This window comes from Mesorhizobium sp. CA15 (genome assembly GCF_020165215.1).
In the GTDB taxonomy this organism is placed as follows: domain Bacteria; phylum Pseudomonadota; class Alphaproteobacteria; order Rhizobiales; family Rhizobiaceae; genus Mesorhizobium.
This window is the reverse complement of record NZ_JAIUHQ010000001.1, coordinates 336,232-448,338: the sequence shown is the minus strand read 5'-3', so window position 1 is coordinate 448,338 and position 112,107 is coordinate 336,232. Positions and strand designations below refer to the sequence as shown.

The window sequence follows — 112,107 nt, the reverse complement described above, 5'->3', positions numbered from 1 at the left end:
CGCGCTTCACCGATTTCTTCACGCAATTCGGCCTCGGCGGCTGGTATCTCATTCCAGCGGCGCTCTGCCTTGTTGCCGCCAATCTGACGGATTGGCGCGGCCTGTCCCGGCATGGCCGGATGATCGTCTACAACTGGACGTGTTTCGCGTTCCTGGTGCTATGTGCCGTCGGCCTGTCCGGTCTTGCGGTCAACGTGCTGAAATACGGAATCGGCCGCGCCCGGCCGCTTTATTTCGACAGCTTCGGCGTCCTGTCGCTGCATCCTTTCGCCATAGACGCGCGCTTTGCCGGTTTCCCGTCCGGCCATGCCACGACGATGGGCGCCGTCTTCGGCATCCTGCTGCTGTTGTTCCCGCGGCGCTGGTATATCGCGCTGGCGGTCACGGCCTGCATCGCTTCGACACGCATCTTCGTCGGCGCGCACTATCCCAGCGACACGGTCGCGGGCTTCGGGCTCGGACTGGCGTTCGCGGTGCTATCGGGGCTGGTGTTTGCCCGGCTCGGCTTCATCTTCGGCCAGACCGGTTCGAAGCTGCCGGTGCGCAAGCGGACGTTCCGGTTGGTACCGTCCCGCGCGCCAAGAGGCAGGGCTTCGACAGCCGATACGGTCGAGGCCGGAGTCGATCAAATCCAGATTCCTTAAGACGCCCTGACTGGCGGCCTTCCGCGCTTAGCGCAGCCGCTTCGGCCTCGGATCGGCCAACTCGCCCGCCAGGCGACGGTCGAGATAGTCGGCGCACTCCTGGATCAGCAGCTCGGAATCGTTGGCGAAGAAATGGTTGGCGCCCGGGATCGTCTTCTGCGTGATGGTGATGCCCTTTTGCGTGTGCAGCTTGTCGACCAGGCCCTGCACATCCTTCGGCGGCGCCACCTTATCGGCATCGCCATGGATGATGAGGCCGGACGACGGACAGGGCGCCAGGAACGAGAAGTCGTAGGTGTTGGGCTGCGGCGCGACCGAAATAAAACCCTCGATCTCGGGGCGGCGCATCAGGAGCTGCATGCCGATCCATGCGCCGAAGGAATAGCCGGCGACCCAGCAGCTCTTCGAATCCGGATGCAGCGACTGCACCCAGTCGAGCGCGGCGGCCGCGTCCGACAATTCGCCGGTGCCATGGTCGAACTCGCCCTGGCTGCGGCCGATGCCGCGGAAATTGAAACGCAGCGTGGTGAAATCGCGCTTCTGGAACATGTAGAAGAGGTCGTAGACGATCTTGTTGTTCATCGTGCCGCCGAATTGCGGGTGCGGATGCAGCACGATGGCGATCGGGGCGCTCTTTTCCTTCGAGGGCTGATAACGTCCCTCCAGGCGACCAGCCGGACCGGCGAAAATGACCTCAGGCATAAAATACTCCACATGGCATATGAATGCGCTCGCCCGGAACTTTCCTGATCCCGACTCACCCGCGGCCCCACATCTTCTGTGGCCTTGACGCCGGGCGAGCGTGTTCCTAGAAGCTAGTTTAGAATTGTTCAAAACTGGGAGGCCGAAACCCGATGGTCCGGCCGCCCGCGCCGCAAGCCGGGTAAATAGGACGGCTTGCCCTGCAATTTCAAGGAAATAACGCGCTATCCTGGCGGGATAGTCGGCGGAAGGACGAACTGAGCGAAAATGGCCGCAATCCGCGCCTATCTCGACTACAACGCCAGCGCGCCGCTCATTGCGGAAGCGCGGGCAGCGATGGTCTCCGCGCTCGATGCCGCCAACCCGTCATCGGTCCACACGGAGGGGCGCGCCTCGCGCCGGCTAGTCGAGGACGCGCGCCGCGACATGGCGCGGCTGGTCAACGCCAGGCCTGAACATATTGTCTTCACCTCCGGCGCCACCGAAGCCGCCTCGACGCTGCTAGGGCCCAACTGGCAGATGGGGCGCGGGGCTATCCGCATGAGCCATCTCTATGTCTCGGAAGCCGACCATCCCTGCATCCTGAATGGTGGACGCTTCGCGCCGGCGCAGGTGACGAAGATCGGCGTCGACCCGAACGGCATTGCCGATCTCGAGGCGTTGGCCGCCGCGCTCGGCGCGCATGACAAGGCCGCTGGCCTGCCGCTGGTGGCGATCCACGCCGCCAACAACGAGACCGGCGTTATCCAGCCGATCGGGCGCATCGGCGAGATCGTCAAGGCCGCCGGCGGGGTGCTGGTCGTCGACGCGGTGCAGGCTGCCGGGCGGATTCCGCTCGATATGTCAATTCCTTATGCCGATTATCTGATCCTGTCCTCGCACAAGATCGGCGGCCCGAAGGGCGTCGGCGCGATCGTGGCCGCATCCGACCTGATGATGCCGCGCCCGCTGATCAATGGCGGCGGCCAGGAGAAGAGCCACCGCGCCGGCACGGAAAACGTCGCCGGGATCGCCGGTTTCGGCGCCGCGGCGCGTGCCGCGCTGGCCAGTCTCGCCGACATGGACGCCATCGCGAGCCGGCGCGACGAGGTCGAGGCGATCGTGCGCGACCTCGCGCCGGACGCGGAAATCTTCGGAAATGGCGCTCCCAGGCTTGCCAACACGACATTCTTCGCTATTCCCGGCGTCAAGGCCGAAACGGCACAGATCGCTTTCGATCTCGCCGGCGTCGCGCTGTCTGCGGGTTCGGCCTGCTCGTCGGGAAAGGTCGGGCCAAGCCATGTGCTGAAGGCGATGGGGCATGGCGACAGCCTGGGCGCCTTGCGCGTCTCGATCGGCCGTGCGACCGGCGCCGACGATATCGCGGCGTTCCGGGCGGCACTGGCCGGCATCGTCGCCCGCCGCGCGGGCAAGGAAGAAGCCGCCTGACGGCGGAGCATCGGAGCGAGAAACGCCTTGCGGTTCTCGGATTTCCGCTGCCTGAACAAGAATTCAGGCTTTAGGGCCTGGTAGAGCCGTGCGTTTTGTCCTGGCCGGGTGAATTTCCGGCGGACACGCACTATATGGAGCTTACTCCGCCGCGAGTCCCTCCCTGGGACGCGATTTCGGCGGTGCCATAGTTTGAAAACTGCCGGGCCTTGACCCCGGCGTGGATGGAGAACGCTTATGCCTGCTGTGCAGGAGACGATCGATCGGGTTCGAAAGATCGACGTCGACCAGTATAAATATGGATTCCAGACAGAGATCGAGATGGACAAGGCCCCCAAGGGCCTTAGCGAAGACATCATTCGCTTCATCTCGGCCAAGAAGGACGAGCCGGACTGGATGCTGGAATGGCGTCTGGGAGCCTATCGCCGCTGGCTGACGCTGGAAGAGCCGACCTGGGCGCGCGTCCACTATCCGAAGATCGATTTCCAGGACATCCACTACTACGCCGCGCCGAAGAGCACGCCGGGGCCAAAGTCGCTGAGCGAGGTCGACCCTGAACTGCTCAAGGTCTATGAAAAACTCGGCATTCCGCTCAAGGAGCAGGAAATCCTGGCCGGCGTGCAGAAGACCGCGGTCACGGACGAGGACGAGATCGGCGACAACGTTTACAAGTCCGGCCGCGTCGCGGTCGATGCCGTGTTCGATTCCGTTTCGGTGGTCACCACCTTCAAGAAGGAACTGGCGCAGGCGGGCGTCATCTTCTGCTCGATCTCGGAAGCGATCCGCGAGCATCCGGAGCTGGTGAAAAAATATCTCGGCTCGGTCGTGCCGACCTCCGATAATTTCTACGCGACGCTGAATTCGGCAGTGTTCACCGACGGCTCGTTCGTCTTCGTGCCGAAGGGCGTTCGCTGCCCGATGGAGCTGTCGACCTATTTCCGCATCAACGAGAAGAACACCGGCCAGTTCGAGCGCACGCTGATCATCGCCGAGGAGGGGGCCTATGTCTCCTATCTCGAAGGCTGCACGGCACCGCAGCGCGACGAGAACCAGCTGCATGCCGCGGTGGTCGAGCTGATCGCGCTCGACGACGCCGAGATCAAATATTCGACGGTGCAGAACTGGTACCCCGGCGACGCCGAGGGCAAGGGCGGCATCTACAATTTTGTCACCAAGCGCGGCGACTGCCGCGGCGATCGCTCGAAGATCTCGTGGACGCAGGTCGAGACCGGTTCGGCGATCACCTGGAAATATCCGAGTTGCATCCTGCGCGGCGACGATTCCAGCGGCGAATTCTATTCGATCGCGGTGTCGAACGGTTATCAGCAGGTCGATAGCGGCACCAAGATGATCCATCTCGGCAAGAACACGTCGAGCCGCATCATCTCCAAGGGCATTGCCGCCGGCTTCTCGCAGAATACCTATCGTGGCCAGGTCTCGGCGCATCGCAAGGCGACCAACGCGCGCAACTTCACCAATTGCGACTCGCTGCTGATCGGCGACCAGTGCGGCGCGCACACCGTGCCTTACATGGAAGCCAAGAATTCGACGGCGCAGTTCGAGCACGAGGCGACGACTTCGAAGATCTCCGAGGACCAGAAGTTCTACGTCATGCAGCGCGGCATCCCCGAGGAAGAGGCGATCGCGCTGATCGTCAACGGCTTCGTCAAGGACGTCATCCAGCAGCTGCCGATGGAGTTCGCCGTCGAGGCGCAGAAGCTGATCGGCATCAGCCTCGAGGGGAGCGTGGGGTGAAACTCTTCGGCCGTAAAACGGCGGCACTGCAAAGCTCGGAAGGGGTTCAGCAAGACGTTGAATCTCCTATGGCTGCGTGGTTTTCGTCCCTGGCTGGAAGACCTGCCTCGGATTTCGGAGGCCGGGAACGGATTTTCATGGAAATTTGGCGTCAATTCTGCGCTTTCCGGTCAGGCGTAGACGCATCTGAGCTAAGCTATTTTCACAGCACCTCGTGGTGGGGGGAATGGCGGGAATGGCCCGACTACGTGAGCGGTACACTGGGTGGTTTATCCAGCGTGGCTACCAAATCCGCTACCAAGCGGGAAGATAGATTTGACGTGGATACGTTGCACCTTGTCAGCAACTATCTGCCTGCAAAGGGAACCTGTCTTACTTGGTACGATAGGTTGAAATCGCTAGGTTTCGACTATGATCACGGACAAGCCGCAGAGCGGTTTGGTGGTGACTACACCGGCAACTTCAGGATGACGTTCTTCTACTTTGTCGATGAATCAATTTTTCTAAATGGCCGTAGGCTTCGTACCCAAGTCGATCCCGTTGAGGCGAGCAAATCCGCCGATCTTAAGGTCCGGCACAGTTATGTGCACAACGTGATCGATTTGGCTATGGAGTTCGGTGAATGGATCCACTTGGACGATCAGGGGAAGTTTGCCCTCACCCCCTGGCGAGTTAACTAGAGAAAAGAACAATGCTTGAGATCAGAAACCTGCACGCCCGCATCGTCGACGACGGCACCGAGATCATCCGCGGCCTGAATCTGACGGTGAAAGCCGGCGAGGTCGCCGCCATCATGGGGCCGAACGGCTCGGGCAAGTCGACGCTTTCCTATATCCTCGCCGGCCGCGAGGACTATGAGGTCACTGAAGGCGACATCCTCTATAACGGCCAGTCGATCCTGGAAATGGATCCGGCCGAGCGCGCCACCGCCGGCATCTTCCTCGCCTTCCAGTATCCGATGGAGATACCGGGCGTCGCGACCATGGAATTCCTGAAGGTGGCGATGAACGAGCAGCGCAAGGCGCGCGGCGAGGAACCGCTGAAGATCCCGGAATTTTTGAAGCGCGTGAAGGACGCCGCAGCCTCGCTCAACATGGACATGAACATGCTGAAGCGGCCGCTCAATGTCGGCTTTTCCGGCGGCGAGAAGAAGCGCGCCGAGATCCTGCAGATGAAGCTGCTTGAGCCGAAGCTCTGCGTTCTCGACGAAACCGATTCCGGCCTCGACATCGACGCGCTGAAGATCGTCTCGGACGGCGTCAACGCACTGCGCTCGCCGGACCGGGCCATCGTCGTCATCACCCACTACCAGCGCCTGCTCGAGCACATCGTGCCTGATACGGTGCACGTGCTCTACAGGGGCCAGGTGATCAAGTCGGGCGACAAGTCGCTGGCGCTCGATCTCGAGGCCAATGGCTATGCCGGCGTGATCGGGCAAGCCGCGTGACATGGGAGCGGTCGAGGCAAAAGTCATGAACATGCATGCACAGCCCCAGCGGACCTTGGCCGAGACGGCGCTGATCGACGCCTTCGGCGAACGGCTGTCGCTGCTGCCCGGCGACGGCGCGGTGATGGTCAAGCGCGACGATGCGATCGAGGCGATCAAGCACGGCCTGCCGACGCGCCGCGTCGAATCCTGGCATTATACGGACCTGCGCCGGCTGCTGACGTCGGTGCCGGCTTTCGAGGCCGGCGCCGTCGTCAAGGCGCTTGCGCCCGTTCTTGAAGGCTCGGCCGTGCTGCCGGTGCTGAACGGCGTCTCGCAGATGAAGCTAACGGAGATCGACGGCGTGACGGTGCAGCGCCTGTCGGAGAAGCTGACCGACGGCAGCGTCGCGCCCGGCCTGGATCCCTATGGCAGCGACGACGCGATCGGCGCGCTGAACACGGCTTTCGTCGCCGACGGCTATTTCGTCGATATTGCCGACGGCGCCGAGCTGGAAAAGCCGGTCGAATTGCAGAACCTGCAGGCCGGCGGCCAGTCGCATGTGCGGCTGCTGGCGCGTGTCGGCGCCGGTGCGAAGGCGATTGTCGTCGAGCGTCAGGCAGGCGAGGGCGACGAGGCGCTCGTCTCTTCGGTCAGCCAGCTCGTGATCGGCGACGGCGCCGAGGTGACCTGGCTCATCGTGCAGGAGCAGCCGGACACGGCCACGCATCTCGCCCAGTTCAAGGCGCATATCGGCAAGGACGCCAAGCTGACGCTGTTCGTGATGAACGCCGGCGGCAGGCTTGTTCGCCAGGAGGTCGTCGTCAGGACGACCGGCGAGGGCGCCGACTTCAAATTGCGCGGCATCAATCTTCTCGCCGGCGACACCCACACCGATGTGACCATGGTGCTCGACCATGCCGTGCCGCACACCACGTCGACCGAAGTGATCCGCAACGTGGTAACCGGCAAGGCGCGCGGCGTCTTCCAGGGCCGCATCAACGTGCATCAATACGCGCAGAAAACCAACGCCAAGATGGCCTGCAACACGCTGCTTCTGTCGGACGATGGCGAGTTCTCGACCAAACCGGAGCTAGAGATCTTCGCCGACGACGTCGTCTGCGGCCATGGCGCCACCGTCACCGAGATTGACCACAACCATCTGTTCTACCTGATGGCGCGCGGCATCGACGAGAAGTCGGCGCGGGGTCTCCTGGTGAAGGCGTTCGTCGCCGAAGTGATCGAGGAATTGGACGACGAGGCGCTGGTCGAAGCGCTGGAAGCGCGGCTCGACGGCTGGTTTTCGACGCACGGCTAGCGCCTAACCTTCTCCCCTTGTGGGAGAAGTGGCGCGAAGCGCCAAGACGGATGAGGGGTGTTGGAAGGATCGCGGCTTCGGCCGACAAGGACTTCGAAATGGACCAGAAGATCGAAACCGCTCCCTATGACGTCGAGGCGATCCGCCGCGACTTCCCGATCCTGTCGCGCCAGATCTATGGCAAGCCGCTGGTCTATCTCGACAACGGCGCCTCGGCGCAGAAGCCGCAGGTGGTGCTCGACACCATCCAGCACGCCTATTCCCAGGAATACGCCAACGTGCATCGCGGCCTGCATTTCCTGTCGAACGCCGCGACCGACGCCTATGAGAATGCGCGCAAGTCGGTGCGGCGGTTTCTCAATGCGCCGAGCACCGATAACATCGTCTTCACCTCCAACACCACATCGGCGATCAACACCGTCGCCTATGGCTGGGGCATGCCGCGGATCGGCGAGGGCGACGAGATCGTGCTGTCGATCATGGAGCATCACTCCAACATCGTGCCCTGGCATTTCATCCGCGAGCGGCAGGGCGCGAAGCTCGTCTGGGTGCCGGTCGACGATCTCGGCGTCTTCCACATCGAGGAATTCGAGAAGCGCCTGAGCAACCGCACCAAGCTGGTCGCCATCACCCATATGTCCAATGCGCTGGGCACGGTGACGCCGATCAAGGAGATCGTGCGCATCGCGCATGCGCGCGGAATTCCTGTCCTCGTCGACGGCAGCCAGAGCGCGGTGCACATGCCGATCGATGTGCAGGACCTCGACTGCGATTTCTTCGTCTTCACCGGCCACAAGGTCTATGGCCCGTCGGGCATCGGCGTGCTCTACGGCAAGAAGGACAGGCTGGAAGAGATGCGGCCTTTCATGGGCGGCGGCGAAATGATCGAGGAAGTGACGGAAGACATCGTCACCTACAACGAGCCGCCGCACCGCTTCGAGGCCGGCACGCCGCCGATCGTCCAGGCGATCGGCCTGGGCGCCGCGCTCGACTATATGGAGAAGGTCGGCCGTGAGCGGATCGCCGCGCACGAGGCGGACCTCAAGGCTTACGCGCATGAGCGGCTGCGGGCGATCAACTCGCTGCGCATCTTCGGCGACGCGCCCGGCAAGGGCGCCATCATCTCGTTCGAATTGCAGGGTATCCATGCGCATGATGTGTCGATGGTGATCGATCGGCAAGGTGTCGCGGTCCGGGCCGGAACGCATTGCGCCCAGCCGCTGTTGAAACGCTTCGGCGTCACCTCCACATGCAGGGCATCGTTCGGCATGTATAATACCAGAGCCGAAGTCGATGCTTTGGCCGAGGCCCTGGAAAACGCGCGAAAGTTCTTCGGGTGATGATGATGGACGACGTGAGCACCACCGCGGAAAAAGCGCCGGAAACGGCCGCGAACGGCATCGTTTCGGCCTCGGCGATCCCCGCCGACGAGCTAGCGCGGCTGACCGACGACATCGTTTCGGCGCTGAAGACCGTCTACGACCCGGAAATTCCGGCCGACATCTATGAGCTCGGCCTCGTCTACAAGATCGACATCGAGGACGACCGGTCAGTCAAGATCGACATGACGCTGACCGCGCCGGGCTGCCCGGTGGCCGGCGAGATGCCGGGCTGGGTCGAGAACGCCGTCGGCGCCGTCGAGGGCGTGTCCGGCGTCGAGGTCGCCATGGTATTCGATCCGCCATGGACTCCCGACCGCATGTCGGAAGAGGCGCAGGTCGCGGTCGGGTGGTATTGAGGCCTATACCCTTGCGCCAGCTGTAAAACTTCACCATTTTAGGTGAGAATCATTCGGGCAGGCCTTGAACCTGCATGGAATGGAGTAGGAAGAATATGGGACGCTTCGCCGTCATCACGATGACCGAAAAGGCCGCCGACCGCGTGCGCGAGATCGTGGCTGCGCGTGATAGCGCGCATGGTATCCGGCTCGGCATCAAGAAGGGCGGTTGCGCCGGCATGGAGTATACGGTCGATCTTGTGACCGAGCCGAATCCCAAGGACGACCATATCGAACGCGACGGCGCGCATGTCTATGTCGCGCCGGAGGCGGCACTTTTCCTGTTCGGAACCGAGATGGATTTCGAGCAGACGACGCTGCGCACCGGCTTCACCTTCAAGAATCCGAACCAGAGCTCGGCCTGCGGCTGCGGCGAATCCGTCGAGCTGAAGCCTGCCGACCTCAAGGCGCTTGCCGAGGCACGCGCCTCGGCCTGACCAGGCCCGCCAGCGCTTCCACTCAGTCCGGCAGCGCGGCGATTACCACAAGCTCGACGACGAGGTCAGGCTGCGCCAGGGCGGCCACGCCGATCACCTCCGATGGCGGCGGGTTGTTGTAGCTGCAGTGCTTCGGGCAATGTTCGGCAAAGAATTCGTCCAGCACGTCCAGACGAAAGTTGGGTGAGCTGAGGACGCCGCCGGACGGAAAAGGCCCTTTGACGTAGAATGTCACCTTGACCAGATGGTCGAGCGAGCTGCCGAGTTCCTCCAGATCCGACTTGATGTTCGCCAGGATTTCGCGCCACTGCGTTGCCGCGTCGCCGACAGCGCCGCCCTGGTGCTTCGATGGATCGTAGTCGTCGACGGTGGCGGTGTTGCCGGACAGAAAAACATATCCCTTGGCGTCCGAGACGACCGTGCCCTTGCCCCAAGGCATCAAACGAGCGCCTTTGAATTTCTTGTGCGTCGTGAGGTTCATTTCTGCCTCCTGTCGCCAGATAATTGTCTCAATGCAATTCCGGGCGGAAAACCGCTGCGCAGTTCTTCTGGAACTGCCCTAATCAACCCACATGCCGGTTCGCTTGTGCCAGTCGGCGATCGATTCCTCCGGATAGACGTCGAATACCTTGTCCTTCTTTCCGACGACCGGCTCGACCCAGTTCGCCTTGTATTTCAGCATCAGATGCACCTTCTCCGGCGGTTTCGGCAGGTCGGTGTCGATCGCCGAAGCGAAGGGGTGAACGAGGTCCGGCCACGTCGGGTCGTAGAGCCAGAGTGCTGCGCCGCATTTCCTGCAGAAATTGCGCTCGCCGGTCGAGACCTCGCAATGCGGATGCTCGTCATCCTCGATTTCGGCGCGATAGACGCCGAGGCTGCGCTTGCCCCTGATATCAAGCGTCTCGTAGTCGGCGCCGAGATTGATGGCGAACCCGCCGCCGCCCTGCTGCTTGCGGCAGATCGAGCAGTAGCAGAGCATGAAGGGCACCGGGGTGTGGCTCTCCACCTCGAAGCGGACGGCGCCGCAGCGGCAGGAGCCTTTGAGCAGGACAGGCATGGCGGGAACTCCGTTTTCAGATTTCAACCTGTCAGCATGCTTTTGGTTGCGGCGATGACAAGGCCGGTGACGGATGAGATGATCGCGGCATGGATAATGCGCGTCTTGAAGAACTGTTCGAAAGCCTTGGACCGATCGCCATCCGAAAACTGTTCGGCGGCAAGGGCATCTATTGCGACGGCGTCATTGTCGCGGTTGTCGTGCGTGGCGAGCTGATGCTCAAGGCGGACGAGGAAACAATTCCCGACTTCGAAGCCGCCGGCTGCAAGCAATGGACCTATACCGGCTCGCGCCACGGCAAGGAGGTGGCGATGCCCTATTGGAGCATTCCCGACGAGGCCTTCGATGATCCTGACGAGATGGCAGTGTGGGCGCGGCGGGCTTATGAAGCGGGACGAAGGGCGGGGAAGTAATAACCCGGCGTCAGCCAGCAGTTGGCACGCCAATTTCGGTGGAAGCGGTCATTGGCGACCTTCTGAGAGAACGGTAGTTTGCAAGGCTGTATCGTCGCGGTGAGATTTTCCGCAGCGCTCAAGAACCTAATTTAACCTACTTGAAGCCCTATTTTCATGGCAGTAATCATTAGACCAGAGCAACCTGGCGACGTGCAGGTCATTCACGACCTGACTATTGCCGCTTTCGAACCCATGTCGTTTAGCGATGGTTCGGAGGCTCCGATCATTGCCGCATTGCGGAATGATGGCGACTTGACGGTTTCGCTTGTTGCCGTCAGCGGCGGAGACATTCTGGGACACGTGGCCTTCTCACCAGTGACAATTGGAGCTGAAAGCCATGGATGGTATGGGCTTGGTCCGGTATCTGTATGGCCGGATAAGCAGCGGCAAGGCATCGGAAGTGCATTGATTAACGAAGGGCTTGCAATCCTCAGGGCGAACGGAGCAAAAGGCTGCGTATTGATCGGTGATCCGGCCTATTACGGGCGCTTCGGCTTCAGAAGCGACGGCAATTTGAGCTATCAAGATCTGCCCGCGCAATATGTGCAATCACTGCCTTTCCAGAGCGAACCCGCCAACGGACAGCTGAAATTCAGCCCTGCATTCAACCGGTAGAACGGATTCAAAGCTGAGGCGATTGGATTCTGCCCTACACCGCCTTGGCGATCTCTGCCGCCAGCCGCGCATTGTTCTCGACCAGCGCGATGTTGGTCTTCAGGCTGCGGCCGCCGGTCAGCTCAAGGATCTTCGACAAAAGGAACGGCGTCACCGCCTTGCCGGTGACGTTCTGTGCTTGGGCCGCTTTCTGCGCCGCCTGGATGTAACCGTCCATCTCGGCGGCCGGTATCTCGTCGTTCCGCGGCACCGGATTGGCGACCAGAATGCCGCCGCCCAGGCCCAGCGCTTGGCGCGTGCGGTAGAAATGCGCGATGTCTTCCGGCGCATTGAGCGTTAACGGCGCGCGGAAGGGCGACTGCCTCGACCAGAAGGCGGGCATCGTCTCGCAGCCATGGCCGATGACCGGCACGCCGCGCGTTTCCAGCACTTCCAGCGTCTTTTCGATGTCGAGGATCGCCTTGGCGCCGGCCGAGACGACGATGACCGGCGTGCGCGCCAACTCGTCGAGATCGGCAGAGATATCAAAACTCTTTTCGGCGCCCTTGTGGACGCCGCCAATGCCGCCGGTGGCGAACACTTTTATGCCGGCCATATGCGCGGCGATCATGGTCGCCGCAACCGTGGTGCCGCCGGTTCGCGTTTGAGCGACCGCGAAGCCGAGATCGGCGCGCGACAGCTTCATGGCATCGCCCGTCATGGCAAGCGATTCGCGCTCGCCGTCGGAGAGGCCGATCTTGATGCGGCCCTCGACCACGGCGATCGTCGCCGGTACCGCGCCGCAGTCGATGATGATCTGCTCGACCTTGGCAGCCATGGCGCCATTGTCGGGGTAGGGCATGCCGTGGGTGATGATGGTGCTTTCCAGCGCCACCACGGGCCGGCCGGCGGCAAGCGCCTCGGCCACCGGCGGATGGATATCGACGAAGGGGCGGGCGGTGTCAGGTGTCATGGCTGTCTCCGATCCGAAGGGATTGCTTCGGCAGTGGTGGCCCTATGCCATTTCCCGCGGCTCCGGCACAAGGGCAAGCGCCTGCGTGAAGGTGGCGATCGTGAAGGACGGTACGGCCTGCGGGCTCTCTATGGCGAGCATCGCTGCGGCAAGGCCTTCGCGCAGCGCGGCGCGTAGCGGCAGGCCGCGCAGCAAGGCGGCGACGGTTGCGCCGGTCAAGGCGTCGCCGGCGCCGGTCACATCGGCCACCTTGCGCGGCGCGGGCGGGTCGATCTCGAAGATTCCGGTGTCGTCGAAGCCCAGCACCGGAGCGCTGCCGGACGTGACCACGCCGGTGTCCAGGCCTGCCCGCCTGAGCGCGTCGACGAGGGCCTTGCCGGATGGCTCGGCGCCGACCAGCGCGGCGGCTTCGCGACGGTTCATAAAGAGCAGCGACAGATCGTCGAGCAGCGGCGCCAGGCGAACGACCTTGGCCGGCGAGACGGCGATGGCGAAGACCGGCCGGTCGCCGGCCAACGCCACCAGGCGCTCCAGCGCCGCCGTCGGCAGGTTGGCGTCGCACAGGATGGCGTCGGCGGCGGCGATCGCCTCGCGCACCTTGGCGCGCCTGATTTGTTTGGGGAAGGCTAGGTCGTAGAGCGCCATGTCGGCCAGCCCGACGATCAACTCGCCTTCGGCATCGATCAGCGCCGTGTAGCTCGGCGTCGTGCGGTCGAGGAACACCACCGAAAGGTCGGTTATCCCGGCGTTGTCGATCGCCGAGGCGACTGTGTCCGCCGCAGCGTCACCGCCACGCACCGAGATCAGCGAGGCCGACACGCCGCGCTTCACCACGCTGCGCAGCGCGTTGAAAACCACGCCGCCGACGTCCTCGCGCATGATGCCGGGATTCGAAGCCGCGGGCACATAGACGCCCGAGACCTGGCCGCGCCGGTCGATATGGGCGCCGCCAAGCGCCAGGATTGTTGGGGATGTCGACATTTCGGGTCGATGACTTTCGTTGATCGTGCGGCCGCGCACACTAGGTTTCTGCGCGTCGCCCTGCAATCGGGGTCGCGATTCGGACGGCCGGGTATCGAAATCTCTTCTGGACCCGTGGTTGCACTCCGCACCAGCCCTGGTGGGACAAAAATAGAACAAATCCAGATATTGATTATTTTTCAGATATTTGTTGCCCCTTGCCAAATGAGAACAGAAAAGGTACAAAACAAGCAGGGATCACGGATTGTCCGGCCTTCATTGACGACCAAGGGGTGATGTATCATGGCTCAGAATTCTTTGCGGCTTGTAGAGGATAAGGCAGTGGACAAATCAAAGGCTCTGGACGCGGCGCTGTCGCAAATCGAGCGCGCGTTCGGCAAGGGCTCGATCATGCGGCTCGGCGCCAACGAGCAGGTGGTCGAGATCGAAACCGTGCCGACCGGCTCGCTCGGCCTCGACATCGCGCTCGGCGTCGGCGGCCTGCCGCGCGGCCGCATCATCGAGATCTACGGGCCGGAAAGCTCGGGCAAGACAACGCTGGCGCTGCACACGGTGGCGGAAGCCCAGAAGAAGGGCGGTATCTGCGCCTTCGTCGATGCCGAGCACGCGCTCGATCCGGTCTATGCCCGCAAGCTTGGCGTCGACCTCGAAAACCTTTTGATTTCGCAGCCCGATACCGGCGAGCAGGCGCTGGAGATCTGCGACACGCTGGTGCGTTCGGGCGCCATCGACGTGCTGGTCGTCGACTCGGTGGCGGCACTGACGCCGCGCGCTGAAATCGAAGGCGAGATGGGCGATTCGCTGCCCGGTCTTCAGGCTCGCCTGATGAGCCAGGCGCTGCGCAAGCTGACCGCCTCGATCTCGCGTTCCAACACCATGGTCATCTTCATCAACCAGATCCGCATGAAGATCGGCGTCATGTTCGGCTCGCCCGAGACGACCACCGGCGGCAACGCGCTGAAATTCTACGCCTCGGTGCGCCTCGACATCCGCCGCATCGGCTCGGTCAAGGACCGCGACGAGGTCGTCGGCAACCAGACCCGCGTCAAGGTGGTGAAGAACAAGCTTGCCCCGCCCTTCAAGGTGGTTGAGTTCGACATCATGTATGGCGAGGGCGTGTCGAAGACCGGCGAGCTGATCGATCTCGGCGTCAAGGCCGGCGTCATCGAAAAGTCGGGCGCCTGGTTCTCCTACAATTCCCAGCGCCTCGGCCAGGGTCGCGAGAACGCAAAGCTGTTCCTGCGCGACAATCCCGATACGGCGCGTGAGGTCGAGCTTGCGTTGCGCCAGAATGCCGGGCTGATCGCCGAGAAATTCCTCGAGAATGGCGGCTCCGAAGGCGGCGACGACGGTTTCGAGGATGAAGCCGGCGCCCTGTAAAGTGCGTTTACCCTGGGATTTTGCGCTCCGGGGCGATCCAAAGGCGCCCGAGGATAGTTGGTTGGCTCAGCCGGAGTTCGGCCACAATCCTGGTTTATCGCCTTATGCTTATGTAATCGAGTTCTTGTATTGCGTAACCCGAACCGCCGGCCTTCGTGCCGGCGGTTTTGCGTTGTGCGGGGTGGGGCTGAGCCGCCGCTCGTCCGCCGATCGGCCCAAAGCGCGTAGCGCTGCAATGAATTCAGGCAATGCGCTTTGGTCCATGCTTGTGCCTGTCGTTTTCCCAAAACCGCTTGCGCAGTTTTGAGCGACACGCCTGTTTTGCGTGTTTCTGGACAGGCACAAGAGCTATCGCTAAAAGGCCAATCTATCTTCTGAAACACCAAAGCCCATTTGCCGCCGGCCGGGCCGGCGGTTCTTGCGAAAAAGGCAGTATGCAATGAGTGGCGTGAACGACATCCGGTCGACATTCCTCGACTACTTCCGCAAGGAGGGCCACGAGATCGTCGCCTCCAGCCCGCTGGTGCCGCGCAACGATCCGACGCTGATGTTCACCAACGCCGGCATGGTGCAGTTCAAGAACGTCTTCACCGGGCTGGAGAAGCGCCCTTATTCGCGCGCCGCGACCGCGCAGAAGAGCGTCCGCGCCGGCGGCAAGCACAACGACCTCGACAATGTCGGCTACACGGCGCGCCATCTCACCTTCTTCGAGATGCTCGGCAATTTCTCGTTCGGCGACTATTTCAAGGAGCGCGCGATCGAGCTTGCCTGGAACCTGATCACCAAGGAATTCGGTCTGCCGAAAGACAAGCTCTTGGTCACCGTCTATCACACCGACGACGAGGCGGCGGGTTATTGGAAGAAGATCGCCGGCTTCTCCGACGACCGCATCATCCGCATCCCGACCTCCGACAATTTCTGGGCGATGGGCGACACCGGCCCATGCGGGCCGTGTTCGGAAATCTTCATTGACCGCGGCGAGCATATTTGGGGCGGCCCGCCCGGCAGCCCGGAAGAGGACGGCGACCGTTTCCTGGAATTCTGGAACCTGGTGTTCATGCAGTATGAGCAGGTGACGAAGGAAGAGCGCATCGACCTGCCGCGTCCCTCGATCGACACCGGCATGGGCCTGGAGCGCATGGCCTCCATCCTGCAGAGCGCCGAAAGCGTCTTCGAGACCGACCTTTTCAAGCATTTGATCGACGCGACGTGCTCGGCGCTCGGGCACGGCCACAACCAGGAGAATGCAGCATCCTTCCGCGTCATCGCGGACCACCTGCGCTCGTCCTCTTTCCTGGTGGCCGACGGCGTGCTGCCTTCCAACGAGGGGCGCGGCTATGTGCTGCGCCGCATCATGCGCCGCGCCATGCGCCACGCGCAGCTGCTCGGCGCCAAGGATCCGCTGATGTGGCAGCTGGTGCCGGCGCTGGTGCGCGAGATGGGCCAGGCCTATCCCGAGCTGGTGCGCGGCGAGGCGCTGATGACCGAGACGCTGAAGCTCGAGGAAACACGCTTCCGCAAGACGCTGGTGCGCGGCCTCGGCCTGCTTTCGGACGCGACCGAGACGCTCAAAGCCGGCGATATGCTGGACGGCGAGACCGCTTTCAAGCTCTACGACACCTACGGCTTCCCGCTCGATCTAACGCAGGATGCGCTGCGCCAGCGCAGCATCTCGGTCGATATCGCCGGCTTCACCGACGCGATGGAGCGGCAGAAGGCCGAGGCGCGCGCGCATTGGGCTGGCTCGGGTGAAGCCGCGACCGAGACGGTCTGGTTTTCCGTGCGGGAAAAGACCGGCGCGACCGAGTTCCTCGGCTATGAGACCGAGCAAGCCGAAGGCATCGTCCAGGCGCTGGTCAAGGACGGCAAAGCGATCGATAGCGCGTCCCAGGGCGAGGCGGTCGCCGTGATCGTCAACCAGACGCCGTTCTATGGCGAATCGGGCGGCCAGATGGGCGACACCGGCGTGATCTCCGGCGAGGGCTTCTCGATCGAAATCTCCGATACGCAGAAGAAGGCCGACGGCCTGTTCGTGCATCTGGGCAAGGTGGCCAAAGGCACGGTCAAGACGGGTGTGGCTGTCGAGCTCAAGGTCGACCACGCTCGCCGCTCGAAGCTGCGCGCCAACCATTCCGCGACGCATCTCATCCACGAGGCGTTGCGCGAGGTGCTGGGCACCCATGTCGCGCAGAAGGGCTCGCTGGTGGCGCCGGACCGGCTGCGCTTCGACATCTCGCACAACAAGCCGATCTCGGCCGACGAGCTCGAAGAGGTCGAGCGCATGGCCAACGAGATCGTCGTCCAGAACAGCCCGGTGACGACGCGGCTGATGTCGGTCGACGACGCCATCGCCGAGGGCGCCATGGCGCTGTTCGGCGAGAAATATGGCGACGAGGTGCGTGTCGTGTCGATGGGCACCGGCCTGCATGGCGCTAAGGCCAATCGTCCCTATTCGGTCGAACTCTGCGGCGGCACGCATGTGAAATCGACTGGCGATATCGGCCTTGTGCGCATCCTGTCGGACAGCGCGGTGGCGGCCGGCGTGCGCCGCATCGAGGCCCTGACCGGCGAGGCGGCACGCAGGCATCTGGACGAGCAGGACAGGCGGCTGAAAGCCGCGGCGGCGACCTTGAAGATCGCGCCGGCCGATGTGCCGTCGCGCGTCGAAACATTGCTTGAGGAACGCAAGAAGCTTGAGAAGGAATTGAGCGAAGCGCGCAAGAAACTGGCGCTTGGCGCCGGCCCAGCCGTATCCGATGCTCCGCCCGCCAACGAGACCGTCGCCGGCGTCGGCTTTCTCGGCAAAGCAGTCAGCGGCGTCGCGCCGAAGGACCTGAAGCCGCTGGCGGACGCCGGCAAGAAGACGCTCGGCTCCGGCGTGGTCGTCTTTGTCGGCGCCGGCGAGGACAACAAGGCGAGCGTGGTCGTCGGCGTCACCGACGATTTGACCGGCCGCTTCAGCGCCGTCGATCTCGTGCGCGTCGCGTCCGCCGCGCTTGGCGGTCAAGGCGGCGGCGGTCGGCCCGACATGGCGCAGGCCGGCGGCCCCGACGCCTCCAGGGCCAACGACGCGATCGCGGCGGTGAAGGCGGCGCTGGAAGCGGCTTGAACGAGTGGGTTTGAATTTACCGCACGCTTGGCGGGACAGCGCCCCCCTCTGTCCTGCCGGACATCTCCCCCACAAGGGGGGAGATTGGCTGCGTCAGCCACTCGCCTTTTTCTGCGTGGTTGTATTTCAACGTGGGAGATTGGCGAAAGCCGGTGCGCCGTCCGATCTCCCCCAAGTGGGGGAGATGTCCGGCAGGACAGAGGGGGGCGCTGTCCCTCGACCGTCCTGATTCTTATCAGCCAGCCTTTTCTGTCTGCGCAAAGCTCGGCCGTCCAGCTATTCGCGCATACCAATCCCGGATATCCGCAAAGCGCGCCAACAAATCGCGTCCTTCCGCGACCTTGACGAAATAGGCAATGATCGGTGCCGCGTGCAGGTCGGCCAGTGTCAGTTGCTCTCCTAGCAGCCACGGGCCCTTAGCCTTCAGCGAGGTCAGAACCTTGAGCACCGTCTCAGCCTGGCTCAGCCCGCTGGCGATCAGCTGCTCATCCGGTTGCGTCTTCTCAAGCCGCTCGACGGCGACGTCCCAGACCATAGCACGATAACCATAGGCGTCGAGCATGCCGGTGATCTGGGCCATCCTGGCGCGGCCGCGCGCGTCGGCCGGCTGCAAGGCCGGGCCGTCGAAGGCTTCGTCGACATAGCGCGTGATCGCACCGGTCTCGAACAGTCGAAAACCGTCGTGCTCGAAGGCCGGGATGCGGCCGAAAGGGTGATGTTCCAGATACCAGGCCGGGATGCCTTCGGCGGCGAAGATGTCGAGGGGAACGAGCTCGTAGCCGACGCCTTTCTCCTCCAGCGTCATCCGCGCGATGCGCACATAAACGCTGTAGTCCGCGCCGTAGAGAGTTGGCTTGGCCATCGATCAGCGCTCCCCTCCAAAAAAGAAGGCTCCTTTCGGAGCCTTCGGTATGCCGGATGTGGGTTTTACCCCATCGCCTTCTGCAAATTCTCGTCGATCTTGTCGAGGAAACCGGTGGTCGAGAGCCACGGCTGGTCGGGACCGATCAGCAGCGACAGGTCCTTGGTCATGAAACCGCTCTCGACGGTCTGGATGCAGACCTTTTCCAGCGTCTCGGCGAAGCGCTTGAGCTCGGCATTGTCGTCGAGCTTGGCGCGGTGGGCGAGGCCGCGCGTCCAGGCGAAGATCGAGGCGATCGAATTGGTCGAGGTTTCCTCGCCCTTCTGATGCTGCCGGTAGTGGCGCGTCACGGTGCCGTGCGCGGCTTCCGCCTCCACCGTCTTGCCGTCCGGCGTCATCAGCACCGAGGTCATCAGGCCGAGCGAGCCGAAGCCTTGCGCCACGGTATCGGACTGCACGTCGCCGTCATAGTTCTTGCAGGCCCAGACATAGCCGCCCGACCATTTCAGGCTGGAAGCGACCATGTCGTCGATCAGGCGGTGCTCGTACCAGAGTTTCCTTGCCTTGAACTCGGCCTCGAACTCCTTCTCGTAGACCTCCTGGAAGATGTCCTTGAAGCGGCCGTCATAGGCTTTGAGGATGGTGTTCTTGGTCGACAGATAGACCGGGAAATTGCGCAGCAAGCCGTAGTTCAGCGAGGCGCGGGCGAACTCGCGGATCGACTCGTCGAGATTGTACATGGCCATGGCCACGCCGCCGCCCGGCGCGTCATAGACGTCATGCTCGATCACCTGGCCGTCCTCGCCGACGAACTTGATCGTCAGCTTGCCTTTGCCGGGGAAGCGGAAGTCGGTGGCGCGGTACTGGTCGCCGAAGGCATGACGGCCCACGACGATCGGCTTGGTCCAGCCCGGCACCAGGCGCGGCACGTTCTTCATGATGATCGGCTCGCGGAAGATGGTGCCGCCGAGAATGTTGCGGATGGTGCCGTTGGGCGACTTCCACATCTTCTTCAGCTTGAATTCCTCGACGCGCGCCTCGTCGGGGGTGATCGTCGCGCATTTCACGCCGACGCCCCATTTCTTGATGGCATTGGCGGAATCGATCGTCACCTGATCGTTGGTGGCGTCGCGGTGCTCGATGCCGAGATCGTAATATTCCAGCTTCAGGTCGAGATAGGGGTGGATCAGCTTGTCCTTGATGAACTGCCAGATGATGCGGGTCATCTCGTCGCCGTCGAGCTCGACGACCGGGTTCGCCACCTTGATCTTCGCCATGAAAAGAATGCCTCGTTGCTGGGGGATCTGAACGGCCTTGCCCACATGGCTTCGGCCGGGGATGCGGAGCGTATATCAAAGGCTTTTTCAGCGCGCAAACCGCGATCCGCGCCGGGGCAGACGGGTGCCGCTGTTGTGAATGCTTCATTTTCCGATCCGGATGTGGCAGGGGACGCCGAAACGCCGCAAACCCCGGTTACCCATAGCCATGCCAGCCACAGAAGACACAACCAAGACCGCTTCCGCCGGACCGGCGATCATCCTGGTCGAGCCGCAGCTCGGCGAGAATATCGGCATGGTCGCGCGGGCGATGGCGAATTTCGGCTTGTCCGAGCTCAGGCTGGTCAACCCGCGCGACGGCTGGCCGAGCGAGAAGGCGCGCGCGGCGGCCAGCCGCGCCGACCACGTCATCGACGCCACCAGGGTCTTCGACGATCTGCCCTCGGCGGTCGCCGACCTGACCTTCGTCTTCGCCACGACAGCGCGCGAGCGCGACGGCTTCAAGCCGGTGCGCGGTCCGGTGGAAGCGGGCAGGGCGCTCAGGGCGCGCAGCGAGGCCGGGCTGCGCACCGGTATCCTGTTCGGCCGCGAGCGCTTCGGCCTTTACAATGACGAGGTCGGGCTTGCCGACGAGATCGTCACCTTTCCGGTCGATCCCGGCTTTTCCTCGCTCAACATCGCCCAGGCGGTGCTTTTGATGTCCTATGAATGGATGAAATCCGGCCTCGCCGACGAGACCCAGACCAACTTCTCCGGGCCGGAGCTGGCGCCGGCGCCCAAGGAGCAGCTGCACAGCCTGTTCGCCTACCTCGAGAACGCGCTGGAAGCGCGCGGCTATTTTCGCCCCGAAGAAAAGAAGCCGAAGATGGTCGACAATCTGCGCGCCGTGCTGACGCGCGCGGGCTTCGCCGAGCCCGAGCTCAAGGTTCTGCGCGGCATCATCTCCTCGCTCGACCGGTTCTCGCCGGCCATGCCGCGTGGCGACGGCTCGCCCGGCGACGATCCGAGACGGTTGCCGGCCGGTGCGCGCAGTCGCGCCAAAGACAAAGAAAGTTAAGATCGGTAAGCTGTGAGCATTTGAAGTAACCGAATTTTATTCGGTTGCGCCTCATCCTTGCTGCAATAGTGGGGGTGGCACATGTTTACGTCCAATATTGGTCGACTGCGCTTTTTCCTTTACTCTCTCGGTCTCGCCGTAGCCGAAACTGCGGTGATCGTCATCTGCATTGTCAGCACGATCGGTTTCGAAGGGCTGCTCAATTCAGGGCCCAGTCCGTCGCGCCAGGGCATGGCAGGCGCGGTCCTCATCGCCTCTCTCATCTTTGTCGCGCTTCGCGGCAACATCGCCTCGCGCCGCACCCGCGACGCCAACGGACGCCGCTGGATCCTGTGGGCCTACATCGCCCTTTCGGCTGTCTATGCCCTTCTGCAGGCAGGCGTGCTGCTGGTCGTCAAATTCGGCGACCCCGAGAGCATTCCGGGCGGGCTGAACCTGCTTGGGTTTTCGGTATTCGGCCTCTGGTGCACCATTTGGTGGGCGAAGCCCGTCGCGGGCAGCAACATCGATGAATTGACCGATGTCTTCGACTTCGATGGCCCGCTGCCGGCATCGACGCGCGCTGCACGCGCCGCTGTGCCGGCCGCTCCACGCGCCGCGGTTGGCGCTTCAGCCGCACTCATCCCACCCGCGCCGCAGCCTTTCGGCAGACCGCGCCCGGCCGGTTTCGGCAAGCGCGGGATATGAGTGATTTTAGAGATAGGGCATGATGTCGTCCGAAAGCCGCTTGACACTTTTCGGCATCATGTTCTAGCGACTGCGCAAAAGCTGCTCGCATTCGCCTCTTCAAGACCACGATCATTCGCGATAGAAGCGCGTCGGTCCAATTCCGGGCCTGTCGTTTCTCATAACCGGATGACAATGAGCGATCGATCAAGCCAGCGCCCGATCCTGATGTTCGATTCCGGTGTCGGCGGGCTGACCGTGCTGCGCGAGGCGCGCGTGCTGATGCCCGACCGCCGCTTCGTCTATGTCGCCGACGACGCGGCGTTTCCCTATGGCGCCTGGGAAGAGCCGGCGCTCAAGGAACACATCCTTGCGCTGTTCGGCAAATTGCTCGACCGGCTCCAGCCGGCGATTTCGGTCATTGCCTGCAATACAGCCTCAACGCTGGTGATCGATGCGCTGCGCGACAAATTCCCCGGCCATCCCTTTGTCGGCACCGTTCCGGCGATCAAGCCGGCGGCCGAACGCACCCGCTCCGGCCTGGTATCGGTGCTGGCGACGCCGGGCACTGTGAAGCGCCAATACACGCGCGACCTGATCAGCAAATGGGCGCAGAAATGCCATGTGCGCCTGGTCGGCAGCGATCGGCTGGCGGGGCTCGCCGAGATCTATATGCGCCAGGGTTTCGTCGACGAAGAAGCCGTGCGCGCCGAAATTGCGCCCTGCTTCATCGAGCGCGACGGCAACCGCACCGACATCGTCGTGCTTGCCTGCACGCATTACCCATTTCTCGCCAACCGCATGCGCAAGACCGCGCCCTGGCCGGTCGACTGGATCGATCCGGCCGAAGCGATCGCGCGGCGCGCCATGTCGCTGCTTGAACCCGTTGGGGACACATCCGGCGTAAGTGAGCCCGATCTTGCCGTTTTCACCTCGGGCAAGGTGGATTTCGCCACGAGGCGGCTCATCCAGGGCTTTGGACTGACCGCGCCTTAGCGCTCAAGCCGGCGCGGCAGGTTCGAAGACGATGCTGCGTTGATCCGGATCGGCCGAAACCAGCCTTAGCGTCAGGCCGTCGCCCTGTCTGAGCCCTGAAGCCTTCACGCTGGCAACGACCGGCATGTCGGCAAGCTGCACGCGCACGCCACGGTCGACGAAGTCGGTGACGACGGCCTCGAACGTCTCGCCCTCATGTCCCTTGAGCATCACCGCCTCGGCAAGGTCGATTGCCGCGTGGCTGATCTGCGAGGCGCGGGCATCCGCGCGCCCCATCACCTTCGGCAATCTGGCGAAGGCGTCGGTGACGGCCTGCGGCACGGGCTGGCCATTGGCGATCGCCAGCGCGCAGCGCAGGACGTAGCGGTCGGCCAGCCGCCTGAGCGGCGCGGTGGCGTGGGCATAGGTCGCGGCCATCGCCTCATGCCAGGGGACGACGCCCTCCTGATAGGGTTGGTAGGACGCGCCGTTGCCTGCGCGGCGGATTTCCAGCATTAGCGCCGCCTGTTTCGGGTCGGCCGGATCGAGCGTGCGTTGATAGTCGCGCAAGCTGGTGGAGGCCGGCCAGGACAGGCCGAGCGCCTGTGCCGCGTTGCGCAGCCGTTGCACCTTGGAGGCGTCCGGCCCCGACATCACCCGGAACAAGCCGGTCTTGTGGGCCAGCATGGCATCGGCAATCGCCATATTGGCGGCCAGCGAAAGTGCTGCATTGTCCTGCTCGGATTGCAGTAGCGGCCTGAACGAAAGCCGGAACGTGCCGTCGGCGAGCCTTTCCACCTCCTGCTCGGGCGGATCGACGCGCGAAGCGCCGCGGCGTTGTTCGTTTGCCGCCATACGCCGCGCCAGTTCCGCGAAGCCGGCCGGAACGTCGTCGGCCTTGATGCTGTCATAGGCGAGCTTGGCGCGGCTTTGAATGATGACCCGCTCCGCGCTGTCCAGCTTCACCGCACCGTCTCCGGCAACCCGGATCGTGAAGACGACCGCAGGACGCGGTCCATCGGGCAACAGGCTTGCCGCGGCCTCGGCGAGCACCGGCGGGTAGAGCCCGGCCTTGCCGTCCGGCAAGTAAAGCGTCTCGCCTCGGTTCCAGGCTTCGGTATCAATCGTATCGCCGTCCTCGACGAACCAGGCCACGTCGGCAATGGCATAGTGCAAGAGAAGATCGCCGCCGCTGGCTTCGATCGAGAAGGCCTGGTCGAGATCGGTGGAACTCGCCGGATCGAGCGTGACGAAGGGCATTGCCGTCCGGTCGGCATGCTGGTCGGGCACACGCTTTGCCGCCGCCTCAGCCGCGGCCATAACCGCAGGCGGAAATCCTTCCGGCACGTGGAATTCTGCGCGAATTTTCGCAAGGCCGGTGGAAAGCGCCTGTGAGGGATCGTTCAGGGATTTCATGCAACCGTCCTACACTGGCATTCCGGGCGCGGGAAGGCTTGCCAGGATATCGCCAAGCTCGGCAGCCTAATCGCCAACTCAAGCAGGCCCACGGGCCGGGCCGTAGCCGCTGGAACTGCCGCTTCAGCCCGGCGTTTCTTCTCACAGCAAAGGGAGAAACCGCCATGCCCGCCAAATCGCAAGCCCAGCAAAAGGCCGCCGGCGCAGCGCTGTCCGCCAAGCGCGGGGAGACGAAGAAGAGCGAGCTCAAGGGCGCTTCGCGCGAAATGTATGAATCGATGAGCGAAAAGCAGCTCGAGGAGTTCGCCGAGACCAAGCGCAAAAGTCTGCCCAGCAAGAAGTCGTAGATCGAGTGAAAGGCCTGCGGCGTCGGCCGCAGGCCTCCGTCAACCCCTTTTGGCGCAAGATGAGCTAGCGGCGCCACCAGCAGCGTTTGGTCTTGTAACGGATGACGTGGCGATGGCCGTGGCGCCAGACCACTCTTTTCGTCACCACGACGCGGCATATCTGCCTGTGGCCGCTCCAATGCCTGGCCATGGCAGGTTCCGGGGTCATAACCGCCATAGATCCCGCCAATACAGCGGCCCCGGTCAGGGTAAGGAAGAACTTCTTCATGGGAATTCGGACTCCTCTGCTCCAGTCCCTTGATTAAGATGGCAGAGCAGGGCAGCTCCTTGGAAGCACAAGCCGCTCTGCTGCCGACGGCCTTCGCCACAACCGGCACCGCACGCCACGCGGGAAATTATCGGGTTGCGACCCGCGCTGCCAGCCGTAAGCTTGACACCGGTTAAATCTCTGTTTAACAGGCCCACCAACACCGGGTGGCGACGCCCGGTGGTTTCTTTTGACGTGTCCCGTGGGTTTTCCGTCGCTTTGCGTGGAAAACCCTGTCAGGTCTCGAAAACGGAGGCCAGAGGAGGGCGCGTTTCCTTCGCCCGGAGCCATGGGGTTCCGGGTATATTGTTTTGAAAGGGAATGCGATGAGCAAGCGCGAATCCGCGAAATACAAGATCGACCGCCGTCTCGGCGAAAATATCTGGGGCCGTCCGAAGTCCCCGGTCAACAAGCGTGAATACGGTCCCGGCCAGCACGGCCAGCGCCGCAAGGGCAAGCTTTCCGATTTCGGCCTGCAGCTGCGCGCCAAGCAGAAGCTGAAGGGTCACTATGGCGACGTTTCGGAAAAGCAGTTCCGCAAGGTCTATGAAGAGGCCAACCGCCGCAAGGGCGATACCTCCGAGAACCTGATCGGCCTGCTCGAGTCGCGTCTCGACGCGGTGGTCTACCGCGCCAAGTTCGTGCCGACCATCTTCGCCGCCCGTCAGTTCGTCAACCACGGCCATGTCAACGTCAACGGCAAGCGCACGAACATCGGCTCGTATCGCTGCAAGCCGGGCGACGTCATCGAGGTGCGCGAGAAGTCGAAGCAGCTCGTGATTGTGCTGGAATCGGTCGCTCTCGCCGAGCGCGACGTGCCGGATTACATCGAAGCCGACCACAACAAGATGACCGCGACCTTCGCTCGCGTTCCCGGCCTTTCGGACGTTCCGTTCGCCGTGCAGATGGAACCGAACCTGGTCGTCGAATTCTACTCGCGCTGATCGACATCAATCAGCCGGTGCATCCAAGGCCGCCTTTCGAGGCGGCCTTTTCTTTGGCGGTCAGGTCCGCTAAGCCGGGCGCCAACAGGACCATGGGGCCGGCGCCATGAATATGCTGCCAGATGTCAAAACCCTCGAGGCGATCGACGATGAGACCGACGGCGGTTTCCACCCGCTGTTCCGCGACGTGCCGTCCTCGGTCGAGTTCAACAAGCTGCGCAAGCGGCTGTTGAGGCTCACCCGCCAGGCGATCGAGGATTTCACCATGGTGAAGCCGGGCGAACGCTGGCTGGTGGCGCTGTCGGGCGGCAAGGATTCTTACGGCCTGCTGGCCCTTTTGCTCGACCTCAAATGGCGCGGCCTGCTGCCGGTCGAGCTGCTTGCCTGCAATCTCGACCAGGGCCAGCCGAATTTCCCGAAGCACATTCTGCCCGACTATCTCAATGCCAACGGCATCGCCCACCGCATCGAATACCAGGACACCTATTCGGTGGTGACCGACAAGCTGCCGCAGGGCAGCACCTATTGCTCGCTTTGCTCGCGGTTGCGGCGCGGCCATCTGTACCGCATCGCGCGCGAGGAAGGGTGTTCGGCGCTGGTGCTTGGCCATCACCGAGAGGACATCCTCGAAACCTTCTTCATGAACCTGTTCCATGGCGGTCGCCTCGCTGCTATGCCGCCCAAGCTCCTCAATGACGAAGGCGACGTCATGGTGCTGCGGCCGCTCGCCTATAGCGCTGAGGCCGACCTCGAAAAATTCGCCAACGCGATGAAATTCCCGATCATCCCGTGCGACCTCTGCGGCAGCCAGGAAGGGCTGCAGCGCAACGCCATGAAGGCGATGCTCGATGACATCGAGAAGCGCATGCCGGGCCGCAAGGACACGATGATCCGCGCCATGGCCAATGTAAGGCCCTCGCATCTCCTGGACAGGAAGCTGTTCGACTTCGCGGGGCTCGACGCAAACCCGGGACAAGACATTTCCGATGCGATTTGACGATAACGCGATCGACTGGCTGGCCGAGCTTCTCGCCGGTGCCGCAAACGCCGAAATCATGCCGCGCTTCCGCCGGCTGGGCGAGGGCGACGTGCGCCGGAAGACATCCGCCGCCGACCTCGTCACTGAGGCGGACGTCAACGCCGAGAGGCTGATCACCGCTAGGCTGCGCGAGCGCTTCCCCGACGCCATGGTGGTCGGCGAGGAAGCCTGCTCCGATAACCCGGCGCTGCTGTCCGGCCTTGGCGATGCTGCGCTTGCCTTCGTTATCGATCCGGTCGACGGCACTTTCAATTTCGCTTCCGGCGTGCCGCTGTTCGGTGTCATGGCCGGCGTCGTCGTCAATGGCGAGACCGTCGCCGGCATCATCCATGACCCGGTCGGCAAGGACTGGCTGATCGGGACCAAAGGCGCCGGCAGCCATATCCGCCATGCGCATGGCGCGCTGGAGAAGGTTCGCGTCGCGGCGCCGGTGCCGATGTCGCAGATGACCGGTTCCGTTTCCTGGCAGTTTCTTCAAGAACCCGAACGCTCGCGGCTCGCCCGCAACCAGACCAAGACGCTGTCGCAATTCGCCTATCGCTGCGCGGCGCATGAATACCGGCTTCTGGCCAGCGGCCACGCCCATTTCGTGCTCTACAACAAGCTGATGCCCTGGGACCATCTCGCCGGGGCGCTGATCCACCAGGAAGCCGGCGGCCATGTCGCGCGCGTCGACGGCAGCGCCTACCTTCCCTCGCATGTCGATGGCGGCCTGCTGGTGGCGCCGGACAAGCAAAGCTGGGACGAGTTGCGACGCGAGCTCTGGGCGGAATAGGGGCCGTGCCGGCTCTGGCCGGCAAAGCTGCCGGCCATACAGCATTTAATGCAGATCGGTGATGTGCCCCGAAACAGGGGGATTGTGAGGCTGGAACATCCTGCCCCGCTCGGCGATCAGGATCATCAGCAGAGCCGCGACCGAGACGGTGCAGAAGCCGGCGGCCAGAGGCGTCACCGTGCCGTTATAGGCCTGGCCGATCAGCGCGCCGATGATGGCGCCGAGGAAGGTCTGCATGAAGCCCAGGATGGACGCGGCGGTGCCGGCGAGCTCGCCGAGCGGCTCCATGGCCAAAGCGTTGAAATTCGCGCCAAGTCCGCCGAACGGCAGCATCGCGCCGGCAAAAAACGCGATGAAGAGCCAGAGCGGCATTTTCATTTCGAGCGAGACGACGAGCCAGGCAAGGCTGATGCACAGGAAGACAAGCAGCGCGCCCTGCGACAGGCGGCGCATGCCGATCTGTCCGACCAGCCGCGAATTCAGATAGTTCGAGAAAGCCAGCACGCCGGCGACGCCGGCAAAGATCAGCGGGAACAATTCGCCGACATGGAAGATGTCGATATAGATCTGCTGGGCCGAGCTGATGAAGCCGAACATGGCCGCGAAGATGAAGGTGCTGGCAAAGGCGTAGCAAAGCGTGAGGCGGTTGGTGAGCACGATGCGGAAGCCGCCGGCGACGGAGCTTACCGTCAGCGGTCGGCGATATTCCGGATGCAGCGTCTCGGGCAGGCGCAACAGCGCCCACGCCGACACGACCAGCGCACCGATGGCCATGGTGACGAAAATCCAATGCCAACTGGCAAACAGCATGACAAACTGGCCGATGCCGGGCGCGACCACCGGAATTGCCATGAACACCATGAAAATCAGGGACATCACCTCGGCCATGCGCCGCCCTTCGAACGTGTCGCGCACGATCGAGACGGCGATGACGCGGGTCGCCGCCGCGCCGAAGCCTTGTATCAGGCGGCAGGTCAGCAACAGGGCGAAACTCGGCGCGACGGCGGCGGCAGCCGCGGCGGCGACGTAGACGACCAGGCCGAAGACCAATGGCGCACGGCGCCCGAAGCGATCCGAAATGGGTCCGAAGAAAAGCTGTCCGCCGCCGAAGCCAAGCATATAGGCGGTGATGACATATTGGCGATGGTTCTCGCTCTCGACGCCGAGCGAGGCGCCGATCTGCTGAAGCGCCGGCAGCATGATGTCGATGGCCAGGGAGTTGAGCGCCATGAGCGCCGCGCAGAGCGCGATGAATTCCCAGCGCGGAATGGGCAAGCTTGTTGCCGATTGCTGCGCTGCTGCCTGCTTGTCCACCGCGAAATCCGATTCTTCAAACGAACATGCGCCGGATTACCGGCGCATCCATTCGTCTCGTTCTCGAATCCGAGAACTACAATGCCGAGGTGGGGGCAGCCCCGGAAGCTAGTGTCCGCCGGCCGGTCGCCGACGCAATCCGATCAGGCGGCGCCTTTGACGCTGACGCCCTTTTCGACCAGGAAGTCCTGCAATTCACCGGCTTGGAACATCTCGCGCACGATGTCGCAACCGCCGACGAATTCGCCCTTCACATAGAGCTGCGGGATGGTCGGCCAGTTGGAATAATCCTTGATGCCCTGGCGCAATTCGGCCGAGTCGAGCACGTTGACGCCTTTGTAGTCGGCCCCGATATAGTCGAGGATCTGCACCACCTGGCCGGAGAACCCGCATTGCGGGAAGCCGGGGGTGCCCTTCATGAAGAGCACGACGTCGTTGCTCTTCACTTCATTATCGATGTAGTCGTTGATGCCGGTCATGGACAATCCTTTCATGCCTGTGGGAGTCAGGCTCGAAGCAGGTCCTTCAAATAAACCCATAGGTTGGCTGAAACAAGACGTTAGCCGTGACGCTGGCCCAATGGCGCAAAAGTCGGCGCGGTTTGGGCCAAACCGAGTGACGGTGGATTCGTAGTGATGAATCTGAGCTTGGTGCCCGACGCGGAAGACGTCTCCCGGCCCAGATCTGCCCCCTCGGAGCTGTGACCCGTTGCGCATATCTTCACCAAGCGCGATGAACCGACAACTCCAGTTCCAGCCGTCAGATTTCAACCACTAGTCCGGAACGCTGGTCTGCAGCGCCAGAGCATGCAGGACACCGCCCATCTTGCCCTTCAGCGCGTCATAGACCATCTGGTGCTGCTGGACGCGGCTTTTGCCCCGGAAACTCTCGGCCACCACTTCGGCCGCATAGTGATCGCCGTCGCCGGCCAGATCGCGGATCGTCACCTTGGCGTCGGGAATGCCTTCCTTGATCAGTTTTTCGATGTCGTGGGCATCCATTGCCATGGCAAAATCCTGTTTCAAGCGGGCAGGCTGTGTGGTGTGACTCGGGGTGAGCCTAGAACCTTTCCAGCCCGGATTGAAGCCGTTCCGTCGCAGGAGGAAGCCTAGGAATTATCCTGGCTCGGATGAACCACACCGTCCTCGCTGATGTCATCGCGCGTCGAATAGGCGCGGCCGAGGCTGAAGACCAGTACGTAGAGCGGGACGTTGATCAGCAGGCCCACGATGGGAAGATAGCTCGTCATCCGCCATGCGGTTGAGAAGAAGGCCTGACCGTAGCCGTCGCAGATCAAGGACGAGCCATAGTCCCAAACCGCCCCGACCACGGCGGCGACGGCAAAGAGCTTGATGCAGGTTGCGATGTGCCTTGCCCGCGCCGGCTCCGGAGAAAGCCTGTTCCACAGCACGAGGCAGGCGATTGGAACTGCGTAGATCAGGGTCTGCACGATGAGCATCGGCAGCGTGCCGTTTGCCGCCGCCAGGAACTCGGCGCGGGTTTCCAGCCGCTGGCAGACCTCGCTCGAGGTCGTCGACAGCAGGAACAGGACGAACGGTCCGAGAAACCAGAAGAAGAACAGGGACGGCCAGAAGACGACTGCGACCAGCGCCCTGGCGGTTAAATCATGTCGCATAAAAAAGGATTTATGCGACATGAGTTAAGTCTTTTGTTTTTGTCGTAAGCATGTCTTTTTCCCGAAACCGCTGCACACTTTCGGGAGACATGCTTCTGGTCAACTGGCCTGATCCATGAAGCGCGGGAACCAGCCCTCATGGGCGGCGGTCAATTCACTGACCGGGATCGGCCGCGCGTCACCCAGCTTCAATTCACGTCCGCCGGTGGTGCCGATCCACGGCGCGAAGATGCCGAGCTTGCTCTGCTCGTCGCGGATCCTGTCCCATTCGCCGCTTTGCGGGTCGATCGACAAAGTCAGCAGATAGCGGCCCTGGTCCTCGCCGAACCAGACCGGAATCGGGTCGGTGCCGGTGAGGCCGGGGATGGTGGCGCCGATGCCGGAGGCCATAGCCATTTCGGCCAGCGCTACCGCCAGGCCGCCGTCGGAGACATCGTGGGCCGATGTCACGATGCCGGAAGCGATCAGCGAGCGCACATGGTCGCCGACCCGCTTCTCATGCGTGAGGTCGACGGGCGGCGGCGGACCGTCGGCGCGGCCATGGATGTCACGCATATAGGCGGACTGGCCGAGATGGCTGCCCCATGTCGGTGGCGCGCCGACCAGCACGATCATCTGGCCCTCGGCGGCGAAGCCGATGCGCGCCATCTTCGACCAGTCGGCGATGAGGCCGACGCCGCCGATCGTCGGGGTCGGCAGGATGCCGCGGCCGTTCGTCTCGTTGTAGAGCGAGACATTGCCGGACACGATCGGGAAGCCGAGAGCGCGGCAGGCATCGCCGATGCCTTTGATGGCGCCGACGAGCTGGCCCATGATCTCGGGCCGCTCCGGATTGCCGAAATTGAGATTGTCGGTGGCGGCGAGCGGCAGGGCGCCGGTGGCGGTCAGGTTGCGCCAGCATTCGGCCACGGCCTGCTTGCCGCCTTCGTATGGGTCGGCCTCGCAGTAGCGCGGCGTGACGTCGGAGGAGAAGGCCAGCGCCTTGGTCGGGTGACCTTCGACACGCACGACGCCGGCATCGCCGCCTGGAAGCTGTAGCGAATTGCCCTGGATCAGCGTGTCATACTGCTCCCACACCCAGCGGCGCGAGGAGAGATCCGGTCCGCCGAGCATTTTCAGCAGCGCGTCGGCGACGTCGGCCTTCGGCGCGTCGTTCGCGGCAAGCGGCGTGGGTTTCTTCGCCTCGATCCAGGGGCGGTCATATTCCGGCGCCTCGTCGCCCAGTTCCTTGATCGGCAGATTGGCGACCTCGTCACCCTGGTGGATGACGCGGAAGCGCAGGTCATCGGTGGTCTTGCCGACAATGGCGAAGTCGAGGCCCCATTTGCGGAAGATCGCCTCGGCTTCCTCTTCCTTCTCGGGGCGCAGCACCATCAGCATGCGCTCCTGGCTTTCCGACAGCATCATCTCATAGGCGCTCATGCGCTCCTCGCGCACCGGCACCTTGTCGAGGTCGAGCTCGATACCGAGGTCGCCCTTGGCGCCCATCTCGACCGCCGAGCAGGTGAGGCCGGCCGCACCCATGTCCTGGATGGCGATGACGGCGCCCGACGCCATCAGCTCGAGGCAGGCCTCCAGCAGGCATTTTTCGGTGAAGGGATCTCCGACCTGCACGGTCGGACGCTTCTCCTCGATCTTGTCATCGAATTCGGCCGAGGCCATGGTGGCGCCGCCGACGCCGTCACGCCCGGTCTTGGCGCCGAGGTAGACGACCGGCAGGCCGACGCCCTTGGCCTGGGACAGGAAGATGGCGTTGGTCTTGGCGAGACCCGCCGCGAAAGCGTTGACCAGAATGTTGCCGTTGTAGCGAGCATCGAAATTGACCTCGCCGCCGACGGTCGGCACGCCGAAGGAATTGCCGTAGCCGCCGACGCCCGAAACCACGCCCGCGACAAGGTGCCGGGTTTTGGGATGATCCGGCGCGCCGAAGCGAAGCGCGTTCATTGCCGCCACCGGCCTGGCGCCCATTGTGAAGACGTCGCGCAGGATGCCGCCGACGCCGGTCGCGGCACCCTGATAAGGTTCGATGTAGGAGGGGTGGTTATGGCTCTCCATCTTGAACACGACGCAGTCGCCGTCGCCGATGTCGACCACGCCGGCATTCTCGCCTGGACCCTGGATGACCTGCGGACCGCTGGTCGGCAGCGTGCGCAGCCATTTCTTGGAGGACTTGTAGGAGCAGTGCTCGTTCCACATCGCCGAGAAGATGCCGAGCTCGGTGAAGCTTGGCTCGCGGCCGACCAGATCGAGGATGCGCTGGTATTCGTCCGGCTTCAGCCCATGCGCGGCGACGAGCTCGGGGGTGATCGGCACGGAATTGGAAATGGTCATGAGCGGCGATTTTTGTCCGTAGAAGAGGGGAGTTTCTTTGAGTCTCCTCTTATCGCAAGCTTTCGCGCGATACACCCCACCGGATGACGAAAAAAGCCGGAAAACTGCCTCTGCCGGCGGAGGTCAGGGCCTAGAGCTCGCCAGCTTGATCAGGAAAAACTGTCATAGCCGGCGCGGCCTTCATCAAGCAGGCGGCGGATGACGGCGACGCCGCCGGCGACATCCGTGCTCTGCCGCGGCTGCGACACGCCAAAGCGCACGCCGTGAAAGACCTGCTCGGAGCGGCCGGCCTTGAACTCGTCCTCGTCGTCGATGAGCACGCCTTGCGCCAGGCAGGCGTTCTTGAAAGTGCCGGACAGCCACGGGTCCGGCAAGGTCAGCCAGACGAAGGGCACGTTGTCCCGCGCCTTGAAATCAAAACCCGCCAGCACTTCGCGCACGATGGCGAGGCGCGCCTGGATTTCGCCAATGCAGCGCTTGCGGATCTCGCCCGCCTGGCCCGACATCACCAGCCTCGTGCCGACCTCGGCCAGCAGAAAGGGCAGGCCGCCGGTCATCATCTTGTGCGCGACACGGATGCGGTGGCGATAGGCCGGTGGGCAGGAAAGCCAGCCGCCGCGCACGCCTGCCGCGACCGACTTCGACAGGCCGCCGGCGACGATCGTGCGCTCGGGCGCGTATTCGGCCAGCAGTGGTGTCGGGTCGTCGGTGAGCTCGCCGTAGAGATCGTCCTCGATCAGCGCGACATTGTATTCGCGCGCGATCTTGGCGATCGCCTGCCGTCGCTCCGCCGACAACGTCACCAGCGTCGGGTTCTTAGCGGTTGGCATCAGGAACATCAGCTTTGGATGTTTCTGCGCGCAGACGCGCTCGAAATCATCCGGGTCGATACCATCGTCGTCGGTCGAAACCAACGCCGTGCGGCGGCCGATCAGCCCGGCGCTGCGCGCGATCTGCGAATAGGTGAGATGCTCGAAGACCACGTAGTCGCCGGGCATGGTCAGCGCAGCGATCGCCGCCATGACCGCAGCATGGGTGCCCAGCGTCGGCACGATCGAATCGAGCGGGGGGCGGAAGGCATTGCGTGCCAGCCAGCGGCTGCCTGCCTCATACCAGCGTTCGGGAAAATCCCGCGTATAGCTCGAAATGTCGTGCGGATGCTCCTGCGCCGTGCGTGCCAGCATGTCGGCTATCACCGCGCCCTGGCCGACATCGGGCGCGGCGGTGCTGTCGAAGCGCAGCTTGCCGCTCGGCGCGTCGATGGGGCGCGTGCCCTGGATGGCCGGTTCCAAATCCGGCTTCGGGTCTGCGGCGCGCTGGCCGAGCACATAGGTGCCGCGGCCGACCTCGCCGCTGACCAGACCGCGCTCGCGCAGCAGCTGATAGGCCCTGCCGATGGTGCCGACGGTCGTGCCGATGTCGTAGGCGAGGTCGCGTTGCGGCGGCAGTTTTGCACCGGCGTCGATAACGCCCTTGTCGATATCTGACTCAATGCTGTCAGCAAGGCGCTGATAGAGCGGACCGGAGCCAGAGGAAAGATCGGGGAGCCAATTTGTCATGGTGACAATTTTCTATATTGCACCGCGCGATGAGTCAATTCATATCGATCTCGCGATTGGGAAGGTACAATCGGAACAAGGCAGAATGACAATGGATACAATCGAGACAATTCGCTATGCTCGCCCGGTTTCTGGCGCGCAGGTCGATCCCTTGGCCCATCGTGGCTTCGTCGGCCGCACAGCGGTTGTGCTCCGTTCCCTCGTAAGGCAGATCGACCGGATGCTGGAGCGCAGGCGCGGCCGCCTCGCGCTCATGGAGATGACGGACGAGCAGCTCAAGGATATCGGCGTCTCGCGCTGCGACGCCCATCGCGAAGGCATCAGGCCATTTTGGGAATGATGGTCTATCTTCGGGTTGCGGGCTTTCTTCGCAACCGGCCGATACCGTGATCGACAAGCACGGCGAGCACGCTCAATGCGATGAACAGGTCCGTGACGCCAAGCGCCGAAACGGCAACGTTGGCGGCGCCGTTCTTGGCGACGTCGAGGAATGGGTAGGGTACTTCGCCGGCGAAGGGCGCGCGTACCAGCGCGTAGGCGAGATAGGCGACCGGATAGATCATCCACCAGGCGATGTCGCTCCACTGCCGCCTGCCATCGGCGCCCGCCACCAGCCACCACAGCACGAACAGCGCCGGCGTCACATAGTGCAAGAGGACGTCGCAGAGCAGGAACAAACCCCGCGGCTGCCAGAGCTTCGCCAGGACTGTGGTGTAGACGATGAAAACCAAAGTTATGGCCACGGCGACGCCAGTCCGCGTCCGCGGTCCGGCAAAGGCCGGGAACCAGGCATAGCCGGCGGGTGACAGCAGCGAGGCGTGCACCATCACAGCGGCGATGTTGGTCAGGACGGTGAAGAAGCTGAAATAGAAGACGATCGAGCTGAGCAGGCCGCGGCCTGCGGCCATCGATGCCGGGATAGTGATGGCGAATTGCAGAACAAGCGCAATCAGCCCGACAGCCAGTCCCGCGGTCTGCAGGAACCGGGCCATCACAACCTCAGGCGGCAGCCGCGCAGGACGGATTGCCGGCCTGCCAGCGGGCGATATCGGAACCGATGCGCGCGCCGAGCGGCTCGTTCATCAGCGGGCCAAAGGCGTCGACGCGGTTGGAACTGCCCTGCGCCTGCACGACCAGCAGCGGCTTGCCGCCATAATGCTTGGCGGGCACCAGCAGGAAGCGCGGCGTGCCGCTGTAGGAATTGAGCTCATTGGCCATCTGGTAGGGCTTGAAGGCCGGGTCCTTGCTGGCGATCCAGCATTTGTGCGCAGCGATGGCAACCTGTTCCATGGCGAGCAGCGAGGCGCTCTTGCCTGAGGGAACCGGCGTGGTCTTGGGGCTGGACTGGCAGGAAGCCAAGGCAAGCCCGGTGGCGGCCAGGAGAGCAAGGCGAGCAATCGTCAGTCTCATGGTCAGTCCGCCCCCGCGTTCCGATAGGATGTTAAAGGATCAGGCAGCGATGCCGAGCGCGCTTTGGAAAAGCGCCCGTCCGTCCTCGCCGCCATGCGCCGCCTCGATCAGGTTTTCCGGATGCGGCATCAGGCCGAGCACATTGCCCTTGTCGTTGACGATGCCGGCAATGTCGTTGATCGAGCCGTTGGGGTTGGTGTTTTCCGCATAGCGGAACACCACCTGGCCTTCGCCTTCGAGCCGGGCAAGCGTCTCGGCATCGGCGAAATAGTTGCCGTCATGATGCGCCACCGGCGAGCGGATCACCTGTCCGGGCTGGTAGCCGCGGGTGAACATGGTGTTGGCGTTGGCGATCTCGAGCTTCACCTGCCGGCAGACGAATTTCAGCGAGGCGTTGCGCATCAGGGCGCCGGGCAGCAATCCCGCCTCGACGAGAATCTGGAAGCCGTTGCAGACGCCGATAACGGTCACGCCCTTGGCCGCCTTTTCGGCGACCGCGCGCATCACCGGCATGCGCGCCGCGATGGCGCCGCAGCGCAGATAGTCGCCGAAGGAGAAGCCGCCCGGGATAGCGATCAGGTCGACATCGGGGATTTCAGTGTCGGTCTGCCAGACGGTCGCCGGCGCATGGCCGGAAATCTTGGTCAGCGCCGCGATCATGTCGCGGTCGCGGTTGAGGCCAGGCAGGAGGACGACGGCTGATTTCATTGTCAGGCGATCTCCACCGCGTAGTTCTCGATCACCGTGTTCGCCAGAAGCTTGTCGCACATGGCCTTGAGGTCGGCTTCGGCCTTGGCCTTGTCGGTTCCGGCGAGTTCGATGTCGAACACCTTGCCTTGCCGCACTTGGCCGACGCCATCGAAGCCCAACCCGGAGAGCGCGTGCTCGATCGCCTTGCCCTGCGGGTCGAGGACGCCGTTCTTGAGGGTCACGGTGATACGGGCTTTCATCGATGCTCCTGGGCAGATCGTCAGTTAGGGAGGCCTGCCATTGTCCGGCAGGCCCGTCAATATTCAGTGCTTCAGGCCCTTAGGCGCCTCGGAAGAGGCGACGAGCACGGGGCCCGTGGGGCGCGGCGGTTCGTTCTCGTTGATGATGCCGAGACGGCGGGCAACTTCCTGATAGGCTTCGACCAGACCGCCCATGTCGCGGCGGAAACGGTCCTTGTCGAGCTTGTCCTGGGTGGCGACGTCCCACAGTCTGCAGGAGTCCGGCGAGATCTCGTCGGCGACGACGATGCGCATCATGTCGCCCTCGAACAGGCGGCCGCATTCGATCTTGAAGTCGACCAACTGGATGCCGACGCCGAGGAACAGGCCGGACAGGAAGTCGTTGACGCGGATGGCCAGGGCCATGATGTCGTCGATTTCCTGGGGGCTTGCCCAGCCGAAGGCGGTGATGTGCTCTTCCGACACCATCGGGTCGTCGAGCGCGTCGGCCTTGTAGTAGAATTCGATGATCGAGCGCGGCAGCACGGTGCCTTCCTCGATGCCGAGGCGCTTGGACAGCGAGCCGGCGGCGACGTTGCGCACCACGACCTCGAGCGGGATGATCTCGACTTCCTTGATCAACTGCTCGCGCATGTTGAGCCGGCGGATGAAATGGGTGGGGATGCCCATCCGGTTCAAGTGGTTGAAGATGTGCTCGGAAATGCGGTTGTTGAGCACGCCCTTGCCATCGACCACTTCATGCTTCTTCTTGTTGAAAGCGGTGGCATCGTCCTTGAAAAACTGGATCAGCGTCCCCGGCTCAGGGCCCTCATAGAGGATCTTGGCCTTGCCTTCGTAAATGCGGCGGCGATTTTTCATTTGATTTTTTCTCTGGATCTGCGGGCAAGCGGCGAGTGACCGGTTCCTGCCCGTCTGCCTAAATTAGTATGGCGAAGGCGGCGTTCAATGCCGGTGTTATCGCAATCGTCTTGTTTGCTCAATCGGCAAATCCCGCGAATCAACCGCTTTCCGGACTGAAATGCCGCAGCGCAGCATGCGACGAAGCATATTGACCGGCCCGCGGCCTTTTGGTTTGTGCTTGCCCACCACACATAATCACCGCCAAGCGAATCGGATTGATCGGAGGGACGTTATGAGCAGCATGAAAGACCGCGAAGAGGGTTTTGAGCGCAAATTCGCCTTCGACGAGGAGCTTCGCTTCAAGGCCGCGGCGCGCCGCAACAAGGCGCTTGGCCTGTGGGCCGCCGAGAAACTGGGCAAATCCGGCGCCGATGCCGAAGCCTATGCCAAGGAAGTGGTGGTCTCCGATATCGAGGAAGCGGGCGACCACGATGTCTTCCGCAAGATACGCACGGATTTTGACGCGGCCGGCGTCGCCCAGTCCGACCATCAGATCCGCCGGACCATGGACGAGCTGATGGCGCAGGCGATCGAGGAGATCAAGAACAGCTGAGGCTGTGCGGACATGATGTCGTCCGACAACCGCTTTGCCCGTTTCGGCATCATCCCCTATCTCTTTGTTTTTACGCAATTCCGGACGGAAAACCGTTACACACTTTTCCTGGAATTGCTCTGACTGGACCAATCGACCGCTCGGCCAAGCCGGGCGGTTTTTCTTTGCCTTCGCGTCGTTTCCGGCCAAAACTGCGGATTGTTCACAAGGAAACTTCCGATGTCGCTCAAGTCCCGCCTGGCCGCCGACGAAACGCTGTTCACCGCCTGGTCGGGCGTGCCGGACGCGCTGACGGTCGAAATCATCGCCAAGCAGGGTTTTGACGCCGTCACCCTCGACATGCAGCATGGCGGACATCATGAGGACAGCGTGCTGCGCGGCCTGGTGCCGGTGCTCGCCGCCAACAAGCCGGCGCTGGTGCGCATTCCGGTCGGACGCTTCGACATGGCAAGCCGCGCGCTCGATTTCGGCGCCGAGGCGGTGATCGCGCCGATGGTGAACTCCGTGGCCGATGCAAGGCAATTCGCCGCCGCGATGAAATATCCGCCGCTGGGCGAACGCTCCTGGGGCCCGACCTATGCTTTCCCGCGCCATGGCAAGGGCGACCATGCCGAATGGCTGCGCGACACGAACCAGCGCACCATGGCTTTCGCCATGGTCGAGACGCGGGCTGCCCTCGAGGCGCTGGACGGTATTTTGGATACGCCCGGCATCGACGGCATCTTCGTCGGTCCGTCGGATTTCTCGATCGCCTGGTCGAACGGCACCACCATCAACTCGACGCTGGAAAGCATGATGGAGACGGTCGCGTCGATCGCCGAGCGGACCCGCAAGGCCGGCAAGCATGCCGCGATCTATGTCATCGAACCGGCGATTGCCGGGCGCGTCGTGTCGATGGGTTTTCGGCTGCTCGCCATGGGCTCGGACCACACGCTGATCTCGCTCGGCGCGAAAACGCTGCTGAAGAGCATGCGGGATTCGATCGGCTCCTAGGCGCCGATCAGGGTTCTTTCAGTTCCGTCAGGAATTTGGCGAAAGTCATCGAACCCTCGGGCCACGGGCCGAAGCCGGCGTCGTGGTTGAGATGGCCTGCCTCGCCGGCGTCGATGAAGAGCGATCCCCAGGCGGCAGCAATGTCCTCGGCGACCTCGAAGGCGCAGAACGGATCGTTGCGGCTGGCGATCACGATGGACGGAAAGGGCAGGGGATCGCGCGAATAGGGGCCGAAGGTCATCAGATGCCTTGGCCTGATTTCCGGATTGGAGACGTCGGGCGGCGCGACGAAGAAGGCTCCGGCGACCGGCTTCTGGAATTGCGGGATGGCCTGCACCGCCGCCGTCACGCCCAGCGAGTGCGCAACAAGCACCACGGGCCGCTCGGCCTCGTTGACGGCGTTGGCCACGCTCGCCGTCCAGTCCTCACGCACGGGTTTGGTCCATTCCGCCTGCTCGACCCGGCGCGCCGTCGACAGTTTCGATTGCCAGCGGGTCTGCCAGTGCTCGGGGCCGGAATTGGTGTAGCCCGGCACGATCAGGATATCTGCGTCTTTGACTTTCATGGCGCCGATGTAGCGAGCGGCCTTCTTGGCTGCAACCCTGTCGGAAAATTCGGAGCGATCACAATTGTGAACAACTTGTTCGATTCTTGCTCTCTTGTGTGAACGATCGCAATCGACGATTTGGAGGGGAACAAGGAACAATGGCTGGCGGCCACGACAATCCCATGCTGGGATAAGCGCTGCCCGAACGGAGAGTTTGATGAGCGAACTGCCTTTTGCCGCGACCACCCCGGTCAGCGTGTCGCGTGTCGGGCTAAAGGCGCGCGATGCCGAAAGTCTGGCGGCCTATTATCGCGCCATCGTCGGCCTGCAGGAACTGAGCCGCGCCGACGGCACGATCACGCTCGGCGCAGCCAATCGGCCGTTGCTGGTGCTGGAGCAGGATTCTGCGGCCAAGCCGGACGATCCGCGCAGCGCCGGCCTTTTTCACACCGCTTTCCTTTTGCCGTCGCGCGCGGACCTTGGCCGCTGGATCAGCCACGCCGCCGCCAATCGCATCGGCATCGAGGGTGCGTCGGACCATCTGGTCAGCGAGGCGCTCTATCTCACCGATCCGGAAGGCAACGGCATAGAGATCTATGCCGATCGCCGCCCGCAGGACTGGAAATGGAATGGCGACCGTATTGCCATGGCGACCGAGCGGCTGAACCTGCCGGCGGTGGTGGGCAGCGTCCCGGCGGGCGATGCCGGCTGGCAGGGCGCGCCGGAAAACACCATTGTCGGCCACGTGCATCTGCGCGTCGGCCGGCCGGAGGACGCGGAGGCTTGGTGGCATGACCAGTTCGGCTTCGACACTGTCGCCAAATATGGCGGCCAGGCGGTGTTCCTGTCGTCCGGCCATTACCACCACCATATCGGCGCCAATGCCTGGCAGAGCGCCGGCGCCGGCCGCCGCGATCCGTCGCGCTCGGGCCTCGCCTGGGTCGAGATGCGCTCGGACAATGTCAAGGATGAGACGAGCCGTGAGGACCCGTGGGGCACGGTGATCAGGACGGTGCCTGGGAAGGCTTGAGCGACGCCTGCGTCAAGCTGGAGCACCCCTCATCCGTCTCGGCGCTAGCGCGCCGATCCACCTTCTCCCACAGGGGGAGAAGGGAAAACCGCGCCGGAGCCGGCGCCAATCGCGGCGTTCGTGATTAGCTGAGGCGCGGGCGCCAAATTCCCCCTTCTCGCCTTGTGGGAGAAGGTGGCTTGTCGCGAAGCGACAAGACGGATGAGGGGTGTTCCAGCCTGGCGCCAGCGCGCGCCTTTGTTCGGCCTCAAGCCTCTCCGAACACCCGCTTGAAGATCGTGTCGACATGCTTGGTATGATAGCCGAGGTCGAATTTCTCGCGGATCTCGGCTTCGGGCAGCGCCGCCGTCACGTCCTTGTCGGCAAGCAGTTCCTCAAGGAAGTCGGCGCCGTGCTCCCAGACTTTCATGGCGTTGCGCTGCACCAGGCGGTAGGCGTCCTCGCGTGACAGGCCGGCCTGGGTGAGCGCCAGAAGCACGCGCTGTGAATGCACCAGGCCGCGGAACTTGTTGAGGTTCTTCTCCATGTTCTCGGGGTAGACGAGCAGCTTGTCGACGACGCCGGTCAGGCGCGACAGCGCGAAATCCAGCGTCACCGTCGCATCCGGCCCGATCATGCGCTCGACCGAGGAATGCGAAATGTCGCGCTCGTGCCAGAGCGCCACGTCTTCCATCGCCGGCATGGCGTAGGCGCGCACCATGCGGGCGAGGCCGGTGAGATTTTCGGTCAGCACCGGGTTGCGCTTGTGCGGCATAGCCGACGAGCCCTTCTGGCCCGGCGAGAAATACTCTTCCGCTTCCAGCACCTCGGTGCGCTGCAGATGGCGGATCTCTATGGCGAGGCGTTCGACCGACGATGCGATGACGCCAAGCGTGGCGAAGAACATGGCATGGCGGTCGCGCGGGACGACCTGCGTGGACACCGGCTCCGGCTTCAGGCCAAGCTTTGCCGCCACATGCTCTTCGACATAAGGCTCGATGTTGGCGAAGGTGCCGACCGCGCCGGAAATGGCGCAGGTGGCGATGTCTTCGCGCGCGTGCACCAGCCGCTCGCGGCAGCGCGAGAACTCGGCATAGGCCTGCGCCAGCTTGACGCCGAAGGTGGTCGGCTCGGCATGGATACCGTGGCTGCGGCCGATGGTGACGGTGTCCTTGTGCTCGAAGGCGCGGCGCTTCAGCGCCGCGAGCAAGGCGTCGATATCGGCAAGCAGGATGTCGCTGGCCCGGCTCAGCTGCACGGCAAGGCAGGTGTCGAGCACGTCCGACGAGGTCATGCCCTGGTGGATGAAGCGGGCATCGGGTCCGACGAATTCGGCGAGATGGGTCAGGAAAGCGATGACGTCATGCTTGGTCACGCGTTCGATCTCGTCGATCTTGGCGACGTCGAATTTGGCCGCGCCGCCTTTTTCCCAGATCGTCTTCGCCGCTTCCTTCGGAATGACACCCAGCTCTGCCAGCGCATCGCAGGCATGCGCCTCGATCTCGAACCAGATGCGGAAGCGGGTTTCGGGCGACCAGATGGCGACCATTTCCGGCCGGGAATAGCGAGGGATCATCCGTTTTCTAAGTCCTGCCTGGGAGAAGCGTCGGCCGCGTCCTAACAGAGCCAGGCCCAATGCTCAACGCCGCTGCCGCGCAAACCAGGTACTGACCGCGACGAGCGCTGCAAGACGGTTTGTCATCTGTCTCATCAGCGTCATGCTTATCACGCCACGATGAACGAGGCTCGCCGTGCGATGCATCCAATCCGGCGTTCATTTGTTATTGTCGGCCGTCTCGCATCCGAAAGGGCAAATCGCCGTCCAGCGGAGAACCAGCATGAGCACCGACGTCAGCAAGATACGCGGACATATGGAAGTGATCGGCGCCGACGGCGTCCATATCGGCACCGTCGACAAAGTCGAGGGTGATCGGATCAAGCTGACCAAGGCCGACAGCGGCATGGGCTCGCACAAGAACCATCACCACTACATTTCGCTTGCCCTGGTCGCGGAGATTGACGGCCAGAAGGTATGGCTCTCGGCGAATTCGGATGTCGCGGTCACCTTCGAGGAAGAAAAGTCCGATCCGACTTGATTGGCCGTCAACGCGACGACCAAACCGGAAACAAGTCGCCGTCGGCCGGCGTCGCCGCATGGACGCCGCGGCTGATCGCGCGCGCCATGGTGGCGCCGGCGGCTGCGAACAGGTCGATCGCGGCATCGGCGCCGAGCTCGATGCCGCTCCTGCCGGTCGCCAGGGCAAAGACGAGATCGCCGTCGGCCGGCGTGTGCGTCGGCCAGATGGCGCGTGCGAAGCCGTCATGCGCCGAAATCGCCAGTCGCTTGGCCGCGGCCTTGGTCAGGACGGCGTCCGTGGCGATGACGGCGATGGTGGTGCTGCCGCCTTCGGCCTCGCCGCCCATTTGCCTGTCGCGGTATTTCAGCAGGATCTTTCTGGCATCTTCAGGCAGCGGGGCCGGGTAGCCGAGGCCGCCGAACTCGTCGCCGATCTCGAAGGGCGCCGCCCAGAAATGGCGGCTGCGGCCGACCGTCACCGAGCCGGTCGGATTGACGGCGGCGAGCGCGCCGACGGTGACGCCGCTATCGAGCGCGGTCGAGGCGGAGCCCAGCCCGCCTTTGAGGCCGGAGGTCAGGGCGCCGGTGCCGGCGCCAGCCGTGCCGATGGCAAAATCCACTGCTGCCGCCTGCACGGCCCCATAGCCGAGCTCGCGATAGGGCGGATAGCGGCCCCAATCCTTGTCACCGCCATTGCGCAGGTCGAACAGGATCGCGGCCGGCACGATCGGCACGCGGAAGCCGCCGACCTCGACACCGATGTTCTTTTCGCGCAGCGCCGCCTGTACGCCCGAGGCGGCGTCAAGGCCGAAAGCGGAGCCGCCGGACAGAACGACGGCGTGGATCATCGCGATCGAATTCTGCGGCTCGAGCAGGTCGGTCTCGCGCGTGCCCGGTGCGCCGCCCAGCACCTGGACGCCGGCCACGGCGGGCTCGTCGCACAGCACCACCGTGACGCCGGATTTGAGACTGGCGTCGGTGGCATTGCCGACGCGAAGGCCGGCAACGTCGGTGATCAGATTGCGCGGACCGGTGCGGAACATCACTTGTCCTCCAGCGGCACGAAATGCGTGCCGTCGAAGCGGAAGAGGCGGAACGGATTCTGGCTGAGATCGCCCTTGTCGTCGAAGCGGACGGTGCCGATCGCGGTCGCAAAATCACGGCCGGTCAGCGCTTCGCCGAGCGGCTGCCCAGTGCTTTGCGCACCGGCCAGCGCGGACTTGGCGACCTCGACCGCGGCATAGGCCGGAAGCGTGTAGCCGTCCGGCACGATGTTCTTCGCTGCGAAAGCCTGCACCACCTTGGGATCGGCGATCTCCGACCATTCCGGCGGGGCGATCATCAGCGTGCCGACGGCATAGGGCACATCGCCCGGCGGCGTGCGCAGGTTTTCGCCACCGGCAAAGGTGATGCCGGCATCGAGCTGGGCGGCGTCGCGGCCCATAATAGCGACATCCTCGCCGTCGCCGCCGGCGAACACCTTGGTCGCGCCGGCCTTCTTCAACCGGCCGATCAGCCCGATCTGGTTGTCGAGCTGCGGCCGGAACGTGTCGGCGAAGACCGGTTTCAAGGCAGCCTGCTCGGCTGCGGCGCGAAAGGTCTCGGCCATCTCGCGGCCATAGATGGTGCCGTCATCGACGATGGCGAACAGGTCGTCGCGCCAGAGCTGGATTAGCTTGGCGGCGACCGCATTGCGCTCATCGTCGCCGCGCGGCCCGAGCCGGTAGACCGGCCAGCCGGTCTTGGCGCGCCGGTCGGTCAGGCTTTCGGTGCGCACGCCGACCGTGATGACCGGGATGTTGGCATCCTTCAGGATCGGCAGCGCCGCCTCGATCGCGTCAGTGCAGAGAAAGCCCACCACGACATTGACCTTGGCATCGACGAATTCCTTCGCTGCTGCGGTGCCGCCATCGGCGGTGCAGGCATCGTCCACGGCCTTGATCGCGATGCCGTTCGCCTCCCCCGCCAGGCCGGCGCCGGCCTCGATCTGCTTGCCGAGGATCGCCGATGAGCCGGAAAGCGGCGCGGCAACGCCGACCAGCGTCTCAGCGTCGGCGCTCGCGGCCAGCGACAACCAGAGCAGCACGGCTGATGTCGTCGTGAGAAGACGCATTCGGGCTAAGAGATCCTCCATGCCGGGAATACAGTCCCGACACTATTCCAGAAAATGCCTAAAGGCTGGCTAAGCGCCGCGCAACACGCGAATTTGCGGATTGCGGTCAAGCACTTCGCCCATGCTATGCAACTTGTGGCGTGCAATATGCCGCCATATATAACGAACTGGTTTCGACAGGTGGACATCGGGTGCTGAAGATCAATGATATCGGGCCGCAGCATTATCGCGATGCGATGGCGCATTTTGCCGGCCATGTGCATGTGGTGACGACCGACGGGCCCGGCGGCAAAAGGGGCGCGACGGTGATCGCCGCCTGTTCGGTCTCGGACACCCCGCCGACGGTGCTGGTCTGCCTCAACCGCGAGAACGCCAAGAACGAGGCTTTCATCAAGAACGGCAAGTTCGCGCTCAACACCCTCGCATCGGACCAGGAAGCCGTATCGGTCGCCTTTTCCGGCATCACCGGCCTGCCGGTGGAGGAGCGCTTCGCGCTTGCTGAATGGGATGTGATCTCGACTGGCGCCCCGACGCTGAAAGGCGCGCTGGCCGTGTTCGACTGCGAGATCATCGATAGCAAGGACCTTGCCACCCACCGTGTGCTTTTTGGCAAGGTGACAGGCCTACGCATCGGCGATAATTTGCGGCCGCTGATCTACCACAACCGCGGCTATCATTTTCTTTGAACGTGCAAGCGGGATCCACGGAGACAAGATGACCGCGCCGCGCCCCGCGCCGAAAACGATCGACGAAACGCTCGATCTTTTGACAGGCGCGGATTATGTCGCGGACCGTTCGCTGGCGACGGTGCTGTTTCTTTCACTGCGCATGAAGCGGCCCTTGTTCCTCGAAGGCGAGGCGGGCGTCGGCAAGACCGAGATCGCCAAAGTGCTGGCCGGCGCGCTCGGCCGCCGGCTGATCCGCCTGCAATGCTATGAAGGGCTCGACGTCTCCTCGGCTGTCTATGAGTGGAATTACGCCGCGCAGATGATCGAGATCCGCATGGAGGAGGCGGCGGGCAAGGTCGTGCGCTCCGACATGGAGCGCAACGTCTTTTCCGAAAAATACCTGATCCGCCGCCCGGTGCTCGACGCGCTGACCGGCAAGGCGGGTGCCGCGCCGGTGTTCCTGATCGACGAGCTCGATCGCACCGACGAAGCTTTCGAGGCGTTCCTGCTCGAGATCCTGTCGGACTTCCAGGTGACCGTCCCGGAACTGGGCACGATCAAGGCGGAAGAGCCGCCGATCGTCATCATCACCACCAACCGGACACGCGAGATTCACGACGCGCTGAAGCGTCGCTGTCTCTATCACTGGGTCGACTATCCGAACGCCGAGCGCGAGCTGGAGATCGTGCGGCGCAAGGTGCCGCAGGCGAACCGCCGGCTGTCGGCGGAGGTCGTGTCCTTCATCCAGAAGCTGCGCCAGGTCGAGCTGTTCAAGGCGCCCGGCGTCGCCGAAACCATCGACTGGGCCGGCGCCTTGACCGAACTCGACAAGGTGGCGCTCGATCCGGAGACCGTGTCGGACACCATCGGCGTGCTTTTGAAATATCAGGACGACATCGCCCGTATCGGCGAGGGCGAGGGCCGGCGCATCCTCAATGAGGTGAAGGCCGAGCTGTCGGCGGCGGAGTAGGCGCGATGCCTGTGCCGCGTCCGGAACCCAAGGAAGCGCTCGCCGATGGGCGCATCGCCGACAACATCGTCTATTTCGCGCGTACGTTGCGCAAGGCAGGCATGCGCGTCGGTCCGGCTTCCGTGAAGGACGCCATCGAGGCGGTGCTTGCCGCCGGCATCGGCTCGCGCGACGATTTCTACTGGACGCTGCATGCAGTGCTCGTCTCGCGGCGCGAGGACCATCCTGTCTTCGACGAGGCCTTCCGCCTGTTCTGGAAATCGCGCGAGCTGATCGAGAAGCTACTGGCGATTTTTTCGCCGGTCGCTGCGGACAATGCTGAGAAGCAGAAGCCGCGGGCGGCCGAGAACCGCGTCAGCCAGGCGATGTTCGAGGGCCATCGGAAGCACCAGCCGGTGCGCGAAGTGCCGGAAATCGAGGTCGATGCGCGCCTCACTTTTTCCGGCAACGAGGTGCTGCGCGGCAAGGATTTTGCCCAGATGGATGCGGCGGAGATGGCCGAAGCCAAAAAGGCGATCGCGGCCTTGCGCCTGCCCTTCGATCTTATCCGCACGCGGCGCTTCAGGGCGGACGCGCAAGGGGGCCGCATCGATCCGCGCGCCATGATGCGCTCGGCCGCGCGCACCGGCGGCGAGCTTATCCTGCCAAAATTCCGGTCTCCGCGCGAAGCGCATCCGCCGCTGGTCGTTCTGGCCGACATTTCCGGCTCGATGAGCCAGTATACGCGCATCTTCCTGCATTTCCTGCATGCGCTGACGGAGAAGCGCCGGCGCGTGCACGCCTTCGTCTTCGGCACGCGGTTGACTAACCTGACCCGCCAGATGCGCCATCGCGATCCCGACGAGGCGCTGGCCGAATGCTCGGCGGCGGTGAAGGACTGGTCGGGCGGCACCCGCATCGGCGACACGCTTGCCGAGTTCAACCGGCTGTGGTCGCGGCGCGTGCTGGGGCAGGGCGCCGTGGTGCTTCTCATCACCGACGGGCTGGAGCGCGACGACGTCGCCGGCCTTTCGCAAGAGATGGAGCGGTTGCATAAATCCTGCCGGCGGCTGATCTGGCTCAATCCGCTTTTGCGCTTCGACGGTTTTGAGGCCCGCGCCCGTGGCGTGAAAGCGATGCTGCCCTATGTCGATGAGTTCCGGGCAGTGCACAATCTCGACGCGCTGGCCGATCTTTGCGCCTCGCTCGACCAGCGGCCGGCGGCTTCGGTCGACCCGCGCCGCTGGCGGCAAGCTGGCGGGAGGCAGGCTGCGTAGCCATATGTTTCCTTAGCGGGAAACCAACGTTTACCGTAGGGACGACCAAGGTTTCCCTTGAAAAACAGACTTTGCGAGAAGCGACGATGGATGAGAGCATTTATCTCGACGAGGCCCGCGATCCGCTGATCATCGCGGAAGGCTGGATGAAGGACGGCAAGGATGTCGCCATCGCGACCGTGGTCGAGACCTGGGGTTCGGCGCCTCGCCCGGTCGGCAGCCATCTGGTTATTGACGCCGAGGGCAATTTCCATGGCTCGGTCTCCGGCGGCTGTGTCGAGGGCGCCGTGGTGACCGAGGCGATGGACGTCATCGGCTCGGGCAAGGCCAGGATGCTGGAATTCGGCGTCGCCGACGAGACCGCCTGGCAGGTGGGCCTGTCCTGTGGCGGGCGCATCAAGGTCTATGTCGAAAGGCTGGGCTGATCACAGATGGATCCCTACGTCCTGAAGACACTGAACGAAGAACGCCGCGCCCGCCGCGCCGCGGTGCTTGTCACCGACCTGGGCGACGGTCGCGACCGCATCGTGCGCGAGGGCGACCATGTTGCGGGCGATCTCGGCGCGGCGATCGCCAATGCGTTCCGCACCGGCAATTCACAATCGGTGGAGGCGGAAGGGCGGACGTTCTTTCTCAACGCCCATCTGCCGCGTCCGCGTCTGGTGGTGATCGGCGCCGTGCATATCAGCCAGGCGCTGGCGCCGATGGCGAAGATCGCCGGCTATCCGGTCGAGATCATCGATCCGCGCACCGCGTTTGCGACCCCGGAACGGTTCCCCGACGTCGCGCTGCATGCCGAATGGCCGCAGGATGTGCTGAAGCGTGCGCCGCTCGACAACTATACCGCCCTTGCCGCCGTCACCCACGATCCGAAGATCGACGATTTCGCGCTGAAGGCGGCGCTCGACGCGCGATGCTTCTATGTCGGGGCGTTGGGCAGCCGCAAAACCCACGCCAAGCGTGTCGAACGCCTGCTGGCGCTCGGCGCCGGTGCCGACCAGATCGCCCGCATCCACGCGCCGATCGGCCTCGATATCGGTGCTGCCAGTCCGGCCGAGATCGCCGTCGCCGTCCTTGCGCAGACGATCCACGCCTTCCGCTCGCGCGGTCTCGAAGCAAAAGGCGCCGTGGCGTGAAATTCGGACCGGTTCCGATCGACGAGGCGGAAGGGGCGGTGCTGGCGCATGCGACCACCGCCGGCGAAAAACGCTTCCGCAAGGCGCACCGATTGAGCCGAGACGATATCGCGGCGCTCAAGGCGGCGGGCGTCGGCGAAGTCGTCGCCGCGGTGCTTGCCGAGGATGATCTCGACGAGGATGCCGCTGCCGATAGGATCGCCGCCGCCATGCGGCACCGCAACATCGAGGTCAAGCCGGCCGCGACCGGGCGGGTGAATTTGCATGCGGAAGCCTCAGGCGTCTTTACCGTTGACGCCGCAATGATCGACGCCATTAATGCCGTCGATCCGGCCGTCACCATCGCGACGCTGGCGCGGCACGCGCCGGTCGAGAAGGGGCAGATGGTTGCGACGGTGAAGATCATCCCCTTTGCCGTCGCCGCAAGCCTGGTGGACAGCGTGGTGAGGATCTGCGCCGGCCGCGAAATATTTGCCGTCAATGCCTATCGCCCCGTAACTGTCGGCGTCATCCAGACGATGCTTCCCGGCGTCAAGCCGAGCGTGCTCGGCAAGACGCTGCGCGTCACCGAGGCGCGCCTGGCGCGTTTCGGCGGCCGACTTACGGCCGAGCGGCGCACGCCGCATGAGGTCGCGCCGGTCGCCACGGCCGCAACCCAGCTGGCGCGCGACAATGACATGGTGGTGATCTTCGGCGCCTCGGCGATGAGCGACTTCGCCGATGTCGTGCCGGCCGCGATCGAGCGTGCCGGGGGGACCGTCGTGCGCGCGGGCATGCCGGTCGATCCCGGCAATCTGCTGGTGCTCGGAACCCTCGACGGCAAGCGCATTGTCGGCGCGCCCGGCTGCGCGCGCAGCCCGAAGGAGAACGGTTTCGACTGGGTGCTCGATCGGCTGGTTGCCGGGCTTGAAGTGACCGCGAGCGACATTGCCGGCATGGGCGTCGGCGGGCTTTTGATGGAAATCCCGACCCGGCCGCAGCCGCGCGAGCCGGCGCCGCAGCCGGCAAGGTCGGCGCTGAAAGTCGATATCGTGCTCCTGGCCGCCGGCCGCTCGAGCCGGATGGGCGGGCCGAACAAGCTTTTGGCGCTGTTCGACGGCGAGCCGCTTGTGCGCCGCACCGCCGGTCGTGCGCTGGGCTCGAAAGCCGCGGCCACCGTCGTCGTCACCGGCCATCAGCGCGAGCGCGTGCGTTCGGCGCTTGGCGGTCTTGGCGTGACATTCGTGGACAACCCGGATTTCGCCGATGGACTCGCTTCGTCGTTGAAGGCGGGTATCGCGAAGGTCGCGCCCGACGCGGCCGGCGCCATGATCGTGCTTGGCGACATGCCGGGCGTTTCGTCGAAAGACCTCGACAGCCTGATCGACGCGTTCCGCCGCGCCGGCGGCCGCTCCGTGGTGCGCGCTTCGCACCAGGGCAAGCGCGGCAATCCGGTGCTTTTGCCGCGATCGCTTTTCGCGGCTGTCGCGCAGCTCGAGGGCGATACCGGCGCGCGCCATCTGGTCGAGGCCGAGGGCCTTGACGTTGTCGATGTCGAGATCGGGCAGGGCGCCTCGATCGATGTCGACACGCGCGAGGCGCTGGAAGGGGCGGGCGGCGTTCTGCAGGATTGACAAAGCGGAGCCGAATTTCGCATGCCTCTCGGCATGGCTTTGCGTTTCCGACTTTTCTTCGCCCTGATCGCCGTGACAGCGCTTTCCCTCTCGACGGCCGAGGGGCAAACGCTTTCGCTGAAATCGTTCAAGGACGATCTGTTCGCCTATCCGGCGACACTGTCGACCGGCGACAATGGCGCTTACACCGTCCTCGACTATCGCGAGATGCGCGACATCAACCAACGCGACGAGGTGCCGGAAAAGCGCGTGCATGCGCAATACACCGATCCCGGGGTGCGCAAGGTGCAGCAGGACCTGATGCTGAAGACCGATGCCGGCGATATCAGGCATGTCGCGGTCGGCAGGACGGAAGGCGCTTCCATCATCGTGCTCTATCTTCACGGGCAAGGCGGCAGCCGCAAGCAAGGCGTGGACGACTTCACCTTCGGCGGCAATTTCAATCGCATCAAGAACCTGATGGCCGCCAACAACGGGCTCTATCTTTCGCCCGATTTCCCCGATTTCGGCGACAAGGGCGCGGCGCAGGTCGCGGCGCTCATCGACCACTATGCCGAGACATCGCCGAGCGCGAAAATCTTCGTCGCCTGCGGCTCGATGGGCGGGATCATCTGCTGGAAGCTCGCCGCGCGCAAGGACACGGGCGGCCGCATCAGCGGGCTGCTGTTGCTCGGCTCGCTGTGGGACGAAAGCTTTCTCACCAGCCCCGCCTTCAAGCGCCGCGTACCGGTGTTTTTCGGCCAGGGCAGCCATGACATGGTCTTCCCGGTGGAGAAGCAGGAAGCCTTCTTCCGCTCGATTCTGGCCAGGAAGTCTTATCCGACCCGCTTCGTGCGGTTCGAAACCGGCACGCACGGCACACCGATCCGCATGGTCGACTGGCGCGGCACGCTGAACTGGATGCTGACGAAGGCTCCCTGATTTCCTCTGCCGAGGCTCAAGGCGCCGTGTTGTAATCGATGATTGTCTGCGGATTTTGCTCGCCGTCATAGGATGCATCGACGTCATACTGGACGAGCGAGAAATCGCCGTTGCGGAAGAGGTAGGTTCCCGATGACGAGGCATCCCCCACACCACGCCATTTGTTGGATGTGGTGATGGTTTTTGTGTTGTCGTCATAGTCCGAGTTGGTCGCCCAGCCGCTGGTCTTGAAACCAATGATGTGGATCGATTCGACCTTGCCTTCGCTGTTGTTGTTCTCGTAGCGGATGTCGAGGTCCGGCTCGGTGAACTGCAACTGTGAGACGCCGTTAACATCGTCGGCGATGTAGTAGACCGCCGTCTCGTTGTAGGCGGCCATCGAGCAGAAGAAGCGGAACAGCCGCGTCTCGCGCTCCGGGTCGTTGGGCTGGGCGTTCTTGTCCTTGTAATGAATGGAATGAGCCTCGGGCTCGCCGATCGGCTTGCCCTCTGGATCCTGCTTGTCGCATTGGTCGCCATAGGTGGCGAGGAAGGCTTTCTTGGCCTGCTCCAGCGCCTCGTCCTTCTTCGGTGGCGGCGGACCGTCGCCGCAGCTTGCCGGCACGGCGCTGTCGAAATCCTCGGTCGACGGCTTCAGCGCGCCCTTGTCGATGAAGATCGGCTGGAAGGGCGGCTCCTGGATCTGCGCGTTGACCTGGCGGACCGTGTAGCAGCCGGCGAAAACCTTGGCCTCGCCCTTCTTGTCGGTCGCCTGGATGGCGACCGGAACGCTGTAGTAGATGCTGCCGGCAGCACCGTCCTCCGAGATGGCGCCAGTCTTGACTTCGACGCTGTCGGTGCCGTCGTAACCCTTGACGAAGGCATTGAAGTCCTTTGCCGGCTTCGTATCGCCGAAATAGCCCCAGGCACGGGCGAATTCGTGACGGTTGATGGCGCTGTAAAGCGAGCGGACGACCGCATCGGCGCTTGATCGGTCATCGACATAGGGCGCATCCGCCGCGGACGCGGAATGCGTGAGGCCGGCCAATGAGAAAAAGACAGTCGCTGCGAAAGTGGCTCTTTTCATCGAATCCTCCGCTCGGTAACGAAAATACTACCACGGCGATTGCGGCGGCGCGGTGACGCCATAGCCACGGCCGCTTGAAGAATCGTGGCGGGAGGCGCTAGTTCACGGCCCGCGGCGCTGGGCCGCGTGGGGAGATTGCCCGTGACCATTTCCATGTACGACATATCAGTGGGCGTTTTTTCCGCCAGGCTGAAGGCGCTGGCCAGCGTCTTGACGGCGGCGGAGCAGAATGCCGGCGAACGCAAGATTGATCCGCAGGTGTTCCTCACGGCGCGGCTGGCGCCCGACATGTTCGCGCTGGCCAGGCAGATCCAGATCGCCACCGACCATGCCAAGGGCGCGCCGTCGCGGCTCGCCGGCCGCGAGGTGCCGAAATATGAGGACAATGAAGCGAGCTTCGGAGAGCTGCAGGCCCGGATCGCCAAGACGCTCGATTATCTGGCGACATTTGCGGCGGCCGATCTGGAAGGATCTGAGGACAGGACGGTCGAAGTGCGGCTCGGCGGCCGCGAAACCACGCTGCCTGGCCTGCAATATCTGCTGCACCTGGCGATGCCGAATTTCTATTTCCACGTCACCACAGCCTACGACATCCTGCGCCACAATGGCGTGCCGCTCAGCAAGCAGACTTTTCTCGGAAATCGTTGATGTTGAATGGCTTGGAGGTTTCCCGGGATTCCGGGAAACCTCTTTGGCTCAGCTCAGCGGATCGACATTTCGCGCGCGATGCGCGGAAAATCCGCCGGCTTGACGCCGATATCGGCGCGGTCCGCATTGCTCATCGCGTTCAGAAGCGCAAGCGCCGAGCGGTAACGCTGGTGTTCCTGCGGCCTCGGCCGAGCGAACATTTCAGTGAAGAACCCCATGACTCAGTTGCCCCAGTTGGTCCTCCCGACGCCAGCATATAGGCGATTTGTTAAATTGTGCAGTGCAGCATTTGCATGGCTGCCATGCCGCGACAATTTTCCCGCCACAATCGATTTTCCGTGAAACTTTTCGGTAGGCTCGACCGTAGGCAACCGTGCCGGCATATGGCTGGCTTTTTCCTCGCCACTCCTGGCGAACTTGCCGGACTGCAAAGAGCAGTCCGGCTTTTTATTGTCCGATGACGTGTTGCCGGGCGGAAAAGCCGCCAATTGTCAGCATCGCCAGAATTCATTCTTAACGAGAGCTCCTTATGTTTGGCGGCATCAGTGCATGCCGTCACGATAGGAGGTTGAGATCGGCACCGGGAATAAGCTCGATTTCGCTTCGTTGCTCGACGACCTGATCGTCGCCTCGGAGAAAGGTGAAGACGAGGGCGCCCGGCCGTCTATCCCGTTCGACTATCTGTCCGTGGCCGATGAACTGCATTCCGGCCGCATCAAGGTCGCCGGCGAGAGCGTCGCCGCCGAATATCGCGAGTCCGCCGCCGACCTCGCTGCCGAGTTCGCAGCACTTCTCGACCAGGCGAAACTGACGCTTGCCGGCGAAGAGCAGTGGCCAGAGGAGAAGCTGCCGCCGATCGATCCCGAAGCGATCGCCGGCGAGCTCGGCCTCGACCGTCCGGCCAAGAACACCGATTTCGGTCGCATCCGCCGTAACTTCGCCTTCGCCAACCATCCGGACCGGGTCGCGCCGCATCTGCGCCAGCGTGCCATGATCCGCATGCAGGTTGCCAACATGCTGATTGACGAGGCCAAGCGGCGGGCGCTGGCCGGGGCGAGGCGGTAGTTCCCTCCATCAGAGACTTCGCTATCGAAATTGGCTGGAGCCTCTCCAATATTCGTCATCCTTGGGCGTAGCGGCGCGAAGCGGAGCGCAGACCCAAGGATCCATTCCGTGACCTTCAACGTAGAGTGCGACGGTGCAGAATTCTGTAACCGCTGCAACGCTTTAGGGTAACGGAATGGATTCCAGGGTCTGCGAGCGTCGCTTCGCTCCTTGCTCCGCCCTAGAATGACGAACTGACTGACGCTTCGGCCAATCTCGAAACTGGGCGGCTTTGCAAAACGCAAGCGTTTTGCTCTATGTTCAACCTCCTCCCCGCGCTGTCCGCGCAAACCTCCCGCCGGAGAATTCCATGCATAAGCGCCGCCTCGGTCGGACCGATCTCCTTGTTTCGCAAATCTGCCTCGGCTCGATGACCTGGGGTCAGCAGAACAGCGAGGCGGAAGGCCACGCGCAGATGGACCTGGCGTTCTCGCGCGGGGTGAATTTCATCGACACGGCCGAGCTTTACCCGATCCCGCCCAAGGCAGAGACGCAAGGGCGAACCGAGAGGATCATCGGCAGCTGGATGAAGGCCAATCGAAACCGCGACAAGGTCATCCTTGCCTCGAAGGTGGTCGGCCGCACGGCCAACGCATGGTTCCGCGGCGATCGTCCGTCGAAGCTGGTGCGCGCCGACATTTTCGACGCGGTCGAGAAATCGCTGGCCAAGCTCGGCACCGACTATATCGACCTCTACCAGATCCACTGGCCGGACCGGGACATTCCGTGGGGTTCGAACCCGACGCGGATCGGAGCGGTGGCGCGCCGGGCCGACGCCGCAGCCGCGCCCGCAGACGAAACACCGATTGCCGAGACGCTCGCCGTCTTCGAGGACCTGGTGAAAGCCGGCAAGATCCGCCATCTCGGCCTCTCGAACGAAAGCTCCTGGGGCGTCATGCGTTTCGTCTTCGAAGCCGAGAAGGGCTCCGGCCCGCGCGTCGCCTCGCTGCAGAACGCCTACAACCTCGTCAACCGCACCTTCGAGGTGAACCTTGCGGAGGTCTGCGCGCGCGAGGAGATCGCGTTTCTTCCCTATTCGCCGTTGGCGCAGGGTTATCTCACCGGAAAATACGATCATGGCGCGCGACCGCAGGGCTCGCGCTCGCAGCTGTTCAACCGAGGCCAGCGCTACGAGACGCCGAACGCGGCGGAGGTGCTGCTTCATTACAATGAGCTGGCACGTTCCTTCGGCATGGAGCCAGCGCTTTTTGCCAACGCCTATGTGGCGAGCCGGCCCTTCGTGACCGCGAACATCGTCGGCGCGACCACGATCGCGCAGCTCGGGACGGCGCTGTCCTCGGTCGATGTCGCTTGGACGGATGAGATGCAGAAAGCGGTCGACGCCATCCACCAACGTGTCGGCAATCCGTGCCCTTAAGCGAGAAAAAACAAAGGGATGGAGACGATGGCAGAATTTCCGATCGAAGCCGTACGCGGCAAGTTTCCGGCGCTTTCGCTGACCGATGACGGGCGTCGCCGCATCTATCTGGACAATCCCGCCGGCACACAGGTGCCACAAGCGGTGGCCGACGCAGTATCCCGCTGCCTGCTGACGACCAATGCCAATCTCGGTGGTTTCTTTGAAACGACGGTCGCGGCCCAAAAAGTGGTCGACGCTGCGCATGCCGCGATGGCCGATTTCCTGAACGCACCGAGCGTCGAGGAGATCGTCATCGGCGCCAACATGACGACGCTGACCTACCACATGTCGCGCACGCTTGGCCGGACGATGAAACCTGGCGACGAGATCATCGTCACGCGCATGGACCATGAGGGCAATGTCTCGCCCTGGCTGCAGCTTGCCGAGGATCTCGGCCTTGTCGTGCGCTTCCTGCCGTTCGACGAGCGGAGCTGGCAGGTGGAGGAGACGGCGCTCAAGGGACTGCTTTCGGAAAAGACGCGGCTTGTCGCGCTGAACTATGCCTCCAATCTCACCGGCTCGATCAACAAGGTGAAGGCGCTGACGGCGGCAGCTAAACAGGCCGGCGCGCTGGTTTATGTCGATGCCGTGCAATTCGCGCCGCACGGGCTGGTCGACGTGCAGGCGCTCGGCTGCGATTTCCTGATCTGCTCGGCCTATAAATTCTTCGGGCCGCATATGGGCTTATTGTGGGGCCGGCGCGACGTCATCGACGCGCTCCAGCCTTACAAATGCCGCTGCTCGTCGAACGTCCTGCCCGAGCGGTTCGAGCTCGGCACGCCGCAGATCGAGCTGATGGCCGGGTTGACGGCGGCAATCGACTATTTCGCCGATCTCGGCGCTGCCGCCGGCGAGAGCGGGTCGCCGCGGCAGCGGATCGCCAAGGCGTTCGAGGTCTCGATCGCTTACGAGAATACGCTTGCCCGGCAACTGATCGAAGGCCTGTCCGACATCGAGGGGCTGGTCATCCACGGCATCATCGATCCGGAACGCCTCGCCGAGCGGGTGCCGACCGTGTCCTTCACCGTCGAAGGCATCGCGCCCGAGACGATCGTGCGGCAGATGAATGCCGAGAACATCTTCGTCTGGTCCGGCCACAATTATGCGTGGGAGGTCGTCCACCAGCTCGGAATACCCGCCGAGCAGGGCGTCGTGCGCATCGGCATCGCGCATTACAACACGGCCGCCGAGATCGAGGAGACGCTGGAGAGCGTGCACCGCGTGATCGCGATGCTGCGGCAGCAGCGCTCTTAAGGCCGCCTAACGCTTCCCGCCGAAGCCGGTGAGGAATGCGGTGAGGTTGTCGCCGAGCGCATCGCAGAGATAGCCGCCTTCCTGGACAATGACCGTCGGCAGGCCGAGTCCGGCGATCGCTTCGCCGATGCGCGAGAAGCCTTGCGTCGTCACCGACAGGCCGCCGAACGGATCACCCTCGAAGGCGTCCAGGCCGAGCGCCACGACCAGCGCTTCCGGCGCGAAGGCGCGGATGCGCTGGAAGGCCGTCGCCAGCACTTCGAGAAAGGCCGCGTCGCCGGACTTGCGCGGCAGCGGCAGGTTGAGATTGTAGCCGAGGCCGGGACCTTCGCCGCGCTCGTCTGAATATCCCCAGAAGAATGGGTAGAAGCGCACCGGATCGGCGTGCAGCGAGACGGTGAGCACGTCGGGGCGGGCATAGAAGATGCCTTGCGTGCCGTTGCCGTGATGCAGGTCGACATCGAGGATGGCGACGCGGGCGGCGTTCTTGCGCAGCACCTGCGCCGCGACCGCCGAATTGTTGATGAAGCAGAAGCCGCCGGCGACATCGGCGAAAGCATGATGGCCGGGCGGACGGCAAAGCGCATAGGCAGAGGGCGCGCCGGCCATCACCGCTTCAGCGGCTTCCACCGCGCTCCAGGCGCTCCACAGCGCGCTGTTCCAGGTCTCGGCCGAGATCGGGCAGGCGGTGTCGGCCATGTGGTAGCCGGCCTGGCCGACAGCCGAGGCCGGGTAGGAGCCGGCGCGGGCGATCGGATGGATGTTTGGGATGACTTCCGCCGAGGCGCCTTCGATGCGCTGCCAGCGCGCAAAAATGTGCTCGAGAAAATCGAGATATTCAGGCGTATGCACCGCGGCGATCGGGCCAAGTCCATGATTGCCTGGACGTTCGATCGTCAAGCCGGCCAATCTTGCGCCGGCTAACAATCGTTCAACCCGCTCCGGCTTTTCCGGGTTGGGCTGCGGCGCGCCGCTGGAGAGGAAAGCTTTCGGGTCATGGCGCTTCTGCTCCTCGGCATAGAAGGCTTTCATCATCATTCCTCCGGCGTATCGGCAAAGGCGAAAAAGGCATCGCCGACGATTTTCTGCACCTGCTCATAGCTCGACCGGCCGATGCCCAGTCTTTCGTAGAAGGCCTTGGCCGTCTCATTGTCGGTATCGACGGACAGCCTCAGATAGCTACCGCCCGCCGCGCGGCATTCCTTCGCCACGCGTCTGAGCAGTTTTTCGCCGATGCGGCGGCCGCGGAAGCGATCCTCGACATAAAGGTCCTGCACATAGACGCCTGGTCGGCCCATCCAGGTCGAGAAGATCGGAAAATGCAGGCAAAGCCCGGCGAACTCGCCGTCGATCTCAGCGATCAGGGTCGAGAAGGCGGGTTTGGCGCCGAAGCCGTAGCGGCGCAGATCCTCGGGCGTCGAAGTGATTTCCTGATGCGCGCCGATATCGGTACCGAGGCGCAGCAGGGCGGCGTGGATGGTTTCGACATCATCGATGGTGCCGGGGCGGAGGGTGATTGGTGCCGGCATCAAAACACCTTTCTCATCCCTCCACCGGCAGATCGAGTTCCTCCGCCAGCGCCTCCAGCGAATCTCCGATGATGGAAATCATCTCGCCGATCTGGTCTCTGGTGATGATCATCGGCGGCGCCACCATGAAATTGTCGCCGTCGACGCCGCCCTTGACCTTGCGGCCATAGATGATCAGGCCGCGCGCATAGGCGTGGTCGAGCAGGCGCTGCGTCGCCTTGCTGGCCGGGTCGATCGGCTTCAGTGTCTCCGGATCGGCGACCATTTCGGCGCCGGTGAGCAGGCCCTTGCCGCGCACGTCGGCGATGAAGGGGAAGCGCTTTTGCAAGCCCTTCAACTCCGCCATCAGCACGTCGCCCATGGCGGCGGCGTTGACGATGAGATCGAGCCGGTCCATCTCGCCGAGCACGGCGAGGCCGGCGGCGCAGGCAAGCGGATTGCCGGCATAGGTGTGGCCGTGCTGGAAACCGCCGGAGGCCAGCAGCGGCTCGACCAGGCGCATCGGCGCGGCGAGGGCGCCGAGTGGCGCGTAACCCGAGCCCAGCCCCTTCGAGAGGGCGACGATGTCGGGCCTGCAGTTCCAGTGGTCGCCGCCGAGGAACTTGCCTGTCCTGCCGGCGCCGCTCATCACCTCGTCATGAATCAGAAGAATGCCGTAGCGGTCGCAGATTTCGCGGATGCGCGGATAGTAGCTGTCGGGCGCGACAAGGGCTGCGGTCGCGGCACCGCCGACCGGCTCCATGATGAAGGCCAAAACGCTTTCCGGCCCTTCGGCGAGAATCTTCTCCTCCAGCATGTCGGCATAGCGAAGGCCGCGCTGCTCCATCGAGAGATTGTCGCGGTCGCGCCAGGCCGTGGGCGCAGGCACTGTCGGCATCACCTTCATCATCGGCGTGAAGGTTTCGGCGAGCGCATCGTCGCCGGTGATGGAAAGCGAGCCCAGCGTGCCGCCATGATAGGAGGGGAAGCGGGTGACCACCTTCCAGCGCTTGGGCTGGCCGGTGGCGACCGCCCATTGGCGGGCGAGCTTGATGCAGGATTCGGTCGCTTCCGAGCCGCCCGAAACGAAGAAGATGCGGTCCATGCCTTCGGGCAGCTTGCCAGCAAGCGCGCGCGCCAGCTCTTCGGCGGGCTCGTTCTCAAAATGCAACCGGTAGGCAAAGGTGGTCTTGTCCATCTGCCGCTTCATGGCGTCGAGCACGTTGCGGTTGGAGTGGCCGATATTGGCGACCATCGGCCCGCTCGAGCCATCGATGAAGCGGCGACCGTCCTTCGTCCAGAAATAGATGCCCTCGGCCCGGTCGACGAGCGGCCGGCGCAGGCTGGACAAATAGAACAGGTGCGACGGCGGCCGCGCTTCGGCCTCTGCTACGGGCTGGACTTCCAGTTTCGACATGTCAGGACTTTCCGAGATAGCGGTCGAGAACATTTTTGGTCACGCGTTCGACCATCGCGTCCTGCCTTAGCAGGCCGGCGACCCATTCGCAGCTTCCGGCGTGGAAGACCTCGCCTTTGCCGCGCGGGAAATTGACGATCATGCCGTTGCCGCGCTTGACCTTGTCGAGATTGGCGTCGCTCGCCTCGCCGAACAACGTCTCGGCGGTGAAGCGGCCATCCTCGTCGGTGAGGAACTGGTCCTCGACCGGGATGTCGGCGCTTTCCTCGACCTGGCTCGCCATGCCGACCGCCAGCACCTGCAAGCCGTCCGGCGCGCCGCTGGTCGCGGTCGGGTAGGGCAGGCCGCCGCGGATCTCGAAATCGAGGCCGTCGACCTCATAGCCATAGACATGGCTGTCGGCGCCGAGCAGGTCGCCGTAATAGATGCCGGTGCCGGCAAAGGCCCAATGCTCGGGACGGTAGACCGGAAAGCCGCGCACGCCGCGCGGCGCGCAGCCGCCCCAGCCGGCATAGACGCCTCGGGTCGCGTTGAGGCCGAAGGTGGCGCTGCCGGGACGGCCGATCTCCGGCGCTTCCCAGGAATTGGTGGCGCGGGTGACGTCGCCGCCGCGATAGGCCGGGTCTTCCGCGCGTGCCTTGTATTTGTAGCAGACCTGGCGGCGGCCTTGGTCCTCCAGCCTCGTCTGCCACATGAAATTGCCGGCGAAGCGCGCCGCATGTCCGCCGCGCTCGACATAGGTGTCGACGGCATCGCGCATCTCCCAGGTCCAGTATTCGTCGTGGCCGACGAAGACGACGCAGTCATAGCCGTCGAGGATTTCGGGCGAGAGATGGAGGTCGTGCTGGCTCGCGAGATCGACCTGATAGCCGGCGCGCTCGGCGAATCGGAAGAAATGGCTGTCATAGCTCGCCCAGCCGGACGAGGCGTATTTCTTCGAATGTCCCGTGGCGAAGGCCCATTCCATATGCGGATAGCGTGGCACGGTCTTCGGCGGCACCGCGACTTCCAGCGGCACGCGCGGCGCATCCTTGGGCAGCACCACGAAGCCGCGGCACCAGGGGCGCTGCGTTGACACCGTCGTCGCGTACTGGTCGCGGTTCGGGCCGGTGATGCCCTGATAGTGGTTCGAGCCGCCCCAGGTGTTGTAAGCGAGCCAGGTGCCGGTAGCGGCGACCTGCAGCAGGCGGCCGGGCTTGCGGCCGGGCAGGGGTGTGACGATGAAGAGATGATGGCTGTGGATCGGCGTGCCGTTTCGGCCTTCGGCCGACAGCGTCACGCGATAGGCGCCGGATGGCCAATCGTCGCCGACACGGAATTCGAACGAAGCCTCCCAGCCGCAGCCTTCGACCGAGCATTGGTCGGGCGTATCCTGCCAGCGCGCCAACAGGCCCGCTCCCTCGAAGACTATTGTTTCGTTGTCGCCGTCGCGAATGATGGCGAGGCTGAATTGCGGCGCCGACGCGCTGACGAAGAGCGTCACCGTCTCGCCCGGACGATAGGAAAGCCGGTCGCTGTAGCCCCAGATCTCGCCGCTCGGGCCATCCATTCCCGGCCATTCGTAATAGTGGCCGCGCACCGCCTCGCGGCGCTGCTCGGGCGTCAGCCCGAAATCGGGGAATTCACTGGGCAGTTGCGTCAAGGAACACCTGAGATCACGAGGCCGTCATTGAGACCATCGGCTGGCCAAGCGTCAAATGGAAAGCATCGGGCCAGCGCGCTCGCGCTTGGCCGCCGCCGGCAAACCAACTATTCATGCTGAGGCGACATTCTCGCCGAGGAGCCGACATGCTGCGTGTGCAAAAGGTCAAGGTCGACGACATCTACGTGCCGACGGCGCGGCGCAAGACGCTGCATCCCGAGACAGTGCGCCATCTTGCCGAGGATATTCTCGAAAACGGCATGAAGACCCCGATACAGGTGCGGCACGACGGCAAGCGCCACATCCTGGTCGAGGGGCTGCATAGGCTCGAAGCCGCGAAGTGGCTCGGCGAGACCATGATCGACGCTTATCTAGTGCAGGCCAAGCGCCACTGATCCTTCTTCTTTGGAGTCGCCTGCCGAGGCGCTTCCACTCTCCCTCGAATTATTTAGCGGGCCATGTCGGCTTGGGTTCTCCCACCGCGTCCTTGAGGCAACGCAAGCGGAGAGGAGACTGAAATGCCCAAGACCCTGTTTTTCGCCATCCTTGCTTCGGCAATGACCCTCATAGCCCCGCCGAGCGCACAATCCGAGGAGACCAAGCCTGTCATGACCAGTGAAACCAAAGCTCTCTTGAAGCCGGAAAAATCCGGCCTGCTGCCGATCGACGGCGTGAACTACTACTACGCCGTCTACGGCAAGGGCGAGCCGCTGCTTCTTTTGCATGGCGGCCTGGGTTCGAGTGACATGTTCGCGCCGATCCTGCCGAAATTTGCCGAACATCGCACGGTGATCGCCGTCGACCTGCAGGGACATGGCCGCACCGCGCTCGGCGAACGGCCTTTCGGCCTTGAGGCGATGGGCGACGATATGGCGGCCTTCGTCAAGGCGCTCGGCTACGACAAGGTCGACGTCATGGGCTATTCGCTTGGCGGCGGCGTCGCCTTCCGCATGGCCGTTCAGCATCCCGAAGCGGTGCGTCGGCTGGTCATGGTGTCGACCGGCTACGCCGCCAACGGCTTCTATGACGAGATGCGTCCGCAGCAGGCGCAGGTGAGCGCGGCGGCCGCCGAGTTCATGAAGGACACGCCGATGTACAAATCCTATGTCGCCGTGGCGCCAAAGCCCGAGGATTTCCCAAAACTGCTCGATGCGCTCGGCGCCTTCATGCGCAAGGACTATGATTTCTCGGCCGACGTGCCGAAGCTGAAGATGCCCGTCATGCTCGTCTACGGCGACAGCGACATGTACAAGCCCGAGCACGAGATCAAGTTCTTCCAGATGCTCGGCGGCGGATTGAAGGACGCCGGCTGGATGCGCGAGCACCTGTCGCAGAACCGGCTGGCGATCATCCCCAACCGCACGCATTACGACGTGTTCTTCGCGCCGGAACTGGTCGCCAGCACGCTGCCGTTCCTCGACGGTGTCACCAAGGTGAAGACCTGGGACGAGATCGTCAGCGAATGAATCCTGGCCGCTGGCCGCCTGACGCAGCCGGCCAGCGGCATCAGCTCAAGCGATCGTATCCCATCAATGTTTTTTGATTGACCCTGCCATGCCGGCCACTAGGGTGCCCGGCATTTCCTCGAGGCAGGTGTCTGGTGATGACCAAGTATGAGGGCGGATGCCTTTGCGGCGCGGTGCGCTACAGGGCCGAGGCCGAGCCGATCAACGAACGCATCTGCCATTGCCGCATCTGCCAGAGAGCGATCGGCGCCGCCTTCAATGCGCGACTTCTGTTTCGCATCGACGACGTGACTATCGAAGGACCGGTGGCGACGATCAATTCCACGCCAGACCTCAAGCGCGGCTTCTGTCCGGTTTGCGGCACGACTTTGTTCTCACGCCGTGATTCCAGGGGCATTCTCGGCATCACCTCCGGCTCGCTCGACGACCCGTCGCTGTTCAAGCCCGACATGCATTTCTGGACCGCGTCGAAGCAGCCCTGGGTGATGCTTGACGATGGCCTGCCTCAATATGAAGGCGCGCCGCCGGCGTAGCTTCTTCCTTCTCCCACAAGGGGAGAAGGAAGAAGGCCTGCACAAAAATTTCATCTTCGATTCACGACATAGCCGGCAAAGCGTCATTGGCGGGCCATCTTTGGCTGCCTATCTACGCGCCATGCGGGAAGGCATCGAGGAGGCGACGGATGAGCGAGAGCATCAACACCCTGGACGAGCTTTTGAACGACCCGATGGTCCAACTGGTAATGGCGCGCGACCGCGTGCGCCCGGCCGAGCTTCGCCTGCTTCTGGAAAAGGCTCGCGAGAGGGCGAGTGATGATTCCCGCATCGACCAGGCTTCGGTGCCGCCCGCGCATGTCGTGGCAAGAAGCTGCCTGAAGCAGTGGCTCTACCGCTGAGGCGACCCGGGTCAGCTCGAATGAGCGGGCAGGTAGCTGTAATGATTGCGCAAATAGGCGAGCTTGAAGCCGAGCCGGTCGTAGTTGCGATAGGCCGGCCCGTCGCGGTCGGGGCGCGGCGCCTCGATATCGGCGACAAACAGTTTCGCGCCGGCGGCTATGCCGTCGCGGACCAGCCTTTCGCCAAGCATGGCGTCAAGATCGAAGCTCGGCGCCATGATGCCCGGTACCGGCGCGTCGATGCCGCTCCAGGCGGCCCCGTCTGAGATGAAGAGCGAGCGCACGGCGGCGACCGCGCCCCTGCGTTTCAGCATGTAATGATGCCAGCCCTTGCGATCGACAAGCGCCATCAGCCAGGGCGAGGTGGGGAGCCTGTATTTGGCATCGATGAAAGATGCCCACTCCGAAGCTGTCCTGGGCGTGACCTCCTCGATCACCAGATCGTCAACCGGGATCAGCGGGTCGCTCGGGAAAAGCGGTTCGTCCGCCAGCGGCGTCGCGTCGCGATAGATGCGCTCCCAGCCGCCTTGCTGCTGCATCCCGCGCGCTTCCAGCCAGCATCTCAGCCGCGACGGCTCAGTGTGTGGATTGGTATAGAACCACGGCCGCCTGATGCCGGCATCGCGGTAATGCGCGAGCAACGTGTCGACCTGTTCTTCCGTCGCCGGACCATCGACGCCGATATTCTTCACGCAGTTGAAATGGATGAACGGGATCGTCGTGCAGGTGGTCCAGACAAGATCGCCGTCCTTGTCAATCGTCAGCCCTTGCCGGGCCGCGAAATCCGCCGGCGCCGCCTCGTAGAGGTCGAGCCAGGCAGCGACCTCGGCGCGCTCGATGGCGCGGCTGGTATCGCGCGACACCTCCTCGATCGCAATTTCGGCAGCATGCGTTTCCGGCGGCGTGACCGGCTCCAATTCCGACAGGGCGGCGGTCGACATTGTGATGCTCCTCCGATTTGCCTTACAGTGTAAGATTAGCGGAGAATAATATGGCGGTGCCAGTTGTCAAGCAGGATTAGCGGCACCTTACAAATCCGTGAGTTGGAATCACGCTATCGTGAGGCTAAGCCTGTCCTCCAGGCTTTTCGAATGACGATTCACTTTTTGCCCCCAAGAACGATAGGGGCACGGGGAAAGGACCGGGATGACCGACGTCTGCACGCAAGGACTGGATACCGGCTTTGTCGGCCTGGGTTATGCCAAGGTGGCATTTCTCGGCATCGTGCAAGGCATCACCGAATTGCTGCCGATCTCGTCCACGGCGCATATGCGCATCGTGCCGGCCGTTCTCGGCTGGCAGGACCCCGGCTCGGCCTTCTCCGCCGCCATGCAACTGGCGGCGCTGGCGGCGGTGGTCAGCTATTTCTGGAGCGATGTCAGGGATGTGCTGTTCGGTTCGGTTGCGGCGATCTCGCGCCGCGATTTCGGCGACCGCTCTTTCCGCCTGGCGATCAGCATCGTGCTTGCCACCGTCCCGATCGTCATTGTGGGCCTCGCGCTTTCCGGCGTGCTCAACGCCTGCAACTCGCCGCTGCGCGGGCTGGCCGTCATCGGCTGGGCCTGCATCGCCATGGCGATCCTTTTGGCGCTCGCCGAGATTTTCGCCAGCCACAAGCTCGTGCTGCGCCAGGCATCGATCCTCGACGCGCTGCTGGTGGGTGTGGCCCAGGTCGGCGCGCTTATCCCCGGCGTCTCGCGCTCGGGCTCGACGCTGACGGCGGCGATGGGGCTGGGCTTCGCCCGGCCCGAGGCGGCGCGCCTTTCCTTCCTGCTCGGCCTGCCGGCCATCGCACTGGCCGGCCTCAAGGAGCTCTATGAACTGCACAAGGTGCATCTCGATGCGCATGGCTGGTCGATCCTGGCCGTCGGCCTTGTCGTCGCCTCGATCTCGGCTTTCTTCGCGATCTGGGGGCTGATGCGCGTGCTCGAGCGCTTCTCCGCCTGGCCGTTCGTCATCTATCGCGGCCTGCTCGGCGTGGTGCTGCTGATCGGCGTCGCGACCGGCTGGCTGGTCTAGAGGTCTCGGCCCACTCCGCTATATCGACGCCGACGCCCGGGTGCGCTGATGGATCTTGTGACGCTGCTGCAATCCGTGCCTTTGCTTGCGACGCTGGTGAAATCGGCGGCGCCGGCGGCTATTGGCGCCGGCATGGGCCTCGGCCAATGGCTGGAGGCGCTGCCGCCCTGCCGCAACCAGGTTTTTGAGAACGCGACCTATCTGGTCTGCGAGGCCGATCCGAAGCATTTTTCCATCGAGCTGTTCTGGAAGAACAAGGACGGCGATCTCTACCGATCGCTGCACAATCTGCGAAGCGCGCAGCAGGCGACGGGGCGCACCATGCCCTTCGGCATCAACGCCGGCATGTATCATCCGAACCTCGCGCCGGTCGGCCTCTATGTCGAGCGCGGCGAGCAGGTCACGCCGGCGAAGACGGGATCGGGCACCGGCAATTTCTCCATGCAGCCCAACGGCATCTTCTATATCAGCGCCGGCAAGGCCGGGGTTCGCGCGACCAGGGATTATCTCAAGCGCCCGCCGCGCGTCGACTATGCCACGCAATCCGGGCCGATGCTGGTCATCGACGGCAAGCTGCATCCGAAATTCCGTTACGACGGCACCTCGCGCAAGATCCGCGATGGCGTGGGCGTGCGCGCCGACGGGGTCGCGGTCTTCGCGATCTCGAACGATGTCGTGACCTTCCATGAATTCGCGCGGCTGTTCCGCGACCGGCTTGGCTGCCCGAACGCGCTCTTCCTCGATGGCTCGATCTCGAGCCTCTATGCGCCCGGGATCGGCCGCAACGACGATTTCTGGAATCTGGGGCCGATGATCGGCGTGTTCAGGCGCTAGCCAAGAAGCTCGCTTCGGCGCCACTCTGAATCATGCGGTAGTGCCAAAGGTAAATTTTGATTCAAACTTTGTTGGTAATTTCTCACTAGGAATGGCGTTTCCGGCGGCGCTGTTCCTGCCTTCGGTCTGTTTTGTTTTGCGTACAGGTCAAGATGCGGATTTTTGGCGTCGTCAGTTTCGTGCTCGCATCGCTTTGCCTCGCCGGCTGCTCGTCCACGTCCGGCGTCGATGCCTTGCAGATGCCGTCCAACGAGACGACGAGCTCGGTCGTGCGGCCAAGCGCGCCGGTGTCGAAGGGCGCGAGGACAGCCGTCGCCGAAAGAACCGTCGAGACCGCATCGATGTCGGGCGCCGCGCGCATCAAGCCGCCGGCGCCGTTGCTTGGCGAAGGTAACGCTGGCCCCGGCGACGAGAATTCGCGCCCCGGCGACGAGAATTCGCGCCCCTTTGGTCTGGCCGAGGAGGAGACGGTGAACTTCCCGGCGGCCGATCTGCCGGACAGCGTCGAGCCGCCGGTGCAGGAGGCAGCGCTAGTCTCGCCGCCGAAGCGACTGTCGCGCGCTGCGCCCGCCATGCTCGCCGGTCCGGTCACCCGCTATGCGTTCCGCGACGCCAAGCCGATCAATTTCGGCCGTTCCTCGCCGCGCCATCTTACCGTTCACGGCGTCGACGTCTCGCGCTGGCAGGGCAACATCAACTGGGAAAAGCTGCGCGCCCAGGGCGCCAATTTCGCCTATATCAAGGCGACCGACGGCGGCGATCATCTCGACCCGATGTTCATGAAGAACTGGCGCAACGCCGATGCCGCCGGGCTGAAGCGCGGCGCCTATCATTTCTTCTACTGGTGCCGCACCGCCGGCGAGCAGGCCGACTGGTTCATCCGCAACGTGCCGAAGGTCGACGGCGCGCTGCCGCCGGTCATCGACGTCGAGTGGAACGGCGAGTCTTCCTGCAAGCGGCGACCCTCGCGCGAAAAAGTACTGGAGAAGATGCAGGTGTTCATGGACAGGCTGGAGCGCCACTACGGCCAGCGGCCCATCATCTACACCAGCCCCGACTTCTATCGCGACAATCTGCGCGGCGCCTTCCAAGATTACCCGTTCTGGCTGCGCGCGGTGGCGGCGCACCCGTCAAAGGTTTATCCGGGCCGCAGGTGGCTGTTCTGGCAGTATTCCGGCTCCGGCCTGTCGCATGGCGTCAGCGGCCGCATCGACCTCAACGTCTTCCATGGCGACGAGCGCCAATGGCGCGCCTGGCTGGGCGGCGGGCAGATGGTGGCCGACGCGGATTGAGGCGGAGTTTTCCCTTCTCCCTTGCGGGAGAAGGTGGCCGCGAAGCGGCCGGATGAGGGGTGCTTCAGCTTGATGCAGACCTTCGCAAACGACTGATGATCGCCAGCATCTCACTCCGCTGGAGCCCCCTCATCCGTCTCGGCGCTGCGCGCCGATCCGCATTCTCCCATAAGGCGAGGAGGGGAAGCACCGGCGCCTCACGCGCGGGCGTCGGCCGGTGAGGTCGATGGCAATTTCGGCATTTCGCTAACCATGCGCACACCCTGTCTCTTAGAGGTGCGGCAACGGGCTTCCGGTAACGTGTCCGTGATCGCATTTCGGAGAGGTTCGATGCGCAAACTGATTGTTACTGCCGCTTTGGTAGCCGCTGTCGGCTACGGATTTTTCAATTCGCACATGCGGGGCAGCGAGCCCAAGGACAATGTGGTCGCCTACTCCACCACCGACGCGGCGATGCAGGGCGCCAAGGCCAAGGGCCATTCGACGCTGCCGCGCTTCCATGAACTGATAGCCGCACGCACGCCTGGCACCTACACCGTGAAATTTCCGCTGACCCAGAACGGCGCCACCGAGCATATCTGGATGCAGCTTGTGGCTTTCAGCGACGGCCGCTTCGTCGGCCTGCTGGCCGACAAGCCGGTCAATGGCAACCAGTACAAGATGGGCGATCGCATGACGGTGGCCGAGGCCGACGTCGAGGACTGGATGATCCGCAACGGCGGCGACGTCTATGGCGGCTACACGGTGCGCCAGGCGCTGGCGGATATGCCGAAGGAACAGGCGGCGAAATACGGGATCGCGTTCAAGGATTGAGCGCTCTTCTCCTTCTCCCACAAGGGGAGAAGGTGGCCGCGAAGCGGCCGGATGATGGGTGTTCCAGCTTGATGGAAGCCTTGCCGGTTCGGGGGCGCCGCAGCAAGATCGCCAGCCTCTCACTCCGCTGGAACACCCCTCATCCGTCTCGGCGCTGCGCGCCGATCCACCTTCTCCCACAAGAGGAGAAGGAGAAGAGCGCTCATGCCTCGGCCCCGACCACGGTGAAGCGTGCAAAACGGAGCAGAATTCTGCATCGCTGCAACGCTTCAAAGTCACGGAATGGATTCCAGGGTCTGCGCGCGTCGCTTCGCTCCTTGCTCCGCCCTGGAATGACGAAGCAGAAGGGGCATCGCCACCTACCCCCCGTTGATCATCGCCTCGATATTATAGCCGTCGGGATCGAACACGAAACAGGCGTAGTAATGTTCCGCATAATCCGGACGCGGTCCGGGCGCCCCATTGCCCGCCGCGCCTGCATCGAGCGCCGCCCGATAAAACGCATCGACCTCCGCCTTGCTCTTCACCCGGAAGGCGACATGCAGATGGGTGAGCGGCGGCTTCTCGCCCGTGCGCTGGATCTCGAACAGACAACCATTGCCGACATCGAAGGCCCAGAACACGCCCTCCTTGCCGAAGGAGAGGCGATAGCCTAACGGCGCGAAAGCCTTTTCGTAGAAGAGCTTGCTCTTGTCGAGGTCGCTCACTTCGATGGTGATGTGGTCGATCATTGTCGTCGATGGATATGTTTGGCAGCGAGGCCTTAGGCACGGTAGGCGTAGCTGGCGCCAGACGCTACGCCTCTACATACTCCGCCAGGCTGACGCCTTTCGGCACATCCAGCCCGTCTGCACGCAAACCTTCGATGTGGAAGCGGATCGCATCACGGATTTCGGTTTCCACCTCAGCTACCGTCGCTCCGGTAGCGATGCAGCCTGGCAGGTCGGGCACATATGCAGAAAAGTTATTTCCGGCTTTTTCGATCACCACGGCGTAGCGCATACCATCACTCCTTCAGGCCGGACTGCTTTAGGATGCTGTTCAACGTTCCTGGTGCAACCTCTTCAGACGGCTTGCCGGCCACGGTGACGCGGCCGGCTTTGGTCTTATGCTTATATTGGCGATGGCTGCCTTTGGTTGCAACCAAATACCAGCCGTCGGCCTCCAGCGAATAACTTCGCGGACTGTAAGCCGAGGCGGCATCTAAGCTCTCAACTGCACCCACTCGTGCTTCCACATGTGTCGCACTTCTCGCAGGTGCCGTTCCGCACCATGGTGAAGTTGTGACACTCGGAGCATTCGTTGCCGGTGTAGCCCTGGAGAAGCGATTGCTGGCGCCTTGTCGCGGCGAGCTTTTTCGCTTCGGCCGCCTCGTTGGCGGCGGCGTCGGTGAATAAAGCCTCGGCGCCGCCGGCGGCTTCGGCTTCTTCTTCCACCATATCCTCGGCCAGTTCCCTGGCGCGCTCCTCATAGTCGCGCTTGTAGGCGATAGCCTCGTCGCTTGCCGGCTTCAGCGCCAGCACGTTGGAGCCTGAGAAGGCCGTCGGCGCAGCGCGGGCAGGGGCGGTCGACGGCCCAGAGCCGCCGAAACCCTTCGGGTCTGAACCAGCAGCGGACACCAGCTTCACCGGCGAGGCGCCGCGATAGAGGCCCTTGGAGAAGGGCGTCGCCTTGCCTTCGGTGATGCCGCGGCCGAGCGCGGTCTTGTCGAAGTCCGACTGGTCGACATGGGCGAGGTCGTGGCGGCCGAGATAGGAGACCGCGAGTTCGCGGAACACGTAGTCGAGGATCGACGTCGCGTTCTTGATGGCGTCGTTGCCCTGCACCATGCCGGCCGGCTCGAACTTGGTGAAGGTGAAGGCCTCGACATACTCGTCGAGCGGCACGCCATATTGCAGGCCGAGCGAGATGGCGATGGCGAAGTTGTTCATCATCGCGCGGAAGGCGGCGCCCTCCTTGTGCATGTCGATGAAGATCTCGCCCAGGCGACCGTCGTCGAACTCGCCGGTCCTGAGATACACCTTGTGGCCGCCGACGACGGCCTTCTGGGTGTAGCCCTTGCGGCGGTTCGGCAGTTTCTCGCGGTCGCGGTAGAGCCGCTCGATGACGCGCTCGACGATCTTTTCTGTCACCTGCACGGCGCGCTGCGCGGCGGGCGCCGCGATCAGCTGTTCGACCGCCTCGTCCTCGTCCTCGTCGTCATCGACGAGCAGCGAGGCATTGAGCGGCTGCGACAGTTTGGAGCCGTCGCGATAAAGCGCGTTGGCCTTCAGCGCCAGCTTCCACGACAGCATGTAGGCGTTCTTGGCGTCCTCGACCGTCGCCTCGTTCGGCATGTTGATGGTCTTGGAGATGGCGCCCGAGATGAAAGGCTGCGCTGCCGCCATCATCAGGATGTGGCTGTTGATCGAGAGCGAGCGCTTGCCGATCTTGCCGCAGGGGCTGGCGCAATCGAACACCGGCAGATGCTCGGCCTTGAGGAAGGGCGCGCCTTCCAAGGTCATCGCACCGCAGACATGGATGTTGGCGGCGTCGATGTCCTTCTTCGAGAAGCCGAGAGCCGGCAGCATCTCGAAGGAGATGTCGCCGAGCTGCTCGTCGGTGAAGCCAAGCGTCTCCTTCACCCAGTCGGCGCCGAGCGTCCACTGGTTGAACACGAATTTGATGTCGAAGGCCGACTTCAGCGCCGCATTCAGCGCCGCGATCTTCTCATCGCTAAAACCCTTGGCCTTCAGCGAGGAGGGGTTGATGCCGGGCGCCTGGTTGAGGTTGCCGTGGCCGACCGCGTAGGCCTCGATCTCGGCGATCTGGCTCTCGGAATAGCCCAGCGTGCGCAGCGCTTCCGGCACGGCGCGGTTGATGATCTTGAAATAGCCGCCGCCGGCGAGCTTCTTGAACTTCACCAGCGCGAAGTCGGGCTCGATGCCGGTTGTGTCGCAATCCATGACGAGGCCGATCGTGCCGGTCGGCGCGATGACGGTTGCCTGCGCATTGCGGTAGCCATGCTCCTCGCCGAGCTCGATGGCGCGGTCCCATGCGGCGCGGGCATGCTCGGCCAGCGCCTGCTGCTTCAGGTCGGAGGCGACCAGCGGCACCGGGTTGACGGCGAGCTTCTCATAGCCGTCCTTGTCGCCGTAAGCGGCGCGGCGATGATTGCGCATGACGCGCAGCATGTTCTGGGCGTTGCGGTCATAGTCCGGGAAGGCGCCGAGCTCGGCGGCCATTTCGGCCGAGGTCGAGTAGGCGACGCCGGTCATGATGGCGGTGAGCGCGGCGCAGATGGCGCGGCCCTCGTCGGAGTCGTAGGGAATGCCCGAGGTCATCAGCAGGCCGCCGATATTGGCGTAGCCGAGGCCGAGCGTGCGGTATTCGTAAGAGAGCTTGGCGATCTCCTTGGACGGGAACTGCGCCATCATCACCGAGATTTCGAGCACGATGGTCCACAGCCGAACGGTGTGCTCGTAAGCGGCGATGTCGATCGTGCCGTCTTCGCGGCGGTAGGGCAAAAGGTTGATCGAGGCGAGGTTGCAGGCCGTATCGTCGAGGAACATGTATTCCGAGCACGGGTTGGAGGCCCGGATCGCACCGGCGGAGGCGCAGGTGTGCCAGTCGTTCATCGTCGTGTTGAAGTGCAGGCCCGGATCGGCGGAAGCCCAGGCGGCGTAGCCGATCTTTTCCCACAGGTCGCGCGCCTTCAGCGTCTTCAGCACCTTGCCGTCCTTGCGGGCGGTGAGCTGCCAGTCGCCATCGGCCTCGACGGCGCGCAGGAAATTGTCCTTCAGCGACACCGAATTGTTGGAGTTCTGGCCGGAGACGGTGAGATAGGCGTCCGAATCCCAGTCGGTGTCGTAGGTCTTAAACGACATCGAGGTGTAGCCCTGGCGGGCGAACTGGATGACGCGGTAGATATAGTTCTCCGGCACGGCGTCCTTCTTGGCCGCCTTGATCTCGCGCTTCAGCGCGGTGTTCAGCGCCGGGTCGAAGCAGTCGTCGCCATGGCCTTCGCAATTGACGCAGGCCTTCATGATGGCTTCGAGATGCTTCTTGACGATCTTGGAACCGGTCACCAGCGAGGCGACCTTCTGCTCCTCATTGACCTTCCAGTCGATGAAGTCCTCGATATCCGGGTGGTCGGCGTCGACGATGACCATTTTCGCCGCGCGGCGCGTCGTGCCGCCCGACTTGATGGCGCCCGCCGCGCGGTCGCCGATCTTGAGGAAGCTCATCAGGCCGGACGAGCGGCCGCCGCCGGAAAGCTTTTCGCCCTCACCGCGCAGCATCGAGAAGTTCGAGCCGGTGCCGGAGCCGTATTTGAACAGGCGCGCCTCGCGCACCCACAGGTCCATGATGCCGCCCTCGTTGACGAGGTCGTCCTGCACGCCCTGGATGAAGCAGGCATGCGGCTGCGGGTGCTCGTAGGAGGACTTCGACTTGGTCAGCTTGCCGGTGAAGGGGTCGACATAGAAGTGGCCCTGGCTCGGGCCGTCAATGCCATAGGCCCAGTGCAGGCCGGTGTTGAACCATTGCGGCGAGTTCGGCGCGACGCGCTGGGTGGCGAGCATATAGGCGAGCTCGTCGCGGAAGGCGCGCGCGTCATCCTCGGATTTGAAGTAGCCGCCCTTGTATCCCCAGTAGGTCCATGTGCCGGCGAGGCGATCGAAAACCTGGCGGGCGTCGGTTTCCGAACCATAGCGCTCGGCCTCGGGCAGCTTGGCGAGCTCGGCCTCGTCGGCAACCGAACGCCACAGAAAGGAGGGGACGTCGTTCTCCTCGACCTTCTTCAGGCGCGCCGGCACGCCGGCCTTGCGGAAATACTTTTGGGCCAGGATGTCGGCTGCGACCTGGCTGAACTGCGCCGGCACATCGATATTGTCCAGGCGGAACACCACCGAGCCGTCGGGATTCTTGATCTCCGACAAAGCCTTGCGGAATTCGATCTCCGCATAGGCAGACTGATCTGGCTTGGTGAAGCGACGCTCGATGCGCATTGGTCCCGTTCCTTTGTGTCTATATATAGCGCCTTTCCCAAGGGATTGCCTGCCCCACATGGCGAAAAGCGCAGTCCGCCGTTTGCCGGCATCGCGGGCGACGCCGACACTCTCCTCGTCGCGGGCGCCACCATGCAGACAAGCAAACGCCTTTCCAGGCGCTTACCCAGGTTGCCGGCCGACCCGCGGGTCCCTCGAACTGAAACTTTTTGTCGATTCCCTCCGGAGAGGGAGGTTCACACTATCTAGCGTCGAGCCTGCCTGCAAACACTAAATATAGTGTTAACAGAACATTTTTTCCAGGCCGACAATTCTCCCTTTCGCCACCCAAGCCCTAACGATCCCAACGCTTCCGCCGGCCTCGTGAACAGGCGGAAATCCGGGCAAAACGCACAAAATCCGGGAAAAAAGACCGGCCTCAGAACTCTCCGGTCGCGCCCGCTACAGGAGCGCATGGCCTATAAAAAGCGACTCGTTCCGACCCGTCAAGGATTCGTTTGCGTAGCTTTTATGACCCCAACATGTTGTGTGTCACATATGTGGATAACGGGGACATAAGAAGCCCGGCTTTGCAGGCGCTTGACGCGGCGACCGGCCAAGCCGGAAGCCGTGTCGGGCCGATGGCTTTTCATTTTAGCTGGCTTGCACTATCTGTTGCGTTCACGCGGGGGCGCGCCTTGTCAACACCAAAAGCATCCGCTACGCCCCGCTCATGACAGTTACCGTACGTTTTGCCCCATCGCCGACCGGCCGCATCCATATCGGCAATGCGCGCACCGCGCTGTTCAACTGGCTTTTCGCCATGAACAACAAAGGCCGTTTCATCCAGCGCTTCGACGACACCGACATTGCCCGCTCGACGCAGGAATACGCCGATTCCATCCTTTACGACCTGCATTGGCTGGGCATCTTCCCGGATGTCACCGAATACCAGTCGCGCCGCTTCGAGATTTATGACGCGGCGGTCGAGCGGCTGAAGGCGACGCGGGTGCTTTACGCCTGCTACGAGACGCCGGAAGAGCTCGACCTGCGCCGCAAGGTGCGCCGCACGCGCGGCCTGCCGCCGGTCTATGGCCGCGAAGCGCTGACGCTGACGCCGGAGCAGGTGGCGGAGTACCAGTCGGATGGCCGCCGGCCGCATTGGCGTTTCCTGCTGCCCAACTACACCAACGACCCGCTGCAGCCGGAGCGCACCGAGGTGCGCTGGAACGACCTGGTGCGCGGCGAGGAGACGGTCGACCTCGCCTCGCTGTCGGATCCTGTCCTGGTGCGCGAGGACGGCACCTATCTCTACACGCTGCCCTCGGTGGTCGACGACATCGAGATGGGTGTCAGCCATGTCATCCGCGGCGACGACCATGTCACCAATACCGGCGTGCAGATCGCCATCTTCAAGGCGCTGGGCGCCGAGCCGCCGATCTTCGGCCACCACAATTTGCTCACCACAGTGTCGGGCGAGGGGTTGTCGAAGCGCACCGGCGCGCTGTCGATCGAAAGCCTGCGCGAGGACGGCATCGAGCCGATGGCCGTCGCTTCGCTGGCGGTGCTTGTCGGCACGTCGGAAAATGTCACCGCAGCGCATGATCTCAACGAGCTCGCCGGCCATTTTGACCCGGCTGCGACGTCCAAGTCCGCCTCCAAATTCGACCCGGACGAGCTCTTCGTGCTCAACCGCACGCTGATGCATCGCATGTCGTTCGAGGAAGCGCGCGACCGGCTGATGGTGCTGGGCATTTCCGGCGACAAGGCCGAGCCGTTCTGGATGGCGGTGCGCGGCAATCTCGACCGCCTGTCGGACGCGGTCGCTTGGTGGCGTATCCTGAGCGAGGGTCCGCAGGAGCCGGCGGAATTTTCCGGCGAAGACCGCGATTTCCTCAATCAGGCGTTCGACGTTCTCCCCGAGGAGCCGTGGAACGGCACGGTGTGGAAGGACTGGACCGGCAAGATCAAGGAAGCCACCGGGCGCAAGGGCAAGCCGTTGTTCATGCCGCTGAGGCTGGCCCTTACCGGGCGGACTTCGGGGCCGGAGCTTTCAGATCTATTGCCGCTGATGGGTCGGGAAGGAACGCTGGCCCGACGACCCTGACCTTGCGCTGATCGGGCGGCAGCGCCGAGACCGGCGACACCGGCACTTTGGTGGTCAGCCGCCTGATCGCATCAAGGTCGAGCCCGCCTTCGGCATTGGCGAGCGTTTCCGGATCGGCGCCCGGATCGGGCTTGGACGCCGGCATCGGTATGAAGCGCGCTGCCTCGCCGTTCGGCTGCGATTGTTCAGGATCAGGCGGGTTGCCGCCGATGATCGTGAAATTGCCGGCCTGCGCATTGCAGCCGCAGGTGGGCGGGCGCGTGTAATTGGCCTGTTTGTAGAGATAGGCGGTCGGCAGCTCGCTGTAGGGTTGACCTGTCGCCGACGAGGTCATCGAGCCAGAGTCGTCGTCCATTCTGCGCGAATAGAAGACCTGCATCTCGGTACCTGGGCAGCTCGACTCGCAATTCTTCTGGTCGCGCTCGAAGTCACCGATGGAAGCGGCATTCGACATCGGGAAGAAATAGCCGTCGCAGGTGCGCACGCACATCGTGTGGAACTCGCCGCCCAGCCGGGGCAGGTCCATGCCGTCCGGCTGGTTGATGACGCGGCGGATGTTGCGCACGCTCGGATCATCGGGCGGCACCTCCGCCGAGTCCGGGATATCGGGGGCATCGGGTGTTTCGAGCTGCTGGTCCTGGCGGCCGAAAAGCTGCTCGAACAGATTGCCGCCGCCATTGTCGCGTGCCGCCTCCCGAAGCGGCGCGCGGCGCGGCGCGATCTCGTCGTCGCGGCAGCCATTGGCATCGAGCGCCGCCAGGATGCGGCTGCGGTCGCGCCGCGTGCCGCCGGCGGCCAGCCGTTCGCGCTTGGCCTGCAAGGTGTCGAGATTAGCGTTCATGCGCTCTATCGAGGCGTTGATCGCGGCGCATTGGCTGACATTGCGCGAAAACAGCGTGAAGCCGCAACCGGCGTCGCTTGCCCGGCCGCGGGCCTTGGCAAGCTGCTCGCGCTGCCTGGCGATCGCGTCGTCATATTTGCGGACGAGACCCGGCCCTCCGCCGCCACCGCGCGTCGCGGCGAGTTCGGCTTCGAGTTGCCGGCATATGCGAGAAGCTGCCTGGGTTTCAGCGGCGGCGACAGCTGAGCCTGCAAGCGCTGCAAGCAGCGTCGCAAGATGCATCAGCTTCAGCCCCTTCATTCTCGTGGAATCCCGATTGCCCGTGCCGGAAGGCTACCGCGTTCGTGGTTAACTGTTCGCTATGCGTTTCACCGTTTCACGGAAACGGCGAAACGCCCTATTTCTTTGTTTTACGCAATTCCAGACGGAAAACCGCTCACACTTTTCCTGGAATTGCTCTGTCTGCAACCCGGCACAATTGCGCTTTGTCGCGCCACCTCAGTTCAAGTCGACGAGCGCCTGCGCCTTATGCGCCGCCTCGACTACCGCAAGCGCGGTCATGTTGACGACGCCGCGCGAGGTTACGGACGGCGTCAATATGTGCGCGGGCTTGTCGGTGCCGAGCAGAATCGGTCCGACATGCAGCGCGTCCATCATGGCGCGCAAAGCCGTCAGCGTGATGTTGGCCGAATCGAGGTTCGGGAAGACCAGCAGATTGGCTTCGCCTTTCAGCCGCGAATGCGGGTAGACGCGCTGGCGCAGATGTTCTGAAAGAGCGGAGTCGGCATGCATCTCGCCATCGCACTGGAGTTCCGGGGCGATGCGAGCCAGGATCGCCGCGGCCTGGCGCATCTTCAGCGCGCCGGGTGAATCGCGTGAGCCGAAATCCGAATGCGACAGAAGCGCTGCCTTCGGCTCGATGCCGAAGCGCTGGATTTCCTCGGCCGCGAGCACAGTCATTTCGGCGATCTCTTCCGCTGTGGGATCGACCGAGACATGCGTGTCGGTGAGGAAGATGATGCCGCGCTGCGAGATCAGCATCGACAATGTCGACAGGTCGCGGTCCTTGATGCCGGCGCGAGGCCCGATGATCAGCGTGACATTGCGCAGATGCCGCTCGAAGCGGCCTTCGAGCCCGCAAACCATGGCATCCGCGTCGCCGCGCTTCAGCGCAAGAGCGGCGATCACCGTATTGTTGGTACGCACCATGGTGCGGGCGGCTTCCGTCGTGATACCGCGGCGGCCGGCAAGCTCGATCAGGAGGTCGACATAGTGCCGGTAACGCGGATCGTCTTCCGGGTTTATCAGGCCGAAATCGACGCCGGGCCGGATGCGCAGGCCGTAACGCTTCAGGCGGACCTCCACGACATGCGGACGGCCGATCAGGATCGGCTCGGCGATGCCTTCCTCCAGCACCACCTGCGCGGCACGCAGCACACGCTCGTCCTCGCCGTCGGCATAGATGACGCGCTTGGCGCTCGAGGCTTTGGCAGAGGAGAACACCGGCTTCATTACCAGGCCGGAGCGGAAGACGAAGCGGTTGAGCTTGTCGATATAGGCGGCGAAATCGGCGATCGGCCGCGTCGCGACGCCGGTGTCGCAGGCAGCCTTCGCCACCGCCGGCGCAATGCGCAGGATCAGGCGCGGATCGAAGGGCGAGGGGATCAGGAAATCGGGGCCGAACATCGGCGTCTCGCCGGAATAGGCGCGCGCCGCGACATCGGAAGGCTCCTCGCGGGCAAGGGCGGCGATCGCCCGCACCGCCGCCATCTTCATCTCTTCGTTGATGGCGCTGGCGCCGCAATCTAGCGCGCCGCGGAAGATGTAAGGAAAGCACAGCACATTGTTGACTTGATTGGGAAAATCCGAGCGCCCGGTGCAGATCATGGCGTCCGGCCGCGCGGCGCGTGCCACTTCCGGCATGATCTCGGGATTGGGGTTGGCCAAGGCCAGGATCAGCGGTTTCGGCGCCATGTGCTGCAAAAGCTCCGGCTTCAGCACGCCGGCGGCGGAAAGGCCGAGAAAGACGTCGGCGCCGGAGATGACGTCGGCCAGCGTGCGCGCCTCGGTATCCTTCACATAGGGATCTTTCCAGCGATCCATCTCTTCGACGCGACCCTTATGGGCGACGCCGAAACGGTCGGTGACCCAGATGTTTTCCACCTTGGCGCCGAGCGAGACCAAAAGGTTGAGGCAGGCAAGTGCTGCCGCCCCCGCGCCGGACGTGACAATCTTGATGTCGGAAATCGTCTTGCCGGCCAGTTCCAGCCCGTTGAGCACCGCGGCGGCGACGATGATCGCGGTGCCGTGCTGGTCGTCGTGAAAGACCGGAATGCCCATGCGGGCCTTCAGCCGCTCTTCGACCTCGAAACATTCAGGCGCCTTGATGTCCTCGAGGTTGATGCCGCCGAAGGTCGGCTCGAGCGCCGCCACCGTCTCGACCATCCGCTCGATCTCGGGCGCGTCGATCTCGATATCGAAGACGTCGATGCCGGCGAACTTCTTGAACAGCACCGCCTTGCCTTCCATGACCGGCTTCGAGGCGAGCGGACCGATATTGCCGAGCCCCAGCACGGCGGAGCCGTTGGAGACGACGCCGACGAGGTTGGCGCGGCCGGTGTAGTCGGCGGCGGTGGCGGGATCGTCGCGGATCTCGAGGCAGGGCGCGGCCACGCCCGGCGAATAGGCAAGCGCCAGGTCGCGCTGGTTGCCGAGCGGCTTCGTCGCCTGGATCTCGAGCTTTCCCGGCGTTGGGTGCTTGTGAAAGAAGAGGGCGGCCTCGTCGAGGTCCGACCGGGCCGTTTTCTTGTTCTCGCCGTCCATTGCGGCCCCTCCCTGCGATACTGGTTTGGAGCCTTTTAGCATGTGTCGACGATTTCGCGACGCCAAAATCTCGGGCTCCGGCCTTCACAATGCCGGAGCGGAAATAATCAAACGATTCCAGTCGGTTGGCTCAGGAGCCTCAGGCTTATTGATTGGCGGCGGTCAGAACGCGCTGACGTAGAGGCCGCCGTCGACCGGGATGTTCTGGCCGGTGAGATAGCCGGCATGGACCGAGCACAGGAAGGCGCAGATCTGGCCGAATTCCTCCGGCGTGCCGAGACGTTTTGCCGGCACGTCGGCGCTGATGCGGGCCTTGCGCGCGGCTGCTGCGGCCGGGTCTTCCGGAGTGCCGGCCTCATGCGGGCCGCGCAGCCGGTCGGTGTCGAGCTTGCCAGGCAGCAGGCTGTTGATGGTGACGTTGCGGTCGATGACCGTGCGCGCCACGCCGGCGAGGAACGAGGTCAGGCCGGCGCGCGCGCCGGACGACAGGTCGAGACCGGGGATCGGAACATAGACCGACAGCGAGGTGATGTTGACGATGCGGCCGAAGCCGCGCTTGGCCATGCCGTCGATCACCGCCTGGATGAGCTCGATCGGCGTGACCATGTTCTGCGTCACACCCTCGAGGATCTTGGTGCGGTCGAGCTCGCGAAAATCGCGCAGCGGCGGGCCGCCATTGTTGTTGACCAGAATGTCGGGATCAGGGCAGGCGGCGAGCATCGCTTTCTGCACCTCGGGCTTCGACACGTCGCCGGCGACTTCGATAACATCGACGCCGAACCGGTCGCGGATCTCCTTGGCGGTCTTGGCCACGAGTTCGGCGTTGCGGCCGTTGACGACCAGATCGACGCCGGCTTCGGCAAGCGCCATCGCGCAGCCTCGCCCCAGTCCCTTGCTCGAGGCGCAGACGATGGCCTTCTTGCCGCGAATGCCGAGATCCATGACGTTTTTCTCCTGATTGTGTCGCGCGCAAGCTAGCGCCTGGGCTGGACCAACCGCAACCGTCATACGGTTGTTGCATGAATCGGGGCATAGGCACGCGAAAGCAAAGGGTGAAATCGTGATGTCAGACCCAGAGCCCCACACTTTCCGCGCGCTATTCATTTCCGACGTGCATCTCGGCTCGAAAGCGGCCAAGGCCGATTTCCTGATCGACTTCCTGCGTCATCACGATGCCGAGATCATCTATCTGGTTGGCGATATCGTCGACGGCTGGCGGCTGCGGCGCAACTGGCATTGGCCGCAGAGCCACAATGACGTGGTGCAGAAGCTGCTGCGTAAGGCGCGCAAGGGGGCCTCGATCACCTATATTGCCGGCAATCACGACGAATTCGCCCGCCAGTTCCAGGGCGTGCATTTCGGCGGCATCGTCGTCGCCGACCGCGCCATCCACGAGACCGCCGACGGCCGGCGCCTGCTGGTCATCCATGGCGACCAGTTCGACACGGTGGTGCACAACCAGCGCTGGCTGGCCTATCTCGGCGACTATGCCTATGACGCGGCGATGCTGGTCAACCGTGTCGTGACCAAGCTGCGCCACCTGCTCGGCCTGCCTTACTGGTCGTTCTCGTCATGGGCCAAGGTCAAGGTGAAGAAGGCGGTGAACTTCATCGGCTCGTTCCAGACCGTGCTTTCGGAGGAGGCGCGGCGCTCGCATGTCGACGGCGTGATCTGCGGCCACATCCATCACGCGGCAATCGAGAACTACGGCGATGTGCAGTACATCAACACCGGCGACTGGGTGGAAAGCTGCACGGCGGTGGTCGAGCACTTCGACGGCCGCATGGAAATCCTGACCTGGGCGCATGTGCTGCCTGAGGCGTCGGTCGGCAATGAAGCGCTGGTGCCGATCGATATCATCGACCTCAAGGGCAGGGCGGCTCAGGCGGCTTGAGCCCGGCCACGTTTCCCCGGTTCAGCCTGCTGCCTTCGCGCTCGCGCAGCGCTCGCTCGAAGGCCCCGTCCTTCAACAGCCTAGCTCTCGATCGATTGGTCCAGCCGGTTCCGTCGCGCTTTGCCGCATGTTAGGGATCGAGACACGTTGCATGGGAGTCGAATGCAGCGAAATTGGATCGATTCATGTCGCTGCCGCCGCTATCGCCCGAACAGCTTGTCAAGCCGAGCCATTTCGAACTGCGCATGAGCCTGATCTTCGCGACCTTGTTCGTCTCGCAAGGCACGCATCTGCCTTACTTTCCGCTCTGGCTGCAGGCGAAAGGTTTTCATGCCGAGCAGATTGCGGTCATCCTGGCCGCGCCGATGTTCCTGCGCGTGTTGACGACGCCGATGCTGACGGCGCTTGCCGACCGGGCCCGGGATCGCGCCGATGTCTATATCGCGGTAGTTGCGGCCTCCATGGTCATCTCTGCCGGCTATTTCCTGCCGGCCACCTATGCCGTCGTGCTCGCCGTGTCGCTGCTTTTGACGATCGTCTGGACGCCGCATTCGCCGATGGCCGATTCGCTGGCGCTTTCGGGCGTGCGCCGTTTCGGCTCGAACTACACGGCAATGCGCAAATGGGGCTCGATCTCATATCTGTGCGCCAATGTCGTGGGCGGGTTCATCCTGGCGGCCACGGGTCCGCAGGCGGTCCCGGTCATCATCTTCATCGCGCTCGGCGCGGCCCTGGTCGCGGCGCTGTTGTCGCCGCGCATGGGGCGGCCGCGCAAGGCCTCGCCGCTGTCGGCGACCGAGATCCAGCACAAGGCGCCGAGCCTGTTCAATGCCTATTTCCTTTATTTCACACTTGGCGTCGGAATCATCACCGCCAGCCATGCCTTCCTCTACGGCTTCGTCTCGATCTACTGGAAATCGATCGGAATCGGCGATTCCGTCGTTGGCCTGCTATGGGCCTGGGGCGTAGTGTCGGAAGTGTGCATGTTTCTGTTTTTCAACCGTATTTTTGCTTCCATCTCGGTCGCCAGGGTGATGGTGATCGCCGGCATCGGTTCGATCGTGCGCTGGATCGCCTTTCCGCTGGTCTGGCCGCTCGGTCTGGGCGTCGTCGGCTTCTTCGGCGTCCAGACGCTGCATTCGGTATCGGTGGCGATGGTGTTGATCGGCCTGCAGAAGATGATCGGCGAAACGGTCTCCGAAGAGCGCACGGGCGCCGCGCAAGGCATCGCCTATTTCTTCAACGGCTTCTTCATGGCGGCGGTGACGCTCGCTTCAGGCCCGCTCTATGACCGTTTGGGCGTCGACGGTTTCTGGGCGATGATCCCGATCGCGGTCGTCGGCATGGTGCTGATAGGCCTAGCTTCCCGTTCAGCCCCAAAGCACCCTGTCGGGGGGTGAAACCAGCGATCCCCGGTAGACGAGACCGGGCTCGCGATCTCGTGCCAGCAGCAGCGGACCGTCTAGGTCGACGAAGTCGGCGTCGTGCGCGAGCAGCACCGCCGGGGCCATGGCAAGCGAGGTGCCGACCATGCAGCCCACCATGATGCCGAAGCCGAGTTCGCGCGCGCGGTCGCGCAACTTCAACGCCTCGGTCAGGCCGCCGGATTTGTCGAGCTTGATGTTGACGGCGTCATAGAGCCCGGTCAGCGCATCGAGGTCCTTTGCCGCATGCACGCTTTCGTCGGCGCAGACCGGCACCGGATGCGCGATCCGGCGCAGGATGTCGTCTTTGCCCGCCGGCAGCGGCTGTTCGACAAGCGCGACGCCGTGCTGCGCGGCGAAGCTGAGGTTCGCCTCGACATTTTCGTCGGTCCAGCCCTCGTTGGCATCGAGGATGATGCGGCTTTCGGGAGCGGCTTCCGTCACCGCGCGGATCCTTGCCATGTCGTCGTCGCCGCCGATCTTGACCTTGAGGAGGGGTCGCGCGGCATTGGCGCGTGCTTGCGCCGCCATGGCGTCCGGTTCGGCGAGCGACAGTGTGTAGGCGGTTTCCAGTGGCCTCGTCGGAAGCGCCCCGATGGCCGCCGCCACCGGCGTTCCGGTCAGCTTGGCTTCCAGGTCCCAAAGGGCGCAGTCGATGGCGTTTCGTGCGGCGCCCGCGGGCATGGCTGAGAGCAAGGCGGTCCGGTCGATGCCGGCGACGACCGGATCGCGCATGGCCTCGATGGCCGCGCGCACCCCCTCCATGGTCTCGCCGTAGCGCCTGTACGGCACGCACTCGCCGCGCCCGGAACGTCCCCCGTCAGCGATCGTTACGGTGATGACTTCGGCCTCGGTTTTGGATCCGCGTGAGATGGTGAAGGTGCCGGCGATCGGGAATCGCTCCATTTCGACCGAAATGACACGCGCCATAATTTTCTTCTCCGGCTGTGCGACACCGGTCTGCCGGCAAATCGACACGCCAGTCCGGTCACGCTAAACAGGACGCCATGTTGACCATCCGCAAACGCGACGCAAGCGGCGAGGCCAAGGACGCCGAGCACCGGCCTCGCATTGCCGTGGGCGAGGAAGGGGGCGTGCTGGGCTGCGCCTTTTCCGGCGTGTGGACGACGCGCACCGTGGCGCTGGTCGATGCCGACATGCGCAAGATCGAGCAGAGAAGCGGCGCAAAACAGCTGATGCTCGACCTTTCCCACATCGAAAAGATGGACACCGCCGGCGCATGGCTTATCGACCGGTTGGCCAGCGCCTTCGAGAAGAAAGGCGTCGAGGTCCATTTGCAGGGGCAGAGCGAGATCGCTTCGATCCTGCTCGGCGCGGTCGGCGATGCGGTTCGCCGGGAGCCCGAATCGGGTCCGTCCGGGCCGCCCAACATCATCCTGCGCGCGCTGGAGCTGGTTGGCCGGCGTGTCTATGAGATGCGCGACGATTTCTTCGCCTCCATGAACATCCTCGGCGCCACGATCCGCGGCGCGCAGATGAAGCTCGGCCGCGGCCACGCGGTCAACCCGGCCGCGATCTTCAACCAGATCGATCGCATGGGCGTCGGCGCGATACCGGTGGTGGTGCTGATGTCGGCCATTGTCGGCGCCATCGTCGCCCAGCAGGGTGCCTACCAGCTCAGCTATTTCGGCGCCAACATCTTCGTCGTGGACCTCGTCGGCGTGCTGATCCTGCGCGAGCTCGGCGTGCTGATGACGGCGATCATGCTCGCCGGCCGTTCGGGCAGCGCCATCACCGCCGAGATCGGCTCGATGAAAATGCGCGAGGAGGTCGACGCGCTGAAGGTGATCGGCCTCAATCCGATCGGCGTGCTGGTCTTTCCGCGGCTCGTCGCGCTGGTGATCGGCCTGCCATGCCTCACGATCATTGCCAATTTTGCAGCGCTTGGCGGCGGCATCGTTGCCGCCTGGCTCTATTCCGATATCCCGCCGGCCGCGTTCATCGACAGGCTGCGCGTCGCCATCGACCTCAGCACCATCTTTGCCGGCCTGATCAAGGCGCCGTTCATGGCCCTCATCATCGGCATCATCGCGTCGGTCGAGGGCATGAAGGTCGGCGGCAGCGCCGAATCGCTCGGCCTGCACGTGACCGCGTCGGTGGTGAAGTCGATCTTCGTCGTCATCATCCTCGACGGGCTTTTCGCCATGTTCTACGCAGCGATCGGGTTCTGAGATGGCGAACGGCAACGGCGCCACGGCCGCGCAGGACACGAATGACGACGAAATCGTGCTTTCGGTTCGCGACGTTACCGTCGCGATCGACGACAAGGTGATCCTCGACAAGCTCTCCCTCGATATCAAGCGTGGGGAAATCCTCGGCTTCGTCGGCGCTTCGGGCGCCGGCAAGTCGGTGCTGTTGCGCACCATATTGGGGCTGATGCCGAAGCAATCGGGGACGATCAGCCTGTTCGGCGTCGACGTCGACAAGGCCAGCGACGCCGATCGCCTGCGCATCGACATGCGGCTTGGCGTTCTTTTCCAGCATGGCGCGCTGTTTTCAGCGCTGACGGTGATGGAAAACGTGCAGGTGCCGATGCGCGAATATCTCGACCTGCCCAAGGCGCTGATGGACGAACTGGCCTTGCTCAAGATCGAGCTGGTCGGATTGCCGCCCGACGCCGCGCTGAAATTCCCGTCCGAGCTGTCCGGCGGCATGATCAAGCGCGCGGCGCTGGCGCGCGCCCTGGCGCTCGATCCCGACATCGTCTTTCTCGACGAGCCGACCTCGGGGCTCGACCCGATCAGCGCCGCCGAGTTCGACGAGCTTGTCGTCAAGCTGCGCGACACGATGGATCTGACGGTCTACATGGTTACGCATGATCTCGACACGCTGTTTACCGCTTGCGATCACGTCGCGGTGCTCGGCAAGAAGAAGGTGCTGGTCGAAGGCACGATCGACGACATGCTGAAGAGCGACGAGCCGTGGGTGAAATCCTATTTCCGCGGAAAACGCGCCCGGCAACTTGATCTTGCGGCGCGCGCATAGCCATAAGTGGGGCGATGGAAACAAGAGCCAACTACATAATTGTCGGCATCTTCACGCTTGGCGCGATCCTGGCTGCCTTCGCCTTCGTCTATTGGACGGCCGCCATCGGCGACAGGGGCGAAACGGCGATGCTGCGCGTGCGCATCCCGGGCTCGGCCTCCGGCCTCAGCCGCGGCAGCCTTGTGCTGTTCAACGGCGTCAGGGTGGGTGACGTGAAGAACGTCTATATCGACGGCGACGATCCGACCGTCGCCATCGCCGACACCGAAATCGCCCGTTGGACGCCGATCACCAAATCGACGCAGGCCGATATCGGACTGACCGGCCTCAGCGGCCAGGCCAATATCGAGCTCAAGGGCGCCGATCCGAAGGAGACCAGGCTGCTCGACGAAGCGGAGAAGGAAGGCAAGGTCGCCGAAATCGTCGCCAATCCGTCCGCGGTCACCAACCTTTTGCAGACGGCGCAGAACATCTTTACCCGCGCTGACAAGGTGCTTGGCGAGCTCGAAGGCTTCACCAAGGACGTTCGCGGTCCGCTGACGCAGACGGTCAAGAACGTCGAGACCTTCTCGGACGCGCTGGCCAAGAATTCCGACGGCATCGACAAGTTCCTGTCGGCGGTGAGCTCGCTTTCGGATCAGCTGAAGAATGTCTCGGGCCGGCTCGACAGCACGCTGAAGGCCGCCGAAGGCCTGCTCAATTCCGTCGACAAGGACCAGATCAAGAGCATCGTGGCCAATGTCGACACGGTGACGACGAACCTGAAAGAGACCAGCAAGCAGTTCGATACCGTCATCGACAACTTCAACACGGCGGTCGGCTCGATCAACGATTTCGCCAAGCAGACGCAAGGCACGTTGGCCAAGGTCAACAGCGTGCTCGACGGCATCGATCCCGCCGACGTCAAGGCCGCTTTGGCCAACATCCAGAAGGCCAGCGCCAACGCCGACAAGGCGGCGTCGGACATCGCCAAGGTCACCGACAAGATCGCCAACCGTTCCGACGACATCAACGAGACCATCAAGGACGCCCGCCAGCTCGCGCAGCGGCTCAACGACGCTTCGGTGCGCGTCGACGGCATCCTGGTCAAGGTCGACAAGCTCCTCGGCTCCGGCGAGGCCAACGGCGTCATGGCCGATGCCAGGGCGACGTTGAAATCATTCAAGCAGGTGGCCGACACGCTGAACTCCCGCCTCGGCACAATCGTCGACAACCTGTCGCGCTTCTCCGGCCAGGGCCTGCAGAACGTCGAGGGGCTGGTGCAGGACAGCCGGCGCTCGATCAACCGCATCGAGGAAGCGGTGACCGATCTCAGCCGTAACCCGCAGCGCATTCTGTCCGGCGGCGCCGGCGAGGTCCGGCAATTCGATGGAAGGGCACGGCGTTGACTTCGGCCGCCGTGACCGTCAAGAAATGAACCGCAAATGCGGGTTGATCGTAAGATCCGGGGACAGCGGGGATCACGCGTGAAGTCGATCGGGGTGGTTGCGGGTAGTTTGAGATCGTCCGCCGCAGCGTTGCTGGTGCTTGCGGTTGCCGGCTGCGCGGCACTGGGCGGCAAGCCGGCGCCGCTCGACACGTTTGAATTGTCCGCGCCGTCGCTAGATGTGCGTGCCCACAGCCGTCGCCAGATCCTGATCGCCCAGCCGTCGGCGCTCAAGGCGCTGGACAGCCAGAACATCGTCATCAGGCCTTCCGACCGGTCGATCCAGTTCCTCAAGGGCGCGCAATGGGCGGACCGGCTGCCGCTGATCGTGCAGGCGAGGCTGGCCGAAACCTTCCAGCGCTCCGGCAGCTTTGCCGGTGTCGGAAAGCCGGGCGAGGGACTGGCCATCGACTACCAGATCATCGTCGAGGTGCGCTCCTTCGAGGTGCGCGTCAATGGCGGCGAGCATGCCGATGTCGATCTGTTCGTGCGCATCCTGAACGACCGCAACGGCGAGGTGCGCGCCTCGAAGAACTTCACCGCGAGCACCCCGGTCTCAGGCGGCGGAAATGCGGCTTACGTCGGCGCGCTGGACAGCGCCTTCGGCCAGGCGGCGGCAGACATCGTCCGCTGGACGGATTCGACGATCTGACAGCGGTTGCCAAGGCGCCGGGAAACCAATTCCATCGATCAACGGACAAAAGAAAAAGGCGGGCCGAGGCCCGCCTTTTTTGTCAGACTTGTCGGCCGCTCACTGCAGCCGGCCGCTGGCATGGGCCAGCATCGTGTAGACCTTGCCTGTGTCGGACGTCAGATAGGTCTGCGCCATGATGTTGTCGCGGTCGTTGCGCGAGACATCCTTGAGCAGCTTCTCGAAATCCTCGCAGTAACGGTCGACCGCGGCGCGGAATTCCGCCTCGGCCTGATACTTGCGGCGGATCTCGTCGAAGGTCTGCTGGCCCTTCAGCGTGTAGAGGCGACGGGTGAAGACGTCGCGCTCGCCCCGCCGGTAGCGGTTCCAGAGCTCGATCGAGGCGTCATGGTCGATGGCCCGCGCGATGTCGACGGAGAGCGAGTTGAGCGACTCCATGACATGCAGCGGCGAGCGCTGGGCAGGCGTCGCGCGCGGCGCTTCCGCCGGCGTTGCCGGCCGCAGCTCTTCCTCACGCGACGCATTGGTCAGGAGGTCGCGCACCCATCCGCCCTGCGCGGGCTTGCCGTTCGGATCGCGGCGCGGCGCCTCGGCGGGGCGTTCAAGATCGAGCGTGCCGCGCAGCGTGGTCTCCGCGAGCGGCGCCTGCGGAGCGCGGGCCGTTGGTTGCGGTTGCTGCTGTGGCTGCGGGGCCGGGGGACGGCGCAGCGGCGGTTCGGCGGCTCGGGCCGGCGCCTGCGGAGCAGGGCGCAGACCGCGTGGCTCGCCCTGTTCGCTGCTGCCGCTGCGGCCGGATTTCGCAACGATATCCGACAGTTCCTTGAGCGCATTGATCTGCTCTGCGACGGCGCGACGAATGGCCGAGGTCGATTCCTTAGCCTCCTCCGGCATCTCGATCACGCCCTTCTTCAGCTCGGCGCGGGTAAGGTCGAGCTCGCTCTTGATCGAGCCTGCGGTGCGACGCATCTCTTCGGTCGCGTCGGCAAAGCGCCGTGTCGCCGAATCGACGACGTCGGCGATGGCGGTGCGGATCTTTTCCGCCGATTCCATCGTTCGGCCCTCCGCGGTCTGCATCGTCTGGCCGACGAGGTTTTCGAAGGAGCGCATCACCTTCTCGAGATCTTCCGACTTCTTGACCAGGCCGACGGCGAGGTCTTCCAGCGAGGACTGACGCTCCAGCGTGTGCTCGAGATTGCTTTGCGCAGAGCTGAGCAAATTCGAGGCGCTGGAGAGCAACCGGCTGTGTTCGTCGAACTTGGTCGCGATCGAGGCCACCTCGCGCAGCGTCGCTGAGGACAGCTCGGTGAGCCGTGTCGTGTTGGAATCGACCAGACGCGCCGAACTGGCGAAAGTCTGGGCGGCCTTCTCCGTGGTCGTGGCGAAGCTCTGCGTGCTGCCGGAGAGCCGCTCCTCGACCTGGCCGAGATTGACGGCAGCCTGGTCGATCAATTGGCCGAGCTGCGCGCTGGAGGTCGTCATGCGGCCGATAAGATCGGCCACGCTGTCGGCAAGCGACGAGCGGGCGCCTTCGACGGCCGACAGCGTCTCGGCCGTGCGGGTGGCGAGAGCATTGACGAGGTTCGTGTTCTCGCTGCGCAGCTTCTCGGCCGCCCGTTCGGTGACCTCTTCCATGCTGCGCTGCAGCTCGGAGCCGCCCTGGGCGAAGCGCTCGACCAGCGGCTTGGCCGTCTCGTCGAGGATTTTCGCCATCTCTGCCGAACGCGCCGCGAGCATGGTGTTGAGCTCGCGGGTGTTGGCGCCGATCGTGCGCGCGGCCTCGTTGGTGCTCTGGCCGATATGCTGGCCGACCGCCGTGAAGGTCTCGGCGATGACATTGGCGCGCGAGATGAGCTGGGCCTCGGCGCTGGAGACCTGCTCGTTGAGCTTCTGGCCCATGGTCTCGGCGCTGTAGGCGAGGCGGTTTTCCACGCTCGCCACCTGGTCCTCGACACGGGCGGCCGCGGCCGAGGCGCTTGCGGCCAGCCGCTCGTCGGCTCCCGCCAGCGCCTGCTCGATCTCGCGGGCATGCACGGCAAGCTCCTGCCCGGTCTGGCGGGCACGGTCGGCGACGCGCTGTTCGGTCGCCGCGAAGGCACCGACGATCGTGTCGGCATGCTCGCCGATGGTCGAGGTGCTCGAGGCGATACGCGACACCAAACGGCTGTCGGCGTCGTCGAAGATGCGGGCAATTTCGGACGCCCGCGACGACAGTGCCTCCGAGCCCTCGGCAATACGCGAGATCAGATGCTGGTCGGCGCTGTCGAAGATGCGGCCGAGGTCCGAGGCGCGGGCGGCCAGCGCTTCGGCCGATTCGCTGATGCGCATCGAAAGCCGCTCGTCGGCGCCCTCGAAGTTGCGCAGGATGTCGCCGGCACGGGCGGCCAGCGACTGCGCCGTCTCGACGGCGCGGGCAACCAGCTTCTGGTCGGCTGCATCGAAGGTGTTGGCGATGTCGCCGGCGCGTGCGGCCAGCTTGTCGGCGGTTTCCTCGGCGCGGGCCATGAGCGAGTTGGAGGCGTCGTCGGCTCGCGCCATCAGCATGTTGGAAGTATCCTGGGCGCGCTCGTGCAGGCGGCGGTCCGCCGCCTCGAAAGCCTGCGCGATGTCCTCGGCCCTGGCAAGCAGCGCGGCGGACGTCTGCTCGGCGCGTTCGGCGATCTTGCGGTCGGCGTCGCTGAAAGCCGCACCGGCCTGCTCGTGCAGGGTGCTGGTGATCTCCATGACCTTGTCGCGCAGCGCGCCCGCCACGAACACAGCGGTCTTTTCCAGCACGCCGCGGACATTGTCGACGCCGGTCGACAGCGCACGCTCCATGGTGCCGGCGCGCTCCTCGATGACACCGGTCTGCCGGCTGAAGGCCTGCTCGATCTTCTCGACATCGGCGGCAATCGCCGCCGAGATATCGCTGCTTCGGGCAGCGATCTGGTCGATATGGCCGGAAACCGAACGGTCGACGTCCTTGCGCGCATCGGCAAGCTTGAGGAGATCGTCCTCGAGGGCCTTGGCCAGCATGTTGCGGCCCTCGGACAGCTTGCCGACATGGCCGGCGATGACGTCGTCGATCTCCGAGCGGCTTTCCGTCAGCTTCTGAAGGTCCGCTTCGAGGGCGCGCCTAAGGATATCGCGGCCTTCGGCGAGCTTCTCGACCTGGCCGGCGACCAGGCCGTCGATCGAGGAACGGCTTTCGGCGAGCTTGGCGAGGTCGGCTTCCAGCGCACGCTTGAGGATGTCGCGGCCTTCCGCGAGCTTCTCGACCTGGCCGGAGACCAGGCCGTCGATGCCGGCGCGGCTCTCGGCGAGCTTGGCAAGATCGTCCTCGAGCGCCTTGGACAGCGTCGCCCGGTTCTGCGACAGTTGGTCGGCATGGGTCTGCATGAGGCCGCTGGCATTAGCCATATCGGTCTCCAGCGCACGCGAAAGCTCGGCGCGGTGATCGGTGATCTTCTGCGAATGATCGACGATCGCGCCCTGGATTGTGTTGAGGTCGGCCTCCAGCGCGCGCTTGAGGATGTCGCGGCCTTCGGCGAGCTTCTCGACCTGGCCGGCGACCAGCCCGTCGATGCTGGAGCGGCTCTCCGCCAGCTTGGCGAGATCGTCCTCCAGCGACTTCGACAGCACGGAACGGTCCTGAACGAGCCGGTTTTGATGGTCGGCGATGGCGCCGCTGACGGCCTGCAGGTCGGTTTCAAGCGCTTTCGAAAGCTGTGAGCGATCTTCCAGAACCTTGTCCGAATGTCCCGCGATGGCACCCTTGATGGCGTTGAGGTCGGCTTCCAGGGCACGCTTGAGGATGTCGCGGCCTTCGGCGAGCTTCTCGACCTGGCCGGCGACAAGGCCGTCGATCGAGGCGCGGCTTTCGGCGAGCTTGGCGAGGTCGGCTTCCAGCGTGTGCGACAGCAGGCTGCGGTCCTCGGCGAGCTTGCCGGCGTGGCTGTCGATCAGGCCGCGGATGCCGCTCAGATCGCTTTCAAGGGCGCGGCTGAGCTCGCCGCGGTCCTCGGCGAGCTTGGTCGAGTGGGTCTCGATCAGGCCACGGATGCCGATGATGTCGGTCTCGAGCGCTTTGGCGAGCACCGCGCGGCCCTCGGCGATCTTCTCGACCTGACCGGCCACAAGGCCGTCGATGGAGGCGCGGCTGTCCTGCAGCTTGTTGAGATCAGCCTCCAGGGCGCGCGCCAGGATGTTGCGGCCTTCGGCCAGCTTCCCGACATGGCCGGCGACCATTTCGTCAATCATCGTACGGGCTTGGACGAGCCTGCCGGAGTCTTCGTTCAAGACCTGGGTCAGGCGGTTGCGGCCTTCTTCGAGCTGCTCCAGATGGCTGCCCAGCGACGCATCGATGGCAGCGCGCGACTCGTTGACCTTGCGCAGGTCTTCTTCCAGCGCGCGCGAGATCAGGCTGCGGCCTTCTGCCAGCTTCTGCACCTGGTTGGTGACGGCGGCATCGATTGCCACGCGGCCTTCGGCGAATTTCGCCAGGTCCTCCTGCATGGCGGCCGCCATGCGCTCGCGGCTCTCCGAAAGCGCGCGGCTGTGGTTCTCGACGGCTTCCTCGATGCCGACACGGGCATCGGCCAGCCGCTGGATATCGGAATCGAATGAGCGCGACACGACATGCCGGGCCGCTTCCATGCGTCCGGCGAAGTCGGTGGCGCGGGCTTCGAGCATGGAAGAGGTCGACGAGATGATGTCCGCCATGTCGGCGCCGATCTGCGTCTTGCCCTGGTCGATCATCGACGACAGTTGGTCCTTGCTCTCGGCGAAGGTGTGCGCGATCTCGCGGGCGCGCTCGACCAGCGTCTCGTTGATCTGGCGGGCGCGGGCTTCGAGGGCGGCGTTGAGTTTCTGCGTACCGGTGTCGAGCGCCTCGGCGCGGGTCTGGAATTCGCTGATCAGCGCCTGACCGCGTTCGGCCAGGGTCCGTTCGATGCCGCTGAGGCTCGTCTCGAACTCCGAATTCAAGGTACGCGCCGCGCCGCCGAGTAGCGAGACCATGCCGTTGGTGCGGTCGTCGAGCAGGTCGGTTAGCGAGCGTGTCAGGCCGTCCGTGGTGTCGGTGAGCTTGGCGATACGGGTGTCGAGCAGGCTCGCGAAGGCCTCACCGGAGGTCGAAAGACGGTCCGTGATGTTGTCAAGGCGCGATTCCACCGAATCGAAGATCGACGTCGAGCTTTCATTGATGCGGTCGATCAGCGTGTCGCCGGAATTGTTGATCGTCATCGACAGCTTGGTCGACGCGTTGAGGATCGAGTCGCGGATGATGTCGCTGGCCGAGCCGATCTCGTCGCGCAGCGTCTCGTGAGCGCTGGCGATGGAGGCGCGCACGCGCTCGGCATGGGTGACGACCGCCTCGCGCTCGCTGCCGAGACCGTCGACCAGCGAACGGATGCGGGCCTCGTTCTCGGAATAGGAGCGTTCGAGCTGGCTGACTTCGCCGTGGACAAGCGTTTCGAGCTCGACCGCGCGGGCCAGGGTGCGCTCGATGCCTTCGCCCATGGCCGCCACCTCGCGGCGAACGGCCTGGCCGATCATCATGACACGGTCCTGGGCGAGGTTTTCGGGCTCCGCCAGGCGGAAGGCGACCTCGGTCATGGATTGCGCGGCGAGGCGCATTTCCTGCGCGCGCCGGATCATGGCGGCGAACGCCCAGAACAGGATGACCGGAACGATCGCGGCAACCGCCAGGCCGATCAGCTCGGGACGGGCGAAGAACTGGTCGAAGGTACGGATCTTCCAGATGCCGGGACCGAACAACAGGTTGGCCAGGCCGCCGGCGCCGCCGATCCAGGCCAGCGAGATAAAGGCGATCACCCAGTAGACGGTGCTGGACGCACGGCGGTTGAGGCTGTGCAGCAGCGTCTTGTAGTCCTTCTGGCGGTCGTCGTTGGCGGGCGTGAAGCCGGCGGGAGGCGTGAAGCCGGACGGCTGCCCATTGCGCGGCTCGACCGGGCGCAATTCGGCCGGCTTGGCCGCGGGCGCCTTGGGAGGTTGGGGGTTGGCAGGCTGGGGACTGTTTGCCGGCTCCGTCCTGTGGCTGCGCCCTTCGCGCGCCAGCTCGTCGGCCGCCGCCGAAATCTGCGCTTCGAGATCCTCCATCGACGCCGCCATGTCGAGGCCGCCTTCGTCGCCGTTAAGGTCAAGGTCAAGCGCCTTTTCCAGTTCCGCGGCCACGTCATTCTCGAGAGACTTCGTCGTCGTTGGTTTCTTAGCCATGCCTTCGCTACCCTGTACTAGCTGCCGCGGGACTTATGATTTTGGCCTGATTCTGGCCCGATTCTGGCTTGTCTATCCCGCGCAGGAGGCTGAAAAATGGACCTTCGTATCGTAATGACACACCGGGGTAAAGAAAACATGCATTCCAGGCGATACGTAAAACTTTAAATATAAGGTTAACGGAGACGTGATCCGGCTGCCTCCGTGACAACATTTTTCCTCTGCAGTCGTTAACCCGTTGGCGACCGGGAGCGCCTATTTTCGTGGACCCGTCTGCCCGCTTGATGGAGTTGCAGTGCGTATGCGTGGCGAAAGTGGTATTGCGTTTTCCATGCCGGGAGGCGACGCCTCCGGAACGGCTGGAGCCCGACCGGTGGATCTCGGCCATCTGGCACGCCAGACAATGGGCGACCGCGACCTCGAACGCGAGGTGCTGGCGCTGTTCGTGCATCAGTCGCTGTCGGTCCGTGACCAGATCGCCGATGCCGACGCGAGGCAAAGGGTGCTTCTGGCGCATGGCCTGAAGGGCTCGGCGCGCGGCATCGGCGCCTTTGCGGTGGCCGACTGTGCGGCGATCATCGAAACCCAGCCGGAAGACGTCCGGGCGCTCAAGCGGCTCAGCACGCTGATCGAGGAAGTGCGCGACTTCATCGCCGGCATCAGCCGCTAGTATCCGGCCTTTCTGAAAAACGTCATTTCGTGGCGCTTTCGCGCCGCAGTTGACTTGTCCGGCAGAGTGATTATCTCGGCTGCGACTCCTCAGGTGACTTAATGACCAAGCTGACTTACATCGCCCATGACGGGACCCGATTTGACGTGGAAGCCGAAAACGGCTCGACAGTCATGGAAAACGCGATCCGCAATGCGGTTCCGGGCATCGAAGCCGAATGCGGCGGCGCCTGTGCCTGCGCGACCTGCCATGTCTATGTCGACGAAGCATGGACGGCGGAGGTCGGCGAGCCGGAGGCGATGGAGGAGGACATGTTGGACTTCGCCTACGAGGTCCAGCCGAACTCGCGCCTCTCCTGCCAGATCAAGGTGCGCGACGCGCTGGACGGGCTGGTCGTTCGGGTCCCCGCGCGCCAGGGTTGAGGCGCGTCGATATTCAGGTGAGGCCGGCCTGCAAATGGCGACTTCCTGCGCTTCCGGCCTTTGCCGGCCGAAGCACTCACGAATGGCGTGGCGGTTAAAATAAGCTACGGCCGGCGTAGCCGGTTCTCGGACGTCACCATCGACTCGGCCTGACCTGAATCTCGACACACCTTGGCTGCTTCCCAATATTCTTTCGCGCCGGCAGCTTGGCAGCGGCCGATAGCTCATGCAGTCTCGCCGCATTCCCAATCAGGGCGCAGCGCATGACCGATACCATCAAAACGGACGTTCTCATTGTCGGGGCAGGGCCGATCGGCCTGTTCGCCGTGTTCGAGCTCGGTCTGCTCGATATGAAATGCCATCTGATCGACATTCTCGATCGTCCCGGCGGCCAATGCGCCGAGCTCTATCCTGAAAAGCCGATCTACGACATTCCAGGCTGGCCGACGATCTCCGCGCAAGGCCTGGTTGACAAGCTCATGGAGCAGATCCATCCGTTCAAGCCGGACTTCACCTTCAACCGCATGGTGTCGAGCCTTGAAAAGCTGGAGGACGGCAGTTTCCGCGTCGCCACCGACGAAGGTGAATTGTTCGAGACCAAGGTGGTGGTGATCGCCGCCGGCGGCGGCTCGTTCCAGCCCAAGCGTCCGCCCATTCCGGGCATTGAGGAGTACGAAGGCAAGAGCGTCTTCTATTCGGTCCGACGCATGGAGGAATTTCGCGGCCACGATCTCGTCATCGTCGGCGGCGGCGATTCGGCGCTCGACTGGACACTCAACCTGCAGCCGATCGCCAAGAGCGTGACGCTGGTGCATCGCCGCCCGGAATTCCGGGCCGCGCCCGACAGCGTCAACAAGATGTATGCCATGCATGAGATGAAGCAGCTCGAATTCCTGGTCGGCCAGGTCAGCGGCCTTGCCGGCGGCGGCGGTCAGCTGTCGTCGGCGACCATCAAGGGCGGTCCGGGCGGCGACGTCGAGGTGCCGTGCACCCGCATGCTGCCATTCTTCGGCCTCACCATGAAGCTCGGGCCGATAGCCGAATGGGGCCTTAACCTCAACGAGAACCTGATCCCGGTCGACACCGAGAAGTTCCAGACGTCGATCCCGGGCATCTTTGCCGTCGGCGACATCAATTGGTATCCAGGCAAGCTCAAGCTGATCCTGTCAGGCTTCCATGAGGTGGCGCTGATGGCGCAGGCCGCCAAGCGGATCGTCAGCCCGGGCGAGCGCATCGTCTTTCAGTACACGACCTCGTCGACCAGCCTGCAGAAGAAGCTCGGCGTGCATGATTGAGGCGCATTGATATGCAGGTGATGCCGGACTGCGAAGGGCAGCTTCCTGCGCTTCCGGTGCTCACGTACTTCAAGTACGCTCCGCTCCGGTTCTCGGAAACAGCCCTTCTCGACTCGGCCTGACCTGAATCTCAACACACCTTCAAGCGATCTACTCCGCAAGCGCGGGCGCGGTTTGCTCGTCGTGGCCGCGCAGTTCCTTTTCGGGCATCAGGGCCAGCGTGATCAGGGCCAGAACGAGCGTTGCTCCGGCGGCGACGAATATCATCACGAACGGCAACGCCGATGCCGGTTGGATATGCGTCTGCGAGCCTTCTGAGGACAGTGGCAGTCCGTAGCCGAGCGCGACGGCGCCGAGCATGGCCACGCCGAGCGCGCCGCCCAGCGTGCGCAGGAAGGTCAGAACGCCCGTCGCGACACCGAGATGCGCGCGATCGACGGCATTCTGGACCGAGACAGTGGCAACCGGGAATGTCGTTCCGCTGCCAAGGCCGATCAGAGTGGTCAGGATTTCCACCTCGAGCAGCGAGGCGTGTTCCGCAATGGCACTGAGCACGCCAATGCAGACGATGGCCAGGCCGACGCCGATCATCGCGATGCGCTTGTAGTGGACAAAGCGCGGGATCGTGCGGCCGCTGAAGGTCGCACCGGCGACCGTGCCGAGCAGGAGGCCGAGCATCGCGGTGCCGGATTCGCTGACCGAAAGCCCGACGACCGATTGCAGATAGACCGGCAGGTATACCGACGCGCCGATATTTGCGGCCTGCAGGAGGAACATCGACAGTGTGCCGGCGAGCACGATCGGGTTGCCCAAGACTTCGAGCGAGACCAAAGGCTCGGCCGCCTTGAGCAGCCTGAGCGCGAAGAAGGCCCAGAACACCACCGAGCAGGCAACCAGCCCAAGGATCTCGCGGGAAAACCAGGGATAGGCGCTGCCGCCCCAGCTGAGCGCCAGGAGCAGAAGCGTCGTGGCGATAACCAGCAGCACGGCGCCCAAGCCGTCGATGCGATGGTTCTTGGCCGCGACCGGCAGCTTCTTCAACGGGTTTTTGATGATGGCCATGGCCAGGAAGCCGATAGGCAGGTTGATCCAGAAGATCAGCGACCAGTGCAGATGTTCGGCAAACACGCCGCCGAGCAGCGGGCCGGCGACGCTGGCGACCGCCCATGTGCCTGCGATCCAGGCCGCATAGCGGGCGCGCTCGCGCGGCGGCACGAGGTCGCCGATGACCGTCTGGGCCAGCGCGAAGAGACCGCCGCCGCCGGCGCCCTGGACGGCGCGGCCGATGACCAGCACCAGCATGTTGGGAGCAAGCGCGCTGACCAGCGACCCGAGCAGGAAGACGAGGATGGCGGCGTAGATGACAGGGCGGCGCCCGTAGACATCGGAAATCTTGCCGTAGAGCGGCGCCATCGCGGTCGCGGTCAGAAGATAGCCGGTGACGATCCACGGCAGATATTCGGCATGGCCGAGCGCGCCGGCGATCGTCGGCAGGGCAGGGGCTACGATGGTCTGATCAAGGGCCGCCAGCAGCATCGACAACAACACGCCGCCGATGATGGCATTCTTCTCGCTCTCGCTCATCAGGGGCGCGGCTTTCGGCGCCATCGCCTGGTTCTCGACGGACTGGTCCATGCGTCATTCTTTCAAAGGCTGGTGCTTGGTGCGCCAAGACGGCTTTGGCCGGTCGCACCTGTCATTTCTCATCGTGGACCCGAGGCTTTGGCGCTTCGAACCCGCATTATGTCGTTCGATATAGGCCGATTTCGACCATCACTCGAAGGTTTTTCCGGTCTGGCACCATGCTTGGATGAAATTGGCCCCGGACAGGGCTCGGCTCTCAAGTCAAGGCGGCGGCAGCTGGCCGGCTTCGACACGCTGCATCCGGTAGCGCATCAGCCGAAGGATACGGCTTTCGAAATTGACGCTCTCGACGCGGTCGAAGCGGACCTGGTCCTGATCGTGCCTGGCGAGCTCGGCTGCCTGGACCGCGGCGGCGTTGAGCTTCGCCTGCTCGCAGGTCTTTTGCGGCGGGAGTGCCTTCAGCGCATCCTCGAGCAGGCGCGCATGGTTCTTGGCGATCTCGACATGGCGCTCCTCATGCCGCTTGATGTCGGCCGAGAGCGTATCCCAGACCAGCCTGACGCCGGGATCGGATTTGCGCGGGCGCCGCCATTCGGGGAGGATTACCTTGACCTTCAAGGTGACGGCCGCGTCGGCGATGCGGCAGGACCCGGCGCTCTGCGCGTAGCTGATGCGGGTGGTGAAGGCCATTTGCGTGGCGCCGGGATGCCGCGAGCCGGTGCTCTTCACCTCGGGGCCGTTTCTCGACAGCTGGTTCTGGATATCGTCGAGCGTGCGGCCGCCGACGCTGAAATAGCTGTAGGTCTTGACCAGACTGGCCGCGCCCGCCGGCAGGGCAGTGAGCGAGAGCATCAGGGCGCAGAGCAGGGAGCGGTTCATCATATTGCCTCTTCACGCACCTTGCTTTAGGGCCGTCGCCAGCGCAACGGAATTGATTTCGCGCGGATCACGCATGGTTGATGGACAATGACGACAAGGCGATGGCAGCTGGCGCATGGACGCTATCTCGACCTCGGTCCGAAGGCGGTCGTCGCCGGCATCCTCAACGTGACGCCCGACAGCTTTTCGGACGGCGGCCTGTTCATCGCGCCCGAGAAGGCGCTGGAGCAGGCGCACCGCATGGTGAAGCAGGGCGCGGCGATCATCGACGTCGGCGGGGAATCGACGCGGCCCGGTTTCGCCCCGATCTCCGCCGAGGAAGAACAGGCGCGCGTGCTGCCGGTCATCGCGGCGCTCGCCGCTTCCGGCGAGGCGCTGATCTCGGTCGACACCTATCGCGAGGACACCGCGCGGCTTGGCGTCGCCGCCGGCGCCCATATCGTCAACGACGTCTGGGGGCTGCAACGTGAGCCGGGCATCGCGCGCGTCGCGGCCGAGACAGGCGCCGGGCTCGTCATCATGCATACCGGGCGCGAACGGCAGAAGCTGCCCGACGTGATCGAGGACGAGTTCCTGTTCCTGCGCAAATCGCTGGAGATCGCGCGTGCCGGCAATGTTGCCGACAGCCAGATCGTGCTCGATGCCGGCTTCGGCTTCGCCAAGGAAACGGCGGAGGAAAACCTCGAGCTGATGGCGCGGTTTTCCGAGCTTCAGGCGCTCGGCTACCCGTTGATGGCGGGGACGTCGCGCAAGCGCTTCATCGGTACCGCGACGGGGCGCGATCCCGCGGAACGGGCCGCCGGCACGGCGGCCACCAGTGTCATCCTGCGCTTGAAGGGAGCCGACCTGTTTCGCGTCCACGATGTCGCAATCAACGTGGATGCGCTGGCGGTCACCGATGCTATGCTTCAACGCGAAACCGAGCTTCCTCCCGGACACTGATCATGTACCTCATCCGCATGAAGAACTGCGCCTTCTTCGCCCGCCACGGCGTGCTGGACGAGGAGGAGACGCTTGGCCAGCGTTTCTACGTCGATGCCGAGCTGACGGTCGAGCCCAGCCGGCCGCTGACTGAGGATTCCATCGAGGACACCGTCAATTATGGCGTCGCCTTCTCGGTCATCGAAAAGATCGTGACCGGACATCGCCGCTTCCTGATCGAGGCGCTGGCGCTGGAGGTGGCGAAGGCGCTGACAGCGCGATTCTCGCAGATCAGGAAAGCCGCGATCACCGTGCGCAAGCCGAACGCCCCGGTGCCGGGCGTGCTCGATCATGTCGAGGTGACCGTTGTCTGGCCAGAATAGCGCCGTCTACCTCAGTCTCGGCGGCAATCTCGGCGAGCCGGCGAAGTCCATGGGCGCGGCATTGCGCATGCTGGACGGCGACGACGCGACGCGCGTCACCGCCGTCTCGTCGCTCTACCGCACGCCTCCTTGGGGCAAGCTCGACCAGCCCGATTTCCTCAATGCCGCCGCCGCGATCGAGACGGCGCTTTCGCCACGCGCGCTGCTTGAGCTTTGCCTCGATGTCGAGAAGCGGCTGAAGCGCGTGCGCGAGGAGCGCTGGGGGCCGCGCCTCATCGATATAGACATCCTGGTGTTCGGCGACCGGGTGATCCACGAGACCGGCCTCGAAGTGCCGCATCCGCGCATGCTGGAGCGCGCCTTCGTGCTGGCGCCGCTGGCCGAGATCGCGCCAGGGCTTTCCGTCGACGGCAGAAGCGTATCGGAGCGGCTCGAAGCCGTCGATACGTCCGGCATCGAGCGGCTGCCTTCGGGCCGCGAATGGTGGCTCGGCTGATTTTGCATTGTCGCAATTCCGGACGGAAAACCGCCCACACTTTTCCTGGAATTGCTCCGAAGCCGGCCGGTCAGCCGGAAAACCCGCCGCCGTCCAAAAATGCCTGCTCCTCGGCCGTCGTCGCACGGCCGAGCATGCGGTTGCGGTGCGGAAAGCGACCGAAGCGCTGGATGATCTCCAGATGCTCATTGGCGTATTTAAGATAGTCCGGCGCTCGCTTGGCGGTGAGTTCCACCGACCGTTCCTGATCCGCCAGCAATTCGGAATGCTCGAAGGGCAAATAGAGGAAGACGCGAACCGGTTCTTCCAGCTTGAGGTCCTGACCGGCGGCGATCGCCCTGTCGGCGAAGTATCTGGCGAGCGGATCGGTCGCGTACATGTGGCCGGTGCCGCGGAAGCAGTTGCGCGGGAACTGATCGAGCAGGATCATCAACGCCAGCGATCCTTCGGCATGCCCATTCCAGTCGTCGCATTCGCGCCGCGCAGCGGCGTAATGCAGCTCGAGAAAGCGGCCGCGGAAATCGGCGTCGAAGGCGTCGCTCTTTTCGAACCAGGCGTCCTCGCCGGCGTCGCGCCAGAATGCGATGACCGAAAGCGCTCGCGGATCAAGCTCTGCCATATTTGCCTCTCAGTTCTTGGTCTCTGCCTGGTTCAGCACCACGGCGGTTTCCTGGTTCAGCGCGCGGCCGGCGCGGCGTGGCTGCGTGAGCGGCGTCGGGATCGGCGTGCCGATATTGCCCTTGAGGAAACGCTGGCCGGCGCGCACGCCCTCGGCCAATTGCGTCTCGAAGCGCGCTTCGTCGCGGCGTCGCACATCCTCAATGACTTCGGCGACCTCCTCGGGATCGACGCCAAGCGCCTCCAGCGCGGAGCCGCCGAAGACCAGCGCCGATTCGAAGGTCTCGCGCAGCTGATAGTCGACGCCGGCGCGCACGAGCTGCAGCGCGGTGCCGCGGTCGAAGGCGCGCGCCAGGATGGTGACCAGTGGAAATTCGGCCTTGATAAGCTGCGCGATGCGCACGGCGGCGTCGGGCTTGTCGACGCAGATCAGCACCGCGCGGGCGCGCCCGGCGCCGGCCGCATGCAGGATGTCCAGCCTCGTGCCGTCGCCGTAATAGACCTTGAAGCCGAAATCGGCCGCCGCCTGGATCATCTCCACCTCGTTGTCGATGATCGAGACGTCCATCCCGCGCAGCAAAAGCGGCTGGCTGGCGATCTGGCCGAAGCGGCCGAAGCCGATGATCAGCACGCTGCCGGTGAGGCCGTCGGCGATGTCGACGCCGTCGAGGGACTGCTCGTCGCGCGGGGTGAGGTAACGCAGCGCCACGATCGCGAGCGGCGTCAGCACCATCGAGATGATGACGATGGCAGTCAGCGTGGCGTTGGCCTGGCCGTCGATGATGCCGACCGCGGCAGCGGACGAATAGAGCACGAAGGCGAACTCGCCGCCCTGCGCCATGAAGACGGCACGTTCGAGCGCCTCGCGATGGCCGCTTTTCAGAATGCGCGCGACGACGTAGATGCCGAATGCCTTCATGACCATGTAGGCGACGACATAGACGGCGATGAGCCGCCAGTTCTGGGCTACGACGCCAAGGTCGAGCGACATGCCGACGGCGAGGAAGAACAGGCCGAGCAGGATGCCGCGGAACGGCTCGATATCGGCTTCGAGCTGGTGGCGGAAGGTCGATTCCGACAACAGCACGCCGGCGAGGAAGGCGCCCATCGCCATCGACAGGCCGGAGAGCTGCATGGCCAGAGCCGAACCCAGTACCACTAGCAGCGCCGCGGCGGTCATGACTTCGCGGGCGCGGGCATCGGCCAGGATACGGAAGAGCGGATTGAGCAGGTAACGGCCGGCCAGGACCAGTCCCACGATCGCGGCGATGCCGATCCCGACTTCGGTCAGCCGCTCCGAAAGGCTGGTTTCGGCGCCGCCCGGCGCTAGGAATGCGATAAGCGCGAGCAGCGGCACGATCATCAGGTCTTCGAGCAGCAGGATGGAGACGATGCGCTGGCCTTTCGGCGTGGCGATCTCACCGCGCTCTTCGAGAAACTGCATGACGATCGCCGTCGAGGTCAGGACGAAGCCGGCGCCGGCGACGAAGGACTGCGCGATGGGAAAGCCTCCGGCCAGTCCGACGAGAGTGAGCAGGACTGCGCAGACGCCGACCTGCAAGGCACCCAGGCCAAAAATCTCGCGACGCAGGCCCCAGAGCCGCGACGGCTGCATCTCCAGCCCGATGATGAACAGGAACATGACGACGCCGAGCTCGGCGACGTGGAGGATCGCTTCCGATTCAGAAAAGATGCGCAGGCCGAACGGACCGATGACCACGCCGGCGGCGAGGTAGCCGAGGATCGAGCCCAGCCCCATGCGCTTGAAGATCGGCACGGCGACGACGCCCGCGGCGAGCAGCGCCACCACCTGCACCAGATCGCTGCTCGACGCTTCAACTGCCATGCCTGTCGTCCCGTTGCTCGAAGCACTCCTTGCATGCCCCGGGAGCGAGAGGCAAGGGCGGGCGGACTGACTTGAAGGGTAGGGTACCGTTGAAGCGGCCTCCGCTTGCCTGCCGGACGTTCGGCATATACAGTAGCCGAATGCCTGACTATTCGTCCCGCCCGCCTCTGCATATCCCGATGGATGCGCTCAGCGAAGTCCTACAGGACTTTCGCTTGAGTGGGGTCAACTATGGCCGCTGCGAGCTCCGGCATCCATGGAGCATCGCCTTTCCGCAACAGAAGCTGCTTCGCTTTCACTTTGTAGGCCAGGGTCCATGCTGGATTTATACCGAGGCGGAAGGCTGGCAGGAGTTGCGCGATGGCGATCTGGTGCTGTTGCCGCAAGGCATCGCCCATCGGCTGGCTAGTGCGCCGGACGTTGTGGACGACTCGCTCGAGAGTTGCCAGGTTACCAAGTTGGGGAGCAATGTCTGTGAGGTGGTGCGGGAAGGGACGGGCGCGACAAGTACCCTTTTCTGCGGCTCCATGGCCCTGGGCGTCTGTGCGCTCAATCCACTGATCACGTTGATGCCATCTATTATCAAGGGGTGCGATGTGGCCGGCAACGATCCGGTCGTCCGTCCTTTGCTGGCGGCTATGACGGCGGAGGCCGCGCAACCGCAGATGGGCAGCGCCACGATTCTGTCCCGTATGGCCGACTTGCTGACCGCCCGGCTTATCCGCTGCTGGGTCAATTGCACTGGAGCTTCGACCACCGGCTGGCTTGCAGCCATCCGCGACCCCCATATTGGCCGCGCTCTGGCAGCCATGCATCGAGACCCCGGCCATAACTGGACCGTGGAAAGCCTTGCCGCCCTGGCAGGCCAATCGCGCTCGATTTTCGCCGAGCGCTTCAGCGCTGTGTTAGGGGAGGGCGCTGCCCACTATCTCGCCCGTCTGCGGATGCAGCTTGCCCGCGAGTTGCTCGGGCAAAACGGCCTGTCGGTTGCCGAGGTCGCTACCCGTTTGGGCTATGATAGCGAAGCATCCTTCGCGCGCGCGTTCAAACGCATCACCAATGTCTCGCCAGGCGTTGTGCGGCGCACAATTCCCGGACGAACGGACATGAATTTCGGATTATAAGGTACATATCATCCGAGAAGACTCGTCTATTGAAGACCTCCAGACTTTGGAGATCTTTCAGTGACAGACACAACATTACAGCTTGAAGACGCGGCGATAGACCTCGATGACGCCGCGCCAGCCCCGTGGAACGCAGCCACCTGGTTTGCGGTCATTTCATTGGCGGCCACCAGCTTTGCCCTGGTATCAGCCGAATTCCTGCCGGCAGGCCTGCTGACGCCGATGGCGCGGGACCTCGGCATCAGCGAAGGAACCGCCGGACAGGTCGTCACCGCCACGGCTTCGGTCGGCGCCGTGACGGCCATGTTGAGCAATGTTCTCATCGGACGATTGAACCGTAAGACGGTGTTGGTTGGCCTCAGCGCCTTGGCGGTCGGTTCCAACCTCCTTGCCGCGCTAGCGCCCAATTTCTGGCTGTTGCTGCTGGGCAGGGCCGGGCTCGGAATCGCTCTCAGTGCGTTCTGGGCACTCTCGGTTGCCGTCGTGGCCAGGCTGGTCGGCGCCAATGCGACAGGTCGGGGCATGGGCATCGTCACCCTCGGCGTCTCGCTCGCCACCATCGCCGCCCCGTCAATGGGGGCGTTGATCAGCGACTGGCTGGGATGGCGCAGCGCCATGGCCTTGACGGCGGGCTTGGCAGTGATTGCCATGCTGCTACAATTGCTGAGCCTGCCGACCTTGCCTGCGACGGCCAGCAATAGTCTGGCTGACGTATTTCGGCTGACACAGCGGCGCGGCATCCAACTCGGTATGCTTGCCATTCTTTTGCTGATGACGGGGCATTTTGCCGGCTCTGTTTATGTGCGCCCCTTCCTCGAACACGTGACGCTCCTCGCCACCGGGCCAATTGCCCTGGCCCTGCTCGGATTTGGCATCGCGGCTGTGATCGGCAACGTCGCCGGCGGCCGTATGGCCGACGCCAATATCCGCATGGCGCTCGCGGGCAACGCCGCATTGATGGCGTTTGCGGCGCTGGCATTGGTGCTTTGGGGCGTGCACATTGGCGTCGCGTTCACATTCGTCACGCTTTGGGGCTTGGCCTTCGGCATGGCGCCGGTGGTGCTGCCGACCAATCTGTCCCGCGCGGCACCTGATGCGCTGGAAGCTGCGGGTAGCCTGATGGTCGTCTCCTTCCAGGTTGCCATCACCATCGGCGCGGTTGTCGGCGGCTATGTCGTGGATACCCATGGCGCCACGGGACCTTTGACTCTTACCGCCGTCCTTGCCGCATTGACCGTCGTGCTGGCGCTGCTACAGCCTCGCGGGTGAACTTTGCTCCAGCTGACATGGAGCGTCTCATCGTTTCACGAAAACGGTGAGACGCACTATTTCTTTGTTTTCGGGGCTGAAAACCGTTTCGTACATTTCTTGGGATTGCTCTAAAGCCGTCGCGTCTGAATGGCCTCTTACGACGCGTTTTAGCTTGTTGCTTTATGCCTGTCGTCGACCCAAAACCGCTGCGCGCTTTGGGCGACATGCATCGGGCGGCCTCAACACGGACGCCGCGACGTTGCAGCCTGATTACACAAGTTTATGCGGTCCGGTCGTTGCTTCACGCCACAATCGGAGGTTATGGCACGTTCGGCTTCGGCCAGTGGAGGCAGCGGCGATGGGCGGCTGCCTTTTTTGAGGAGATGATTGACATGAAGAAGTTTTTGCTCGTTGCCGTGGGTGTTGCGGCGTTGGCCGGTTCGGCTTGCTCCAAGGGCCCGGAATGCACTCAGGAAATCGCCGCCAAGAAGGCGCAGGACATGGCTGCCGCGCTCCAGGAAGCCATCACCAAGGATCCGAGCAAGGCGGCCGATCTGACCGCCAAGGTGCAGGCCGTGACGACGAAGTATCAGGGCGCCACGACGCTCGACGAAGCCTGCAAGGCCTATGACGAGCTGACCGCCACCATCAAGGGTTGAGCCCAGCCGTCGACAATGCGAAGGCGGTGGCCGGTCGATCGCCGCCTTTTTCTTGCGCGGCGCTTCGGACAAGACGCGCTATGCGATACCCATCGTGCGCTTATGGTCGGCGATCTCGGCGAGCAGCCAATCCTGGAACAGGCCGGTGCCTGGCTTGTTTCCGATGCTGCGGCGCTGGTGCAGGTAGATTCCGGCGGGATAGGTGTGGCGGGCGCTGAACGGGGCGACAAGCTTGCCTTGCTGCAAAAGGTCTTGGGCCATCATGGTGTCGGCCAAAGCGATCCCCGCGCCGTTTATCACCTCGCGCATGATCAAGGTGCAGTCATCGAGTGTCGTGCTGGATTTCGGCGTGGCGTCCAGAACGCCTTCCTGTTCCAGCCAGCGCCGCCAGCGCATGCTCTCGCATTCGTGGATGAGGTGATGATTGACCAGATCGGCGGGCGTTCTGAGCGGCACCGGTCCCTCAAGCAGCGACGGCGCGCAGACCGGCGTCAGAACGAGCGGGATCAGCAGCGTCAGGGCCGGGCCGGCCTTGTAGACGAACTCGTCGACAATGGCCAAATCGAAGTTGGCGCGCTTGCCCGACGTCGAGATCTCTAGGTTCACGGACGGATGCAGCTTGCGGAAATTCGGCAGCCGGTCCGCCAGCCAAAGGTTCAAAACCGCCGGCACGCAGAGAACCCTGACCCGCTGGGTCCTGCCGTGACCATGGACGAAGCTGACATCGTCGGTGGCGCGCCAGATAGCCTCGAATGCTTCGGAGAGGCCGCGCGCATAATATGAGCCCCTGATGGTCGGTGTGATCTGGCGAAAGCCGCGCTCGAACAGCTCCTGGCCAAGGTTCTTCTCGAGCGCGCGGATGTGGCGGCTGACGGCCGAGGGCGTCAAATGCAACTCTTCCGCTGCATCCTTGATGCTGCCGAGACGCGCGGCGGCCTCGAAAGCGCGCATGCCATTGAGTGAGGGCAGGGCCATTGGCCGATCATGAAATGTCAGTTGAGTTTTTGTCAATCGACTTGGGCAAAATTGGCGTTTGATCGCTTGGCCGGTTCAGGGATACCCAAAAGACAAGAGCGACCAAGTCGCCATCCGAAAACGATTGTTTGGGCACTCCGATGCCATTCCACCAGCGGCGGAAACCGGCATGGCCGGCTTTCACCGGTGACCGGCGAAGCTTTGCGTTAGACGCCAGCTGAGCCTCGGCGGAGGGCCTCAGAATGGGAGAACGAGCTTTGCCTCAGTCGCCGGCGCCGGTCTTCGAAGCGGCGGACGAGATTTCCGCGGAAACCTCGGTCGTCGTGATCCTGCAAACCGCTCAAACAGGTTTTGGGCCGCGGGCAGGGGCGCTCGACGCTGAAATGGACGGGATCTTGTCCCGCGCGTGTTCCGAGCCGGCCGCGCTTGAGGAGTCCGGGGCCTGTGTCGATGTTATCGCCCCCAAGGCGATGTCGGCCCGACGCGTGGTGGTGCTGGCTTTGGGCAATGCCGAGGCTGTAACCACGCTTTCCCTGGCGCGGGCCGGCGGTTTGCTTGCGGCGCATCTGGAAGGCAAGGGCGAATGCGCGGCCACCCTGATGCTGGACCCGCTCGCCGGTGTCGACCTGCCCGCAGCGGAAATACTGGCGCGGGTCGCGCTCGGCATGCGGCTGCGGCGCTATCGTTTCGACATGCGCAACCGGCGTCAGGGAGCAGGCGCCGACCGCACTTTGCGGGTGCAATTGATCGGCGCGGCCGGTCCGGAGCTGAAGGCGGCGCTGACACGGGTCAATGCCATCGCGGACGGCGTCGAATATGCGCGTACGCTGGTCAACCTGCCGCCGAACCATCTCCACCCCGACAATTTCCACGACCACCTGGAGCCGCTGCGCGAGGCCGGCATCGATGTCGAGATCCTCGATGCGGCAAGGCTGAAGGAGTTCGGCATGAACGCGATCCTGGCCGTTGGCTCCGGCTCCGCGCGACCGCCGCGCGTCGCTGTCCTGCGCTATCGCGGCAAGGGCGCCCCCGCGCAGCCATTAGCCTTCGTCGGCAAGGGCGTCTGCTTCGATTCCGGCGGCCTGTGCATCAAACGCGGCGAGCAGATGTTCGACATGAAGGCCGACATGGGCGGCGCGGCCGCCGTTGTCGGGCTGCTGATCGCGCTTGCCCGGCAAGGCAGCCCGGTGCATGCCGTCGGCGTGCTCGGCATTGCCGAGAACATGCCGTCCGGCACCGCGCTCAAGCCGCGCGACATCATCACGACGGCGTCGGGCCAGACCGTGGAAGTGTTCGACACGGATGCGGAAGGCCGGCTGATCCTGGCCGACTGCCTCTATTATGCCGCTTCGCGCTTCAATCCCTCGGTGATCGTCGATCTGGCGACGCTGACCTATTCGGTGATGCGGGGCCTCGGCTCGGTCTTCGCCGGACTTTTCAGCACCGACGACACCATCGCCTCGCGCATGATCGCGGCGGGGGAAAAGGTCGGCGAGCGGTTCTGGCAACTGCCGCTCGACCGGGCCTATGACGAGGGGCTGCAATCGCCCTTCGCCGATATCCGGCATCACGCTAAGGACATGGAAGACGGCGACGCGCCCTATGCCGCGGCCTTCCTGCGCAATTTCACCGAAGACCGCCCTTGGGTGCATCTCGACATAGCCGGCAAGGAAATGGCCGACAAGGATCGGCCGCTGGGCCGGGAGGGCGCCACGGCCTTCGGCGTGCAGATGTTGGAAGAGTGGGTGCAGTCCGGCCGGACGGCGAGCTAGGCGGCAACGAGATGTCTTCAACCACGCAGGGAGCCGGGATGCCGTCCGAGATCGTCAGCAAGGAAGGGCGGGCCGGCTTCGGCGCCTATGAAACCTGGTATCGGGTCAGTGGCGAGCTCGATGCCGGCAAGGCTCCGGTGGTGATCCTGCATGGCGGGCCGGGTGCTGCCCATAATTACGTCGATGCCTATAAGCTTCTTGCCCGAGGCGGCCGCGCCGTCATCCACTACGATCAGTTGGGCTGCGGCAATTCCACCTTGCTGCCGGAAAAGGGCGCCGACTTCTGGACGCCCCAACTCTTCATCGACGAGCTGGAAAACCTCGTCGACCATCTCGGCATCCGTGGCGGCTTCCATGTGCTGGGTCAAAGCTGGGGCGGCATGCTGGGCGCCGAATATGGCGTGACCAGGCCGAAGGGCCTGAAGTCGCTGACCATCGCCAACTCGCCGGCGTCCATGAAGCTTTGGGTCGAGGAGGCCAACCGGCTGCGCGCCGACCTGCCCAGGGACGTGCAGGAGACGCTGACGAAGCACGAGCAGGCCGGCACGACGGACGATCCGGCCTACCAGGAAGCGACGATGCGGTTCTACGAACGGCATGTCTGCCGGGTCGTGCCGTTCCCGCCCGAGGTGACGGAGACTTTCGCCCAGATCGTGCGCAATCCGACCGTCTACAATGTGATGAACGGCCCGAACGAATTCCACGTCATCGGCACGCTGAAGAGCTGGAGCGTCATCGACCGACTGCCGGCCATCGAGGTTCCCACACTTCTTCTCTCGGGCCGTTACGACGAAGCCACGCCCGCGACCGTGCAGCCCTTCAAGGACGGCATCAAGGGATCGCGCTGGCAGATATTCGAGCATTCCAGCCACATGCCGCATGTCGAGGAGCAGGATCTCTGCATGCGTGTGGTGGGAGACTTCCTGGACGACAACGACAACAGAAAAGGGGAATGACGACATGAAGAAACTGCTTTTGGCGGCGTCGGCCGCCGCATTGCTGGCCGGCTCGTGGCTCGCTCCGGCACAGGCCGAATATCTCAAGGAGCACCGCGGCGGCACCATTCGCCTTCTCGCCCGATCGGCGGCCGGAACGCTCGATCCGCATATCAACTACACGGACCAGGGCTGGCAGATGTACCAGCCGATCTATGACGGCCTGGTCGCCTTCCGCAAAGCCGAGGGCGTCGACGGCTTTTCCATCGTTCCCGACCTGGCCGAGGCGCTGCCCGCGGTCAGCAATGACGGCAAGACCTTCACCTTCAAGCTGCGCAAGGGCATCAAGTTCTCCAACGGCCAGGATCTTGGCGTGAAGGACGTCGTCGCCTCCTTCCAGCGCATCTTCAAGATTTCCGGGCCGACCTCGGGCACCTTCTATGCCGGCATCGTTGGCGCCGACAAATGCCTGGCCGACACCAAGAGCTGCACGCTGGAAGGCGGTGTCGTCGCCGACGAGACGGCCGGCACGATCACCCTCAATCTCACCAAGCCGGACGCCGAGATCCTCTACAAGCTTGCCTTGCCGCATGCTGTGATCCTGCCGGCGGACACGCCGGCGGAGGATATGGGCTCCAAGCCGATCCCCAGCACCGGCCCGTACATGATCTCGGCCTTCGATCCGAACAAGGGCATGACGGTTTCCCGCAACCCCAATTTCCAGCAGTGGAGCGAGGAAGCCCAGCCGGACGGCTATCCGGATGTCGTGCAGTATGATTTCGGCCTGTCGGAAGAGGCGGCCGTGACGGCGATCCAGAACGGCGAAGCCGACTGGATGTTCGACGCGCTGCCCAGCGACCGCCTCGGCGAGCTCGGCAGCAAGTCCATGGACCAGCTGCACATCTCGCCGCTTTCGGCCTGGTGGTACGCGCCGCTGAACACCCGCATGGCCCCATTCGACAATGAAAAGGCGCGCCAGGCCGTCGCCTATGCGGTCGACCGCAACACGCTGGTCAAGCTGTTCGGCGGCAAGGTGCTGGCTTCGCCGGTCTGCCAGGTCCTGCCGCCGGACTTCCCCGGACACGAGGACTATTGCCCCTTCACCAAGAACCCGGGCGCCAAATGGTCGGCTCCGGATGTCGAGAAGGCCAAGCAGCTCGTCGAGGAATCGGGCACCAAGGGCCAGAAGGTGACCATCATCGTCGAGGACACCGCCATTTCGCGTTCCATCGGTGTCTATCTGCAGAGCGTGCTGACCAACATTGGCTACGTCGCCGACGTCAAGCCGATCTCGTCCAACCTCCAGTTCACCTATATCCAGAACACCAACAACAAAGTGCAGATGTCCGTCACCCAGTGGTACAAGGACTATCCGGCAGCGTCGGACTTCCTGAACATCCTGTTCAGCTGCGCTTCCTATCGCGAAGGTTCGGACGCCTCGATCAACATTTCCGGCTTCTGCGACAAGGATATCGACGCCCAGATGCAGAAGGCGCTGGACCTCGGCGTGACCGATCAGAAGGCGGCCGACAAATTGTGGGCGGCAATCGACAAGCAGGTCACCGACAAGGCACCGGCGGTCGGGCTGTTCACGCCGAAGCGGCTTGATTTCGTCAGCAAGCGCATCGGCAATTTCAAGTTCAACCCGCAGTTCAACTGGATTATCACCCAGTCCTGGGTGCAGTAAGGGGCCTGGGTGCAGTAACGAACCGCGGAATCACATACCGTGTCCAGCCAAGTCGCCGCCATGCCGCGCAAGACGCGAGGGCCTTGGGCCGTCACGTTTGCGAAGCTGGCAACGGACAGGGCCGCCATGGCGTCCCTGGCCGTGTTCCTCATCATCGTTCTCGCCTGTTTCAGCGCGCCGCTCTATGCGAAATGGGCGGGCA

At 63.8% G+C, this 112,107-nt stretch carries 109 protein-coding genes (2 of these 109 cut by a window edge); 64 read left to right on the top strand and 45 right to left on the bottom strand.

The window, feature by feature from the left end:
• A protein-coding gene (locus LB515_RS02260) for a phosphatase PAP2 family protein (RefSeq protein WP_224706604.1) crosses the window boundary here: on the top strand, window positions 1-644 show its 3' portion. 220 nt of this gene lie to the left of the window's left edge; 644 of the gene's 864 nt are visible here — the last part of the coding sequence; its start codon lies off the left edge, out of view; the stop codon is at window positions 642-644.
• Window positions 645-671: 27 nt separating this feature from the next.
• Here LB515_RS02260 and LB515_RS02255 read toward each other — a convergent pair whose 3' ends face one another.
• Window positions 672-1,346 carry an alpha/beta hydrolase gene (locus tag LB515_RS02255; RefSeq protein ID WP_095765174.1) on the bottom strand — a complete coding sequence of 225 codons (675 nt, stop codon included), beginning with the start codon at window positions 1,344-1,346 and terminating at the stop codon, window positions 672-674.
• Window positions 1,347-1,613: 267 nt separating this feature from the next.
• Between LB515_RS02255 and LB515_RS02250 the strand changes: the two genes are divergently transcribed.
• The 8 genes from LB515_RS02250 (at window position 1,614) to sufA (ending at window position 9,487) form a co-directional block, all read left to right on the top strand.
• Window positions 1,614-2,774 carry a cysteine desulfurase family protein gene (locus LB515_RS02250; RefSeq protein WP_224706603.1) on the top strand — a complete coding sequence of 387 codons (1,161 nt, stop codon included), beginning with the start codon at window positions 1,614-1,616 and terminating at the stop codon, window positions 2,772-2,774.
• A 237-nt stretch (window positions 2,775-3,011) separates the two neighbouring features.
• On the top strand, window positions 3,012-4,529 hold the full coding sequence (gene sufB, locus LB515_RS02245; RefSeq protein WP_224706602.1) for a Fe-S cluster assembly protein SufB: 1,518 nt from the start codon (window positions 3,012-3,014) through the stop codon (window positions 4,527-4,529).
• Window positions 4,526-5,209 (top strand): hypothetical protein, encoded by a 684-nt coding sequence (locus LB515_RS02240; protein ID WP_224525587.1) that lies wholly within the window; start codon window positions 4,526-4,528, stop codon window positions 5,207-5,209. Before sufB ends, LB515_RS02240 begins: the two co-directional genes overlap by 4 nt.
• An 11-nt stretch (window positions 5,210-5,220) precedes the next feature.
• Window positions 5,221-5,976, top strand: coding sequence for a Fe-S cluster assembly ATPase SufC (gene sufC, locus LB515_RS02235; RefSeq protein ID WP_140840206.1), 756 nt, complete (start codon window positions 5,221-5,223; stop codon window positions 5,974-5,976).
• 25 nt (window positions 5,977-6,001) lie between these two features.
• Entirely contained in the window at window positions 6,002-7,273 is a 1,272-nt protein-coding gene (gene sufD / locus LB515_RS02230) for a Fe-S cluster assembly protein SufD (RefSeq protein ID WP_224706601.1), read from the top strand.
• Between the two features lie 98 nt (window positions 7,274-7,371).
• Window positions 7,372-8,613, top strand: a complete 1,242-nt coding sequence (locus tag LB515_RS02225; RefSeq protein WP_224706600.1) for a cysteine desulfurase — start codon at window positions 7,372-7,374, stop codon at window positions 8,611-8,613.
• Window positions 8,614-8,618: 5 nt separating this feature from the next.
• Complete coding sequence (locus LB515_RS02220; RefSeq protein WP_095765178.1) at window positions 8,619-9,011, top strand: SUF system Fe-S cluster assembly protein; 393 nt, start codon at window positions 8,619-8,621, stop codon at window positions 9,009-9,011.
• A 95-nt stretch (window positions 9,012-9,106) separates the two neighbouring features.
• On the top strand, window positions 9,107-9,487 hold the full coding sequence (gene sufA / locus LB515_RS02215; protein ID WP_140840198.1) for a Fe-S cluster assembly scaffold SufA: 381 nt from the start codon (window positions 9,107-9,109) through the stop codon (window positions 9,485-9,487).
• Window positions 9,488-9,509: 22 nt separating this feature from the next.
• Here the strand turns inward: sufA and LB515_RS02210 are convergent, their stop codons facing one another.
• The gene (locus LB515_RS02210) at window positions 9,510-9,968 is read right to left on the bottom strand and encodes a RidA family protein (RefSeq protein WP_224706599.1); all 459 of its coding nucleotides are present in this window, start codon (window positions 9,966-9,968) and stop codon (window positions 9,510-9,512) included.
• 78 nt (window positions 9,969-10,046) lie between these two features.
• Window positions 10,047-10,544, bottom strand: coding sequence for a GFA family protein (locus LB515_RS02205; RefSeq protein WP_224706598.1), 498 nt, complete (start codon window positions 10,542-10,544; stop codon window positions 10,047-10,049).
• Window positions 10,545-10,633: 89 nt separating this feature from the next.
• Between LB515_RS02205 and LB515_RS02200 the strand changes: the two genes are divergently transcribed.
• Both LB515_RS02200 and LB515_RS02195 read left to right on the top strand, forming a co-directional pair.
• Window positions 10,634-10,957, top strand: coding sequence for a TfoX/Sxy family protein (locus tag LB515_RS02200; RefSeq protein WP_224602552.1), 324 nt, complete (start codon window positions 10,634-10,636; stop codon window positions 10,955-10,957).
• 156 nt (window positions 10,958-11,113) lie between these two features.
• Window positions 11,114-11,614 (top strand): GNAT family N-acetyltransferase, encoded by a 501-nt coding sequence (locus LB515_RS02195; protein WP_224706597.1) that lies wholly within the window; start codon window positions 11,114-11,116, stop codon window positions 11,612-11,614.
• A 34-nt stretch (window positions 11,615-11,648) separates the two neighbouring features.
• On the opposite strand, the gene LB515_RS02190 is transcribed toward LB515_RS02195, so the two are convergent.
• Complete coding sequence (locus tag LB515_RS02190) at window positions 11,649-12,566, bottom strand: pseudouridine-5'-phosphate glycosidase (RefSeq protein WP_224706596.1); 918 nt, start codon at window positions 12,564-12,566, stop codon at window positions 11,649-11,651.
• A 42-nt stretch (window positions 12,567-12,608) separates the two neighbouring features.
• Window positions 12,609-13,547 carry a carbohydrate kinase family protein gene (locus LB515_RS02185; protein WP_224706595.1) on the bottom strand — a complete coding sequence of 313 codons (939 nt, stop codon included), beginning with the start codon at window positions 13,545-13,547 and terminating at the stop codon, window positions 12,609-12,611.
• 282 nt (window positions 13,548-13,829) lie between these two features.
• Between LB515_RS02185 and recA the strand changes: the two genes are divergently transcribed.
• Window positions 13,830-14,927, top strand: coding sequence for a recombinase RecA (recA, locus tag LB515_RS02180; RefSeq protein WP_095765184.1), 1,098 nt, complete (start codon window positions 13,830-13,832; stop codon window positions 14,925-14,927).
• 439 nt (window positions 14,928-15,366) lie between these two features.
• The gene (gene alaS / locus LB515_RS02175) at window positions 15,367-18,036 is read left to right on the top strand and encodes an alanine--tRNA ligase (protein ID WP_224706594.1); all 2,670 of its coding nucleotides are present in this window, start codon (window positions 15,367-15,369) and stop codon (window positions 18,034-18,036) included.
• Between the two features lie 235 nt (window positions 18,037-18,271).
• Here alaS and LB515_RS02170 read toward each other — a convergent pair whose 3' ends face one another.
• Window positions 18,272-18,898, bottom strand: a complete 627-nt coding sequence (locus LB515_RS02170) for a glutathione S-transferase family protein (protein WP_224706593.1) — start codon at window positions 18,896-18,898, stop codon at window positions 18,272-18,274.
• A 65-nt stretch (window positions 18,899-18,963) separates the two neighbouring features.
• Entirely contained in the window at window positions 18,964-20,175 is a 1,212-nt protein-coding gene (locus LB515_RS02165; protein WP_095765188.1) for an NADP-dependent isocitrate dehydrogenase, read from the bottom strand.
• Window positions 20,176-20,383: 208 nt separating this feature from the next.
• Here LB515_RS02165 and LB515_RS02160 point away from each other — a divergent pair, with 208 nt between their 5' ends.
• From LB515_RS02160 to murI, 3 genes are all read left to right on the top strand, one after another.
• Complete coding sequence (locus tag LB515_RS02160; protein WP_224706592.1) at window positions 20,384-21,232, top strand: RNA methyltransferase; 849 nt, start codon at window positions 20,384-20,386, stop codon at window positions 21,230-21,232.
• Between the two features lie 81 nt (window positions 21,233-21,313).
• The gene (locus tag LB515_RS02155) at window positions 21,314-21,919 is read left to right on the top strand and encodes a hypothetical protein (protein WP_224706591.1); all 606 of its coding nucleotides are present in this window, start codon (window positions 21,314-21,316) and stop codon (window positions 21,917-21,919) included.
• Between the two features lie 174 nt (window positions 21,920-22,093).
• Window positions 22,094-22,894 carry a glutamate racemase gene (gene murI, locus LB515_RS02150; protein ID WP_224601415.1) on the top strand — a complete coding sequence of 267 codons (801 nt, stop codon included), beginning with the start codon at window positions 22,094-22,096 and terminating at the stop codon, window positions 22,892-22,894.
• 3 nt (window positions 22,895-22,897) lie between these two features.
• Here the strand turns inward: murI and LB515_RS02145 are convergent, their stop codons facing one another.
• Entirely contained in the window at window positions 22,898-24,289 is a 1,392-nt protein-coding gene (locus LB515_RS02145) for an RNB domain-containing ribonuclease (RefSeq protein ID WP_224706590.1), read from the bottom strand.
• Window positions 24,290-24,453: 164 nt separating this feature from the next.
• Between LB515_RS02145 and LB515_RS02140 the strand changes: the two genes are divergently transcribed.
• Window positions 24,454-24,636 (top strand): DUF3008 family protein, encoded by a 183-nt coding sequence (locus LB515_RS02140; protein ID WP_095765193.1) that lies wholly within the window; start codon window positions 24,454-24,456, stop codon window positions 24,634-24,636.
• A gap of 64 nt (window positions 24,637-24,700) precedes the next feature.
• Here LB515_RS02140 and LB515_RS28080 read toward each other — a convergent pair whose 3' ends face one another.
• A complete protein-coding gene (locus LB515_RS28080) occupies window positions 24,701-24,826 on the bottom strand; it encodes a hypothetical protein (RefSeq protein ID WP_263490154.1) in 126 nt (41 codons plus the stop codon).
• Window positions 24,827-25,269: 443 nt separating this feature from the next.
• Here LB515_RS28080 and rpsD point away from each other — a divergent pair, with 443 nt between their 5' ends.
• The 3 genes from rpsD (at window position 25,270) to LB515_RS02125 (ending at window position 27,701) form a co-directional block, all read left to right on the top strand.
• On the top strand, window positions 25,270-25,887 hold the full coding sequence (rpsD, locus tag LB515_RS02135; RefSeq protein WP_140840172.1) for a 30S ribosomal protein S4: 618 nt from the start codon (window positions 25,270-25,272) through the stop codon (window positions 25,885-25,887).
• A gap of 112 nt (window positions 25,888-25,999) precedes the next feature.
• Window positions 26,000-26,884, top strand: a complete 885-nt coding sequence (gene ttcA / locus LB515_RS02130) for a tRNA 2-thiocytidine(32) synthetase TtcA (protein ID WP_224706765.1) — start codon at window positions 26,000-26,002, stop codon at window positions 26,882-26,884.
• Window positions 26,874-27,701: an inositol monophosphatase family protein gene (locus tag LB515_RS02125; protein ID WP_224706589.1), complete on the top strand. Its 828-nt coding sequence runs from the start codon at window positions 26,874-26,876 to the stop codon at window positions 27,699-27,701. The genes ttcA and LB515_RS02125 overlap by 11 nt, the downstream gene beginning before the upstream one ends.
• Before the next feature lie 45 nt (window positions 27,702-27,746).
• On the opposite strand, the gene LB515_RS02120 is transcribed toward LB515_RS02125, so the two are convergent.
• The 6 genes from LB515_RS02120 to LB515_RS02095 form a co-directional block, all read right to left on the bottom strand.
• Window positions 27,747-28,970, bottom strand: coding sequence for a multidrug effflux MFS transporter (locus tag LB515_RS02120; RefSeq protein WP_411962504.1), 1,224 nt, complete (start codon window positions 28,968-28,970; stop codon window positions 27,747-27,749).
• Window positions 28,971-29,158: 188 nt separating this feature from the next.
• The gene (gene grxD, locus LB515_RS02115; RefSeq protein ID WP_059185116.1) at window positions 29,159-29,494 is read right to left on the bottom strand and encodes a Grx4 family monothiol glutaredoxin; all 336 of its coding nucleotides are present in this window, start codon (window positions 29,492-29,494) and stop codon (window positions 29,159-29,161) included.
• Between the two features lie 294 nt (window positions 29,495-29,788).
• Entirely contained in the window at window positions 29,789-30,022 is a 234-nt protein-coding gene (locus LB515_RS02110) for a BolA/IbaG family iron-sulfur metabolism protein (protein ID WP_040995401.1), read from the bottom strand.
• Between the two features lie 101 nt (window positions 30,023-30,123).
• Window positions 30,124-30,651, bottom strand: coding sequence for a hypothetical protein (locus LB515_RS02105; RefSeq protein ID WP_224706588.1), 528 nt, complete (start codon window positions 30,649-30,651; stop codon window positions 30,124-30,126).
• A 99-nt stretch (window positions 30,652-30,750) separates the two neighbouring features.
• Entirely contained in the window at window positions 30,751-32,982 is a 2,232-nt protein-coding gene (gene purL / locus LB515_RS02100; RefSeq protein WP_224706587.1) for a phosphoribosylformylglycinamidine synthase subunit PurL, read from the bottom strand.
• Between the two features lie 149 nt (window positions 32,983-33,131).
• Window positions 33,132-34,541 carry a PLP-dependent aminotransferase family protein gene (locus LB515_RS02095; RefSeq protein WP_224706586.1) on the bottom strand — a complete coding sequence of 470 codons (1,410 nt, stop codon included), beginning with the start codon at window positions 34,539-34,541 and terminating at the stop codon, window positions 33,132-33,134.
• Between LB515_RS02095 and LB515_RS02090 the strand changes: the two genes are divergently transcribed.
• Window positions 34,540-34,881, top strand: coding sequence for a DUF1127 domain-containing protein (locus LB515_RS02090; RefSeq protein ID WP_411965330.1), 342 nt, complete (start codon window positions 34,540-34,542; stop codon window positions 34,879-34,881). The genes LB515_RS02095 and LB515_RS02090 overlap by 2 nt on opposite strands.
• Before the next feature lie 4 nt (window positions 34,882-34,885).
• Here the strand turns inward: LB515_RS02090 and LB515_RS02085 are convergent, their stop codons facing one another.
• The 5 genes from LB515_RS02085 to purC all read right to left on the bottom strand — a co-directional run bounded on the left by LB515_RS02085 (window position 34,886) and on the right by purC (window position 37,759).
• Complete coding sequence (locus LB515_RS02085; RefSeq protein WP_224706585.1) at window positions 34,886-35,533, bottom strand: Pr6Pr family membrane protein; 648 nt, start codon at window positions 35,531-35,533, stop codon at window positions 34,886-34,888.
• Between the two features lie 7 nt (window positions 35,534-35,540).
• Window positions 35,541-35,951 (bottom strand): hypothetical protein, encoded by a 411-nt coding sequence (locus LB515_RS02080; protein WP_224706584.1) that lies wholly within the window; start codon window positions 35,949-35,951, stop codon window positions 35,541-35,543.
• A gap of 39 nt (window positions 35,952-35,990) precedes the next feature.
• Window positions 35,991-36,659 (bottom strand): phosphoribosylformylglycinamidine synthase subunit PurQ, encoded by a 669-nt coding sequence (purQ, locus tag LB515_RS02075; RefSeq protein ID WP_224706583.1) that lies wholly within the window; start codon window positions 36,657-36,659, stop codon window positions 35,991-35,993.
• A 2-nt stretch (window positions 36,660-36,661) separates the two neighbouring features.
• On the bottom strand, window positions 36,662-36,901 hold the full coding sequence (gene purS, locus LB515_RS02070) for a phosphoribosylformylglycinamidine synthase subunit PurS (RefSeq protein ID WP_095765207.1): 240 nt from the start codon (window positions 36,899-36,901) through the stop codon (window positions 36,662-36,664).
• Window positions 36,902-36,964: 63 nt separating this feature from the next.
• Window positions 36,965-37,759 (bottom strand): phosphoribosylaminoimidazolesuccinocarboxamide synthase, encoded by a 795-nt coding sequence (gene purC, locus LB515_RS02065; RefSeq protein WP_040995384.1) that lies wholly within the window; start codon window positions 37,757-37,759, stop codon window positions 36,965-36,967.
• A gap of 274 nt (window positions 37,760-38,033) precedes the next feature.
• Here purC and LB515_RS02060 point away from each other — a divergent pair, with 274 nt between their 5' ends.
• A complete protein-coding gene (locus LB515_RS02060) occupies window positions 38,034-38,354 on the top strand; it encodes a DUF1476 domain-containing protein (RefSeq protein ID WP_095765208.1) in 321 nt (106 codons plus the stop codon).
• Between the two features lie 219 nt (window positions 38,355-38,573).
• Window positions 38,574-39,347 carry an HpcH/HpaI aldolase family protein gene (locus LB515_RS02055; protein WP_095765209.1) on the top strand — a complete coding sequence of 258 codons (774 nt, stop codon included), beginning with the start codon at window positions 38,574-38,576 and terminating at the stop codon, window positions 39,345-39,347.
• A gap of 7 nt (window positions 39,348-39,354) precedes the next feature.
• Here LB515_RS02055 and LB515_RS02050 read toward each other — a convergent pair whose 3' ends face one another.
• On the bottom strand, window positions 39,355-39,912 hold the full coding sequence (locus tag LB515_RS02050) for an RBBP9/YdeN family alpha/beta hydrolase (RefSeq protein WP_224706582.1): 558 nt from the start codon (window positions 39,910-39,912) through the stop codon (window positions 39,355-39,357).
• A gap of 199 nt (window positions 39,913-40,111) precedes the next feature.
• On the opposite strand from LB515_RS02050, the gene LB515_RS02045 reads away from it, so the two are divergent.
• Window positions 40,112-40,924 (top strand): VOC family protein, encoded by an 813-nt coding sequence (locus LB515_RS02045; protein ID WP_224706581.1) that lies wholly within the window; start codon window positions 40,112-40,114, stop codon window positions 40,922-40,924.
• 247 nt (window positions 40,925-41,171) lie between these two features.
• Here LB515_RS02045 and purB read toward each other — a convergent pair whose 3' ends face one another.
• Window positions 41,172-42,479 (bottom strand): adenylosuccinate lyase, encoded by a 1,308-nt coding sequence (gene purB / locus LB515_RS02040; RefSeq protein WP_224706580.1) that lies wholly within the window; start codon window positions 42,477-42,479, stop codon window positions 41,172-41,174.
• Between the two features lie 262 nt (window positions 42,480-42,741).
• Here purB and LB515_RS02035 point away from each other — a divergent pair, with 262 nt between their 5' ends.
• Window positions 42,742-42,999, top strand: a complete 258-nt coding sequence (locus LB515_RS02035) for a DUF2171 domain-containing protein (RefSeq protein WP_224706579.1) — start codon at window positions 42,742-42,744, stop codon at window positions 42,997-42,999.
• Between the two features lie 7 nt (window positions 43,000-43,006).
• Here LB515_RS02035 and LB515_RS02030 read toward each other — a convergent pair whose 3' ends face one another.
• On the bottom strand, window positions 43,007-44,023 hold the full coding sequence (locus LB515_RS02030) for a P1 family peptidase (RefSeq protein ID WP_224706578.1): 1,017 nt from the start codon (window positions 44,021-44,023) through the stop codon (window positions 43,007-43,009).
• Window positions 44,023-45,093, bottom strand: coding sequence for a branched-chain amino acid ABC transporter substrate-binding protein (locus LB515_RS02025; protein WP_224706577.1), 1,071 nt, complete (start codon window positions 45,091-45,093; stop codon window positions 44,023-44,025). The genes LB515_RS02030 and LB515_RS02025 overlap by 1 nt, the downstream gene beginning before the upstream one ends.
• Before the next feature lie 191 nt (window positions 45,094-45,284).
• Between LB515_RS02025 and LB515_RS02020 the strand changes: the two genes are divergently transcribed.
• The 7 genes from LB515_RS02020 to LB515_RS01990 all read left to right on the top strand — a co-directional run bounded on the left by LB515_RS02020 (window position 45,285) and on the right by LB515_RS01990 (window position 51,657).
• Complete coding sequence (locus tag LB515_RS02020) at window positions 45,285-45,779, top strand: flavin reductase (protein WP_095765215.1); 495 nt, start codon at window positions 45,285-45,287, stop codon at window positions 45,777-45,779.
• Between the two features lie 28 nt (window positions 45,780-45,807).
• Window positions 45,808-46,731, top strand: a complete 924-nt coding sequence (locus LB515_RS02015; protein ID WP_140840139.1) for an AAA family ATPase — start codon at window positions 45,808-45,810, stop codon at window positions 46,729-46,731.
• 5 nt (window positions 46,732-46,736) lie between these two features.
• Complete coding sequence (locus LB515_RS02010) at window positions 46,737-47,987, top strand: vWA domain-containing protein (RefSeq protein ID WP_224706576.1); 1,251 nt, start codon at window positions 46,737-46,739, stop codon at window positions 47,985-47,987.
• 86 nt (window positions 47,988-48,073) lie between these two features.
• A complete protein-coding gene (locus tag LB515_RS02005; protein ID WP_140722749.1) occupies window positions 48,074-48,412 on the top strand; it encodes an XdhC family protein in 339 nt (112 codons plus the stop codon).
• Window positions 48,413-48,418: 6 nt separating this feature from the next.
• The gene (locus LB515_RS02000; protein WP_224706575.1) at window positions 48,419-49,123 is read left to right on the top strand and encodes an XdhC family protein; all 705 of its coding nucleotides are present in this window, start codon (window positions 48,419-48,421) and stop codon (window positions 49,121-49,123) included.
• Window positions 49,120-50,736, top strand: a complete 1,617-nt coding sequence (locus LB515_RS01995; RefSeq protein WP_224706574.1) for an NTP transferase domain-containing protein — start codon at window positions 49,120-49,122, stop codon at window positions 50,734-50,736. The genes LB515_RS02000 and LB515_RS01995 overlap by 4 nt, the downstream gene beginning before the upstream one ends.
• Window positions 50,737-50,769: 33 nt before the next feature.
• Complete coding sequence (locus LB515_RS01990; RefSeq protein WP_224706764.1) at window positions 50,770-51,657, top strand: alpha/beta hydrolase family protein; 888 nt, start codon at window positions 50,770-50,772, stop codon at window positions 51,655-51,657.
• A gap of 16 nt (window positions 51,658-51,673) precedes the next feature.
• Here LB515_RS01990 and LB515_RS01985 read toward each other — a convergent pair whose 3' ends face one another.
• Entirely contained in the window at window positions 51,674-52,723 is a 1,050-nt protein-coding gene (locus LB515_RS01985; protein WP_224706573.1) for a DUF1176 domain-containing protein, read from the bottom strand.
• A 141-nt stretch (window positions 52,724-52,864) separates the two neighbouring features.
• Between LB515_RS01985 and LB515_RS01980 the strand changes: the two genes are divergently transcribed.
• On the top strand, window positions 52,865-53,371 hold the full coding sequence (locus LB515_RS01980; protein ID WP_224706572.1) for a DUF1993 family protein: 507 nt from the start codon (window positions 52,865-52,867) through the stop codon (window positions 53,369-53,371).
• Between the two features lie 53 nt (window positions 53,372-53,424).
• Here the strand turns inward: LB515_RS01980 and LB515_RS01975 are convergent, their stop codons facing one another.
• Window positions 53,425-53,589, bottom strand: coding sequence for a DUF1127 domain-containing protein (locus tag LB515_RS01975; RefSeq protein ID WP_140546832.1), 165 nt, complete (start codon window positions 53,587-53,589; stop codon window positions 53,425-53,427).
• Window positions 53,590-53,977: 388 nt separating this feature from the next.
• On the opposite strand from LB515_RS01975, the gene LB515_RS01970 reads away from it, so the two are divergent.
• The 3 genes from LB515_RS01970 (at window position 53,978) to LB515_RS01960 (ending at window position 57,149) form a co-directional block, all read left to right on the top strand.
• A complete protein-coding gene (locus LB515_RS01970) occupies window positions 53,978-54,436 on the top strand; it encodes a hypothetical protein (protein WP_224706571.1) in 459 nt (152 codons plus the stop codon).
• A 349-nt stretch (window positions 54,437-54,785) separates the two neighbouring features.
• On the top strand, window positions 54,786-55,853 hold the full coding sequence (locus LB515_RS01965) for an aldo/keto reductase (protein WP_224706570.1): 1,068 nt from the start codon (window positions 54,786-54,788) through the stop codon (window positions 55,851-55,853).
• A gap of 27 nt (window positions 55,854-55,880) precedes the next feature.
• Complete coding sequence (locus tag LB515_RS01960) at window positions 55,881-57,149, top strand: cysteine desulfurase-like protein (protein WP_224706569.1); 1,269 nt, start codon at window positions 55,881-55,883, stop codon at window positions 57,147-57,149.
• Window positions 57,150-57,155: 6 nt separating this feature from the next.
• Here LB515_RS01960 and LB515_RS01955 read toward each other — a convergent pair whose 3' ends face one another.
• From LB515_RS01955 to LB515_RS01940, 4 genes are read right to left on the bottom strand one after another with little or no spacing between them, the layout of a single operon-like run.
• Window positions 57,156-58,181, bottom strand: a complete 1,026-nt coding sequence (locus LB515_RS01955) for a histone deacetylase family protein (protein ID WP_224706763.1) — start codon at window positions 58,179-58,181, stop codon at window positions 57,156-57,158.
• A gap of 2 nt (window positions 58,182-58,183) precedes the next feature.
• Window positions 58,184-58,678: a GNAT family N-acetyltransferase gene (locus LB515_RS01950; RefSeq protein ID WP_224543877.1), complete on the bottom strand. Its 495-nt coding sequence runs from the start codon at window positions 58,676-58,678 to the stop codon at window positions 58,184-58,186.
• 13 nt (window positions 58,679-58,691) lie between these two features.
• Window positions 58,692-60,074 carry an aspartate aminotransferase family protein gene (locus tag LB515_RS01945; RefSeq protein ID WP_224706568.1) on the bottom strand — a complete coding sequence of 461 codons (1,383 nt, stop codon included), beginning with the start codon at window positions 60,072-60,074 and terminating at the stop codon, window positions 58,692-58,694.
• 1 nt (window position 60,075) lies between these two features.
• Entirely contained in the window at window positions 60,076-61,716 is a 1,641-nt protein-coding gene (locus tag LB515_RS01940) for a N,N-dimethylformamidase beta subunit family domain-containing protein (RefSeq protein WP_224706567.1), read from the bottom strand.
• A gap of 146 nt (window positions 61,717-61,862) precedes the next feature.
• Here LB515_RS01940 and LB515_RS01935 point away from each other — a divergent pair, with 146 nt between their 5' ends.
• The 4 genes from LB515_RS01935 to LB515_RS01920 all read left to right on the top strand — a co-directional run bounded on the left by LB515_RS01935 (window position 61,863) and on the right by LB515_RS01920 (window position 64,077).
• Entirely contained in the window at window positions 61,863-62,111 is a 249-nt protein-coding gene (locus LB515_RS01935; RefSeq protein ID WP_042644583.1) for a ParB N-terminal domain-containing protein, read from the top strand.
• Window positions 62,112-62,234: 123 nt separating this feature from the next.
• Entirely contained in the window at window positions 62,235-63,182 is a 948-nt protein-coding gene (locus LB515_RS01930; RefSeq protein WP_224706566.1) for an alpha/beta fold hydrolase, read from the top strand.
• A 137-nt stretch (window positions 63,183-63,319) separates the two neighbouring features.
• Window positions 63,320-63,715: a GFA family protein gene (locus LB515_RS01925; RefSeq protein ID WP_095765229.1), complete on the top strand. Its 396-nt coding sequence runs from the start codon at window positions 63,320-63,322 to the stop codon at window positions 63,713-63,715.
• A 149-nt stretch (window positions 63,716-63,864) separates the two neighbouring features.
• Complete coding sequence (locus tag LB515_RS01920; protein WP_140848002.1) at window positions 63,865-64,077, top strand: hypothetical protein; 213 nt, start codon at window positions 63,865-63,867, stop codon at window positions 64,075-64,077.
• 11 nt (window positions 64,078-64,088) lie between these two features.
• Here LB515_RS01920 and LB515_RS01915 read toward each other — a convergent pair whose 3' ends face one another.
• Window positions 64,089-65,018, bottom strand: coding sequence for a hypothetical protein (locus tag LB515_RS01915; RefSeq protein ID WP_224706565.1), 930 nt, complete (start codon window positions 65,016-65,018; stop codon window positions 64,089-64,091).
• A gap of 205 nt (window positions 65,019-65,223) precedes the next feature.
• Between LB515_RS01915 and LB515_RS01910 the strand changes: the two genes are divergently transcribed.
• The 4 genes from LB515_RS01910 (at window position 65,224) to LB515_RS01895 (ending at window position 69,035) form a co-directional block, all read left to right on the top strand.
• A complete protein-coding gene (locus LB515_RS01910; RefSeq protein ID WP_224706564.1) occupies window positions 65,224-66,096 on the top strand; it encodes an undecaprenyl-diphosphate phosphatase in 873 nt (290 codons plus the stop codon).
• 48 nt (window positions 66,097-66,144) lie between these two features.
• A complete protein-coding gene (locus LB515_RS01905; RefSeq protein ID WP_224706563.1) occupies window positions 66,145-66,930 on the top strand; it encodes a phosphodiester glycosidase family protein in 786 nt (261 codons plus the stop codon).
• A gap of 152 nt (window positions 66,931-67,082) precedes the next feature.
• Entirely contained in the window at window positions 67,083-68,222 is a 1,140-nt protein-coding gene (locus tag LB515_RS01900) for a GH25 family lysozyme (protein WP_224706562.1), read from the top strand.
• Window positions 68,223-68,552: 330 nt separating this feature from the next.
• Window positions 68,553-69,035, top strand: a complete 483-nt coding sequence (locus LB515_RS01895) for a DUF2314 domain-containing protein (RefSeq protein ID WP_095765235.1) — start codon at window positions 68,553-68,555, stop codon at window positions 69,033-69,035.
• 359 nt (window positions 69,036-69,394) lie between these two features.
• Here the strand turns inward: LB515_RS01895 and LB515_RS01890 are convergent, their stop codons facing one another.
• From LB515_RS01890 to LB515_RS01875, 4 genes are all read right to left on the bottom strand, one after another.
• The gene (locus tag LB515_RS01890) at window positions 69,395-69,766 is read right to left on the bottom strand and encodes a VOC family protein (protein WP_224636417.1); all 372 of its coding nucleotides are present in this window, start codon (window positions 69,764-69,766) and stop codon (window positions 69,395-69,397) included.
• Between the two features lie 64 nt (window positions 69,767-69,830).
• Window positions 69,831-70,037, bottom strand: a complete 207-nt coding sequence (locus LB515_RS01885) for a type II toxin-antitoxin system HicB family antitoxin (RefSeq protein ID WP_013532022.1) — start codon at window positions 70,035-70,037, stop codon at window positions 69,831-69,833.
• A gap of 4 nt (window positions 70,038-70,041) precedes the next feature.
• Entirely contained in the window at window positions 70,042-70,260 is a 219-nt protein-coding gene (locus LB515_RS01880) for a type II toxin-antitoxin system HicA family toxin (protein WP_411969116.1), read from the bottom strand.
• Window positions 70,247-74,023 carry a vitamin B12-dependent ribonucleotide reductase gene (locus tag LB515_RS01875; RefSeq protein ID WP_140841096.1) on the bottom strand — a complete coding sequence of 1,259 codons (3,777 nt, stop codon included), beginning with the start codon at window positions 74,021-74,023 and terminating at the stop codon, window positions 70,247-70,249. The genes LB515_RS01880 and LB515_RS01875 overlap by 14 nt, the downstream gene beginning before the upstream one ends.
• A 712-nt stretch (window positions 74,024-74,735) precedes the next feature.
• On the opposite strand from LB515_RS01875, the gene gltX reads away from it, so the two are divergent.
• Window positions 74,736-76,109, top strand: coding sequence for a glutamate--tRNA ligase (gene gltX / locus LB515_RS01870; RefSeq protein ID WP_224602497.1), 1,374 nt, complete (start codon window positions 74,736-74,738; stop codon window positions 76,107-76,109).
• On the opposite strand, the gene LB515_RS01865 is transcribed toward gltX, so the two are convergent.
• The 3 genes from LB515_RS01865 to LB515_RS01855 all read right to left on the bottom strand — a co-directional run bounded on the left by LB515_RS01865 (window position 76,027) and on the right by LB515_RS01855 (window position 80,715).
• The gene (locus tag LB515_RS01865; RefSeq protein ID WP_411966447.1) at window positions 76,027-77,250 is read right to left on the bottom strand and encodes a DUF2865 domain-containing protein; all 1,224 of its coding nucleotides are present in this window, start codon (window positions 77,248-77,250) and stop codon (window positions 76,027-76,029) included. The genes gltX and LB515_RS01865 overlap by 83 nt on opposite strands.
• A 198-nt stretch (window positions 77,251-77,448) precedes the next feature.
• Entirely contained in the window at window positions 77,449-79,773 is a 2,325-nt protein-coding gene (locus LB515_RS01860; protein WP_224602496.1) for an NADP-dependent malic enzyme, read from the bottom strand.
• A gap of 162 nt (window positions 79,774-79,935) precedes the next feature.
• Window positions 79,936-80,715 carry an SDR family oxidoreductase gene (locus LB515_RS01855; protein ID WP_224602495.1) on the bottom strand — a complete coding sequence of 260 codons (780 nt, stop codon included), beginning with the start codon at window positions 80,713-80,715 and terminating at the stop codon, window positions 79,936-79,938.
• A 121-nt stretch (window positions 80,716-80,836) separates the two neighbouring features.
• Between LB515_RS01855 and LB515_RS01850 the strand changes: the two genes are divergently transcribed.
• Together LB515_RS01850 and LB515_RS01845 are read left to right on the top strand one after the other, a co-directional pair.
• Window positions 80,837-81,667: a UDP-2,3-diacylglucosamine diphosphatase gene (locus LB515_RS01850; protein WP_224602492.1), complete on the top strand. Its 831-nt coding sequence runs from the start codon at window positions 80,837-80,839 to the stop codon at window positions 81,665-81,667.
• Window positions 81,668-81,852: 185 nt separating this feature from the next.
• On the top strand, window positions 81,853-83,067 hold the full coding sequence (locus LB515_RS01845; protein ID WP_224636423.1) for an MFS transporter: 1,215 nt from the start codon (window positions 81,853-81,855) through the stop codon (window positions 83,065-83,067).
• Here the strand turns inward: LB515_RS01845 and dgcA are convergent.
• The gene (gene dgcA, locus LB515_RS01840) at window positions 83,038-84,021 is read right to left on the bottom strand and encodes an N-acetyl-D-Glu racemase DgcA (RefSeq protein WP_224706561.1); all 984 of its coding nucleotides are present in this window, start codon (window positions 84,019-84,021) and stop codon (window positions 83,038-83,040) included. The two genes, LB515_RS01845 and dgcA, sit on opposite strands and share 30 nt — an antisense overlap.
• A 77-nt stretch (window positions 84,022-84,098) precedes the next feature.
• Here dgcA and LB515_RS01835 point away from each other — a divergent pair, with 77 nt between their 5' ends.
• The 4 genes from LB515_RS01835 to LB515_RS01820 are packed head-to-tail and all read left to right on the top strand — an operon-like array spanning window position 84,099 to window position 88,175.
• Complete coding sequence (locus LB515_RS01835; protein WP_224532047.1) at window positions 84,099-85,283, top strand: ABC transporter permease; 1,185 nt, start codon at window positions 84,099-84,101, stop codon at window positions 85,281-85,283.
• A 1-nt stretch (window position 85,284) separates the two neighbouring features.
• A complete protein-coding gene (locus LB515_RS01830) occupies window positions 85,285-86,097 on the top strand; it encodes an ABC transporter ATP-binding protein (RefSeq protein WP_095765245.1) in 813 nt (270 codons plus the stop codon).
• Between the two features lie 14 nt (window positions 86,098-86,111).
• On the top strand, window positions 86,112-87,485 hold the full coding sequence (locus tag LB515_RS01825; RefSeq protein ID WP_224706560.1) for an MCE family protein: 1,374 nt from the start codon (window positions 86,112-86,114) through the stop codon (window positions 87,483-87,485).
• Window positions 87,486-87,521: 36 nt separating this feature from the next.
• Window positions 87,522-88,175 (top strand): ABC-type transport auxiliary lipoprotein family protein, encoded by a 654-nt coding sequence (locus LB515_RS01820; RefSeq protein WP_224706559.1) that lies wholly within the window; start codon window positions 87,522-87,524, stop codon window positions 88,173-88,175.
• 99 nt (window positions 88,176-88,274) lie between these two features.
• Here LB515_RS01820 and LB515_RS01815 read toward each other — a convergent pair whose 3' ends face one another.
• Complete coding sequence (locus LB515_RS01815) at window positions 88,275-94,388, bottom strand: kinesin (RefSeq protein ID WP_224706558.1); 6,114 nt, start codon at window positions 94,386-94,388, stop codon at window positions 88,275-88,277.
• A gap of 301 nt (window positions 94,389-94,689) precedes the next feature.
• Here LB515_RS01815 and LB515_RS01810 point away from each other — a divergent pair, with 301 nt between their 5' ends.
• The 3 genes from LB515_RS01810 (at window position 94,690) to LB515_RS01800 (ending at window position 96,775) form a co-directional block, all read left to right on the top strand.
• A complete protein-coding gene (locus LB515_RS01810) occupies window positions 94,690-95,058 on the top strand; it encodes an Hpt domain-containing protein (protein WP_140542794.1) in 369 nt (122 codons plus the stop codon).
• Window positions 95,059-95,159: 101 nt separating this feature from the next.
• On the top strand, window positions 95,160-95,480 hold the full coding sequence (locus tag LB515_RS01805; protein ID WP_095765250.1) for a 2Fe-2S iron-sulfur cluster-binding protein: 321 nt from the start codon (window positions 95,160-95,162) through the stop codon (window positions 95,478-95,480).
• A 263-nt stretch (window positions 95,481-95,743) separates the two neighbouring features.
• Window positions 95,744-96,775 (top strand): NAD(P)/FAD-dependent oxidoreductase, encoded by a 1,032-nt coding sequence (locus tag LB515_RS01800; protein ID WP_224706557.1) that lies wholly within the window; start codon window positions 95,744-95,746, stop codon window positions 96,773-96,775.
• Window positions 96,776-96,925: 150 nt separating this feature from the next.
• Here the strand turns inward: LB515_RS01800 and LB515_RS01795 are convergent, their stop codons facing one another.
• Together LB515_RS01795 and LB515_RS01790 are read right to left on the bottom strand one after the other, a co-directional pair.
• Window positions 96,926-98,410: an MDR family MFS transporter gene (locus tag LB515_RS01795; RefSeq protein ID WP_224706556.1), complete on the bottom strand. Its 1,485-nt coding sequence runs from the start codon at window positions 98,408-98,410 to the stop codon at window positions 96,926-96,928.
• Window positions 98,411-98,620: 210 nt separating this feature from the next.
• Window positions 98,621-99,241 (bottom strand): DUF922 domain-containing Zn-dependent protease, encoded by a 621-nt coding sequence (locus LB515_RS01790; protein WP_224706555.1) that lies wholly within the window; start codon window positions 99,239-99,241, stop codon window positions 98,621-98,623.
• 84 nt (window positions 99,242-99,325) lie between these two features.
• Between LB515_RS01790 and folP the strand changes: the two genes are divergently transcribed.
• The 3 genes from folP to folK are packed head-to-tail and all read left to right on the top strand — an operon-like array spanning window position 99,326 to window position 101,038.
• Window positions 99,326-100,180 (top strand): dihydropteroate synthase, encoded by an 855-nt coding sequence (gene folP / locus LB515_RS01785; RefSeq protein ID WP_224706554.1) that lies wholly within the window; start codon window positions 99,326-99,328, stop codon window positions 100,178-100,180.
• Between the two features lie 2 nt (window positions 100,181-100,182).
• Complete coding sequence (gene folB / locus LB515_RS01780; protein WP_095765255.1) at window positions 100,183-100,542, top strand: dihydroneopterin aldolase; 360 nt, start codon at window positions 100,183-100,185, stop codon at window positions 100,540-100,542.
• Window positions 100,526-101,038, top strand: a complete 513-nt coding sequence (gene folK, locus LB515_RS01775) for a 2-amino-4-hydroxy-6-hydroxymethyldihydropteridine diphosphokinase (protein ID WP_224706553.1) — start codon at window positions 100,526-100,528, stop codon at window positions 101,036-101,038. Before folB ends, folK begins: the two co-directional genes overlap by 17 nt.
• A gap of 70 nt (window positions 101,039-101,108) precedes the next feature.
• Here the strand turns inward: folK and LB515_RS01770 are convergent, their stop codons facing one another.
• Together LB515_RS01770 and LB515_RS01765 are read right to left on the bottom strand one after the other, a co-directional pair.
• A complete protein-coding gene (locus LB515_RS01770; RefSeq protein ID WP_224706552.1) occupies window positions 101,109-101,657 on the bottom strand; it encodes a DUF924 family protein in 549 nt (182 codons plus the stop codon).
• Between the two features lie 9 nt (window positions 101,658-101,666).
• Window positions 101,667-103,502: a monovalent cation:proton antiporter-2 (CPA2) family protein gene (locus LB515_RS01765; RefSeq protein ID WP_224706551.1), complete on the bottom strand. Its 1,836-nt coding sequence runs from the start codon at window positions 103,500-103,502 to the stop codon at window positions 101,667-101,669.
• Window positions 103,503-103,642: 140 nt separating this feature from the next.
• On the opposite strand from LB515_RS01765, the gene LB515_RS01760 reads away from it, so the two are divergent.
• The 3 genes from LB515_RS01760 to LB515_RS01750 all read left to right on the top strand — a co-directional run bounded on the left by LB515_RS01760 (window position 103,643) and on the right by LB515_RS01750 (window position 106,536).
• Window positions 103,643-104,626, top strand: coding sequence for an AraC family transcriptional regulator (locus tag LB515_RS01760; RefSeq protein WP_224706550.1), 984 nt, complete (start codon window positions 103,643-103,645; stop codon window positions 104,624-104,626).
• Between the two features lie 60 nt (window positions 104,627-104,686).
• Window positions 104,687-105,895: an MFS transporter gene (locus LB515_RS01755; protein WP_095765260.1), complete on the top strand. Its 1,209-nt coding sequence runs from the start codon at window positions 104,687-104,689 to the stop codon at window positions 105,893-105,895.
• Window positions 105,896-106,269: 374 nt separating this feature from the next.
• Window positions 106,270-106,536: a hypothetical protein gene (locus LB515_RS01750; protein WP_040982305.1), complete on the top strand. Its 267-nt coding sequence runs from the start codon at window positions 106,270-106,272 to the stop codon at window positions 106,534-106,536.
• 78 nt (window positions 106,537-106,614) lie between these two features.
• Here LB515_RS01750 and LB515_RS01745 read toward each other — a convergent pair whose 3' ends face one another.
• Window positions 106,615-107,511, bottom strand: a complete 897-nt coding sequence (locus LB515_RS01745; RefSeq protein ID WP_095765261.1) for a LysR substrate-binding domain-containing protein — start codon at window positions 107,509-107,511, stop codon at window positions 106,615-106,617.
• A gap of 257 nt (window positions 107,512-107,768) precedes the next feature.
• On the opposite strand from LB515_RS01745, the gene LB515_RS01740 reads away from it, so the two are divergent.
• The 4 genes in view from LB515_RS01740 to LB515_RS01725 are tightly spaced (at most 60 nt apart) and all read left to right on the top strand, a layout consistent with a single transcriptional unit that may run on beyond the window.
• Window positions 107,769-109,283 (top strand): leucyl aminopeptidase, encoded by a 1,515-nt coding sequence (locus LB515_RS01740; RefSeq protein WP_224706549.1) that lies wholly within the window; start codon window positions 107,769-107,771, stop codon window positions 109,281-109,283.
• 38 nt (window positions 109,284-109,321) lie between these two features.
• Window positions 109,322-110,239, top strand: coding sequence for a proline iminopeptidase-family hydrolase (locus LB515_RS01735; protein ID WP_224706548.1), 918 nt, complete (start codon window positions 109,322-109,324; stop codon window positions 110,237-110,239).
• 4 nt (window positions 110,240-110,243) lie between these two features.
• Entirely contained in the window at window positions 110,244-111,905 is a 1,662-nt protein-coding gene (locus tag LB515_RS01730) for an ABC transporter substrate-binding protein (RefSeq protein ID WP_224706547.1), read from the top strand.
• Window positions 111,906-111,965: 60 nt separating this feature from the next.
• Window positions 111,966-112,107: the 5' end (the start) of an ABC transporter permease gene (locus LB515_RS01725; protein WP_224706761.1), read on the top strand. 854 nt of this gene lie beyond the right edge of the window; 142 of the gene's 996 nt are visible here — the first part of the coding sequence; the start codon lies at window positions 111,966-111,968; its stop codon lies beyond the right edge, outside the window.

Coding starts and splice junctions, on each gene's coding strand:
- LB515_RS02255 (WP_095765174.1), bottom strand. CDS start 1,346: ATGCCTGAGGTCATTTTCGCCGGTCCGGCTGGTCGCCTGGAGGGACGT.
- LB515_RS02250 (WP_224706603.1), top strand. CDS start 1,614: ATGGCCGCAATCCGCGCCTATCTCGACTACAACGCCAGCGCGCCGCTC.
- sufB (WP_224706602.1), top strand. CDS start 3,012: ATGCCTGCTGTGCAGGAGACGATCGATCGGGTTCGAAAGATCGACGTC.
- sufC (WP_140840206.1), top strand. CDS start 5,221: ATGCTTGAGATCAGAAACCTGCACGCCCGCATCGTCGACGACGGCACC.
- sufD (WP_224706601.1), top strand. CDS start 6,002: ATGAACATGCATGCACAGCCCCAGCGGACCTTGGCCGAGACGGCGCTG.
- LB515_RS02225 (WP_224706600.1), top strand. CDS start 7,372: ATGGACCAGAAGATCGAAACCGCTCCCTATGACGTCGAGGCGATCCGC.
- LB515_RS02220 (WP_095765178.1), top strand. CDS start 8,619: ATGGACGACGTGAGCACCACCGCGGAAAAAGCGCCGGAAACGGCCGCG.
- sufA (WP_140840198.1), top strand. CDS start 9,107: ATGGGACGCTTCGCCGTCATCACGATGACCGAAAAGGCCGCCGACCGC.
- LB515_RS02210 (WP_224706599.1), bottom strand. CDS start 9,968: ATGAACCTCACGACGCACAAGAAATTCAAAGGCGCTCGTTTGATGCCT.
- LB515_RS02205 (WP_224706598.1), bottom strand. CDS start 10,544: ATGCCTGTCCTGCTCAAAGGCTCCTGCCGCTGCGGCGCCGTCCGCTTC.
- LB515_RS02200 (WP_224602552.1), top strand. CDS start 10,634: ATGGATAATGCGCGTCTTGAAGAACTGTTCGAAAGCCTTGGACCGATC.
- LB515_RS02195 (WP_224706597.1), top strand. CDS start 11,114: ATGGCAGTAATCATTAGACCAGAGCAACCTGGCGACGTGCAGGTCATT.
- LB515_RS02190 (WP_224706596.1), bottom strand. CDS start 12,566: ATGACACCTGACACCGCCCGCCCCTTCGTCGATATCCATCCGCCGGTG.
- LB515_RS02185 (WP_224706595.1), bottom strand. CDS start 13,547: ATGTCGACATCCCCAACAATCCTGGCGCTTGGCGGCGCCCATATCGAC.
- recA (WP_095765184.1), top strand. CDS start 13,830: ATGGCTCAGAATTCTTTGCGGCTTGTAGAGGATAAGGCAGTGGACAAA.
- alaS (WP_224706594.1), top strand. CDS start 15,367: ATGAGTGGCGTGAACGACATCCGGTCGACATTCCTCGACTACTTCCGC.
- LB515_RS02170 (WP_224706593.1), bottom strand. CDS start 18,898: ATGGCCAAGCCAACTCTCTACGGCGCGGACTACAGCGTTTATGTGCGC.
- LB515_RS02165 (WP_095765188.1), bottom strand. CDS start 20,175: ATGGCGAAGATCAAGGTGGCGAACCCGGTCGTCGAGCTCGACGGCGAC.
- LB515_RS02160 (WP_224706592.1), top strand. CDS start 20,384: ATGCCAGCCACAGAAGACACAACCAAGACCGCTTCCGCCGGACCGGCG.
- LB515_RS02155 (WP_224706591.1), top strand. CDS start 21,314: ATGTTTACGTCCAATATTGGTCGACTGCGCTTTTTCCTTTACTCTCTC.
- murI (WP_224601415.1), top strand. CDS start 22,094: ATGAGCGATCGATCAAGCCAGCGCCCGATCCTGATGTTCGATTCCGGT.
- LB515_RS02145 (WP_224706590.1), bottom strand. CDS start 24,289: ATGAAATCCCTGAACGATCCCTCACAGGCGCTTTCCACCGGCCTTGCG.
- LB515_RS02140 (WP_095765193.1), top strand. CDS start 24,454: ATGCCCGCCAAATCGCAAGCCCAGCAAAAGGCCGCCGGCGCAGCGCTG.
- LB515_RS28080 (WP_263490154.1), bottom strand. CDS start 24,826: ATGGCCAGGCATTGGAGCGGCCACAGGCAGATATGCCGCGTCGTGGTG.
- rpsD (WP_140840172.1), top strand. CDS start 25,270: ATGAGCAAGCGCGAATCCGCGAAATACAAGATCGACCGCCGTCTCGGC.
- ttcA (WP_224706765.1), top strand. CDS start 26,000: ATGCTGCCAGATGTCAAAACCCTCGAGGCGATCGACGATGAGACCGAC.
- LB515_RS02125 (WP_224706589.1), top strand. CDS start 26,874: ATGCGATTTGACGATAACGCGATCGACTGGCTGGCCGAGCTTCTCGCC.
- grxD (WP_059185116.1), bottom strand. CDS start 29,494: ATGACCGGCATCAACGACTACATCGATAATGAAGTGAAGAGCAACGAC.
- LB515_RS02110 (WP_040995401.1), bottom strand. CDS start 30,022: ATGGCAATGGATGCCCACGACATCGAAAAACTGATCAAGGAAGGCATT.
- LB515_RS02105 (WP_224706588.1), bottom strand. CDS start 30,651: ATGCGACATGATTTAACCGCCAGGGCGCTGGTCGCAGTCGTCTTCTGG.
- purL (WP_224706587.1), bottom strand. CDS start 32,982: ATGACCATTTCCAATTCCGTGCCGATCACCCCCGAGCTCGTCGCCGCG.
- LB515_RS02090 (WP_411965330.1), top strand. CDS start 34,540: ATGGTGACAATTTTCTATATTGCACCGCGCGATGAGTCAATTCATATC.
- LB515_RS02095 (WP_224706586.1), bottom strand. CDS start 34,541: ATGACAAATTGGCTCCCCGATCTTTCCTCTGGCTCCGGTCCGCTCTAT.
- LB515_RS02085 (WP_224706585.1), bottom strand. CDS start 35,533: ATGGCCCGGTTCCTGCAGACCGCGGGACTGGCTGTCGGGCTGATTGCG.
- LB515_RS02080 (WP_224706584.1), bottom strand. CDS start 35,951: ATGAGACTGACGATTGCTCGCCTTGCTCTCCTGGCCGCCACCGGGCTT.
- purQ (WP_224706583.1), bottom strand. CDS start 36,659: ATGAAATCAGCCGTCGTCCTCCTGCCTGGCCTCAACCGCGACCGCGAC.
- purS (WP_095765207.1), bottom strand. CDS start 36,901: ATGAAAGCCCGTATCACCGTGACCCTCAAGAACGGCGTCCTCGACCCG.
- purC (WP_040995384.1), bottom strand. CDS start 37,759: ATGAAAAATCGCCGCCGCATTTACGAAGGCAAGGCCAAGATCCTCTAT.
- LB515_RS02060 (WP_095765208.1), top strand. CDS start 38,034: ATGAGCAGCATGAAAGACCGCGAAGAGGGTTTTGAGCGCAAATTCGCC.
- LB515_RS02055 (WP_095765209.1), top strand. CDS start 38,574: ATGTCGCTCAAGTCCCGCCTGGCCGCCGACGAAACGCTGTTCACCGCC.
- LB515_RS02050 (WP_224706582.1), bottom strand. CDS start 39,912: ATGAAAGTCAAAGACGCAGATATCCTGATCGTGCCGGGCTACACCAAT.
- LB515_RS02045 (WP_224706581.1), top strand. CDS start 40,112: ATGAGCGAACTGCCTTTTGCCGCGACCACCCCGGTCAGCGTGTCGCGT.
- purB (WP_224706580.1), bottom strand. CDS start 42,479: ATGATCCCTCGCTATTCCCGGCCGGAAATGGTCGCCATCTGGTCGCCC.
- LB515_RS02035 (WP_224706579.1), top strand. CDS start 42,742: ATGAGCACCGACGTCAGCAAGATACGCGGACATATGGAAGTGATCGGC.
- LB515_RS02030 (WP_224706578.1), bottom strand. CDS start 44,023: ATGTTCCGCACCGGTCCGCGCAATCTGATCACCGACGTTGCCGGCCTT.
- LB515_RS02025 (WP_224706577.1), bottom strand. CDS start 45,093: ATGCGTCTTCTCACGACGACATCAGCCGTGCTGCTCTGGTTGTCGCTG.
- LB515_RS02015 (WP_140840139.1), top strand. CDS start 45,808: ATGACCGCGCCGCGCCCCGCGCCGAAAACGATCGACGAAACGCTCGAT.
- LB515_RS02010 (WP_224706576.1), top strand. CDS start 46,737: ATGCCTGTGCCGCGTCCGGAACCCAAGGAAGCGCTCGCCGATGGGCGC.
- LB515_RS02005 (WP_140722749.1), top strand. CDS start 48,074: ATGGATGAGAGCATTTATCTCGACGAGGCCCGCGATCCGCTGATCATC.
- LB515_RS02000 (WP_224706575.1), top strand. CDS start 48,419: ATGGATCCCTACGTCCTGAAGACACTGAACGAAGAACGCCGCGCCCGC.
- LB515_RS01990 (WP_224706764.1), top strand. CDS start 50,770: ATGGCTTTGCGTTTCCGACTTTTCTTCGCCCTGATCGCCGTGACAGCG.
- LB515_RS01985 (WP_224706573.1), bottom strand. CDS start 52,723: ATGAAAAGAGCCACTTTCGCAGCGACTGTCTTTTTCTCATTGGCCGGC.
- LB515_RS01975 (WP_140546832.1), bottom strand. CDS start 53,589: ATGGGGTTCTTCACTGAAATGTTCGCTCGGCCGAGGCCGCAGGAACAC.
- LB515_RS01965 (WP_224706570.1), top strand. CDS start 54,786: ATGCATAAGCGCCGCCTCGGTCGGACCGATCTCCTTGTTTCGCAAATC.
- LB515_RS01960 (WP_224706569.1), top strand. CDS start 55,881: ATGGCAGAATTTCCGATCGAAGCCGTACGCGGCAAGTTTCCGGCGCTT.
- LB515_RS01955 (WP_224706763.1), bottom strand. CDS start 58,181: ATGAAAGCCTTCTATGCCGAGGAGCAGAAGCGCCATGACCCGAAAGCT.
- LB515_RS01950 (WP_224543877.1), bottom strand. CDS start 58,678: ATGCCGGCACCAATCACCCTCCGCCCCGGCACCATCGATGATGTCGAA.
- LB515_RS01945 (WP_224706568.1), bottom strand. CDS start 60,074: ATGTCGAAACTGGAAGTCCAGCCCGTAGCAGAGGCCGAAGCGCGGCCG.
- LB515_RS01935 (WP_042644583.1), top strand. CDS start 61,863: ATGCTGCGTGTGCAAAAGGTCAAGGTCGACGACATCTACGTGCCGACG.
- LB515_RS01930 (WP_224706566.1), top strand. CDS start 62,235: ATGCCCAAGACCCTGTTTTTCGCCATCCTTGCTTCGGCAATGACCCTC.
- LB515_RS01925 (WP_095765229.1), top strand. CDS start 63,320: ATGACCAAGTATGAGGGCGGATGCCTTTGCGGCGCGGTGCGCTACAGG.
- LB515_RS01920 (WP_140848002.1), top strand. CDS start 63,865: ATGAGCGAGAGCATCAACACCCTGGACGAGCTTTTGAACGACCCGATG.
- LB515_RS01915 (WP_224706565.1), bottom strand. CDS start 65,018: ATGTCGACCGCCGCCCTGTCGGAATTGGAGCCGGTCACGCCGCCGGAA.
- LB515_RS01910 (WP_224706564.1), top strand. CDS start 65,224: ATGACCGACGTCTGCACGCAAGGACTGGATACCGGCTTTGTCGGCCTG.
- LB515_RS01905 (WP_224706563.1), top strand. CDS start 66,145: ATGGATCTTGTGACGCTGCTGCAATCCGTGCCTTTGCTTGCGACGCTG.
- LB515_RS01900 (WP_224706562.1), top strand. CDS start 67,083: ATGCGGATTTTTGGCGTCGTCAGTTTCGTGCTCGCATCGCTTTGCCTC.
- LB515_RS01895 (WP_095765235.1), top strand. CDS start 68,553: ATGCGCAAACTGATTGTTACTGCCGCTTTGGTAGCCGCTGTCGGCTAC.
- LB515_RS01890 (WP_224636417.1), bottom strand. CDS start 69,766: ATGATCGACCACATCACCATCGAAGTGAGCGACCTCGACAAGAGCAAG.
- LB515_RS01885 (WP_013532022.1), bottom strand. CDS start 70,037: ATGCGCTACGCCGTGGTGATCGAAAAAGCCGGAAATAACTTTTCTGCA.
- LB515_RS01875 (WP_140841096.1), bottom strand. CDS start 74,023: ATGCGCATCGAGCGTCGCTTCACCAAGCCAGATCAGTCTGCCTATGCG.
- gltX (WP_224602497.1), top strand. CDS start 74,736: ATGACAGTTACCGTACGTTTTGCCCCATCGCCGACCGGCCGCATCCAT.
- LB515_RS01865 (WP_411966447.1), bottom strand. CDS start 77,250: ATGAAGGGGCTGAAGCTGATGCATCTTGCGACGCTGCTTGCAGCGCTT.
- LB515_RS01860 (WP_224602496.1), bottom strand. CDS start 79,773: ATGGACGGCGAGAACAAGAAAACGGCCCGGTCGGACCTCGACGAGGCC.
- LB515_RS01855 (WP_224602495.1), bottom strand. CDS start 80,715: ATGGATCTCGGCATTCGCGGCAAGAAGGCCATCGTCTGCGCCTCGAGC.
- LB515_RS01850 (WP_224602492.1), top strand. CDS start 80,837: ATGTCAGACCCAGAGCCCCACACTTTCCGCGCGCTATTCATTTCCGAC.
- LB515_RS01845 (WP_224636423.1), top strand. CDS start 81,853: ATGTCGCTGCCGCCGCTATCGCCCGAACAGCTTGTCAAGCCGAGCCAT.
- dgcA (WP_224706561.1), bottom strand. CDS start 84,021: ATGGCGCGTGTCATTTCGGTCGAAATGGAGCGATTCCCGATCGCCGGC.
- LB515_RS01835 (WP_224532047.1), top strand. CDS start 84,099: ATGTTGACCATCCGCAAACGCGACGCAAGCGGCGAGGCCAAGGACGCC.
- LB515_RS01830 (WP_095765245.1), top strand. CDS start 85,285: ATGGCGAACGGCAACGGCGCCACGGCCGCGCAGGACACGAATGACGAC.
- LB515_RS01825 (WP_224706560.1), top strand. CDS start 86,112: ATGGAAACAAGAGCCAACTACATAATTGTCGGCATCTTCACGCTTGGC.
- LB515_RS01820 (WP_224706559.1), top strand. CDS start 87,522: ATGCGGGTTGATCGTAAGATCCGGGGACAGCGGGGATCACGCGTGAAG.
- LB515_RS01815 (WP_224706558.1), bottom strand. CDS start 94,388: ATGGCTAAGAAACCAACGACGACGAAGTCTCTCGAGAATGACGTGGCC.
- LB515_RS01810 (WP_140542794.1), top strand. CDS start 94,690: ATGCGTGGCGAAAGTGGTATTGCGTTTTCCATGCCGGGAGGCGACGCC.
- LB515_RS01805 (WP_095765250.1), top strand. CDS start 95,160: ATGACCAAGCTGACTTACATCGCCCATGACGGGACCCGATTTGACGTG.
- LB515_RS01800 (WP_224706557.1), top strand. CDS start 95,744: ATGACCGATACCATCAAAACGGACGTTCTCATTGTCGGGGCAGGGCCG.
- LB515_RS01795 (WP_224706556.1), bottom strand. CDS start 98,410: ATGGACCAGTCCGTCGAGAACCAGGCGATGGCGCCGAAAGCCGCGCCC.
- LB515_RS01790 (WP_224706555.1), bottom strand. CDS start 99,241: ATGATGAACCGCTCCCTGCTCTGCGCCCTGATGCTCTCGCTCACTGCC.
- folP (WP_224706554.1), top strand. CDS start 99,326: ATGACGACAAGGCGATGGCAGCTGGCGCATGGACGCTATCTCGACCTC.
- folB (WP_095765255.1), top strand. CDS start 100,183: ATGTACCTCATCCGCATGAAGAACTGCGCCTTCTTCGCCCGCCACGGC.
- LB515_RS01770 (WP_224706552.1), bottom strand. CDS start 101,657: ATGGCAGAGCTTGATCCGCGAGCGCTTTCGGTCATCGCATTCTGGCGC.
- LB515_RS01765 (WP_224706551.1), bottom strand. CDS start 103,502: ATGGCAGTTGAAGCGTCGAGCAGCGATCTGGTGCAGGTGGTGGCGCTG.
- LB515_RS01760 (WP_224706550.1), top strand. CDS start 103,643: ATGCCTGACTATTCGTCCCGCCCGCCTCTGCATATCCCGATGGATGCG.
- LB515_RS01750 (WP_040982305.1), top strand. CDS start 106,270: ATGAAGAAGTTTTTGCTCGTTGCCGTGGGTGTTGCGGCGTTGGCCGGT.
- LB515_RS01745 (WP_095765261.1), bottom strand. CDS start 107,511: ATGGCCCTGCCCTCACTCAATGGCATGCGCGCTTTCGAGGCCGCCGCG.
- LB515_RS01735 (WP_224706548.1), top strand. CDS start 109,322: ATGCCGTCCGAGATCGTCAGCAAGGAAGGGCGGGCCGGCTTCGGCGCC.
- LB515_RS01730 (WP_224706547.1), top strand. CDS start 110,244: ATGAAGAAACTGCTTTTGGCGGCGTCGGCCGCCGCATTGCTGGCCGGC.